The organism is Desulfopila inferna (assembly GCF_016919005.1).
GTDB classification, from domain to species: Bacteria; Desulfobacterota; Desulfobulbia; order Desulfobulbales; family Desulfocapsaceae; genus Desulfopila_A; species Desulfopila_A inferna.
Genome location: NZ_JAFFQE010000002.1, coordinates 807403 through 922745, shown reverse-complemented (window position 1 = coordinate 922745; position 115343 = coordinate 807403). Strand labels below are relative to the sequence as shown.

Here is a 115343-nt window from a genome sequence, read left to right as displayed (position 1 = left end):
GCAGTTTACACCGCCGAAGGCAAATTCGACGGCTTTGTCTGCGTTACCCGCGAAACCACGAAAAAAGTCCTGGCCCAAAATGATTTGGAAAAGGCCAAGGAAGAAGCACTGCTGGCCAGCAATGCCAAATCGGAGTTTCTTGCCAACATGAGTCATGAAATCCGCACGCCGATGAACGGCGTTCTGGGAATGATGCAGCTTCTCCAGAAAACGCCGCTGAGCAGCGAGCAGAAGAGCTATGTTGATACCGCTCTCAGTTCAGGAAAAAGTTTACTTAAAATAATCAGTGATATTCTGGACTTTTCCAAAATTGAGGCAGGAAAAATCGATCTGGAAGACAACACCTTCTCCCTTCAGGCCGTCATCCAATCCATAGCCGCCAGCTTTGAAAACCTCATTGACCACAAACACGTCAGCTTGATAACGGAAATCGATCAAAGCCTGCCCACCCACGTTATCGGGGATGAGACGCGGTTGCGCCAGATTCTCTTCAACCTCATCGGCAATGCCGCCAAGTTTACCGAAAAGGGAACTATCTCCGTTCATGTGGCCTCGGAAGGCTGCTATGAAAATAAAATTAAACTTGTCTTTGAAATTCGAGATACAGGCGTGGGAGTACCGGCGGATAAAATCGATACGCTCTTTGAACCTTTCGTCCAGGTAGACGGCTCATTCAGACGAAAATATACGGGGACCGGACTGGGCCTCAGTATTGTCAAGCAGCTTGTTCAACTAATGGGTGGAGAGGTTGAAATTCACAGCGTGAGAGGGCAGGGAACCATGATCATCTTCTCTGTTCTGGTAAAATCCGCACGTTCCGCAGATTGCCCCGAGATTCCCTCGATTGCGGCCGAACGCCCGGCGGTCCATAACCGGAGGGTCCTTGTAGTTGAAGATGAGAATATAAATGCCCTGGTAATTACCACGATGCTGAAAAAGCTGGGACACTTTCCAACCCTGGTCAACAATGGTCACAAGGCCCTGGAGCTCCTGAAATATATGCAGTTCCACTGTATTCTCATGGATATCCAGATGCCGCAACTGGATGGAATTGAGACCGCCAGGGCCATTCGGAAAAGCACTTCCGGTAATTGCCGGGATGTTCCCATAATCGCTTTGACGGCCCATGCCATGAAGGGAGACCGGGAACGCTTTCTGGACGCCGGCATGAATGACTATATCACCAAACCTGTGAACATGACGGACCTTATCACCGTTCTGCAAAACAACAGTATGGTTGCCGAACCGTCGAATTAACCAAATGAAGCAGAGCTAAAGGGTGCACACCCCTTCCATTTCCAACAGATATTTTTTCCTGTGAATTCCAGACGAAAACCCCCCGATTTTGCCATCCATCGCAATGACTCTGTGACATGGCTGGATAATGACAATGGGGTTGCGGCCATTGGCATTGCCGACGGCCCTGAAGCCACGCGGAGATTCCACCTGTTGAGCAAGTTCTCGATAGCTGATTGTTTTGCCATAGGGAATTTCCGTGAGCGCCTGCCAAACCCTGCGCTGGAAAGGTGTACCCGCAGGGGCCAGCGGTAAATCAAAGGTATGCCGCCCGCCGTTCAGATATTCTCGTAATTGCGAGGTGGCATCCTCCAGTTTAACGGGATCATGGATCCAGCCGGCCGGAACTGATGGATTGTGCGGATCTGCAAAATTGACAAACTTAAGCCCTTCCTCACTCATCGCTACAATCAGATCGCCAACATTGGTTTGCAGACGGTCATAAAAAAGTGATTCCGTCATAATCATACTGTTCATATTCCAAATCCTTCGGCCTTGTGAAAACGCCCATCCGGCAAATTCTCAGTGAGCCATCTCAATTGGTGTTGTTTTCCATGAATTTACCGGCCTTTCCGGATTCCCGGGCCGATCTGCTGCACTCACTATACCTGAAGCAGGAGGTTTCATGGTCGTTTACCATACCAACAGCCTGCATCAAGGCATAGATTATAGTCGGTCCCACGAAGTTCATTCCCCTTTTTTTCAGATCCTTCGAAATTTCGGTGGACAGTTCGGTCTTAGCAGGAATTTCACCCGGCTCGGCCACGCTGTTGCGGATGGGTTTAAAATCAACGAAGCGCCACAGATATTGGGAGAAGGAGCCATACTCGCGCTGCAGCTGGAGTACAACCCGGGCGTTTTTTACAGCCGATTCAATTTTCCGCCTGTTCCTGATAATCGCCGTATTTTGCAGCAACTCATCGAGCTTTCCGCCATCATAAGCCGCTACTATCGACGGATCAAAGTTATCGAAGGCTTCAAGAAAGGCCTGTCGCTTTTTCAAAATGGTCAACCAGGAAAGACCTGCCTGCATTCCTTCAAGAACCAGCATTTGAAAAAGTTTGTCATCTTCGGTAACCGGCACTCCCCATTCGGTGTCATGATACTGCACATAGGAAGCCGAATCCGGTCTGCACCAGGAACAACGCTTTTTCTCTTCGCTCATTTTTCTGTTATTCTCCACTGAAATTATGCAGGGTTTTCTCCCGCCGCGCCAGGATTGCCAAAAATTCGGTTTTCTCGCGGACGCTGAGGCCGATCAGCTCCAGGACCAGCTCTTTTGCAGTTTCATTATCCATCTGCAGCAGTGATTTCTGAATTACATCTCTTTCATGATCATCAAGATCTGCATGCAGCAGGGCCTGGTCAATGGCACCAAAATATTCGCTGCTTGTCAATTTCACCGCAACACCATCCCGAATTGCCGACAAGCCACCGTCATCAGTAAGAAAGTCCAGCCCCGAACGGGTAATCTGAGCGTCAATCATGCTTCGGCACCTGCCCGGTTCCCGTACATCTCCTCCTTCAATCAATCCATGTTCCTGCAGATAGAATAGATTTCCCATAAACTGTCTGTCATCAGAAAATCCGGGCAATGCCGAAACCAGTAGGCTGTCGGGATAGACTTTCTTTAAAGATATAAGAATTTCTCGCTGTAATAATCTATTCAATTCCATAACGTCACATCATCCTCCAACAGAACTGTCATGTCGCAATCAAAGGTTTATTTCATATATCGAGGTCGGTTGACTCATCTAAAAAACATAATACCCGATAAAGAATTTCTCCACTTTAAAGGCGAACATCTCAAATGCACCAGAGAAGTTATCCAGCTCACCAGGTTATTTGACAACCATGACATCACATTCCGCCACATGCAGCACTCGATGGGTAACACTGCCGATAATCAGTCCCTGCAGATTCGACAACCCCCTTGAACCCATGATAATAAGGTCGCATTTCTCGTCCCGGGCAACTTCGGGAATCATGGTTCCGGCGGGTTCCTCCATTAACCGCACAGTGAAAGGTACACCGGAATCTTCAAGCTGCTCCAGATATGGACTTACCGTTTCCTTGGCTTGATCATTTATTTCTGAAATAATCTGATCCCGATACGGTTGTCCCAGAATCCGCGGATATTTTTTATGGCAGTAGACAAAAACCATATCAGCTCCGAGAAGCTTTGCATATTCAATAGCTTTATCCATAACCTTTGGAGAGAATCTGGAGCCGTCGACTGCGACGGCAATTCGTTTTTTTTCCATGAGTGTAGCTCCTCTTCAGCCGGTTTCGCAGGAAGACCGGCTTACCAGTTCATTCGAAACCATGCTCCTGCACATTTTAAGATTCAGCCGAAAAAACACTTGCCGTTCTACATAGCCCGGCAATATAAATATACAGTAAAATTGCGGTAAATTTCAAATCAGGCGCCGGTTTCCTCCCGGTTCCGGCAGGTTATACCGCAGACAGGAGGGAATAAGACTGCAGTCTATACAGTCTCTCTATATTTGCAGACACTGTTATGGTATTGTAACTAAAGGCTGCCACCACCCGGAAACATCGCGCTAGCCCGAAAATCACCTGAAGCAATCGTTCCTGGATATAGGGATACAATATTTTGACATGAAGAATCTATTTAAAATGTCCAGCGAGGAACGGAGCTGGGTCCTCTATGATGTCGGCAACTCCGCCTTTGTCCTGGTGATGGTGACGGCCATCATGCCTATATTCTACAAGGATATCGCCGCCTCCCACCTGCCAAACGCCATATCGACCGCCCACTGGGGATTCGCGAATTCCGCTGCATCATTGATACTGGCCCTGCTCGCCCCTCTCTTAGGAACCATGGCCGACTACCGGCAGAGAAAGAGGCTGTTTTTTCTCTGCTTTCTGGCACTGGGACTCAGCTTCACTACAGCACTTTCCTTTATCGTCGAGGGACAGTGGCTCTTATGTCTGCTCATGTTTGTCGCCGCCAGGGTGGGCTGGGCCGGGGCCAATATCTTCTACGATGCATTCCTGGTCGACGTCACCACCAGGGAACGGATGGACAGCGTCTCGTCCCTGGGATATGCTTTAGGTTATATAGGCAGCGTCATCCCCTTTCTCCTGATAATCGGGCTTATCCTCAAAGGAGGTTTAAGCGGAGGTCTGCCGGCCACGGAGACCAGGATTGGCTTTGTCATCGTCGCCGTGTGGTGGCTGCTCCTTGCCATTCCGGCCATGAAAAACTTCAAACAACGACACTTTCTGCCATCCACTGCTACACCGGTTGCAGCAGGTTTTAAAAGGTTGTGGCATACACTCACCGACATCAAAAAACACAAGCAGGTTTTTCTCTTTCTGGCGGCGTATTTTTTCTACATTGACGGCGTAGGTACCATTATTACGATGTCCACCGCCTACGGCAGAGACCTGGGCTTCGATATTCCCCTTCTGATCGCCGTCCTGCTGTTTATCCAGATTGTCGCCTTCCCCTTTGCCTTGTTGTACGGAAGACTCGCTCTTGTTTTCGGCACCAGGAATATGCTGCTTGCCGGCATAATGGTCTATTGCCTGATAACCCTGCTGGCCTTTCTCCTGCCCTCGCTGGCAAGTTATCAATCAAAAACGATGCTTTTCTGGATAATTGCCTTTCTGGTGGCATCCGCTATGGGCGGTATCCAGGCACTCAGCAGAAGCTATTTTGCCAGGCTTATCCCGCCGCAGAGAAGTGCTGAGTTTTTTGGCTTCTATAATGTTTTCGGTAAATTTGCAACCATCAGCGGCCCCTTTCTTATGGGGATGGTGGGCGGACTCACCGGAGATACCAGGTGGGGAGTGCTGAGCATCGTCGTCCTCTTTGTTCTCGGCGCGGTGATCCTTGGCAAGGTGGATGAAAGTGAGGCGCAGAGCGATTAAAGCTGCGCTTACAGCGTCTGATAATTCAGGCGCTTTTTTTCTGCAATAATTTCCTTCCTACTATCATATACAGAAATACCGAGCCAAGAATAAGATAGCCGAACATCTCTATACTTCTCGTCTTGAAGACAAGGGCAATAATGACGATTATCATTGCGCTTCCCATGAAAAACAAAGGCCGCGGTATCTCTTTCATAATCACCCTGCCGAAATGAGCGAAACGAATTTTGCTCACCATAAGTCCGACGGAGAGCAAAGCTACCAACGGCAGATAATTTGGCGGAACAGCCAGGGAAGCGCCCAGGACGAGCAACGCTCCGGCGGGACTGGGCAACCCGTTGAAGACTCCTTCCGGCAGATCGGTTCTCTGCTTATCGGTTGTCACAAAACGTACAAGCCTGTAGGCGACCCCGCTGACATAGATTAAAGCAAAAATATAGGAAACAGGTACACCTAGTTTGACCATTACATAGGCAGGGGCAAGGCCAAAGCTGACAAAGTCGGCAATATCATCTAGATAGGGACCATAAATTGTTCCGCCATGTTTTAAAGCCATCCGTCCATCGAAGAGATCGAAAAGCTGTCCGGCGATAATAACGATTATCGCTCTGGCAATATACCCGTTGTAGGTCAAAACCAGGCTGGTTACACCACAAATGAAATTCAGCGTTGAAAGAATATCGGCATACAGTCTATTTGGCACAAACTTGAAGACCACCGAGGCGGTCGAGAGAATGATGCAGGCAAGAAGAATTTCGTCGCCAATATCAACGACTCCGCGATTCTCATCAAGCAAGGCGCAAAAAATAACCAGTGCAAAACAGATGATTGCCTTGATTTTGCCGAAGTTATTGGCGGCTCCGGAAATCTTGAAATACTGCAGTACTCTTCTGGCAAAAAACTGCCCGAAAAGTTCAATCGCGATGAGTATCCAAACCAGCTTAACCGACAGGATTCCTATATATGCAAAACCTAGCAGAGGAGGAAGGTAGGTCAGCTTGTCGCACATCGGATCGAGCCATTCGCCCAACCGTGAAATCATGTTGCAGTTTCTGGCCACGACTCCGTCGACTCCGTCAAGGATGGCGGCGAAGGTAAAGATCAGAATGGCAACAGGTTGATAGCCGGAAAAAAAGTAGAGAAAAAACCCACCAATCGCAAGAACAGTACGCCAGTAGCATATTGCATTGGGAGAAAGCAGCCATTGATGCGTGAAGATATACTCCTGCATCCACTTCTTCTTGATCATCACAGAGAACCAGTAATAGAAGCCGGTTCCAAGAGCTGCTGAAAAACATATTATCAATAATCGTTCCATTTCATTTTCTTTCGGGTGGAGATTGTTGTGATCGAGCTTTTTACGAGTTCATCATTTTTAATGTAGTAACATTATACACATGAAAAGGCCAGCATGATACACGGCAAAAAGCAGATCTCCTCTTTGGCGTAGTTGCATAGTCATCTCAACCTGGAATATTTTCGGATCATTCTCTCTTTGTAAAAATTGAACCGCCTAAAAAACATATCTTCCGGTATTTCCAAAAATTCCTGCCCCTATGTCGTTAATGTTCTGCAACATGTTAAAAATATAGAATAAATTTTTATGATGCAAATTATCATTATTTATTATACAATAGATTGTAATTATCAGAGTGCTCAGAATAGACTCTGCCTTTCATAATCTTCAGGAACTCCCCGTCTTCTTGTTGTTTTACAAGAACCGGATCAATATTAGCGATAGCGGCAACAGAGGCGGCTTGGTGCAATTCCCAAACCGCTAACAACAAACAGGCATTTCTATTCTCTCTACCGGCGGCACCTGCTCTGCGTTTAGTCGAGCAGGCAAGCGGCGGCATGAGGAAATGGTGCCGGTGTTGTCGGTCGTTCGAACTTTTTCAAAAATATCAGCTATAGCAGCGCACCATTTGCAAACGACTGTTTCATCCTTCTTGTGCGTCCTCGTCTCCGGACGATTCGATGACGGGATCATAGTCGTTTTTAAGCAAAAGCCGAACGGGAGCAGGATCTCCGCTAACCCTGATTTCCTGCAAAAAAACAACGAATCTATTTTCAGGATACACAGAAGGAGGTGATTACAGAAACGAAAATGTCGGTTTTTTAGTATTCAGAAAGATTAACTAAAAAAGACAGGAGGAGAGCCGTAATGGAACCTAAAACCTGGGTATTTACCTTTCTAGGTATCTATATCATCTACTGTTTCTGGTGGGGACTTAGAGGCTATTTCACTGAAAAAACCGCATCGGGATATGCCATTGGGGGACGTTCTATACCGTTTATTGCATTTCTTATGGCGGCTACAGCCGCTTCCTTTTCCGGCTGGACTACGGTTGGTCACCCGGGACTTATCTGGCGCGATGGCCTTGCCTATGCCTTCGCTTCGTTCTATGTTCTCACCATTCCAATCACAGGAGCCTTTTTTGCCAAAAGAAACTGGTTGCTGGGCAAGCATTACGGATTCGTTACTCCGGGTGATATGTTTGCCTATTATTACAACAACGAGGCTATCCGCTGGCTGACGGTTCTTTCAGCGGTACTCTATTCCATGTTTTACTCGGGCCTGCAGCTTATCGCCGCGGCCAAACTTTTTGAAATCGTTGCCGGAGTACCCTATACCGCCGGTCTCTTTTTCATGGCCTTTATCGTCTGGTTTTATGTGGTCACGGGAGGGCTCAAGGCAAGTACCTGGGTTGGAGTTATCCAGTTCATCCTGCTTGTCTTAAGTATCGTCCTGCTTGGGTATTTCACGATCACGGCACCGGCTCTCGGCGGCTGGACCGAATTCAGCAACAACATCAGAATGCTGGAGGCGAAATATGTGACAGTGCCCAGCGTGATCCATTTCGGTCTTGGCGCGGGCGGCTGGACAACGGTCATGATCCTCACTTACATGTTCGCCCTTATGGGAATCCAGTCATCACCAGCGTTTATTCTCTGGAATTTCGGCATGGCTAATCCCAAGGCGCTGCCCTGGCAGCAGGTCTTCATGTCTACTTTCATCGTTGGTATCGCGTTGTTCTTCTTTACCGCATTTCAGGGGATGGGTGCCCGTATCCTCCAGAATATGGGAGAGATAGCTCCTCAGGTTGACGGTGATGTGGTGCCGATGCTGATGAACTATGTTCTTCCCGGACCGGTAATGGCTATCGTTTTCCTTGGTATTATTGCCGCCATCCACTCCACCGCCGCTCCATATATCGGCACCGGCGGAACCATTGTTCTCCGGGATGTTTACTGGCGCTATCTTAAGAAGAAGAAGGCGGGCCACGCCGAACAGATCTGGGCCAACCGGTTTTTCGTTACGGTTATCACCGTTCTCGCAGTTGTGGTGAGCCTCACCGCTCCCGGTGCAATTGTTATGATCGGCGGGTTTGCTACCGCCTTTGGCTTTATCATGTATCTGATGCTGCTGGGTGTGCATTACGGTTTCAAATATCCCTCTATCGGCGTTGTCATCGGATTGCTCGGTGCCATTATCGCCTGTTTCATCACCTACTTCGTTTATCAGTATCCTCTCTCCATGCATACCGCCTTCTGGGGACTCTTCACCGGACTGGTCATAGCCTATCTCTGCCGTGCCCTGGGAATGAAGGATTCTAAGGAGACCATGGAGCGTCAGGCCGAAGTACGGGCATGGCTCGATGATGTTGACGGTCCTTCCGAGAGCGGCCAGAAATGGCGGAATGCCATGAAAGTCCTCGTTCCTCTCTGGTACCTCTGTGCTATCGGACCCTTCTGTATCATCGGCAATAATGCCTTTGAGTTTGCGGGATTCCCGCCACTCTGGTCCTGGCAGATAGTATGGTGGATCGTGGGTATAGTGATGATGTGGGCGCTCTGCTTCAAAGCTGAAATGTCGACAACCTCGGCAACACAGATCAGGCGTGCCGATGAAAACCAAAACATTGTTGTTGATGAAATATAATTCGTATATGCCGGGAGGTAAATACTATGGCAAGGGAAGATATATATCTGATTGTGGTGGTTGTGGCTGCCATTCTCTTCACAGCTTCTTTCGGATGGGGATTGTGGGGCTAGAATAGACTGTATTCCCTGTATTCCCTGATATAATTGCGGGAATGTGTAATAAATCGAATAGAGCCGGTTAATACAATTAACCGGCTCCTTTGTTTGACGGATCAGTAAAAGGCTCGATCTACGTCTTTGTAGATCTGAAACGGCAGCAGATTTTTTTTTATTACCAGTGTAGCTTCCAGGATAGGTGGTATTGCGATCACACTAGCGGAATTGCACTCTCACTTGCGAAGGATCTCCTTCTTCCTGCATCCCTTCAACACGAAATACCCGATAAAACCACCGACTCCATAATAAGGAATCATATGGAAGGTGGGTTCGCCACCGAAAAATGTTCCCTGACCTATTGTAAAAGTCAGCTCCGTTAATAATGAAGGCATAGCGATAAAGGCAGTCTGTATCAGGGAAAGAACAATGAAAAGTGAAACGAGGACGACTTTCTCCCTCGATCTGGTATAAATAAACTGAAAAACCAAAGCAAGCAGAACCATCAGGATGATGGCCGCCAGATAATTGCGGACGAATTCCAGATTTGGTCCGCTGTAGAATTTGGCACTGATCCACATGGGAAGGACGATTATCAGAAATTTCAATATGGTGATACGATCCTTTTCCAGATTGACTTCCTGTATCCGGCCATTATTCAGCATTTCCAGGGTAGTATTGGAGTTGCTTTTTTGAAAACCGACCATAGCATTCGCTCCTTTCCATTTTTCCTTGAGATTTGAGGCTCCGGCAAAACAACACCGAAACCAGCCAAAGAATGTTTCTCAGAGTGTATCGACAGTTTGACAGGAATGCAACATTTCCTTCGAATAAAGACTACATCGGTGACCTTTATAAGACCATCAACATTGGCAATCACTGCTTTTAGGGACCAGAAGGTATTAAAAATCACTCTACCGCTTCATCTAATCCGATTTTCTCCACAATACCTAAATCGCTCAGGATCAGATACATGCAGGGAATGGCCAACAACACCAGCACCGTGCTGGCCATGAGTCCGAATGTTGTACTGATCACCAGAGGGATCAATATCTGGGCCTGAAGGCTCTTTTCGAACAACAGCGGCAGCAGTCCGGCTATGGTTGTGGTGGAAGTCAATAGAACGGCGCGAAACCTGGCCCGGCTTGCTCCGGCAGCTGCCTCCTGCGCTGTAAGCCCTTTTCTCCGGGCATTTTTCAAAAAGAGTACCAAAAGGATGGAGTCATTGACCACTATGCCGGCAAGGGCTATAAACCCCAGCAGGCTCGGCATGCTCACGGGCACTCCCATCAGGCCGTGCCCCCAGACCACTCCGATCAAGGCAAAAGGAATGGCCAGCATTACCACAAATGGTTCGGTAAAGGTCCTGAATTGGAAGCTAAGGAGAAAGAATATGCCTATAAGGCCAATAAACAGGGAAGCCAGCATCGACAGCCGCGTTTTATTGGTTTCTTCAAGAGAACCGGCAACGGATAACTGCAGATCCGGATATCTTTTATTGAAATCCTGAAGATAATTCTTCTGAAAGAGCCTCATCAACTCGTTGGTGTTAATCAACCGGGTATCTACGTCACCGCGCAAGGTTACCGCCCGCATCCCATTGAAGCGGGCTATTCTGGCCCAGCCCTTCTCCATTTCCCATTGCACCACTGCACTCAATGGCATGCGGCTGCCGTCATCGAGGATAAGATTAAAACTTTCGAGGTCCTGCAAGCTGTTCCGACCCATATCCGCCAAACGTACCTCAATCTCATAGGTCTCCGGCCCAACCTGAATATTATCGGCCTCTATGCCCTGGAAGGCTGCACGCAACTGGCGGCTTACCCCTGCCGCATCGATGCCGAGTCCGTAGGCTCCTTCACGCATTCGCATGCGCAGCTCGGGCTTGCCGGTTCTAAGATCATCGGCAAGGTTCACCACCCCTTCAAACTGAGAGAACCAGGCCTCCAGGTCGAGAACAGCCTGTTTCATCTCGACCAGATCCTTGCCTCGCAGCCGCACTTCTATGGGGCGGCCGCCGGGACCGAAACCCGGTTCGTTCAAGGTCAGACTGAGCACATCCGGCAGTTCCCCTATCTCCTTGCGCCATTCGGCCAGATACGCATCAATGGTTCCCGAGCGCTTCTCCGCCGTCAACAGATCCACGGTAATGGTCGCCACATGAGGGCCATTTTCAAAGGCCTCCGTATTCAGATTATATTGGACATAGGAGTTCCTGACAAGATCCTGCTCGTCTTTCTGCTGCGCTTTAAACTTCCTGTTTGTCCTGTCCAGCGCTTCCAGAATATGATTAACTCTCTGTTCGGTATGCTGCAGCGGGGTTCCCTGAGGCATCAGCAGCCGTGCCACCACGATATCGCCCTCCAGCTCGGGAAACCCCTGAAACTTGATTTTTCCGGAAACGATCATACCCAGTGAAAGAATGAACAGGCCGATTACCGACGCAACAAAGAGATAGCGCCATTTCAATAACACATCGATGGTTCTGCCCAGCAGCCGCTCACGCAGCCACTCAAAAAAACTATCGAAGCGCTGCCGAAAATGATTGGCCTCTTGCGGGGCGAAACGGTGCATGGCGTGATTGAGATGAGCGGGAAGGATCCAGAACGCTTCGATGAGACTGACCGCCAGAACCAGAATCAACATCATGGGAACCACCCTGAGGACATTGCCGATCTGGCCTTCGATAAAAGCCAGAGGCCCCATTATACAGATAGTGGTGAGAAACGAAGAGATAATACCCGAGGCCACTTCCCTGGTACCGTCCACCGCGGCAGCAAGCGGCGGTTTCCCGCGCTGTCGATGCGCCATGATATTTTCAGCGATAACTATGGCATCATCCATCAGCAGGCCGATCGCCATCAGCATGCCAACCATGGTGAACATATTGATACTGAGCCCAAGATGGGGCACAAGGATGAATGCTCCCAGAAATGAGACCGGCAGGCCCATGACTACCCAGAAGGAAATCCGGATATTGAAAAACAGCCACATGGTCATAAAAACCAGCAGCAGTCCCTGGGCACCGTTTTTCACCAGCATATTCAGGCGATCAACGAGGATATTTGTCTGATCCTGGGTAAGGGTCAACTCCATCTGCGGAAAACGCAGACGCTCACTCTCCACAAAGGACCTGACCATCTGCGCCACCCGGATGGCATCCTGGGTTTTTGATTTCTCGATTTTAAGCAGTGCATTGCGCCTGCCGTCCATCATGATTTTGTCTTCATCGAGCTTGAAAACATCTTCAATAACGGCGATATCCCCCAAATGAACCTCCCCGCCCTCAGGAGTGGCGAGAATGACCAGTTTTTCCAGAGCCTCGGCGGTGCGGCGCTGATCGGCGAAACGCAGCAGAATATCCCTTTCACGGGTCTCCAGGTTGCCCAGCGGAGTATCCCTGCTCTGAGCGATAATCACTTCGGCCACCTGAGCGGCACTGATCCCCAGCAGACGCAGGGAGGCTTCGGAAAGTGAAACGCGGAGCTGGTGCTCGGAAAATCCTTCGATGGTAATCAGCGCAATCCCTGCCTCCTGCATCCTCTCTTTCAGATCTTCGGAATATGCCTTAAGATCAGGCAAACTCAACGGACCCGAGACCAGCAGGGAAATTACCGGATCGGTGCGGCCGAGTTCGGAGACGATCGGATCCTCCACCTCTGCCGGAAAATCGTCTATGGCGTCTATCTCCGTCTTTATGTCGCCTAAAAAGGTTTGGATATCCCCTTCGCTCGCCATTTCAACAACGATCAAGGCCATTCCCTCCCGGGAATCGGCACGGATTTCTTCCACGAAGGTGATACCGTCCAGTGCATCTTCCACCCTCCGGCAAATCACCTCTTCCACTTCCTGGGCTGTGGCACCGGGATAGAGGATGCGTATCTCAACCTCGCTCGGGGCAAAATCAGGCTGGGTTTCCCGCAATATTCGCGGCATGGACAGAGCACCGGCGACAAGAAAGGCGATCATCAACAGATTGGCGGCGGTCGGATGCCGGCTAAAAAAATGGATCATTACTCAGCCCTCTCTCCCTGACTTACAGCGATCAGCCGCTCTTCCAGTTCCTCATCGGCAACAGGCGCCACTTTCATGCCGATAATGGCCGGAGAGGGATCCGAAACAATAATGGTCTCTCCAGCCAAGAGGCCGGACTTTATCACCACAAACTCCGACTGCACAAAATCTGCAACCACCTTCCTGGCCTGCAGAAGGTTTTGCCGGTCAAGCACGAAGACGCTGCCGTTGTGTATCGCGGATCGGGGAATGACAACACTTCCGGCACGAATGGGTGCCTGAAGCTCAACCCGGCAGAACATACCTGCCGTCAATGGCGGGCGTAATCCGGGTATGGCCTTCTCATAGGGGTCATCAACGGCGGCCACTACTCTCATTTCCCGGGTTCCGCTATCCACGCTTTCCCGCAGCCTATCGACGCGGCCCTGCCAATGTGCAGACCAGTCTCCGCTTTGCAAACTCACAAAAACTCTGATATCGCCAAAGAGTTGTGCAAAGATTCCGGTGCTCATGCCCGGCAGAAACCGCTTGCGTTTCTCCTCACCCAGAAGATGGCGCAGCTCTTCAATGCGAAAACGGCTTTCAATCTCGGCAACTTCTATGCCGTGGGCCTGAAAAAGGAGTTGGCCGGCCGGTAAGAACTGTCCGACATCCAGGCTCACTTCACCAAGCCGGCAATCATACGGAGCGGCTATTTTTGTTTTGGCCAGATCGTTTTCGGCTTGCTCGAGATCGGAGCGCAACATGGCCAGAGAAGACTCCAGCGCCTTTTTCTTTGCGGGAATCAAAGCAAGACTGTTGCTGAGTTGCTGGACCTGCTGTTTCTGCTGCAGAAAATTTCTTTCCTCTCGATCAACCTCATCCTGCGAGATGGCATTACGCGCCAGTGCCTCGACTTTACGTTCCAGGGTTTTCTGGGCCAACTCCAGCGACCGGGACTCTATGGCAATCAGGTTCCCGATGTTTTTTTCGTCCTCGACAAGCTCTGCTCTTTTCGCCTTGGTTTCCTCAATTTGCGCCTCCAGCCGAGCCACGGAAAGCCGGTATTCCGAGGGATCGATTTGAACCAATACAGTACCCGCCTCTATCAGCTGGCCCGATTTCAGACGTGGATCGACGAAATTCACGGTACCCTTAACCTCTGCAACCGCTTCCCAGATCAAGCCGGGTCCGGCCACCCCGTAACCGATTGCCCGAGGAATGAGATCCACGGCAGGAACAGTGATTACACGCAGTGTTCGGATTGACTCTTCAACCTGCTTTTTTGCTGGCCCGGGGCGATGCGTCACCAGATAGGCCACCAGTATAACTGCCGCCGCAATCGGCAGGATAGTCAATATTCTTCTCAAAGCTTTATTCATGATCCTCTCCGATTTCAGGGTCCATTGCGGTTTGAGCATCTACGGCGATGCATCGTTCAAAAAGGGGCCAGGAATTCTCCGCATGTGCTATCATATCAAAACCCTCCCCGCATACCTTACCAAGAACTGCAGCCGGCATGATCATTCCCAGAAACAGAAGGGAGGTGGTCCCGGGAACAATATCCTTACGAATGGTTCCCTCCTGCCGGCCTTCTTCAATGATTTCCTCAATTTTATCCAAATATGCCATTATAATCTCGCCAACCCTTGCTTTGCGTCGAGGATTTCCGGTATAAAACCCATCCGAGAAAACAACATGGGGAATGGCTCGATTTTCGGCTAAGAGGCGGGCATGCCGCATCAAGATGTAGCGCAGGCGCTGTGGTGCTGCGGACACTTCACTTCTGACCTCCGTCACATTTATCAGCAGCCGCCTCTTTATGAACTCCACGACACCATCCAGCACCTCATCCTTGCCCTTGAAATGGCGATACAGCGCAGACGGAACGATGCCTACCTGTCCGGCAATGCCGACTATGCTTAGTCCTGACACCCCTTCAGTACTGATCAGCCCCAGAGCAGCCTCTATTATTTGCTCCTTACGCAGTTCGGTTTCCGTCTTTTGAGCTCGCATTCCCTATCTTTCCCACTATAGATTGTGAATTGTGAATCACTTTTCACAATATCGCTGCTCTTTCATTTTGTCAATGCTCTGATGGCGTCCTGTCAAATAGCTTTGAGCAAACCAGCGGAGAAAAAAAGCGTTTTCTCCTTGAGGCCTATGTAATCGCGATGATCCGGAACTTGTAAAAACACCAAAAATGCGATAGGATGATACATATATCGGGGTAAGGAGAGAATATGAAGGATTAGCTCTGCTTGCAAAGCAACTGCCTCTGCCACCTGTCACCTGATTATGAAAAACCCGATCACGCAAACTCTGGATACCTATCCTCCGGGAGGCACAGACAATCTGATGCCTATCCTGCAACAAATGCAGGCCATTGAGGGCTACGTATCTCCCACCGCAATCCGCAAGATCTCAGAACACCTGAGAATATCCAGAAGCAGAATCTTTGGTGTAGCTTCCTTTTACTCGCAATTTCGCTTTAATCCCCCGGGCCGTCACTCCATAAAAATTTGTCTGGGAAGCGCCTGTCATGTCCAGGATGGTGACTTCCTCTTGAATGCTCTCCAGCTTCAAATTGGAATCGAGCCAGGCCAGACAAGCGAAGATGGCCGTTTCGATCTGGAGCGGGTCGCCTGCCTCGGATGTTGCGCCCTGGCCCCGGTTATGATGGTGGATCAGGAAATCCACAGCCGCATGTCCGTACTCAAACTGCAGCAGGTTCTGAAAAAATATGAATGACTTCATCGCTCTACAGAAAAGATCCGCCGAAACCTGGCTGGCTCTACAGCAGAGTCCGGATCCTGTGGTCTATGTGGGAATGGGCAGTTGCGGTCTGGCTTCCGGCGCTGGAGCAGTTTGGAATACCCTGCAACAAGCGAATAAAAACGACAAAATCAAACTGGTCAAGGTGGGGTGCATCGGCCCCTGCTATCTCGAACCTTTCATGGATATACAGGCTCATGGCCTGCCGAGGCTCAGTTTCAACAATGTCGATTCAGGACGGGCCGAAAAACTGATTAAAGGATATATCGGCAAGGAAAAAATCAAAATCAAGCCAATCGGGCATTTTGGCGCTCGCGATTCGAAAGTGGATGGGACCAGATCATTCTGGGAGTTGCCCATGCTTAAAAACCAAATGAGGATCGTCCTGAGAAACTGCGGTATAGTCGACCCGGAAAATATTCAGCATTATATCGCCCGCGATGGTTTTCAAGGCCTCATCAATACCCTTGAAAATCAGCCGGAGGCGGCCATTGAAGAAGTAAAAATCTCCGGATTGCGGGGCCGTGGCGGGGCCGGTTTTCCCTCTTTCAAAAAATGGGAGTTCTGCAGAAACGCCAAAGGCGATTCGAAATACCTGATCTGCAACGCCGATGAAGGTGATCCGGGAGCATTCATGAACCGCTCGGTTATCGAAGGTGATCCGTTTGCGGTACTGGAAGGCATGTTGATCGCCGCCTACGGGATCGGCGCGGATTCGGGCTATATCTATATCAGAGCCGAATACCCGCTGGCCATAGAACGGCTGCGGATCGCCATGGCGCAGATGGAAGAGATCGGCTTGATTGGAGACAATATTCTCGGCAGTGGCTTTAACTTTACCATAAAGATCAAGGAAGGAGCCGGAGCTTTCGTCTGTGGCGAGGAAACCGCTCTGATCGCCTCCATCGAAGGCAAGAGAGGGATGCCGAGAAGCCGGCCGCCATTTCCGGCAATATCGGGATTGCACGGCAGACCGACAACCATCCACAACGTCGAAACCCTGGCCACGCTGCCCAACATCATGAGAAATGGAGGAGAGTGGTATTCCGGTTTCGGCACCGAACAGAGCAAGGGCACCAAAACCTTCGCCCTGGTGGGCAAGGTCAGAAGAACCGGACTGATAGAGGTTCCTCTCGGCACCACCTTGCGGGAGATCATCTTCGACATCGGCAGTGGCACACGCAACCCCTTCAAGGCCGTGCAGACCGGCGGCCCCTCGGGCGGCTGCCTCTCAGCGGAACATCTCGATCTGCCGATCGACTATCAATCCCTGCAGGACGCCGGTACCATCATGGGATCAGGCGGACTCATCGTCATGGACGCGCATTCATGCATGGTCGATGTCACCCGTTATTTCCTCGGCTTTACCAGTAAAGAGAGCTGCGGCAAGTGCGCGCCCTGCCGTATCGGCACACAAAAAATGGTGGAGATACTGGACAGGATCACCGCAGGAAACGGTGCCCTGGAAGATCTCGATACCCTTGCATCCTTATCCACCACTATCGGCAAGGGCTCTCTCTGCGGACTGGGCCAGACCGCACCCAACCCGGTGCGCACCACCATCAACTATTTCCGGGATGAATACCTTGCCCATATAGAAGATAAACGCTGTCCTGCCGCGGTCTGTCGCGAGCTTGTTCAATACAGGGTCGTCAAAGAAAAATGTACCGGATGCCAACGCTGTGTGGAGGTATGTCCCACAGGCGCCATCAGCGGGCCGCGAAGCGAACCCCATAATCTGGATAAGGATAAATGCATCAAGTGCCGGGCATGTTATGAAATCTGCCGTTTTGATGCGATTGCAGGCGATGCTATCCACATAGAGTAAAACGATGGCCCAGACAAAAACTATAACGGTATCCATCGACAACCGGGAGATCCATGCACCGGCAGGCTCCACCATCCTGCAGGCGGCCCGGGAGGGCGGGATTTACATTCCGACCCTGTGTTATCTGGAAGGCCTTCCCGATTATGGCGGCTGCCGCCTCTGCGTTGTTGCGGTTGAAAATATGCGCGGCTTCCCCACCGCCTGCACCACCCCGGTTTCTGCGGGCATGAAAATTTCCACCAGCACTCCGGCATTACAGGAGTTGAGAAGGGACATACTGGAGCTGATCCTCTCGGAACATCCATATACCTGCCTGGTCTGCGGGGATAAAAAAGAATGCAGCGAGTTCATGCATACCACCAGGAAGGTCAGCACCACCACCGGCTGCAACTTCTGCACCAACAATGGGAACTGCGAGCTGCAGGAACTCACAGAATACCTCGGTCTGACGCAGATCAGATATCCCATCGCCTACAGGAATCTTCCTGCCGTCAAGGATAATCCCTTCTATGATCTGGATTACAACCTCTGCGTTCTCTGCGGCAGATGCGTCAGGATATGCAACGAGGAGCGGTACAGCGAAGTCCTGGCCTTCATCAACAGGGGCAACTCAGCCCTGGTGGGGACGGCCTTCAACGAAACGCAAAAGGAAGCGGGCTGTGAATTCTGCGGGGCCTGTGTCGATGTCTGCCCGACAGGTTCGCTCTCGGAAAAGATGGGCAATTGGGTTGGCCTGCCCGATAAATCAACTATAACCCATTGCGCCTTTTGCAGCATAGCATGCGAAATAACCATCAATACCAAAGGGAACAGGATAGTCAATGTGGGCCCGGAACCGGGGAAAAAGGAAGATCCTCCACAGGCATGCCTGCGCGGCAAGTTTATTCCGGGCGACATCACCCATCATCCGCAGAGAATCACCAGGCCTCATATCAAGAAGGAAGGACAATGGGCCGAGGCAGGCTGGGATGAAGCAATCGACCTGATTTCAGAAAACCTTGCACACCACCGTGGCCCGCAATTCGGCCTGATCGGTTCTGCTCACGATACTATTGAAAACAGTTTTATTCTACAGCAGTTCGTCCGCCGGACCATGAAATCAGCGAATGTGGATATCCATCCGACCAACGCCTACAAAACCATTATCAGGGATATTTATGATTACCACGCAACTCATGGTTTTGCCGAGATCGACGATATTCTCGAGGCCGACCATATATACGTCATAGGAGCACAGGCCAGTTGGTCCCACCCCATCATCGAGAACCACATACGAAAAGCCTACAGGGCCGGTAAAAAAGTCACCGTAGCCAATTTGGCGATAACCAGAACCATGAACTTCTCTTCTGATTACCGGCTCTACAAGAAAGGCCGGGAACATATTTTCCTGCACCAGCTCATGGCTGAACAGACTGCCGCTGCTCAAAGAGCAGGGAAAAACATAATGGTCATTGGCGATGAGGTCCTGCACTCAACGCGTGCCGAGGAAAATATCAAAAACCTGATGCGCATCGGCGAACTGCCGGGAGAGATCAAGATGCTTTTTCTGATGCCTGAAGGCAACCGCTATGGTGCCGTCATGGCCGGAATGAATCCGGCACTGCTTCCCGGATTCGCCGCAGCCGGGCAGGAAGGACTGACGACAGAGGAGATGCTCAAAAAGCGAAAGGTGCTGTCAGCTCTCTATCTGGTTGGCGATATCTCGGACCAGAGACTCCTCAAATCCCTTAAAGGGCTACAATTCATGGTGCAGCACAACATGTTCTTTACCCCGGCCTCAGATTATGCCCACGTCTTCCTCCCCTTGACCACCAGCATGGAATCGGATGGGCATATTTTCAACCTGGAAGGAAAACTAAAACGATTCACCCCGGTTCATCAAAATGATCACACCCTGCCAACCAGCCAGATCATCGGCAGGATAGCCACCATATTGGATGTGAAGGAAAGCTTTGGTACCCAGGACCTTGACCGTCACATTCAAGCACTTGCCGAAAGATCATTGCTTACAGGGCAAAAACCACGGATCGGTGAAGAAAAAAAACCGCACCCGCGATCGAAATCAAAAAACAGCTATATGACCAGGGAAATGCTGAAAAAACATCATTTCCATTACCTGGGCAACAATCTGGAGAAGGTCATCCCCGATCTGCAGGAGGTACTCCAAGAATGATGGCGTCACGATAAGCATCCGTACGGGCATAAACTCCGACTTCGAGAAAGCCCGACCTCCCGCGCCTTGTCTATCGAACTTTTTATCTAGCCATCTGACATTGTGGCAAACTTTTTACGAGATTAGAAAGAATGAAAATCCTGGAAAAGAAGATCATCGCGCCAAACATTCACCAGATGACCCTGGACGCACCGAACATAGCAAGGAGGGCCTTGCCCGGACAGTTTGCCATTGCCATCCCCAATCAACACAGCGAACGCACCCCGATCACACTCTGTGACTGGGATGCCGAAAAAGGAGAGGTGACCGTCGTCTTTCTCGAAGTTGGCGCTGCCACCAGAAGACTGGCTGAACTTTCGCAAGGAGACGAGATTTATTCGTTTACCGGTCCGCTGGGAAAACCATTTGCCATAGAAAAAGTCGGTAAGGTCGGCCTGGCCGGAGGCTGTTTCGGCATTGGTGCCATTTTGCCGGCAGCAAGGGCATTTAAAAAAGCCGGCAACGAGGTGATTGTATACCTCGAGGCCCGCAGCAGTTTCCTGCTCTATTGGCATGATAAGCTTGAAGAGGCCGCTGATGAAGTCAGATATTCCACATCCGACGGCTCGCTGGGCAGCAAAGGTCATGCCCATGATCTGCTGGACAAAAATCTGCGGGATGGTGAAAAATTCGACCGGATCCTGGCCGTTGGCTGCACCTTTATGGTTTTTCGCATATCCCAGGCAACCAGGCCTTTCAAGGTCAGAACCATTGTCAGCATGAGTCCTATCATGATAGACGGTACCGGAATGTGCGGTGCATGCAGATTGTCCGTTGCAGGAAAAACCATGTTTGCCTGTGTCGACGGCCCTCATTTTGACGGCCACGAGGTGGATTGGGATGTAGTGCTTACCAGGCGCAAGGCCTACGATGAAGAGGAAATCATAGCCAATGAACGCAACAGGTGGCAGAGATCATTACAATTACGACACCATTAAAGTTTGACTAAAACTAATCCTCAGCTCAAGGTCGGGAATGCTGAGTTTCAGCGGTAATCAGAAATGTTTATTCATTTGCGGGTCAGGGACAATGATGATGAGAATCTTTGCGACATGTCCTCAACATAGGAGACGGGTGGGAGCCACGCATTAACAGGCTGCTGTTAAAATGAACTTTTACATTGAAGAGGTAGAGTATGGGTACCCCGGAATTGATTGCAGATTTTTCTATTTTTTCAGATTTCTCACGAAATAATTTATTGGAAATCGCCCAATATCTCGAGGTCCTGGAATTCAATGCCGATGACACGGTTTTTCGGGAGAAAGAGAAAGCCGATAAGTTTTACGGTGTACTCAGTGGAGAAGTGGAACTTCGGCTTATAGCAAGTGATCAGATATTGAAAGCAGATGTTCATTTTGAAGATTACACACGCACCAAAACCGAAATAGTCGAAAGGGAAATTGCTGTCGATTCCATAGAACCCGGCGAAATCTTCGGATGGTCCGCTCTCACTCCGGCAGGGAATTTCACCTCTAAAGCCGTCTGCGTCGAACCAACTAAAGTCTTCGCCTTTCCAGCAGGCACCCTCAGGAATTTTTTCATCCAACATCCCGAGGTTGGATATCCCTTCATGGAACGACTGGCGGAGATTATTTCAAATCGCCTCACCAATCGAACCAACAAGCTTATAGAAGGCTGGAGCGAAGCTTTTAATGTGAACCATATCTGATCGACCGACAGACCCGGAACCCACTATTCCTATAGTTATAATTTGTGAAATGAAGGTAACTATATAGCAGCACACCCGGAGTCGGAGTTTATGCCAGTCAGGGTGCTTACCTCTAAACAGTTACAGACAGGTGGTTGCCCAAATAATGAGGATCAACCTCAATAGTTACAAATGAAGCCGGAAGCGGGGTAAAAAAAAGCTTTCATCTGATTCTTTTTTATCCCCTAACCGGCCTTTTTACTGCTATTACCCTTTTGTACAACTTTTGATACTGCCAGCGCCACTCCGCCAACCACCGCTCCCATGAGCAGATTGGCGAGAAACAACGGCATGAAATCTAGAATCTGATGCAGGATATGGATATTATGGGTAAACATTCCCCCGCCGACAAGCAGCATTGCCACTGTTCCGATAATGCCCAGGGCACGAATAATCTTCGGCAAAGAGGCGACCATCAACAACCCCGACCATTCGACCATTTGCGCCCAGCGCCCGCGCATCCTGGTGGCCTGGGCAATCAGATGAAAACCGATATCATCCATACGCACCAGAATTGCTACCAGCCCATACACCCCGACAGTCGCGAGAATGGCGATCAGACTGACCACCAGAACCTGAAGCAGCAGAGAGTGTTCCATCATGGTGCCCAGCGCAATCATAATAATCTCTATCGAGAGGATAAAGTCGGTTCGCACCGCCGATTGTATCTTCGTCTTTTCCATCCTGAGCAGTTCCGCCTTATCGCTGATCTTTTTCACTGACGGTGCAGCATGAGGTCTAGGTGCAATCATATGCCAGACCTTCTCAATACCCTCATAACTCAGATAGACACCACCCAGCAGGAGTATCGGCACGATCAGCCATGGCGCATAACCACTCAGCAGAAACGCCAGCGGCAGGATAATCAGTTTATTGACAAAAGAGCCCTTGGTAATAGCCCAGAGAACCGGCAATTCCCGTGACGCTGGAAAACCTGTAGCCTTTTCGGCATTGACCGCCAGATCATCGCCCAAAATACCCGCTGTTTTTTTGGCTGCCAGCTTGCCCATTAAAGCTACATCATCGAGAAGGACTGCGATATCATCGAGTACGGCAAAAATCCCACCTGTCATTGTCTTGTTCCTTCTATATAACTCAAAACTGCTGCCACTCCACTTCTTTGTGCTGAAAATACACTATCATCCATTGAATGGATATAACTGGGAGATTTTTTGCTTATGGAAGAGAATACGATAAAAGTAATCAATACTTGCTCTTGTTTATCAAATAATTTAAACATATACTTTAAAAACAAGCAATTCTGAGCCATTCTTCAATCAAAACCTGACGAACCACCTACTCACATGAGCATCCATAAGAAAAATAAATGGTCTCTCAACTCTTCGATAGAGGATAATAATGGCAAGAACCAAACTCTACCAGGTAAAAAACAACCGGATATTATTTACATGCGGAGAATGTAAAACCAGAAGAAGCCTTGCTGTTGCTCCAAATGTCCGCACCAGAGTGATTAGATGTTACAAATGCAGCACTCTCTCCCGGTGTGCCCTTAATCGCAGAGTGCAGCGGCGTGAACAGCAGAGCGGCAAAATAACCATGACGCTGTTGAACGGGAAAGAGATTTCGGCCGATGTCCATGACATTTCTCCCGGAGGGATAAGCATAGATGTTGCAGCGGGAGGAGGCCGAGGGATCAGAAAAGGCGAACAAGTATATTTAAAGTGCTCCTGGAATAAGTCGATTTTTGCTGAAGGACGCTATATTGTCAAAAATATCAATGGAAACAGAATCGGGATTGAGAACACCGCTCAGAAATTTATGCTATAGCTGAACTATCGAACTCTTCCGTTTTTTTCATCTGGGGCCAACAGCCCGGCCGTTATAGTTCACTTCCTCTTTTCTCTGCTGACCTGTTGTTCCCTTCCACCTGAAAAGAACCCCAGTGCAACGACAGCTCAGACAAGGTATGCTGTTCCCAGATAACCCTACTCCGGCAGACCGGAGCAGCAATTGAATGATAATTATGAAAAAATATCTCATTGTCGGTTTCATTGTAATTGGACTCGCCGCCTTCTGGTTTTTCGATGTGGATCGCTACCTGACCCTGGAAGGGATCAAGGAAGTCCGGGCCTGGCTGGACGACTGGGCCAGCGATGCGCCCCTGTCATTAACTTTTGGCTTTATGGCATTCTATATTGCAGCTACCACGCTTTCCCTGCCCGGTGCCGCAGTGCTGACCCTTGCGGCGGGAGCCCTTTTCGGGCTGACATTGGGAGTTGTCATTGTTTCCTTTGCCTCAACGATCGGGGCGACCCTTGCTTTTCTCGTCGCCCGCTTCGTTCTGCGTGATACCGTTCAGAGTCGTTTCGGCGATCGGCTCAATATCATCAATAAAGGCATCAAGCGGGAAGGAGCCTTCTATCTTTTTACCCTGCGCCTAATCCCTGTATTCCCTTTCTTTCTGATCAACCTGCTGATGGCTTTGACACCTATCCGCACCTGGACTTTCTACTGGGTCAGCCAGGTTGGTATGCTGGCAGGTACCGTCGTGTATGTCAATGCAGGCACGCAGCTTGCCCAGATCAACAGTCTCAGCGGCATACTGTCGCCCTCGTTAATGATATCCTTTGCCATCCTCGGTATCTTTCCCCTGATCGGCAAGAAAATCGTCGATTTTATCAAAAAGCGCCGAGTCTACTCACAGTGGACAAAACCGGCGGCCTTCGACCGCAATCTAATAGTAATTGGAGCAGGTGCGGCAGGCCTGGTCAGTGCCTATATCGGCGCAGCTGTCAAGGCCAAGGTGACACTCATCGAGGCGGAAAAAATGGGCGGTGACTGCCTCAACTATGGCTGCGTACCGAGCAAGGCGTTGATAAAAACCGCCAAACTTGCCCATCGTATCCGCCATGGTGACGATTACGGTCTTGAGGCAAGTACGCCCAATTTCAGCTTTCGTAGAGTGATGGCCAGGATTCACCAGGTAATCGCCACCATCGAGCCGCATGACAGTATCGAACGCTACACCGGACTTGGGGTCGAGGTTCTTTCTGGCTACGCCAGACTGGTGGATCCCTGGACTGTGGAAGTTCAGCTCAATGACGGCGGAACCAGACGTTTAACCTCCCGCGCCATCGTCATCGCTACGGGGGCACGACCTTTTATACCACCGCTGCCCGGTCTCGATGATGTGGGTTACCTTACCAGCGATACCCTGTGGGATTCTTTTGCCGCCCTGGACGAGGCGCCCCGGAGACTGGTGGTGCTGGGCGGCGGCCCGATCGGCTGCGAATTGTCCCAGGCCTTTGCCAGACTGGATTCGCAGGTGTGGCAGATAGAGATGGGCGCCAGGATTCTGGCCAGGGAGGATGAGGAGGTTTCAGCAAGTGCCAAGGCATCTCTGGCCCGGGACGGTGTGCAGGTGATGACCGGCCACAAGGCCCTGCGCTGCGAACGTGAGGGGGAGCGGAAATTCATCGTCCTCGAACATCAGGGGCAGGAGCTCCGCCTCGAATTTGATGCTCTTATCTGCGCGGTCGGCAGAGTCGCCAGACTGCAGGGCTACGGCCTCGAGGATCTCGGCATCCCCACGGAACGTACCGTGGCAACCAATGAATATCTGGAAACTCTCTATCCCAATATTTTCACCGCCGGAGATGTGGCAGGTCCCTTTCAGTTTACCCATACTGCCGCCCATCAGGCCTGGTACGCCGCGGTGAATGCCCTGTTTGGGGAATTCTGGAAATTCAAAGTGGATTATTCAGTTATCCCCTGGACCACTTTCATAGATCCGGAAGTTGCGCGGGTAGGCCTCAACGAGCAGGAGGCACATGAGAAGAATATCGAGGTGGAGGTCACCCGTTTTAATATGGCCGATCTTGATCGGGCCATTGCCGACAGTGCCGTCCATGGTTTTGTCAAGGTGCTCACCGTCCCCCGAAAAGATCGGATCCTCGGAGTGACCATCGTCGGTGAACATGCGGGCGACCTTCTTGCCGAATTCGTCCTGGCCATGAAGCAGGGACTCGGCTTGAACAAGATTCTGGGCACCATCCACACCTATCCGACTCTTGCCGAAGCCAATAAATACGCGGCAGGAGAATGGAAGCGCGCCCATGCCCCGCAAAAATTGCTTGCCTGGCTTGAAAAATACCACAACTGGAAAAGGAGCTAATTGCAGTGGCTTTGCAGAAGCCAAACACTAATGGCTGCCATGACCAGCATTCATCAATCTCACTACTTCATGAGCCACATAGTACAGGTCGCTCGGAAGTACCTCAGTCTGCAGCTCAGCATCCTCATCCAGATATTCGATGGTTTCTTCCAGCACATCTGCATTTGATGGTCCAAAACATTGGTCAAAGCACCAATATCCATTGTCATTCCTCAGCCCCAGGGTTGCGACACGTTCATCTGACAGGTTTCGCATTGAAAATATCCGATATTTCTGCACTTCGCATAATTCAAGATAGTCGCGGCAGCAATTATCCATCAGGTAGCCTTCAGATTTAAGCATCTTCGCCGAGATCAGGGGAATAATAAAATAATCTCCGATAATTTCTTCGGATAGCGGACAAGTCCATTTACCCGATTGTCGCTCAGCATAGTCATTGAATTCGATTCCAAAAAGAGTATTCAGCTCATTTGCTTTTGATTGAGATAACATGTCGGCACCTCCGCAATAAAAAGCTTTAAAGAAAAAGTTCTTCCGATAAATTGATTTCTTTCAAGTGAAGTTCATTGATAATGGCAACCGTGGAGTCTTCATGCCGCAAGTCTTCAATATCCATGCAATCATGTAATTCTGCACATTTTCTACAGAGACACCGGTACCAATATGGAGCGCAGACAAATAATCCAATTGCAGGTTCACCATCTAATTCACAAACAGCCCTGGCTTTATCCTGCGTTTGGCGAATCATTCTAAGAATAACCTGGTCACCTCCAAAGACATCGACTCTCAGTTCACCCATCTGCTGCCTGACCATAAGGATTTGCGGCTTTTCACAACCCTTGTTACCGGCGAGATAATTTTCCAATTGCCCTGCAAGTTCATAAAGCAAAGCAAACCAACCATCCTGGCACTCAAATCCACGAGACAGTAAATCTTTTTTGAATAGATCGGGAAATTCCTCAAACAGTTTATGTTCATTTTCTAAATTCATTACACTTACTCCTTCTAATATTGGCCTGCGACAACAACCCTCAGCTTTCAAATCCATTATGCCATACCCGGGTTATCACAGAGTGACTACCCCCCCGGTTTTTTTTTTACATTGTTTTTTTGTATACGAGCTGCTCGGGAGGCAAAGCAATAACCTGCCATATAGAACAATTATCAGGATGGCGGCGAGCTAAAGCGTTGGACTTCCTGGCGTTAGTACCAACTTACCGGACTGCCACAAACGAATTTTGCAAGGATAGATTGACGGTGAGCGCAGCGAACCCCAACAATTTGAAGCTTCTTTGCAGCATCAAAAGATAGATTGCCTTCAGGGCATTCTTTTCAAAGTGTGGTGCAAAATTGCGCTACATCCGGAAGGGCCCTAAAATTCAGGTAAAGGCAGACTCCGATCCGTCTCCCGATGACAATCATAGTTGAGTTGCAAACCTGATCAGGAATTGATATTTCTTGACAACTGGTATGATGAGTAGTATAAGAGAACGGTTTTTTTTATAAGGCAGCCTTCAGTTAAATTGTTCGGGAAAGAGGAAATCATTGGTATTAATTAAGAAAACATCGACCGTAGAGGCGGTGGTCAATCTATTGACCGGGCGGATTCATGACAGAATCTATCCTCCTGGATCGAAACTGCCGAGCGAACGCCGCTTGCAGATGGAGTTCGGGGTAGGCAGATTGGCGCTGCGGGAGGCGCTGAGCAGGCTGAATGCCATGGGAATCATTGCCACTGCTCACGGGCGGGGAACATATGTCCAGGACCGGGTGAAAAGTTCGGCCTTAAAAAATGTGCTGATCCCTCATTTCGCCCTTGACGATCCGCAACGACTGGCGGAGTTTGTCGAGGCTCGGACCATGCTGGAAAGCGAACTCGCCGGTCTTGCGGCACAGCGGCGCACAACCGGAGATCTGCGCCGCCTCGAAGAGCTGCTCGACCAGGAGGTGACCATGGAAACGCCCTGGGAAGAGATAGCCGATATCGACTTGAAATTTCATCAGCAGTTGGCCGCGTTTGCCTGCAGCCCCTTTCTTGCTTCCATGCATGAGGCGCTGATTTCTCATATCCACCTCTTCCTTCGCGGCTTTGTGAAACAGACAAACAATCCCCCGGCCGTGCTGGCGGCGCACCTTCCCCTTCTCGAAGCAATACGTGCCGGTGACCAGGAAGAAGCAAGGAGGTTGGCGCGCCTGCACATCACCTGCAGCAGATTGGATTATGAACGCTTTATCGAGCAAAAAATCACCGACCACACTAATCAGAGAGCACATCATGTCTAATGGAATTCTGGCAATCGTTGCCGTTGTACCGATCCTGGTCGCCTTGTTCCTGATGGTCGGCCTGCGCAAACCGGCTACCTTCGCCATGCCGGTTGCCTGGCTGGCAACCGTGGCAGGAGCTCTTCTGGTCTGGAAGACAACTCCCCTGTATATCGCCGCCCTGACCCTGCAGGGTTTTGTAATCGCCTTTAATCTGCTCATCATTGTCTTTGGGGCTATAGTTCTGCTCTACACCCTCAAGTACAGTGGCGGCATGGAGACAATTCAGGCCGGCTTCCATCGTCTGTCGCCCGACCCGCGGGTCCAGCTGGTAATCATCGCCTTTCTTTTCGGGGCTTTTATTGAAGGTGCAGCCGGTTTCGGAACCCCGGCAGCCTTGGCGGCTCCATTACTCATGCTCCTCGGATTTCCTCCGCTTGCAGCTGCCCTGGTCTGCCTTGTGCTCAATACTGTGCCGGTGCCCTTTGCGGCGGTGGGTACACCGATTTTTCTCGGACTTGAATACCTGCAGCCTCTGGTTGTCGATGCCGTCAAAGCCGGTACCCCCGGGTTGCCCTTTAACGATGTGGCCTCCTTCAATCATCAGGTGGGCCGACTGGTGGCCTTGATCCATGTGCCGATGATCATGCTGCTGCCGCTCTTCATGTGCGGATTTCTCAGCCGCCACTTCTCGCCACGGCGCAGCTGGCGTGAGGGCTTTTCGGCCTGGCGCTTCTGTCTGTTCGCCTCCTGTTCCTTCCTGGTTCCTTATCTTCTCCTGGCCTGTTATGTGGGGCCGGAATTTCCCTCTTTGGTCGGCTCCCTTCTGGCCCTGATAATCGTTGTCTGGGGTGTGAAACGCGGATTTTTCCTGCCAAGACAGTCATTTTCCTTCGGACCTGCAGAAAAGTGGCCAGCGAACTGGACCGGTATCCTGCCGCCACAGAGCCTGGAGCTGCCCAAGGAGCATATGAGCCAGCTTCGGGCCTGGAGCCCCTATGTGCTGATTGGTCTGATCCTGGTTTTCACCCGTCTTCCGCAATTTGGCCTCAAGGGCTTTCTCTCCGCCAGATCCATTGATTTTGTGGATATTCTCGGCTTTCCAACGGTTGATGCGGCTATTCCCTATCTCTATCTTCCCGGCTTGCTCCCCTTTACCGTGGTGGCGCTGCTGACGGTATGGCTGCATGCCATGCCTGCCGGACATGCCGTCCAGGCCTGGAAAGACTCATTCAGGGCCATAAAAAACCCGACTATTGCATTGCTCTTTGCCGTGGCAATCGTTTCGATTTTTCGGGGTACCGGCATTCAGGACGAATTACTGAATCCTCATGCCTATCTCTCCATGCCGATTGCCATGGCCCAGGCCATAGCCGGTCTGGTCGGCAGCGCCTGGCCGGTTGCGGCAGCCTTTGTCGGCGGAGTAGGTTCTTTCATTACCGGTTCCAACACCGTCTCCAATTTGCTTTTTGCCGAATTTCAATGGGGAGTGGCAACAGAACTTGGTTTCCGCCGGGATATCATCATTGCCGCCCAGGTGGTGGGCGGGGCCATGGGAAATATGATCTGCATCCACAATATCGTGGCGGTTGGAGCCGTCGTCGGCTTATTCGGTATGGAGGGGATCGTCCTGCGCAAAAACATACTGCCCTTTCTGCTTTATGGTCTGCTCGCCGGAGCCATGACCCTTGTGCTGCTTGCATTTTGAGTGCTTTTTAGGGCAGTACCATAAGCAGAAATACAAACCCGAAGAGGCCTATTGTTTCCACGATGCCCATGGCGATGATCATAAACACCAGTCCTTTGCCCCCTCCCTCGGATAAGGCCCGACAGGCGGCGGCCCCGATCAGCCCTTGCATCCAGGCGCTGAAAAATTCGGCCGATCCCCCTGCAAGCCCGACACCCAGGAGTGTGCCGGCATGAACGTCGGTAACAGGGTTATCTCCCGTAACAAGAGGGGTAAGGCCCACGAGCACGAGAATGAATCCGTAAATGGTCTGGGACAAAGGCATGCCCATCAGGATAATATATGAAAAATTAAGTGCTTTTCCCTCCCTGGCCTCTTTTTCCCAAGCTCCCGCTGCCGCTTGCCCTACTGCTCCGATTCCGACAGCACTGCCAATGGTTGCACCGATCATGACCAATCCGATTGATAGTTGCCCGATAAATTCGATGATTGTCATTGTATATCCTCTCCGAAAGCAGATCGTTGATTGATGGCAAAGGGGCGATAGGGATACCCGTCCCATTGGACACCGGCATGATTTGAAAATTCCAGTATATTCAATCGAATACCATGGGCAAAGATGGCAATGGTTACAAGCGCGATATTGAGTCCATGGCCGAGAATCAATATGGGTACCGCGGCAAACCATGTTGCCGCTTCCGCAATCTGCAATCCCATGGCGTTAAAAGCCGAAGAAATATAATAGCTGGAAAGCCCGACGGCAAAAAGACGGAGATAGCTCATTGTATCGGTGAAGGTGTTTAAAAGGGGAAGTATTGCGGAAAATACTCCCACCAGAAACCGCTTTGCCGGGTTTTTATCCGGCTTTCCGAAACACGCGGCAATGAACATCCCCCCCCCGAGAAACAACCATACAGCCATCGGAGTATGTTCCACCCCGATAAACAGCAGGTACCATGTGACAACCAGCATATCGGCGATGATGATGAGCCATCCGATCTCGGCCAAAGCCCGCTGGTCGGGGAAAAGGGCCACCATTCTCCGAAGCCGCGCCAGGAACAGATGAAGACACCCCACAACGAGAGAAACCTTCATGACTATAAACCTTGCCGCACTCGGGTCCTCTCTCCAGAGGATACCAACCTCGCTCATTATTCCTGCGATCAGGCTGCAGATTCCAGAACTTTGCCAAAAGGCCTTATGATCAACAGGGACATCTGTTCCGGGAAATTGGCCATACTCTCCTGCCTTCCACAAGGTCTCCGGTGTAATCCCAAAATAGTTGGCGGTGAGTATGCCCCACGTCAAGGTTGCCAAACCGAACACCATCATGAGTTGTGTTGCAGACTTGCCCGCGGCATGCACTATCCTGTTGCGGAAAAACAGACCGGCAAGAAAAATCAACAGGCCGTAACCCGCATCACCGATCAGCATCGCCGTAAAAACCGGCATCGCCAGCATAAAAGAAGGAGAAAGGTCGATCTCACGATATCCGGGCAGAATGCCGAGTATGTCGAAGAAACCCTTGATCGGCTTTGTCCAGGAAGGATAGTGAATTAAAGTGGGAGGCATATCGTCCGCTCCCACCGGCATTATGCGGACAGCAGCATATAAATTACTCCCGGCCAGGTGCGATTCGATTGTATCGGCTTTTTCCGCCGGCAACCATCCCTGGAGAGCAAAGATTTTCCCCTGGCTCATTCCGCTTCGTTGCGCCTTGACATACGTGATCTCTCCGGCCAGACGTGTCTGTTCCTTCCGCATGGCCACGGCCAGGGCGGCAAGCTGCGACAGGCGATCATAGCTTTGTTGTAATTCGATTTCGATCTTTTGGGCCTCGGCAAGACACGATGGTCGATCCCTCGACGGAAACGGTAAAGCTTCAGCCTCCTCCGGCATTTTGAGTTGGCCGCGTCGGTCAACAATAGCCACCAGCAATTTTTCCCCGGGCAAGGTGCTTAGAATTTCAACACATTCGGCCCGGATATTATCTGCTTTTTTCCGAGAAAGTGTGTAAAACTCAACCTCGACGCCGTTGTTGAGAAGATCCGCAAGTTGACTCAAACTGACATTGCCCCAGATTTCCAGTTCCCTGATCCTCTGATGTAATTCGAGAAGACGATGTCGATTTTCCGATATGGACCTATGGAGGCCGATGGCCTCTCGTGCGGCAGCAACTGGATTTTGGAAAAATGCGGCGCCGGATGGCTTGAAAGACGACAGGATTTGCACCGCAAGAGAGAGGTCGTTAAACGATTTGATGGTGCTTTCGTCAGCAAGGGTATCTTCCGGATGGACAGGCTCCAGATGCATGATGTTCATTTTGCCCAGCAGATTCAATATCCTGTCTCTGTCGGCTATGCGGGTTGCGATGAAGACTTTGGACATTTTTACGATCATGCGGATCCCCCCAAGTCAGCTTTTTTTCCGTTCCTGGGTTTTTTCTTTGGCAATCTTTGCTCGGGCTACGGCGGCGGTCATTCTATCACTCAGTGCTATTCGAATGCGCCTGATGTTCTCTTTAGATTCCGGGATGATTATTTTTTCAAACACATTGACCCGTTGCACTACTTTTTTTAACTCTGCCCTAAGCGTGGAGAGTCTGGTTTCCAGAATTTCAAGTTGTAAGCCACTCAATTTTTTCTCACGTTGGTCCGATAATGCCTGGTCAACCCAGGAAGCAGTGGCGAACAGGCTGTATTCGGCCTTCGGAAATACGGCGGATATAAATTCCGGCACTTTTATACCAGCGATATTGGTCAGCACGGTCTTTATATCTTCCGGTTCCGACAAGGCGTCTGCATTGACTCCGGAAATGTCTTTAAAAACGGCACTGTATGTGGTAATTTTTGTATCCAGGGCATCGAAAGTTTCTTTGAGGGCCTGATACTCTTTCTCGACCTCAAGGACTGCGGATTGCAGCAGCTGCTCTCTGAGTTGAAGCAAGGGAAGATAGGTTTCGAAACGTTCAAGAGCGCTTCGTTGTTGTCGCAACTCTGCCCGAGTCAGTTTGGTTTTTTTTCTCGGCTTCGGCATCTTGCTCACCCCAACTGATTGTCACCTTGGAACACTTACACGTCTCAGGTTATTGAATTTATTGCAATCCTTGATGATCGGTTACGTGATCCGAAGATGCTGCCGCAGAGATTTCCCTCGGCCAGTGTTTTTGATAAACGGCTTGCCGGATTCCCGTTTCTTCGGGTTCAAAGCATTGTGCAAGAATTTCCCAGCATCTGTCCAAGGCGTCAAAAAGTGGGACGTTGACACTGAGATCCGTAATCTGTTGTTCAAAAATATTACCGTATTTCAGCAGCTTTTGATCCCATGGGGTCATTTCGAAACCCATCTCTTTCTTTTCTCGACTGTCATCACATTGGGCATAGAGTTGAATACAGGCATCCATGATTGCCCGGTGATCGTCACGGGTTTTACCGTTCACCAGCTGTTTAAGGCGTGATAATGAACCGAATGGTTCGATGCGATGATTTCGCAGGTAGATTTGCCCTTCGGTGATATACCCCGTATTATCGGGTATCGGGTGGGTTACATCATCACCGGGCATGGTAACACAGGCAAGCACCGTCATGGAACCGGCATTGTCAAAATCAACGGCCTTCTCATATCGTCTGGCCATCTGCGTATAAAGGTCTCCCGGATATCCCCGGTTGGAAGGAACCTGTTCCATGGTGACGGCGATTTCCTTCAGCGAATCCGCAAAGGCGGTCATATCGGTCAGCAAGGTCAACACTCTTTTCCCCCGGAGAGCAAACTGCTCTCCAACAGCCAGACAAAGGTCCGGAACCATTAAACATTCGACAACAGGATCAGCGGCGGTGTGAATGAACATGATGGTCTTTCCCAGAACGCCGCTTTCTTCAAACAACCGACGTAATTTCAAATAGTCATCATGCCTCAGCCCCATGCCACCAAGAACAATAATGTCCGCATCCGCCTGGAGGCCTACCCGGCCCAGCAATTCGTTATACGGCTCGCCGGCAACCGAAAAAATGGGCAGCTTTTGCGATTCCACCAGGGTATTGAAAACATCGATCATGGGAATACCCGTGTGGATCATTTTATTGGGACGCCGTCTTTTGACCGGGTTTACGGCGGGGGAACCGATTTCCACTTTCACGCTCTCGATCCCCGGCCGTTTGTCGCGAGGTTTGCCTGATCCGTTAAAAACCCGGCCAAACATCGCATCTGTGAACAACACCTGCATGGGGTGCCCCAGAAAATGAACACGGTCACCATTGGAAATGCCTTCAGTCCCGGCAAAAATCTGAAGACTGACCTCGTCATGATCCAGCCGGATCACCTGGGCCAGGGACGGACCAAAAGCCGTGGTGATCACAGCGAGATCTTCATATCCCACACCTTTTGCCTTAACAGTCGCCACGTTTCCGGCAATGCGGGTGATTTTATCAAATATCTTTTTCACGGTATGATCTCATTGCTTCGATGAACGATTATTTTCTTCACCCTCGGTTCTTCCCGAAAGTGTTTGCCTGCTCCTGGGCCTCTCATCGGTTTTCATGGTCTTGGCCATTTCAAAGCGGTGGCTGGACGGCCAGTCAATAGCCTCTTCCCCTTTTCCACTCTGCATCCTGCCGGTGTTTTTGATAAAATCATTTATCTTTTTGAGAATTTTGCCGAATTCGCCCCGATCATATTTACGGCCCTGATGTTGAACAATATGCCTGTTCTTTTCCTGATCCTTTTCCGTTTTGTCAGCCCTACCCCCATTTTCCTTTATGTGACCGGAATGGTCATCTTGTGGCCTGTTTTCAACCGCCTCGACAACATCCGGATCCCATGGCGCGTAGTTCCAGTCCCTGAAAAGATTTCCGATTCTCATCATGATGGTTCTTGCTTCATCTTTTTCCTCGAAAGCGAAATCAAGGTTGATTACTTCAAGTATCTTTTCAAAAACGAACTGCTGCCTCTCGCGGGAAGTTGCCCCGTCAACATCGTCAAAGGCGTTCTGTTGCAGATAGGAGGAGTCGACGAATTCACTTTTGAGTAGGATGGTAAAGTCCTTGACGCTTGTCCCTTCTTCTCCCACGACGGTCATCATTTGTCGAATCTCATCACCCCGCCGGAGCAGGGAGCGAGTCGGTCGAGCTTTTTCCGGTCCAATAATGCCGGGGTATTTACTCCAGCTCTCCAGGGGATCTATGGTCGGATAACGTCGTGCATCACTTCGTTCACGGCTAAGTGCATGAAATGCACCCACCACTTTCAGCGTCGCCTGGGTGACGGGTTCATCGAAGTTGCCCCCTGCCGGGCTGACGGTTCCACCGATGGTCACAGAGGCCTCTTTCCCGTTTCTGAGGCGAATCATGCCGGCACGTTCGTAAAATCCGGCAATCCGGCTTTCCAGGTATGCTGGGAATGCTTCCTCCCCAGGAATTTCCTCCAACCTCCCGGATAGTTCTCTCAGTGCCTGGGCCCAACGGCTTGTGGAATCCGCCAAGAGTAGAACATGTAAACCGGCCTGGCGGTAATATTCAGCCAGCGTGATACCGGTATATACGGAGGCTTCCCTGGCCGCCACCGGCATTGCGGAAGTATTACAGACAATGATAGTCCTTTCCATCAGGCTCCGACCCGTACAGGGATCATTCAGTTCGGGAAATTCACGGATCGTGTCCACAATTTCCCCGGCACGCTCCCCACATGCTGTAAAAACGACAATATCGATTTCCGCATGCCGGGAGGTGATCTGTTGAAGCACGGTTTTGCCGGCGCCGAATGGGCCTGGAATACAATAGGTTCCACCAAGGGAAACAGGATACATGGAATCGATGATGCGTATGCGGGTGACCAGTGGCTCCGAAGGCATCAGGCGTTCCCGGGCAAAACATAAAGGACGTTTGACCGGCCAATCCTGTCGCATTTTGACATCTTGTCGCTTCCCTTCCATGTCGGTCAGTGTGGCGATTTTTTCCTCAATGGTGTGTTCTCCTGCCCCGGCGATCCATTCCACTTCCAGTTCCCCCGCCCAACTGAAAGGCACCATGATGGGGTGTTGGAAAATCCTTTCGGGAACGGTCCCAAGTGAATCACCGGCAAAAACCGTATCGCCGGCTTTTACGCAAGGCTTCCATTCCCATTTCCGCTCGATATCCAACGGATATAATGAGGTGCCGGGTGTGAGAAAATAACCCGTTTTTTCCGCATACCGCGGCAGAGGATTTTGAAGTCCGTCGTATATCTGTCCCAGAAGACCCGGTCCCAAGACCGCGGATACCATTGTTTCCTGAAAATCGACAATATCCCCGACCCGCAGTCCTCTGGTCTCTTCGAAAACCTGAAGATCTGCCATGTTGCCGCGCACCCGAATAATCTCACCCAGGAGTCTGGCTCCATCGGAACGGTTGCAGTAGGCAATGGCATTTTTGACGACCCGTCCGGTGGTCTCGGCAACGACCATGTTTCCGTATACGGAAACAATTTGTCCTTCCACACTTTCTGTTCCCATGTTATCGGTTGTCTTTATGATTATTTCCGGCAATCCGCCGCCATCTGTGGAGAATCATCAGTTTGGCCGTATATGCAGCGAGTTCGTCGCTGCTGAAACTATACCATCGTTCGTGTTCGGTCAGCCGATTCCAGCGCGCTCTGTCCAAGACCTCCATGCCCTGCAAAGGATTCGATGCATCTTTCCACTCGGCCAGAATGGTTTCAAATGTCATGGCTCCATCTTCCAATTCCGGTGCCACCAGATACAGTTGCGGATCGAGTTGCAGGGCTGTGGCCCTCTCCCTGGCCAGGGCATTACGGAGCCCCACCTCGAATTGCACCCAGAACTTCAGAAAATGTGAGTGGTTCATTTTAGCGGTTCTTGACACATGATGAAAATAGCGTTGCCAGACAGGATCAGCCGCGCTCACATTACTCCCGGATTCATTTTCAACTTCCCGCATGGAAACCGGAAGCTCCGGCAGGGGGGGTTCCGATTTGGCCTGTTTGAGAGAAAGAACGACCAAGTCTGTTTGTTCAGGCTCAATTTCACCGGCAATGACCGCATCCCGCTGAAGAAGGTCATGATTTAACAGAAGCGAACGAACGATCTCCAATGGTCCCTGGGATTTTTCCACCACGGCCAATAACTCTTTTTGGGTGACAGGCGGCGGATCATCGATTTTTTTTAGTCCGGGAAGAACACATAAAAGATAAAAATATCGCTTCATTTTTTTCTTTTCATGCTTTTTCACTGTCATCAACAACCCTGTCGATCATTTCCTGAAGAACAGGGCCGACCATTTCCGAAATCAGTTCCGCCACGGATTCGGGGCTCACCTCAACAGTCGCGCCATCGATAGTATATTCGAACCCCGCTTTGGAAAGCGTGGCTTGAAACTTTATCCTCTCGTGTTCCTGGTCGATATTCTGCAAAATGTCCTTGATGAGGCTGTTTTTGAATTCATCATCCATCGTATCTGAAATGTTAATTTCCATGCAGGCCTGTTGTGCCGCATCGGATTTGGCATACGCGATAATAACTTCCTTTATGATCCTGACGAGATAATCCGGATTGGATAGATGTTTGTCGATTTTTCGGGTAAGTGTTGAGGAGAGTATTTGGGTTATGGTCTCACGAAGTTTCAGAATTGAATCACGTACGGCGAATTCCAGCTCGGTTTGCATTCGGGAAAAATAGCTGTCTGCGTCATTTTTGGCTTTGGCGGCAATTCGTTCCGCCTCGGCTTCAGCACTGGCGATTATTTTTCCCGCCTCGTTTCTTGCATCCTCTATAATTTTCTCAGCGGCTTCCTTGCCGGCGTCAACACCTTCGGCCTGCAATTTTTTCACAAATGATTCTATGCTTCCGGGCATTCAGGTTTCCTCGAAGCTTGAAGATATTATCATGAAAAAAGACGCTAAACCTCTGACTGTCAAGTTTTGGCGTGTAATGAACAAGAAGGACTTCTTCTAAAGATCGTAAGCAAAAAAAAATAAAAATCAAACAGGATTGCGTAAATGACCCCCTTTACGGTTCTGCCCTTCCAGTTACCTTGTGCTGCTAGCATTTTGAGCACTATCCTGGAAAGTTTGATATACTAGACGTTGTATCTGAAACGGCGCGGATAGAGCTCTTTTAAGAGTCCATCAATTGATTGTCCAGGCCTGGTTATTGTAGTAGGTAATGGTATGCAGTTTGTTTTCAGAAGGAAAAAGATATGGGCCGCCGCTACGCTGAGGTTTTCCATATTCCGGGACATAGGGAGGACAGGGAGTGGATAATTTTCTACAGCACATACTTGCAGAGATGGAGACATTTCTCGAGAAGTGGACGGACTATATGGAACAGGCCGGATACCTTGAGCATACCACTGCGAAAAAAGAGGACTGTATTCTCAGTCTTCGGGGTCTTATTGAGCCGATGATGAACCTTGAGCACGATTCATCGCTGCTTTTCCCGTCAATCCTGCAGAGCAACAGGCAACTTGCTGATTTTCTTGTGCAGACCGGCAGGAAACATCGGGCCCGCGGACTGAAGCCGGAGATGTTTTTCGGCTGCTTTAAGACATTGCTGCATGCCATAGAGGACATCATACTCCAATCGGATCTGTCCGATGGCGAAAAACTCCCGCGCTACTTCCAGTTTCGCCGGATAGTGGATGCCATGGAAACTATTACCATTGCAGACTGGGAAGCGCCCAGCCACAATGACAAGCTGAACGAGCTGGCCGGAAAAAACCGCAGCCTTACCCTGGAAAAAAACAAGTATGAGAACATCTTTGAATCAACCTCCGATATTGTGCTGGTCATCGATGATGAGGGGAGCATCCTCGAGATGAACGGGGCGGCCAGGCAATATTTTGGTGCAGAAACTCTTGGCCAGACAGTGTTCAGCCATATCGACCATCCAGGTTATAAAATTGAACCATTTCTTGCTAAATATCCATACGGCTGTAACCATGAGATCAGAATGAAATCGGGCAAGGCAATATACAAAATGGTTATCGTGCCCTTGAAAAAAGTCTCTCTCGCCTCTGCCGGACATGTCCTTATCCTCAGCGATATCAGCTCAATCGTCGACCAGAGAAAACAGCTTGAACAGCTGGTATCGGAACGGACCGAAGCACTGAAGAAATCGGAGCAGTTATTCCGCTCATTGTTTACTTCGGCTGGTGAAGGTATTCTGCTGGTGGATATATCCCTCCAGATTGTGCAGGCCAATCAAAAGGCTGCCGATATTTTCGGCATGACCAGTCTGTGGCTTGAGGGTGCAAACTGCGCTAAAATAATTCATCCGGACAGTATCGACAGTCTCCGCCAAGCCGCATCGATAGAAGAAGGAGATGTCTGGAATGGCGAATTCAACGGCATTACCGGCAGCGGCGATACTTTTCCCGCCAGTATCACGGTCAACAAATTTCGGCTTGGGGGCGAGATTCTTCTTCATCTTATTGTGCGCAATATTACTCAGCAGAAAGCAATGGAAAGATATCTTCGCGAGGAGAAGTTAAAGGCTGAAGAGATGAATGTCACTCTCAGGAATGTCATGAAGGCCATCGACCGGGAAAAGGAGGATCTCGAGCTTTCGATAGCCCAGAAAGTGACAACAGGAATCATCCCGTCTCTGCAGAAACTATCGGCTGAAGAAAACAGCGAGATACGCCATGTTTACATGAAAATAGTCCGTGATCAACTGGCTGGATTAAGCAGAGCTTCCGGAGTGATCAGTAACGAAGATATTATTCGTTTAACCAAATCGGAAGTACACGTTTGCCAGATGATTCAGTCCGGAGCCTCCTCGAAGGATATTGCCGATGCCATGACCATTTCCATAGAGACCGTCCAGACGCACCGCAAAAATATTCGGAGAAAACTCGGATTGAGCGGAAAAGATGTGAATCTCTTTGCCTACCTGAACAAATAACGAAAAGACTCACCCCCTCCATCGAATTTTCATCGCCTAGCAATGGGTATGCACATATACCCATTAAATGCCCTTTTCCTCCCATTTACTTCCATTGCATACCCGTGTAACCTCTGTGCAAATCAAAAGGGAAAGGGTGTTAAGTATGAATAGAGTCAATCTCCTCGAAGCCTTCAGAGACTTTTTTTATTACGGCCGCAAAGAGCGGCTGCAACAGGCGTATATCAATATTGTCGCTGCCTGCAAAACAGACAGTGACGCAGAGGTTATCGATTGGGACCAGGAAGAGTTTATCTTTAACCGGCTCTTTATCGGACCGATGACTCCGACGGCTCCGGCCGTAGCTTCTATTTATCTTGACCCGGAAGGGCTGATTCAGGGGCCGGTGACTGCTCAGGTTCGCAGTTTCTATGATTCCATCGGACTAGGTCTTGAAGAGGTCGGCAGGGAACCCGAGGACAGTCTCGCCTATGAGCTTGATGCATGCAGACATCTGTTGCTTCTTGGAGTGAATATTCCCGATGCCCTGGAATTGTACCACAATTTTTTACATGAGCATATCGCCTTATGGGTGCCTGATTTTACAGCCAGGGCAATGAAACACTGTAGTGAATCTGTGGCTGTGAGGAAGGTATTGATACTGCTGTCGGAATGGGTAGAAAATGAAATTTGCGTAACTGCGCAGCAAAAGGAGATGGGATGAAAAAGGAATTCGATAAAACAGAAGAAGCAAGCACATGCCCGTTCAACAGACGTGGCTTTCTCAAAGGAATAGCGGCAGCCGGAGTACTCGCGTCAATACCTGCAGGGATTCTACGGGCACAGGCCTGGGAGCGAATACAGTATGAAGGGGAGTATGATATTTTCCGCAATGCCTGCCCAAGGAACTGTTATGATACATGCAGCATAAAGTCATATGTTCGTAATAACGTCTTGGAATTTATCGAGGGAGCCCAGGAATCCACATTTACAGACGGCGCTCTCTGCGTAAAGGGCTATGCCTATCCACGCAGGGTTTACAGCCCTGACAGAATAAAATACCCGATGAGGCAGATCGGCAGGGGTACCGGCAACTGGAAGAGAATCAGCTGGGACGAAGCAATGACCGAAATCGGTGAAAAAATCCTGGAAATGAAAAAAAAGGATGGCTCTCTGCTTGGGATGGCTCTGGATAAATATTCCGGCAATTTCGGTATAACTCACTACGGGGTTGAGGGGATGATGAGTTCTCTCGGCTATACCAGTCGCTTTGTCGGCACGCCATGCTGGCCTGCCGGTATCGATGCCCAGAATTTTGATATGGGCAATATGTGGTGCAACGATCCCGAGGATCTGGTCAAAGCCAAATTCATTATCATCTGGGGCGGCAATCCGGCATGGAATTCGGTTCATACCATGAAATTCATTTATGAGGCACAGGAGAGAGGAGCAAAACTTGTAGTCATTGATCCACTTCTTACCCAGACTGCAGCAAAGGCTGATTTGTATGTGCGGGTAAAGACCTCTCAGGATGGCGTTCTTGCCCTTGGAATGGCACGTCACATCGTTGACAAGGGGCTTTACAATAAAGAGTTTGTCGAGAGCTACAGCAAAGGCTTTGATGATTTTGTAGAGTATCTCAAGACCAGTGTTACCGTGGAATGGGCTGCCGAACAGAGCGGAGTTCCGGCAGAGGCAATCCGCCAAATCGCCGAAGATTACGCCAAAGCGGATCCGGCTACAATCTGGGTAGGATATGGACTGCAGAGGCATGTAAATGGTGGTGTCAATGTGCGGGCCATCGATGCTCTTGCGGCAATGACGGGTAACGTCGGTAAAGAAGGCGGCGGCGTCAGGTACGGCCACCTCCAGACCTGGGGATTCAATTACAACGCGATGGTGCAGAAGCAGCCCGAAGGTTCCGTCGGCTATCTTGGCAAAGATAAGATTGTCAGCGAGTTTACCGCCGAACAGGAAGGCGGAGCAGAGTATGCCGACAGGACCATCAATATCAATAAGCTGGCTGAATCAATCTTAACCACCAATGATCCGCCCATCAGGATGTTGTGGGTTGCCTGCAAAAATCCATTTGCTCAGGATTTCGACAGACCGAAACTGCAAAAGGCCTTTGGTACCCTGGAAAAGGTAATTGTGGTCGATCAGTTTTTCAATGAAACGGTGCAGAATGCCGACATCGTGCTGCCTACAACAACACTTTTTGAGGAGTACACGGTCAATGCATCGTATTGGCACTACTGGCTGAGTATCAACGAAAAGGCGATTCCGGAGCAGTATGAGGCAAGAAGTGACCTGCAGATAGCTGCCATGCTTTCCAAAAAGATGAATGAACTTGAAGCCGGGTCATGTACTTTCCCGCAGATTATGGATACCAAGGTGTGGATGGAGAAAGAGTTTAATGACGGCATCTATAAGCTTTTCGGGATCAGGAAATGGCAGGATCTGCGAAGCGGACCACAAAAAGCAAAGCTCACCTCCAGCGCCGCCTGGCATGAGAAAAAATTTGCAACGCCTTCCGGCAAATATGAGTTCAGCTCGGATCTTGCCGCCGAATATGGTCATACCAGATTACCGGAGCACAAGAGCAGGAGAAAGGCGTACGATGCCTTCAGGGTACTTACCCCGCATACTCAGTTCGGTCTGCACTCGCAGTTTGTAAATATCGATTATATGGAGGATTTCAATAAAGAACCGTTTGTCTATATGCATCCTGCAGCGGCAAGGGCCCGGAAGATCAGCGATGGTGACATGGTGAAGGTATTCAACAAAGTCGGCAGCGTGACCGTGAAGGCCAAACTCACCAACACCGTCGCCGAGGATGTCCTGCTGATGTACGAAGCATGGTTTAAGAAAGCAAACTTCAATGTTCAGAATCTGGTGGATGACGAATCTTCCGATATGGGTACTTTCAAGACCGGTGCTCCGGGCGTGGCCATTCATGATCAGTTCGCAGACATAGCTAAGGCATAGGGAGAATTACAATGAGAAAACAGCTGGCCTTTATGGTCGATTCCAAAAAATGTGTGGGGTGCTATTCATGTGCAATGGCATGCAAGAATCAGTATCACCAGGAACCCGGAGTGGTGTGGCGTGATCTCACCCCCCTTTCAGTTGAACATTATCCTCATCGTGAGAGAGCATTTTTCTCGCTGGCATGTAATCATTGTGCCCAGCCGGTATGTGCAGAGGTATGCCCGGTACAGGCACACATCAAGAGGGAAAAAGACGGAATTGTCGTACACACCGCCGAAAAATGTATCTATTGTCACGCCTGTATCGAAGCATGTCCCTATGGAGCGGCGAAGGACAACAAGGTTCTCGAGAGAGCGGAAAAGTGCAGTATGTGTGTTGAAAGGGTTGATGCCGGCCTCAGGCCTGCCTGTGTACTGGGATGTCCCACCAAAGCCCTGACCCTGGTCGATCTGGCAAAACTGAACATCGCCAAGGCGGAGCAGTATCCACAGGGATTTGGCAAACACACCGAGCTCAACCCTTCCACCAGGTTCATCCGGCCAAGCCAGCCGGCACTGGTCCTGGCCAAAAAAGACTCATGACAGGCATGCCCGGTATGAGATATTACCGGGCACGCACAGCGTTAAAACTGCTTATCGCCAAGACACTCATCCAGCTCTTTGCGGTTAGTTTTATGCTGATGACGGCCCTACCGGTGATGGCTGTGATGCAGACCTATACCGTCCCGAAAAATCAATGGCTCGTCATCCCGGTACCCTTGCCTGAAGCGAAAATCGGGGGAGGTGATTTTTATAACCTGCAGCTCGGGATTGCCGCGGATCACAACGGGGTGGAATATATGGTGGCGTCAGGCGGGGTGCGGTTCCGGTCAGAAAGCATGGGGAGATACCAGCTTGAGCTGCGCATCAACCATATCAGCAAATCGAGCTGCGCCGGCGTCGAAGTCACTCAATACCAAAATTATCTGGTGGAGGTAAATGTGATGGACTGAGACGGCAGTTAAACGATTGTCAATGATTTTGCTCCTTGAAAAAGCGGGCAGAAAAAGCGAGACAGACCGCGCTTTTCCCATTGATTTTTTTCACCTATACCTGTACACCATCATAATTAAGCCGTTAAAATCATGAGCTTTAGGCCTCTGTTTCTTCAATTTGCGCCGTTCTTCGGCAAAAACTTCCTTAGTTGACACATGCACCCCTTGAGGTTAATTATGAGAGAGAGACTATAACTCCAGACTTGGCTCCGAGGCTTTTCAGAGCTTCGGATACTTCGCCTGATCTTTGTATAATCCTTCAGAAGAACTACTACTATGAGTAGTTGAACATTCATCAAGCTCCCGGTAAACTGTAAAACCACTTCCACCCATATTTTCTACACTTACTTAAAATTTTAAAGAATCGGTAGCCGGCTTTTTTTTCCAGGGGTCTATCCCAACGGCACTTCGGGTGGTCGCGGATTAAAGGACATGAAATGGAAATTTCGGCATATCAGGATCTGCTCGGTTCAATCAAAGCTCTAGCGGAAATTATTCGGGAACCACTGGTCATACTCAATGCAGAGCTGCAGGTACTTTATGTAAATGATACTTTTTCCCGAAAATTCCAGACGGCCGAATCCGATACGAATGCGCGCTCGTTCTATGAGCTTGGAAACGGTCAGTGGAATATTGCCGGACTCAGAAAAGCGCTTAATACCATTCTCACGGATGAAGCGATGTTCAAAGACCTGAGAATCGATCAGACTTTCCCTGATATCGGCCGTAGAATAATACTGTTGAATGGCCGGCGTATTGACCTGGAAGCCGGCGGTAAACCCATTATCCTTCTGACACTGGAAGACAGAACCGATACATCGGAAGCTGGAAAAGCCGAGAGGGAACGCTATGGAGAGCACCGCAAATTGGTTGAAACCTTCAAAGCCATCTCCACGGATGTCATTTATCGCCGAAATTTGAATACGGATAAATATGACTTTATCAGTCAGGCAGTCGAAAAACTCACCGGGATCTCCTCAGACACATTCACATCCTTCTCTCTCGAAGATTTTCTCACACGAATCCATCCCGATGATGTTGAACGGATCCGTGAAGATCTTGTCGAGATCAAGGAGAAGCGAAACTTCTCAGGAGTCCTTGAGTTTCGCTTTCTGGCAGAAAACGGCGAATATATCCTGCTAGGCGACAACTTTACGGTTATTCAGAATAAAGAACTGAATCTGAACTACTGGGTAGGTGTCCTCCGCGAAATAAGTGGCTATAAAAGCTTGGAAAACCAAGTCAGAATGAGTGAAGAACGGCTTCGTCTTGCAGTGGAAGCGGCTGATCTCGGCACCTGGGATCTGGACCTCATTACCGGGACCATGATACGTTCATTGCGCCACGACGAGATCTGGGGCTATTCGGAACTCCAATCTGAATGGGGAATCAAAATAGCGAGGCGGCACGTGCTGCCCGAAGATCGTTCAATGATCAAGGACGCATTCGCCAAAGCTATAAAAACAGGAAAACTGTCTTTTGAAGCGCGAGTGCGCTGGCCGGATGGCAGTATCCACTGGATTGCCCCACAGGGAATTGTGCATTTCGACAAACAGGGGAAACCTATACGGGTAATAGGTGTAGTGGCGGATATCACCAAGCGCAAACAGACAGAAAGTGCCTTGGAACAGGCCAGGGATCGTTTGCAGCAGCAAGTGCGTCTCTTCGATGGAATTGCTTCCACCACACCCGACTTTGTCTATGTTTTTGATCTCCTGGGTAGATTTATCTACGCGAACCGAAGGCTGCTTGAGGTATGGGGTATGAGGCAGCCGGATATAATCGGTAAGACACCACGAGAGCTCGGATATGAGCAGTGGCATCACGATATGCACATGCGTGAGATTGCCGAGGTTATTGAAACCAAGCGTCCCATCAAGGGCGAAGTGCCTTTCAGGGCCCCGCTTACAGGCATTTTCGGCGTTTATGAATATATTTTCACACCCGTCATCGGACCAGACGGCGAGGTAGAGAGTATCGCGGGAACGACGCGAGATGTCACCGAGAGAAAGCATGAGGAAGAGGAACAGGAAAAGCTGATCGAAAAACTGGAATTATCGAACAAAGAACTCCAAGGCTTCACCTATTCCGTCTCTCACGATCTAAGAGCGCCTATCAGGCACATGAACATTTTTGCCGAGCTACTAAAAAAGGAGGCGTGGCCTGTTCTCGATGAACAGAGCCGCTCCTTTCTCACTACCATTCTCAAGGCATCCGGCACGATGTCCACACTGGCGGATGAGCTTTTGCAATTTTCCCGGATGGGGCGCATCGAGCTGAACCAAACTCTGGTGAATCTCAATGCTGTCATCCATGACGTCATATTGAGTCATGCTGCCGACATAAAAGACAGGAATGTTCAGTGGCGGATAGCCGATCTGCCGCAGGTATGGGGAGACGCAGCAATGATTCAGCTCGTATTCTTGAACCTGATAGGTAATGCCCTGAAATTTACGAGGAGCCGTCCCATTGCCGTTTTAGAAATCGGGTTTATGGTTGAGGAGACTGAGTATGTCATGTATATAAAGGATAATGGAATCGGCTTTGACATGCAATACTACGATAAACTCTTTGGAATCTTCCAACGGTTGCATGGTGTCGAGGATATTGAGGGGTCAGGAATCGGACTCGCCAATGTTGCGCGTATTGTCAAGCGTCATGGTGGAAGGGTATGGGCAGAAGGAAAATTGAATGAAGGCGCAGTCTTTTATCTGGCTTTTCCGAAGGAGAAAATGGAATTAAATGGATAGCCTGAAGCGTATACTAATTGCGGAAGACGAAGCGAATGATATAATCCTGATGAAAATCGCCCTGGAAGAATTATCTCTCGAGGATGAATGCGAGGTGGTGCAGGACGGGCAAAAGGCTCTCGATTTTCTTTATCGCCGTGGCGACTATACCGAGAGAACCGCGGGAAATCCGGAGCTGATGCTTCTTGATCTGAAGCTGCCGAAGGTGAGTGGTCTGGAGGTACTGCAGGAGATAAGATCTGACAGGCGGTTTGACATGCTTGCAGTGGTTATTTTTTCATCTTCTCTTGATGAGAATGACAAAACAGAAGCGCTTTCCTCGGGAGCAAGCGATTTTATGATAAAGCCAATGGGCTTCGATGATTTTCAGAAGGTAATAAAGAAAGCGACCTCACTTTACCTTTCCTCCCGTATCTGAAGACAGGTCTAAAAAGACCTGCTGGTTTCCGCTTAACACTCTGATTTTTTTTTGCACAGTTGCGAAACGCCAAAAAAGAGAAGGCCGCCGGGAGATCCAAAATATTCATTGATCTGAACCCGACCGCGAGCCGTGATGACAAATCTCCCCCAAGACAATCAATCAGGATAATCTCGTAATCCAAGGAGCCAATGCGAAAACCGGACATCCAAGCAGAGATTCAATCACATCTGAGCTCAATTCAAAAATTTTGTCACACACAAGCCGCTTACCCGCTTACCAATAAGCAGCAATCTGGAGGACTGCACAACCCGGGGCCTATACAGGCGCTGAGCAGCAATGAATAGTACGGGATGGTTTTTACTGGTAGGCGGTCTGATGCTTGCCATGGGCCTGACGATGCCTGTTATCAAGCGCTTACCGGTCACCTCGGCCATAGTTTATCTGGCGGTGGGACTGCTGGTGGGTCCGACAGGTTTCGGCCTCTTCCACTTCAACCCTCTCAAGCAGTCAGCCCTGCTCGAAATATTAACCGAGGTGGTAGTGCTGATCTCCCTGTTTTCAGCCGGGGTAAAGATGCCGGTGCCGCTCACTTTCACGCGCTGGCGGAGGCCGGTTTTTCTGGCCTTTTTTTCCATGGCTGTCACGGTCGCACTGGTTGCCGGCTTTAGCTATTACCTCCTGGGATTATCGCTGGGCGCGGCAGTGCTGCTCGGAGCTATCATAGCGCCAACCGATCCGGTGCTGGCGACCGAGGTGCAGATACGTCATGCAGGTGACCACGATCGTCTGCGGTTTATCCTGACCAGCGAGGCGGGAATGAACGACGGCAGCGCCTTTCCCTTTGTCATGCTGGGTTTAGGTCTGCTCGGGCTGCATGATTTAGGTGATTTCGGGCAACGCTGGATAGTGGTTGACGTGCTATGGGCGACTGCTGCGGGTGTCGCTATCGGCGTCATTGCCGGTTGGGCGCTTGCCCATTTAGCGACACGCCTGCGCGGCAATCGGCAGGATCCGGATTTACTGAATGACTTTTTGGGTTTGGGATTAATTGGGGCGGTGTACGGTCTAAGCCTGTGGCTCAACGCCTGGGGCTTTCTCGCCGTATTCTTTGCCGCCGTAGCTTTGCGCCACACCGAGCTTAAACTTGCCGGAGCCGTCTCGGGAACTCGGCAGCAGCCTCAGGCCACCGCGCCACCAGAAGGTTCCCCACAACATCATGTCAGTGTAGCCTCTCTGGTTTTCAAAGAGCATCTTGAGAGGTTGTCTGAACTCGTTCTGATCCTGCTCATCGGCGGCATGCTCTTCGTCGATTCGTGGAGTTGGCGTGCATTTGGCCTTGCGCTCTTCATATTTACCGTTGCACGCCCCTTAAGCGTAATGATTGGTCTGATCGGCACCCGCACAACCTGGCGTATTCGCGGTTTAGTCGGCTGGTTCGGAGTACGCGGTATCGGTTCGTTCTATTATCTGATGTATGCCATCCAGCACGGATTGCAGGAAGAACTGGCTATAGAATTGATCCATCTGACACTGGTTGTGGTGACGCTTTCCATACTGGTCCACGGGATCAGTGTTAAGCCGACCATGCATAAATACTGGCGACGCCCCTCAGGTCTATGAAAAGTGAACAGTATCAGTGTTTGCCATCGCCGCCCTGACCGCCTGCACCGCCACCACTATCGCCGTTGCCACCATGACCGCCACTGTCGCCGCTGCCACCATGACCGCCACTGTCGCCGCCGCCGCCACTTCCTCCACTACCGTCGCTGCCGCCGCTGCCACCGCTGCCACCGCTGCCGCCACCGGAACTTCCACCACCCTGCCCCCCTGTAGATTCATGGCCATGACCTGATTCACTACCGACATCACCATGGAAGCCTTCTCCGACGTTACCGCCGCCCTCGAAAGTGCCGAGTTTATCGGCCGAAACTCCCATGCCGATTGCAGCCCTGAATGTTTGTGCGGTCTCCTCCAGATTATCCTTTTGCCTGTTACGAAAAGAATAGCGGAGAGTATGCATGTTAGATTCATCATACCCCCGGGCAAGAGCCTCTCCTATCACAGAGGCGGTGGTAGTCGACGCTACACCCTGCCGCACCATCTCTCTTGCCGTAAGCAAAGCCTCTTGGCCGATACCGAATTGCTTTGTTTTTTCCTCATGCTGCTGTCTGCTCTGGATCGCTGAAGCTATCCGGGCGGCATCCTCCCTGGTAAGACCTGCGGCCAGACAGTCGGCATAGGCCTGGGTTAGCCGCATGCGGTTCTGCTGATTCATGCCGGCAGTCAATTCATAGGCATGGGCGTATCGCTCCTCAACCATCGTTGCCGCCTGCAGAATCCTTTCCGTCGAGACCCTCTTGGCAATACCCTCCAGCACTTTATCCCTTACCGGTTCCGCTGCCATTCCCGGAAAATCACCCGCGGATAATTGACGGGCCAGCCTTTCCGCCTGCTTTTCGGTAAATCCCGCCTGCTGCATTGAGTGGACCAATGAGTGCGCCTCTTCAACAGATAATCCGGACCGGGCTATCTGATGCTCAAGAATTTCCATCTGACTGTCGATCGTTTGCCCGCCGGCTAGCGTCGCTGTCATCATCAGCAAAAACAAGATCAACATAATCTTTTCCATAATACCGCCTCCTTGAAAAACACCACCTGTACCCTTTGCAGTCAGGCCGAATACTGCCAATCCATATCCCCTGTCAATCCCTACCTGATCTTCAGGGCTGATGGATACAGTTCATCAGTCCAAAATCATCTTTTTCCATAAATCTGCATTCCGGTACATAAGACCTGCCGTCAACTATATAAAAATAGCGAAACTCCCTATCATCCAGATCACGCACCAGCCAGGCTCCGTCGCTCCCTTTCCTCGCCTTGTGCACCGTGAATCCGTCGAGTGAAGAAACAAAAAGAACCTCCCGGGCACCGCCAAGGTCAAGGGCGAGAGTCACGCCTTCATCATCCTTGCGGACCGTATGGGTCGCGGTACAACCCGCCAACCATATCAACAGCAGGATATTAAGAAACCGGCTCATTTTCGCCTCCCACCACAATCAACTGTTACAACGGAAAAAACTCACGTTCATTCTCGATGCGGGAGAGTTGTTAGGTTATTGGCAGGAATGGAACTCTGAGCCCAGCCTGGGCTGTTCTGATTTTATGCCATTTCCACCCTGCATGGTACAAAGTGCCAGGATAAATGTCATTTTCGATCGTATGGCCGGCTCTTTTGCTGCCCATTCCATGAGCTTTGCGCCGAAATGAAGACGATTGCCACGGGCAGCCTGGAGCACATCTTCAGGAATTTCCGGAATAATTCCGGGCTTATCGGCGATATCGGTGAAGATTTGCGATGCTTCACGGCAATTCTCCAGCGGTTCTACAAGAGGTTGCCGCATCTGGAAATAGACCTGGGGATACGTCCAGGAGAAAAATGTCCCATCCCAGGATTCATATGCATTCCGGCAGGACAAAATGTAATGGCATATCTCGCGGTTTCGCTCATGACAATGTCACAAACGACAAGCAGGTCAAGTTTTTTGAAAGCCTCTTCGTAGGCAGTAGTGTCCGGATATGAACGTAGCGGATTACAGCCATTGACATAGAGAGTTCTGAGGCGCTCCGGGTGCTGATGTTCTATCTCTTCAGGCACCACCGCCGGCGGAAAGGATCCACCCGCCGCAGGGGGCATGTTTGTTGCGACAGTCCGCCAGGTTTTGGGATTCCGTTCATCGGCGTGGAAACCCAGAGGCATGACCATGCCGGGAATGAGATTACCCCCGCGCACCCCGAATATTCCACATATGGCACCGAGAATATTCAAAAGATACGAATTGAGAGTGCTGTGGCGACCCATATAGATCCCCAGATCCGGATGCATGCACCAGCGTTTGGTGGTCATTAAGCGGCAGAGTTCCACAACCTGATCGTAATCAAGTTTACAAACGAAAATTGCCGCTTCGATATCCATTCCCGAAAACCATGGCCGGATCTTGGCAAATCCCTCAACATGATTTTCCAGGTAACTTGTGTGCTCCCAGCCACGTTTTAAGATGATGGCGATCATTGCCTTGATCAGCAAGGCGTCGGTCCCCGGATGCAGGGGCAGGTGGATGTCGGCAATGCTTGCTGTTTCGCTCTTTCTTGGATCGATTACTACCAGAAGTTTATCAGGATTCTTCGCTATCCCGGTGAGCACCAGCGGAGCTCACGGCATCTGATGGCTCTGCATTCCATTCCAGCCCCAGCCGACCAGCATCTCGGTTTCATCCAAATGGCCAGACTCTTAATTTAAAAAATTTTCGCCGGGAGGAGAGTATATGCCGATAAGACCAGAAGGCCAGGATAACTGCTCGGGCTTTTGATTGGTGAGGAGTTCCGAAACATACTTTAATCGGGGACGATTTTACTCAAGAGCCCCGCCTCCATTTTCCTGGAAGCGAGTCCCCTGGCCAGAAGGGATTCCAGCAGCCACGAGCCGGCCTGGTCCCGGGTGTGGCGTGAAGTTGTCCCGTTTCCTTGAACAGGCTGCTACCGCATATGAAAACCGGCGCCGCCGAACAGTCCGATCAGGCCTATAACAATCAGATATCCTGCAACGATGTAGTTGAGCAGGCGGGGGACAACCAAAATGAGAATACCAGCGATAAGCGATACCAAAGGGGTAAGTGAAATATTCATATCCATCTCCTTAATTGGGTTAACTCTTATTGAGAAATTTACAGAATCCAGTAATTCGTTTTGATCTAAATCCCAGATCTTGCCTTCATGGTGGACCTCAACTAAATGTTACTCTTCAAAGAGTATACTTTATAAGCAGCTTAGTCAATTTTCCTCGCCGTTCATCTCTCGGAGAAAAAAGCCCTCCATCACTGGTTGTATTTCCACCGCAAAAACATGAACCGGACGTTCCCGAGCCGGGGAGCGGAAACAGGTCCAGTATTTTCCAGTGGGGCCGGACCATTCTATCTATCCAACTACTCGAAACCGCAGGCCGGTCTGCTGTAGCCCCACCTGCTCAACAAAAACGTACTGCCCCGGAGAGGCAGAGACCTTTGTCAGATCAGGGTGCGGCGCACAAAGAACACGATGAACGGCCTATTCCACTTTTGGCATAATAATTGCTTTCTAATGGGTATATATTCGAGCTGAAACACGCTCCGTCAATAAGGCGGGTGAAAACAATGCTTAAAGACAAACAGGAGGCAGTTATGAAGAAATATACAAAAGATTCAGCTTTGGGCAGGGTCCGCAAATTTTCCAATTATATGAATGTCCACAGAGAGGAAAAGAGGGTGAGTAAACGCCAGCCGTTGCTTATGATAGGTGGAGCATTGCTCACGGGTTTTGTTGTGAAGCGTTTATTGAAGGGTGGAAGCAGCCTTGTTCGAGGCAGGAGGAGTGATGACGTATCAGACTGGAACAGGAGAGGAGAGCATGACGCTATTCTCAATCGTGATCAGTCCGGCCCGGTATCGGTATCCTCTGATAAGCAGGGACACCCTACTTATACCTATAACGCTGAAAAGTCGGCGCCGTACGATCCGCATATGTCAGACGAAAATCCTCCGGGCAGGTCGCCGGCTGCAAAAAACATCGAGGGCGATGTGCTTGACCGGGATAAGCCGGGCCCGCTGTCAGTGTCTTCTCGGGATAGGCAGAAGGAACACAAGTCGCATCCGGCCGGACAGTCCGGAGAAGAAAACAAGGCAGCTGTGCTTGATCGTGATCAGTCCAGCCCGGTGTCGGTATCTTCTGATGAGCAGGGGCATACTTCCTATACCTATAACGCCGAAAAGTCGGAGCCATACGATCCACATATGATGGAGGAAAATCCTCCGGGCAGGGCGGCAGCCCCAAAAAATACCGAAGAAAATGCGCTTGATCGCGATAAGCCTGGCCGGCTGTCGGTGAAGGGCGACAAAAGCTGAAGATAGAAAAAAGCAGCCTTCCCCTGCAATATATCTGCAGGGGAAGAAGAAACTTTCCGACGAGAGCCATTTATGTATCTGGATAAAATAACTTTTGGCAATGCAGTTTCAGGATACCGATGGCTCGTGGTCTAGAAGTAAAAACGTGCAAAGTGACAGGGAGAGATATTAATCAAACTGCCCGGCATATATTCTGTTATTGATTTAATAAACACTGATTTGTAGGGTGATTCCAGGAGTAATAAATAAAATGATCAGTGTTGGCAGACCTGCTGTCGGGTGTGTCAACGCTGTGGAATAAGGATAATTGCAATGAGTCCACCTGCGGAAACGATTCTGGAAAAAGGCATTCTCCTGGAAAAGGAGGCTCGTTTCAAACAGGCCAAAGCCTTATATGAGGACATCCTGCCGCATGTTACCGACGAAACTATCCTTGAAAAAGTTCGTTTGCGGATAGAGGATATGGATGATCTGATCGCTGAAAAGGCGGTCTACCGGCGTATCGACGAAAACGCTAAACGGGTAATGACGGAAATCGGCATGAACATTGCGGAGAACCAGGTTCTCATGGATATTCTCCTGGAAGCCGATGGTGTTGATTTCGACAATGAAACAGCGCTGTTTATCCCCCTGAAAAGAAGTTACATAGATCATTGCCTGGAGCAGGTGCCCCGTCACATGCCTGGAGACCCGGGAATGAATACTTTCGGCACAGGCGCGACGTCGCCCTTTCTCAAGCGGGTTGGCGAAGAAGAACTGCGTCCGGCCAATCGTAAAGAGTATGAGCAAATCATCCGCCTGGTGACTGAACAACAAGATGTTGTAAACATTTTCAGTCTGCCGGTGGCCTGCGACAAGAGTATCTCCCTCTTTGAGGTGGCTCAGTTAATGGAGAAAGCCTATCAGGGGCTGAAGATGATCACCACCAATACCATGGCCGCCGACGAGGTGACATTCCTGCAAGGCAAGGAGCACTGGATCGACGGCACCAGCCTGATTGCATCCCTGGCGCCCATGAATAACATGGTCGAGCCGTTTTTACTAAGTGCGCGCACAGGCAATAACCTGCTGTTGATCGACCAGACGATTGCCGGCGTGTCGGGCGCCGGCAGCCCGGAGTCATTTTTGACGCAGATCCATGCCCAGGTTATGTTCATGATGATGATCGCCCAGACCGTTAACCCGGGTGTTCTGTGCGTGCACGGTGGCATTCCCAGCGTGACCGAGGCAGGAGGTAATCTCTCTTACAGTTCACCCCACCAGACCTTCATCAACGCTGCCCTGGCACGCGTCAACACCTGGATTACCGGATTTCCTTCCGCTCAGACCGGAGGCAGTACCAGCCTGAACGATGTAACTCCCCAGGCCGTTTCCGAATCGGAATTAAGCCGCAACTCGTTGCGCAAGTACGGGGTGCATATTGTGCGGCATGCCATGGGCGCTCTCGGAAGCCTTAACTTTTTCAGCCTGGAAAAATTCATGGAAGACTGCGAGCGTGAACGGTATTCGAGGAAGATCTTTGAAGAGATCCCTAAAAACACCGGCGTTATACCTCTGTATTTTCCAGGCGACGATCATGCACTTGAGGGTGTTCGCGAGATTGCCGAAAAAGGCAATCCCAAAACTGCCGAGCACACCTTAAAAAATGTTGATTCTTTCCGTCAATGGGAGAAAATCATCAATGAAGCTGCTAAAAAGAAGCTTTACTACCCGCAGCTCAACGATACAGTTATCGATGCAATCAAGGTTAGAGAAATAGCTCATTGACTGTGTATAGTTGTTACCTCACCAAGGACTGCCTTGCCTTCAGCGGTGACCAATTCGTAGTTGGTCATTGTTTCGTCGGACCTGTCACTTGCCTTCTTTTTGAACTGCCGAGAAATCCTTGGAAGTTGCTTTTTTCCCCTTAATTCCTGGCACGGTGTGGGGCCATGGTATCACAACACTTTTGATCTCATGAAGAAGACTCCTTTTAACGATAAGGGGAATCTCTACGATCTCGCCCTTTCCCGGCCTATCGATTTCGGCATTTTTCCGGACAACACGCATGCCAGATTTTATGATAAGAGTTGGCAGAGTATTCCCGACTGGAAATCGAGGTCTGGCATGAGTGGGAATTCTCCGCTGAGGGGATCAGGCCTGATCAACCGAAATGGGTGACCACTACCGCTACCCAGCACTTTATGCCGCCCCAGACTACACCGCTTACCAACCTGTTCCTCGCCGGTTCGCATACTCGGACCCAGGCCCATGTCAGGAGCATTGAGGGTGCCGTGGAAAGCGGCAGGAGAGCCGCCAAGGCTATTGACTCGCGAGTGACGGTGATAGACCAGCACATTCCCGGATGGGTCAGGATTATTTCCAAAATTGATGATGTATTCTATGCTGCTAAGGTGCCGCACGTTGTTGATTTAACCATCGTTCTGCTCTTTTCTCTGGGCTTATTGGGTTTATGGTACTTGGTTTAAGTTCACACTCACATCTGCCTCAGCACTGCGGTGAACAGCCAGATAATGAGCGCCATGGGCAAGGCTCCGACCACATTGGCGGCCATGTCGGCAACACTGCTGTCGCCCCCTGTGAACCTGTCCGCCACCTCCTTGGCAAAACCAATAAGCAGAGTGATGCCCAGTGCCAGCAGATTGGCCATAGCAGCATCGACGTCCTGAAATACTAATCCGATATAGATCATTAATACCAGCAAGGCCGAGACGGCAACATGCTTTACCTTGTCCGGCTGGGTGCCGAAACGGTGTGCAATCTTTTTAATCAGTTTTTTCATAAGGAAAAAGTAAAAGCAGAAACGAGCGAATTCAACTACGACAGTAATTTTCACTTTTAATGACTTTACAGCCGGTAAAGCCATTCAATCAATTTTCTCATCAAAACTGCAACCGGAGTGTATAGAAGACCCTCCTCAAATCAACCGAAAAAGCTAGCCCTATGACTTCGTAAATTCTGATAGAGTTTTCCAATTGGAATTCAGGGCGTCGTTCTGGTATGAATGAGGCACGGCGTCAGAGATTGTGGCCAGGTTCAGGTTACAAAAAAGACACGCATCTTCGATGCTGTCTTCCTGACTCAGTTCACACAATCGAATCAAACAATCAGCTATCAATCAACGTTAGTCTATTTCAGGAGAAAAGCATGAGATTTTTACCAGTTATCCTTGCCATCCTTTTGGCAGCAACCTGCAGTGCCACTGCGTCAGGCTACAATTACATTTCCCCGGAGACATTAAAGAGCAACATAGAGAACGGTAGCGAGATGATCATTGTGGATATCCAGATTGAAGATGAATTTACCACTCACCATATCAAAGGCTCATTGCCAACCTATGCCTATCCTGCGAAAAGCCAAAGCGACACCCAAAAACTTGATTTCGCTATCCGGAAGCACAAGGAGACAGACGAGCCTCTGGTAATTGTCTGCCCCCGCGGTGCGGGCGGAGCAAAACGCAGCTATGACTACCTCAAGGAAAAAGGCATCGACGAAGATAAATTGCTCATACTTGAAGAGGGGATGGACGGTTGGCCCTTCCCGGAACTGACTGTCACCCACTAATTGCAGGCGCGACGGTATCGGTGCCGTTTTTCCCCCAAAACGGCACTTCCCTTCTTTCTCTCCCACATTCCATTGCTCCGAGTTAGTTTTTTATATGATTGTAGGATACATTGCATACGCCACCCTCCAAAAACCCAGCTTCCTCCAACCATTACCTCTCAGTAACGCTCTTGCCATCGGTTAATGTTTCGTGTTAAGCATACGACTTAAAAGAGGATCACACACAGGGGACTATAACCCTTTAGTTCACGCACAAGCCAGGCCAGGCCTTTAAGCAAGAACACAGCAAAAACGCGCCGCTTAGCTCGATGTTGTGATGCTGTGTGTCACTTAGACCAAAGCCGGAGCCCCACTGTTTCAATAAGCTCTGAACTATCTGCTTGAGGTTCTGAGAAATTCCTAATGCAATTTAGTACTCATGCGGTCGCAAAAAGATCTTGGCTATGATTTCATTTGAGAATGTAATTAAAAAATACGGCAATCTGGTCGCCGTGGACGGGGTTTCCTGCACTATCGATAAAGGAGAATTTTTTGCTCTCTTAGGACCCAACGGAGCCGGAAAGACGACCCTCATGCGCCTGCTTCTTGGTTTTTCGCGCTGCACAGCCGGAAACATCGCCATAGAGGGGCTGCCCGCCGGGAGATCAGAATCGCGAAAAAAGCTCGGATACCTGGCTGAGTTAAATCGCATTCCTCCCTATCTGTCCGGCGAGGAATATCTGATGCGACACGCCGCATTTTGCGGTCTGACCGGTAGTCGTGCAAAAAAGTCTGTGGGGGAGATTTTAGAACAGGTTGGGATGAACGGCAGTGAAAGGAAAAAGGCCTCCCAGTATTCAAAAGGGATGACACAACGACTGGGATTTGGGGCCGCGCTCCTGGGCAACCCCGAGTTACTTGTTCTGGATGAACCGGCCTCCGGCCTGGATCCTCTGGGGATGCGAGATATCCGCGCACTGCTTGAAAAATTCAAAAAGAGTGGGGGTACCATTATCCTTAATTCCCATCTGCTTTCAGAGGTGGAGAGACTCTGCGATACTGTTGCCATCATGAACAAGGGCAGAATCCAGGTAAAAGGCCCGCTCTCCCATATCGTTCATGGCAATGAAACACTGGAAGACGTGTTCATCCGACATGTTGAGGAAAACCCGTAAGATGAATAACCTGACACGGATATCCGTTTTCACCATAAATGACCAAATGCGCCGGAAGAGTTTTTATCTGCTTTTGGCAATCGCCATTGTTTTTGTCTTACTTATCAGAGGTTGTTATCAGGGCGATTATTCCGTCAACGGGCGACAAATTGACAATGTTTCAGTGGCTTGGTACGCGTCACTGATTGTATTTCACGTTATTGCCGCAGGCATGCTCCTGATGGCGTCCATGCTTTCCATGGGTATATTTTCTCGGGATCGTGAAGATGGCAGCATGGTGATGTTTCTCTCCCATTCCGTTGACAGGTGGCAGTATGTGCTCGGCAGAATTTTGGGGACCTGGATTCTTTCAACTGCCTTTATGTTCATTCTTCATCTAGCCATCTTTCTGATTGCCCTGGCCAATACAGGGGGAATGATCACTGGATATCTGACCGCATCTCTTATGTGTTCGGTCAATCTACTTTATGTAATTGTCCTGACCTGTTTTTTATCTCTTTTTCTGCCGAATTTCATGGCCGCAATTTTTACTCTGGGAATTACCGGGATCAGCTTCATATCGGACGGGGCCTACCAGGCCATGCAAAATGAACAAATTCGGCAACTCATTTATAGTGAAAACCATGTCTCCCTCTGGCGAATCCTCTATCCGAAGGTCTACATGCTTCAGCATTATGCATCCACGCTGATCACAAATAATGCCTTTGTCGGCCTGTCCCCCACATATATCTGGGGCAATATTGTTTTCTACACAGGAGTGCTGACTGCAGCTGTATTATGGCGCTTTTACAACAGTGAGATATGATGGACTCGTAAAAAGCTCGATCTGCGTCGTTGTAGATCTGAAACGACGATTTGCCATACCACATGTACTGCCAATTCGTCGTTTCAGGTACTACGCCTAGTATATCAAGCTTTCTCGAAGTCTGCGCTTATCGCAGAGTCCATCCAGGCACCTTCAGTGACTTTTTACAAAGTTATCAGATATGACTGTGCAATTATTATAAGGAAAATTATATTGTGACCGCGTTGAATAAGGCGGACCATTGAGAGGCATGGGTGTCGCGCCTTTTAAGATGGCGATGCCAAAGTTACTAATTTCTAAACTCTTTTCCATCTTTGTATTATCACCACGGTATCTGCTGTCTGTTGCGGAATAATCCCCCGCTGACGCTAAAATCTTCAGTTGTCGCCAGCCAGACGACAGACTCCGCACCCTCGTCTGGCGACCGCGGTGCATTCTTGCCGCCCATGGCCGTTCGTACCCAGCCGGGATCAATCGCGTTCACCGTGATGCCGGTTCCCTGCAGATCCGCGGCCAGGCATCTTGTCAGGGCATTCAGCCCGTTTTTGGAGATGGCGTAGGCCGGCGTGCTGCCGTCGAGATTCTCCGGCAATCCGAGGCCGCTGGTGACATTGACGATATGTCCGCCCTCCTGCTCCATCATCAGCGGGATGAAGGCGTTGCACATGCGCCAGGGGCCGATTAAATTAACATTCAAGGTGTACTCGACTTCGGCAATGTCAACACTGCTGGCCCGTTGCCAGGTGTCGTAGTTGGCTCCCGCGTTGTTGATCAGAATATCGAGATTGTGGTATTTGCCGCGCACATATTCGGCAAGCTTCGCCACACTCCCATTATCGCTCACCTCCAGCGGATGGAAATCAAGAAGAGCAGCGAAGGGAGCCAGCTCCCTCAGGGTCTGCTGACCGTCGTGGGGGTTCCGACAGGTAAAAATCGTCCGTATACCATTCAGGCAAAGCTGCTTGACGACAGCAAAACCTATTCCTCTGCTGCCGCCAGTAACCAGAGCCAGTTTGGGCTTCGACATGGTCCACCTCTTCAATCGGTACCTTTATCAGTAATTTGGTCATTTGGGGTCACCCATTACAAGCATAAATACTCGCTTTGTAATCCTTTCCTGACTTTCCCGCAAATTCCTTTCAATCGGCCATCAATTTCTTTGAGTTTGTTTCTAACAACCGCCGGTCCGCAGCATCGAGCGGCCACCGTCAACACCGATAATCTGGCCGGTGATCCATGAAGCTTCCTGGGACATGAGGAAGGCAGCTGTTTCAGCGATATCCTCAGCCGAACCAAGACGTTGCATGGCATGGGCAGAGACTATGGAGTCTGTCATCTTTTCATTTTTGAGGATATTCTCCGATAGCGGGGTCCGGATCAGCGAAGGGGCGATGCCATTGATTCGCACTTTGGGGGCCAGTTCGGCAGCCAAGGACAGAACAAGGCCGTTGACGGCACCTTTAGCCATACTGACCGAGGTATGCATCGTAAACCCTTGCTGGGCGGCCACACTGGAAAAGAGAAGAACCGCCGGAACTAGATCACTTTTTTTCATGAGCGGAAGTGCCGCCTTGACTGCCAGTGCTGCTCCCAATGCATTTACCTTGAAGTCGGTAAGAAAATCTTCTTCACCAAGTCTGCGAATGCTGCCAAGATTAATGGTACCGACTGCATAGATCAAGCCGTCACAGGGTGAGTTCATATCTTCCATCACTCTGGAAAATAATGTGGAATCATTGACATCGCCGACGGAAAAACCAGCGTCAAACTCATCGGCAACAGCCTTTAATTTAACCTCATTCCGGCCGACCAGATGCAACCTCTTGCCGCGGGAATGTAGTATACGTGCCGTCGCGGAACCAATACCCCCGGAACCACCGTAAATAATCACCGTACCAGCCATGGTTATGCCTCCAAATGAGATTGTCTTCCGGCTCAAATGATACTCATAAGAATATGATGCCGATATGTCATTGTATTCTTGAAACCATTAAATGCATGTTCACATATATAAACCCAATTAAATTAATAGTAAATACTATCATTATACTACTTAATTAATTCCATTGAAAGAACCTGTAACGTTCATATCTTCTAGACATGTCCAAAAGAGCTTAACTTTAAAATTTCAATTATAGCAGCTTTAATGGACATCTTAAGAATAGACTCTACTACTTCAATATTATAATAAGGAGAACACCATGAGTATGCGAGGCGAATTAATCTCTAAAGAGTATCAGCGTATGATTTTTATCGATGACGTTGATGGTAAACAATACGCTTGCTACCGTGAAGATCTGAAAAACCGCGATACACGCAAGGGTCTTTCCGAAAAAGAAAAAGACAAATGCATGGATCTTTCACTCGTACTCGGCGACAGCTGGTAATTTCCCGACCATGCATATGGAAAGGCGACCCCCGTAGATAACAATACGAACTCTTTAAAAAACGAGGTGAATACAATGGCACAGAAAATACAGGATACCAATAATTGGCCCGAAATGTTTGTAGGACTTTACGAGCGGCTCACCGGCAATAATGCCGAGATTTCATATAATTTCGATGATTTTGAAATTGATGTGCCGGGAAGTACCGATAAGAATGCTCCTCAAGCTCATTGGAAATTCAATGGAACCTTGAGGATAACCACACGTGAGGTGAGTAATTAAAACCTGGGGTGCTTTATCTGAAGCACCCATTTGTCTTGAGAAGGTATAAAAATGAAAGGAGAAAATTATATACAACAGCCATTATTGAATGCAATATCGGCGAACATTCAAAAGTCGGGCAAAGCTCCCTCTCTGTCCACGGCTCTGGATGTTGAATTTAATGATATCGCCTTTCATTTTCGCGCTCATGAGGGAAAGGCTATTCTAACATTTGAAAACTGGTCCAATGCACTCGATTTTTTCAGGGAAATGAAAAAGCTTGCATCCACTGCTCCAGACACCATCAACGACATTCGTCATTTTCTTCATGCAATTGGCTTGACGATATACCTGCAGAACAGAAAATTTGGAATCATAGGTCCGCAGGCCGGTTACTTCATACCAGGTTTATTGTCAATATCAACTCTTTCTAGCAGGAGATAGTTTTTGCTGTAACAAGCTTTCCGAACTAACGAAAAAAATTGATACAGAGCTTGATAATAGCAGTCAGCCAATTTTTTTTTGATTACTAATGAAACTCATCTAGTTTTATGTTGCCAGCCTTGGAGATTTTACAAAAGCCCATTTTTACCGTCATTCCGGACTTGATCCGGAATCCAGAAGTATCAAAGAACGATGGCAGTCACGGAAGCGGTCGCTTCGAAAATATCGATCAATAGTGACGATTTTATCTATTTGTTCTAATTGTAATGTTGCTGTATTGTTTAATTAATGGCGGAAGCAGGATCGGAATGGAAGGATGGATTTCCGATCGTTTATTTGTGAGCTTACATGAAGATATTACCTTGAAATCAAAGTGAGAAAATACACGAAGTACAGTGTTCCTTTTATCTCGGACTTTCGTTGCCTATCATGGCCAGGACAGCATAGCCATTGGTTGACAACTTTACATATATTCTCCTCCTGAAATGCCTGCCATATATGCTGTCGGAGTTATTCTGTATGGCAGGACCTGTTTTACTTCAAATCAACCAGCATAGGAAATATTTTTGGAGATGTCACTGTTGATATTCTCGTAAAAAATCATCGAAATTCCGAGATGGATTCTGGAAAAAGCTTGATATACCAGGCGTAGATCGAGTTTTTTACGAGTCCATCACTGTTGATCCTAACGGCTTGACACCTGCCGCGGCCCAGGGGCAACTGAAAGTTCCCGAGAAACTTCGTCTCTTTGATTCATTCAAAAAAAAGCCTTTGCTTGGCAGCCTCAGAAATGGCTACTACCGCTGGATGCCTGATAATCCTCTCCACCGAGATAGCATAAAATCTTGTTTTAATTTTATCTGTACGTCCAATAACCTGAACCTGATACTGTTGTTCCACTTCTTTCTCGATAACTGTTGGTGCCATGAAAATGCCATCACCAGCTTGTCCGAACACTTTAACTAATGCATTGTCATCAAATTCACCGATAATTACAGGATGAACTCCGATTTGCTCAAACCACCGATCAAGCATACCTCGCGATGAACTCATGAGCATGGGCAGCAGCATAGGCGCTTTATCCAGGGAATGAGGGAAGTTGCTCTGAAGCGGTTTGGCAAGTTTTTCGACACCTAAAAAAGAAACGCCGCACTCACCCAGGAGATGACTATAGGCCTTGATACTCAAACTTGATCGAAGCGGGGTATCTGATAAAACCACATCTAGATTATGTAAGGCCAATTGGGCAACAAGCTGTTCATCCTTGCCCTCGTGACAGATCAAGCGTACTTTTTCAGGTAACTTTCCGGTTGGTTCGAGAAGTTTTCGAGCCACAAGTTTTGGAATCACATCAACGATGCCGACTTTCAGCGATAAAGGGCCGGCAACCGGCCGCCCACGAACGGAGTCCATCATTTCCCGGCCTAAAGAAAATATCTCATCTGCATACCGATAGACAAGATGCCCCATTTCTGTAGGTTCAATATTTCTGCCGACCCGCTTGAACAGTTTTGCCCCTAAATTTTTTTCAAACCTGGATAGTTGAGCGCTTACCGTCGACTGAGCTAAGCTGAGTTTGCTGCTGGCTGCTGTGATGCTCCCTTCTTGCATTACAGTCCAGAAATAAAACAGATGATGATAGTTAAGCCATTCCATAATGTCATAATTTTCCGGCAGTGGACAATTGATTTCGTTTTAGTCTGGTTATAATAACACATTATCAAAATGTCTGAATGGCATATTCAAAGATATCATTTCAAGGCGGAAGACTTTTAGCACAAAGAGGCGGCAAAGAAACTGATATTCCAACAGGACGAAATATTTACCGTCAGACCAGGTGATTAATCAATAGAGTGGGATCACCCGTTTAAAGACCAAGGTTTGGCAAAGAACAGGCCCAGTTTTTCATGGCAATGGGATCCCAACCAGTATAAACTCTTTCTGCGTTTGATAGTGGCTCGTTTGGCTTTAACTACTCTTTTCCTCTGGTCAAGATTTAGCCAGTCGAGGATCAAGGAAGAAAAAAGACGGAAAAAAAATTCTTAACATGTACGAAACCCAGGCAGGATTTTACGGTTTTCCCCTATGACACTTTCCATTTCCACCGGTGTTGAAGCTGCCATCGCCCTTTTGCATCGCAACCTGACTCCGGCTGGTGTTCTCGCAGCCTCCGCCTCTCCCCAGGCGGCGAAGCGGAGATATACCCGTATTTTCGGCCGCGATCACGCTATCTGTGCCTTGGGGATGGCTGTGTCCGGCGACCCCGATTTATTGGCCGGAGCCCGGGCTGGCCTGCATTCCCTGGCGCGTCGCCAGGCCGCCAACGGCCAGATTCCCAAATATGTTGACCCCGATGAGCGGGAGGTCGACTTTTGGTACGTGGGCTGCATAGATGCCACATTATGGTGGCTCATTGCCGTTGATTTTTTGACTCACCGCTTCCCATCCCCGGAGTGGCGGAGGACACTGGACGAACCGGTGCGTAAGGCGCTGCAATGGCTGCACTGCCAGGAACATCCGCGTCTGCGTCTCCTGCAGCAAAATGAGGCCAGCGACTGGGCCGACATTATGCCGCGATCCGGTTTTGTGCTCTACGGCAATGCCTTATGGTACTATGTCAAGCAGCGTTACGGGCTGCCCACCGCCGAAGAGACCAAATTTCATTTTACTCACCTTTTCTTCCCCTTTTCCCGGGACGTGCCGGACTATCGCCGCCTTCGTCTCCTCACTAGCTATGTCCTCGAAAAGGGGCACAATGACGGGCTCTTCCTCAGTTTCGTGAATTTCTCCTTCTGGGGTGAGGAAGGCGATGTCTTCGGCAACTTATTAGCGGTTCTACTGGGCCTCGCTGACGCCGGGCCGGCCGCACGCATTCTGCAGGCGCTGGAAGCAGCGCAGGTCGCGGTGCCTTATCCGGTACGGTCCGTGTGCCGTCCCATCGGCCGCGACAACCCTTTGTGGCGCGATTATATGGACCGCCACCAGCAGAACCACCCCTTCGGTTACCATAACGGCGGTATCTGGCCTTTTATCGGCGGCTTCTGGGCTCTGGCCTTGGCCGCTCAGAATCGCAAGAAGGACGCGGCCGAGGCGCTGCAAGGCATGGTCCAGGCCTGTTCCCTGGGAAACTGGGAGTTCAATGAATGGCTGGATGGGCGCAGCGGAGAACCCCGGGGAATGGCGGGGCAGTCGTGGAACGCCGCAATGCTCCTTTTGGCTGAGTACGGTTTGCGAAATCCGGTTTTTACTCCGGAGTGACCACGATTTTTGGAATAGATGCAAAAGAAGGGATCCTGATTTTCTGAAATGTTTCAAGTTATTAATCTGCAGGAGGTTCGAAGAAATTCTTAATGCAATTTAGTTCATGCAAACTTTTATAATCGGAGCGTATTCTGTATCTGGTCACGCCATATGGCAGGAACACCGGCTTCATCGGCATAGTCCCGCCAGCTTAAAACCTTTTCCCGTATCTCTTTTATAATGGATTCTGCCCGGCCACGCTTCATGGAGGCGGTTCTGGCGCAGGCCTTGAAATCTTCTAGAGAAAAATCATCCCGCTTTCCGTTCAATGTCATTTGATGGCTGGCCGTCCAGTTACCGGAGGGATTAAAGCTGTAAATCATGTCAAAAGCCGGTGCCAGAGACCATGTTCCGGATTTATCCATCAGAAAGGCAATGTTTTTGACATGATCATCCTGGTTGCGGGCGATGATATTAAAGACCATCCGGCGGAACATCTCTTCGATCGAACTCATGGGCAGGCCGAGCTGTCTGATGACGAGAAGGGCCTGCTCGTATGAATAAGCGCCTGCCATGTTAAAATCATAGTGAGCCAGAGCACAAAGAGACTGCATGTGGAGCTTTTCGTTGTCGGCAAGGCGGTCGAAGCGGCGGGTCATGAAATGATGCCTGTTATTTTCCTCGAAAAGGCGGCATTCACTCATCGTGATCCCGGCATCAGCGGCCATTTTTGAATAAGCATATTCAATGAGGCCGTATCCGCCGGGGTCTTCGAGTTCCTTATCTTTGTTGCCACCGACACCATCAAATTTCAGCAGCCAGTACTCAAAGCCACTTCCAGCCCGAAGTTGTCCGGAACGAACTTCATTGGTTGAAGGATTCCAAGCAATTACTGCCTTGGCCCTTGCCCCGCCAGCCGATGTGCCGATTCGCAGGATATCCTTTAAGGCATTCTCTTTGTCTTTGTCGCCGAATGATACGTTCAGGTTGTTCCGATGGGTGAGAATCTCGGATGCGAGAGCCACGAGTTTGTCGATATGGATCCGTGTAGCTTGCCGGCCTTTGGGTCCTGTTGCAGGGGCATACTCAAGTGCTCCCATGCCCCGCACACCCGTGTAACAAAGTCGTTCGACGGCGTTGAACGACTCCGGCTGCCGTCCCTGCGAGGCCAGCCAGGCATTGATAAGGGCGTTACCGAATTTGTCAGGCAGCGAATCCGCCAGCAGGCCGGGCAGGCCATGAAAAGTCTGCCGTGACAATTCGGGGAAGGTATAGACTTTTCCTGCGAGCGGCATCGTAAGTGGTGAAACTTCTATACCACTTCCAGTAAAGGCAGGATCGTATTCAAAGGCGGCAATATCCTCCCCATCGGTCATGGAAACTGCGCCGATTGTACGTCCCCACATCTTGACCTCGGCAACCGTGGTCATGACTCGTCACCCCAGGACCATTTTTTAGGGATCTTATCCGAACGGTTACCAGAAGAAGCGCGTTGCCGCACTTTACCTTTTTGTTTCAGCAGATCCATAGGTCGGGAGAACGGTTCGGGGACCATACGATCCAGCCCCTGCAATAAACCCAGGACCCGCAAGATCCGGATGACAGTCGAAAACTGCACCGAAGCACCGGCTTCGAACCGTTCAACGGTGCGCTTGGATACGCCTGCCTGCTCAGCTAGATCTGCTTGCGTCACCTGCTGTTCAATTCTATAACGAGCGATACGGCCACCTATTTCTGCAAGAATCGCGTCGTCTGTCATTAGCTTTGATATTTCCATAGTCGTCAGATATGTCGAATTGTATACAATATTCTTATTATATCGACAGTTATTACGACTAGCAAGATAATAAATTTTTCTAAACTTAATTCGTCTATAAAGACGATTAATCGCCTAATAACAGATTAACTCTAAAATTATGTCGACTTAATCGGTGGAGGAAAGAGGGATGACGTATTAACGCCGCCATGAATTTTATTTTCTCTGACCCATTTTCTGACCCCACTTTATTTGTCGCTACTGGTATCCTTTATTTCAAGCAGGAGTGCTCGCAGTTTAGGATCATAGAGAGGCTTCATCGCTTCTGAAATTTTCTATACCGCCGCTGCTTGTATTTGTGCATCTGTTTGGTTCATCAATGCCCAGATCCTGTTTGGCTCGGTCGGTGTGGGTATCGGGTTTTAGACTGACAACCAAATTGGTGGTCAACTATTCAATACTGGTACCGATTAGTTCCTTGATTTGCTTTCTATCCTCCGGCGTCATTCTTCTTGCCATTCGTGCAATTCGGGCAGCAAGGGAAGAAGAATGGTGCGGCAGTCTGGATATTTTGAATAATCACAGAATTTTTTTGCCGACTTTATTGCCTCTTTTTTAAAAACGTAACACGATAGCATTACCACATTTCGGACAAGTCGACCGACTTTTAACTGGCTTTCGAATTAAATTACTAAGACTTGTCTAGAAGAGTCAACCTCGTCAAGGAGGCAATGAAACCATGTAAGGCATAGGTAACCCAGTAGTCCTTTTCTATTGAATATTTCAGGGATACCTAAATGCGCTGCAGCGGTATTCACGGCCTGACGAAAAAGCTTTTCATCCTCATGCAGTCTCATCTAACACTCCATTCAGAAGCAGAAAAAAGGACCTTTGAAGCTCCAGGAATAGCGTAGGTAGTAATCGGGTTGAGAGAGTTTTTCAGTCTCTCTGTCTTCTCACCTCTGCCTATATCTGCCAGCATTGCCCCAGCAAGGCTCTGGTTGAAGGTTGATACTTCAAGGCAAGTCTCATTATTTTCTCCTGCTGCTGGTCGGATAACTCGGCGACAAGCTGTTTTGAGGTCGCGATACTCTTTTCGATTTTCGTATCGGGGATCTTTTCGATAAAGCGTAGGAGATCAAGAAGTTGCAACAGAGGGATATTTTCTTTGGTGATAGTGTTCTGTTTGACAAAAGAGATGGTATACCTTTCTCGCTTAAACGGGGACCGAACTTCCTGCCTGCCTATTTGGATGACACTTCCGATCTGGGTGGTCAAACCAAGTTTATTGTAGATGCTGAGCCCGGTGAGGTAACCCACTGCCTTTCCATCCCGATCAAGCTGATCTTTTACCACTTGATACTGCTCAGGAGGCAGCTCTCCAAAAGGGGATAACTCAGACTTATAGTATTTCCCTTTGGCAAGCTTCACTATCCTGCCAGATTCCGCCAGCCTGTTCAGTGACTTCACCAGCGCTTCTTTACTTTTCACCTTGCCTACAAAGTCGACATAGGTAAAAACATATCCACGAGAGAAACGATCAATTTTATTCTTTATATATAGTGATTTTCATGTCATGTCAAATTCATCAAAAAAATCATCTGTCCAGTTTTTACCACAAATGGGAGTGAGAAACTCTGCTTTCCGCCTGCGCTCGATGATCCGCTGGGACGGTTGCCCTTGATCAACTCGTGAGAGCCGGGCGATCGCCCGGCTCTCTCCCGGCCAAGCCGTGAGTTCCTCAACGGTGCTCACTGCGCTTTTTCGGCCCTGGGCATGTTGTATGAACCGTTGGTAAGTGCGGCATAGGGTCCATAGAAACGTGCTGTGAACCTGAACCCTTCCGCCGGTGCCGGAAGCCAGTTCTTCGCTTGATCCGGATCGGCAGGCTTCTCGTGCTGGACGTAGATCACCAGCTTGCCGTCCTGGGCTGCCAGGTCACCGGCCGCCAGCATGAAGCTGTTGACGGTATAGCGGTTGATCTCATTGGCAACGAAATAGCCATTTGCGTCATAGATAGGGATCGACCAGAACTGGGTCACTGGCGGCAGGTCGTTCATGTCGAAGGTGAGCGTGTATTTGTTCTTGCCCGTCAACGGTTTGCCATCCGCATCGGTGAACAGGAAGGCGCCGCCATGCGAAATGTTCTTGTCTGGTGCCGCCCAGGCCGCATCGGCGATGATCGCACGGTCCATCCAGCGGGTTTCGAAGCCACCGTCATTGCGCACAACGCCCCAGCCATTCATGTTAATCATGTTAGTCTTCATCGTCTTGCGGACGCTCTCAAAACCAGCCTTGAAGCCTTTCTCCAGCGCTGTTTGCTGCTCGGGGGGCAGTTTTGCCCAGTCAAAGCGCAGGCCCTTGCCAATGTTGAACGCCTCAAGCTGCTTGAGCATGTCGGCCTCCATGAGCGAATCCTTCAGCGTCGGCATGGTCGGATCGTTCAGGATCACACTGAGCAGGGTAAAATATTGCTCGGGAGTCTGCTTGTCGACCTGACCGAACTGATATTCTGGCAATCCATCGGGAATGGGGTAGTCACCCTTCACGATCTTTCTGTCGGCTTGGGCGATGCCCTTTTTGCCATTGGACAGCCAGTCGGCCAAAGGCGTAATGGTCACCTGATCCTGATAGCGGTTGATGGTCTTGATCTCGGCATCGGTCCCCGTTTCGACGGCCATCCGCACAACACCATAAGCGGTCAGGGTCGGCCATTGAACGATCTCGGTGGTCGGGAAATCGGCTGGCACATTGCCGGTGAAGGTTGGCGGCACCAGGATGTATTTTCGCGCACTTGTACCATTGAAGGGCGAACCGACAATCATTCGGAAGATGCCGTACTGGTCCATGATCTGAACGCTGAAATAGCGGTCGGTGATTTCGGGCACTTCGATGACGATCGGTCCTGTGCGCAGGTCAAGAAAGCCTGCGCCATAAAGCGTGGTCGCGTTCGGCGTGACCACCGGGTAATCGGGGGTGATCTGCTTGCGCACCCAGGAAAACTGGTTCAGGCCTGCATAGACGATGTTGTCCTTGGCGTCATTTTGGGTGTAAGTCCAGCGCTGGCCATAATAAATCGCCTGCTGCAGGCCGTAGATATATGCCTGCTCGGCCACGGCTTCGGCTTCCTTAGGAGAGGCCGCCTTGACGGCCTGCGCGCTGACCGCAACGCCGATGAATGCCGTGGCTACGATCACATTACAGATCATTCTTCTCGCCGATTTCATTCGCATCCGCGAACGAGGTGTTGCCGGGCCACTAAGCACGCCGGCTGTTGCAACGGTGTCCAGGTTGTTTGACTGTTTCATGCGTTTGTCTCCTTGATAATTGGCAGGTATATTTTTCATGATGACTCATGTGTGGTTGATTTTTTATTTGCTTGGTTCACCGGTCACCAGCTCGATCTCGCCGGGACGCCAAGTTTTTTCGATCCAGGGCTCCAGCGGACCATACATGCGCAAGATGGTGAACCAGCTTTTGCCCGGCACGGTCTGAAGCCAGTTGCCTTCTTTGCCTTCCGGCGGCTCGGGCGCGAAGTAGAGGTCATAGGAACCATCCGTATTCTTCCGGATACCTTCGTCTTGACTGCCGACAGTGGGGAACTCCTGGCCGGTCTGCAGCAGCGACCGCGTTTGCGTGTCGTAGAGGGTGACCGCCCAGAAGTTGTTGACCGGCACATCGGGCGGCAGACGAAGCCTGTAGGTTTTCGAGCCGTCGAAGACCTTCATGTCAGCATCCAGGTACGCCAGGGCGTAGTCTGAGCCTGCTCCGGCGGTTGTCGTAGCCATCGCGGGCGTAACGCCGGTCGCGTTGAAATAAAACAGCACTCGTGCGTCCAGACCCATGGTACCGTCCACCTCGAAGGATGTGTTCTTGTTGGCGTAGGCCATCGTCCAGGCACTTTTCGTGTCGGGATAAATGAACACACCGTCGATGCGCGGCTGGTAGGTGATGGCGCGGACGGTGGCGTTACCAAGCGTCGCGGCCTCGTTCAGCAGCTTCTTCATGCGGTCGTCGGGGTTGAAAGATTTGCCCTTGACGATGCCGATTGCGGCCAGTTGACCGCGCAACTCAGGTCCGATCGCATCGATGGGTTCGACCTGCACCAGCGCATCGAGATCCTCGAAGAAGCTAAGGTCGCGGGTAACGATCGTGTTGTAGCTCTTGCCAGACATGTTGATAAACTTGGTGGCCGGAGGATTGTCCGCCTTGGCGAGAGGATAGATCCGGAGCTTGGTTTTGATGTTTTCCACGGCGGGTATGAGTCCATTGGCTATCGATCCCCGCAGGAACAACAGGTTGTTGTAGGTGGGGAGCTTGATGGTGAAGTATCCCTCGGGTACCTCACCGTTGTAATCCGGGGGAAGCAGCAGATACATGCCGCCCTTGCCCTTGTCCGGACCGATCGCGCCAAGGTTGGCGATGAAGCGGAACCAGGCGTCATCGAGGAATCCCAGCATGCCGGGCGGCAGTTCGACAACCAGCGGTCCGCCGGCCTTTAGATCGAGGTAGGTGAGGGCATACAGGGTCGAGGTGTTTCCTGTAAGGTAGAGCGACGCGGGTTTAAGGAGCTGTTCGGTGATCGTAACTTTACTGGATGTATCGGCACCGATGCCCATATTGCCTTTACGCATGGCGTTGAGCGATGCGGCGCCTTGGTTGTTCAGGTAAACCTCGACGGCGCGCATGCGGTCGAGATTATCGTAGAGTGTCTCTATGGTGGCATCGTTAGGCACCCCGTCGAAGAACTCCAGTGTACCGATAGCTGTTTCGACCGTGTCGGGAATTGATATGGTTGTAAGCTCTTCCGCCGACACTTCGGCCCGTACAGACGTGGTGGCAAAGAGTGCGGCCAGGGAAAGAGCAACCGAAATTGCCAGTAAACCAAGATTCTGTTTTATGTGATGTGTCATGTAATTTTTCCTAAAATAGTGCGTATTCATTTAACAATCTCGATCTCACCCGGACGCCAGCTCTTGTTGATCCACGGCTCGAGCGGACCGTACAGCCGAAGGATGGTGAACCAGCTCTTGCCAGGTACAGTCTGCAGCCAGTTGCCTTCCTTGCCTTCCAGCGGTTCAGGTGCAAAATACACATCATAGGAGCCGTCGGCGTTTTGGGACATTCCCTCGGACTGGCTGCCGACGGTCGGGAAGCTCTGGCTGGTCTGAAGCTGTGAGCGGGTCTGGGTGTCGTACAGGGTGACCGCCCAGAAGTCCTTGACCGGCACGTCCTTGGGCAGATGCAGTCGGTAGGTCTTGGCGCCGTCGAAGGCCTGTTTGTTGGCATCGAGAAATGCAAGGGCGTAGTCCGAACCCTGGCCTGGGCTGCTGGTGGCCATGGCTGGCGTGACCCCGCCGGCGTTGAAGTAGTAGACCACCCGTGCGTCCAGGCCCATTGTCCCATCGGCTTCGAAGCTGGTGTTCTTATTGGCGAAGGCAGTGGACCACACGCTGCCTGGGTCGTCCGGATAGATTCTTACGCCGTTGAACCGGGGATGGAAGGTGATGGCCCGAGACGTGGCATTGCCAAGCGTGGCGGCCTCGGTCAACAGCTTTTTCATCCGCTCGTCGGGTTCAAAGGGCTGTCCCTTGACGATGCCGATGGCGGCGATGGCGCCGCGCACTTCCGGGTTGATCGCCTCGATCGGTTCTTCCTGAATGACCCGGCTGAGGTTTTCAAAATAGCTGAAGTCGCTTGGGAAGACCGTGTTGAAGGCTTTGTTCGACATGTTGACGAATTCGGTTGCAGCCGGAGTCTCCATGTCTTTCAGTGGATAGACCTTTAGGTTCGAGGTGATATTGGTGACCGCGGGTTTCAGGCCGTTTTTGATCGAGCCGCGCAGAAACATGAAGTTTCTGTTCGTTGGCGGCTTCAGCAGGAAGTAGCCGTCGGGGATATCGCCCGTGTAATCTGGGGGCAGGACAAGGTATTTGCCGCCTTTGCCCTTGTCTGGCCCGGTCACGCCCATGTTGCCGACGAAGCGCTGCCAGGCGTCGTCAAGGAAGCCGAGCATACCCGGCGGGACTTCGATCACGGTCGGCCCGTCCTTGGCAAGATCGGTGTAGGTATAAGCATAAAGGGTCGAGGTGTTGGCGGTGACCACCAGTGTCTGGGAATCCATCAGCTGTGCGAAGATGGCGATCCTGTTGGCGCCTTCGGCCCCGGCATCGGCCAGTCCCTTGCGCACACTATACATCGACACGGCACCGATATTGTCGAGAAACACCTGCATGCCGCGCATGCGGTCGTAGTTGTCGTAGATCTTCTCAATAGTGGCCTTTTCCGGTACGCCATCGAAGAATTCCAACGTTCCCAAGGTCGTCTCGACATTGTCAGGTATCGATATGGATTTCAGCGATTCCTGCGACACCTCAGCTCCCGCGAGCTCAGCGCAGGGCAAGGCCAGGACGGCAGCGGTGAACAGGACTGTCAATGAACTGAATCGGTGTTTCATAAGGTTTGCCTCCTCTATGGCGGTATGAAATTATGCGTGCTGTCAAATACAAATCTGATGACTTATAAAACTCAGCCTAACCTCTTAGAGGGGGCCTGGTTGCTCATTTCGCGGGTGTCTGAAGTCTGGACGGCTGCAGCCAACCCCACATGGACGAGTCTATGGCGTCCCCCGCGAAGTGAGGAATCCGGACCCTCGGGAGTGTGGCCGAATTTCATGCAATACAAATGTGTTCGGTGCGCTCAAATACTCTATCCAGCATTGATAATGAAGAATGCAACATGCTGGATTGTGGTTACATTCTTCAAGCCTCCATCATTTCTTCCGTAATTCTCAGCATGACTTTCTTGCCGTGGTACATGGATCAGACTGGCGATCGGATTAATCGGGTTTTTGGCCAGATCTTCAGATGCAGTAAAATTCTGCAGTTCGGCATCCTGTTAAAAAGTTCTTCCCAGGTAAAAATAGCCTGCCATCTCGCCGCCGTCGATCATGCCAAGTCCGATATAAAACGGTCCAAGAATGGTGTCATAGCCAACAAAGAGACTCCCTGCCAGTCGTAGATCGCTGAAATCAAAGGAGTCATCCCATACATTACCGGTTTCGATCGAGCCGCCAAGGTAGAGATCGCCTATATATGATGTCCCTGCCTTGTAGTAGGAAACGACTTTGGCTAAAAAGAGAGAGTCTCCTCTGAGCTGATCCTGCTGCAGGCCGGAAAGGTTGAGAAAACCGCCCAGCTTCCTATCCTCGTTGAAGGGCAGATCTCCGTTGAGACTCGATCCGGCACTGAGCTGGGTCAAAAAGGTCTGCCGCTTATAGCTCGCGACTCCGGTGAACGATCCTTCCAACCAGGAATAACTTTCATCGGCACCCAGCGCATCGAGTGAGGTAAAGCCGGTTACACTCGCAAAAGAACCCTCATTGGGAAAGTGCACATTATCGAGTTGATCAAAGGTTCCGCTGTAGATGATGCCGCGTCGTGTAAAGGTTTCCTCTTCCGGCAGCAGTCGACGGTCTCCCGTTTCCAGAGAGATATCATCCTCGCCGACAAGCAGCCCGATCTTGGCAATGCCGTACATCCAGGGTTGGATGCCGATGTCGACACCGAGGCTGTATTGGTTGGCGCGATATTCGGCGACCCGGTCATCGCCATCATAGAGAGAAACCGGTCGTTCAATCCACTTGCCGTACGGCATGATAAAAAAGAGACCATCGGAGCTGAGCGGCTGGTAAAACTCCGTATAGACCCCGAAGGGCGTGCCAATGAAGGCCAGCGTCTTCCACTCCGCCCCGTAGGCATTGATCCATCGCCTGGTGTAGTCGAGAAGGATGTTATAGCTGCTGGTTCCTTCGATATTGCTTTCCAGGGCCACCCCGAAGCGTAAATAGTTGGGGCCCAGTGAGTTATCCCTGGCCCGAAGCAGCAGGTCATATGCCCCTTCATCCTGCGGCCTGTCCAGCATAATGTCGACGCGGTCGAAATCCCCCATGCCAAAGACATATCCGGTACCCTCGACAAGCCTGGCTAAATCGACGGTGTCGCCTTCTTCTATACCGAATCTGTCGGCCACCACCTCGGAAGATGTCCTGTTCTGATTTTCCACCTGCACTTCGATATCGGCAATGGCCAGTTGCTCGATCTGCTCCCGGCGGTGTCCGGCGAGAAACTCTTCATACTTCTCTTTTGAAACGGAGTATCTTGCCAGGCTGTCGGCCTTGTTCCGTGCGGCGGCATAACCTATTTGGCTGCCTTCCTGCCCCCGGGCGAAGTCTCCGGAACCAAGATCACCAAGATCGGGGTTTAGATAGATATCGTCTGAGTCGAGCTGCTTGATCTGTTCACGGACATTGCTGCTGATCATGATATCGAGCATCTGGTTCATTATTTCCAGAGGTCCTCCAAGCTCTTCCCGGTTCAGCAATGCCTTGCCGACATCGACGGCAATGATGACGTCGGCACCCATGCCGCGGACGATATCGACGGGCAGATTGCGCACCAGGCCTCCATCGATGAGAATTCTGCCGTCCACTTCTATGGGCGGGAAGGCTCCCGGCACAGACATACTTGCCCGAGCGGCCTCGGCGAGTCGGCCGCTTTTCAGAATGACCATCTCGCCCGTTTCGAGATCGGTGGCGACGGCACGAAAGGGAATGGGCAGATTGTCAAAATCGGTCACACTTGTGGCATGGAGGAGTAATGATCTGAAAAAGTTGTTGATTTTCTGGTCTTTGACCAGGCCCTTGGGCAAGACGATGGTGCCGTCTCGCACACCGAGCGTAAGTGGAGCAAGAAAGAGGAAATCTTCCCGTTTTCTCCTGAAATCGATATCCCGACGATCCGGATCACCTGTGAAAATGTCCCCCCAATCTACGCGGGTCAGTGTGTTTTTGATGTCATCCGGGGAGAGGCCCGAGGCATAGAGGCTGCCGACGATGGCTCCCATGCTGGTACCGGCAATGTAATCCACCGGAATCCGCAACTCCTCCAGGGCTTGTAAAACCCCTATATGGGCTGTACCTTTGGCGCCACCGCCGCCGAGCACGAGGCCTATTCTGGGGCGCATGCCATCTTCTGCCATCGCGGCGGGCAGCCCTGGCAAAAAGACGCCTGAGAGGACAAGAGATACCAGCCAGTAGAAGCATATATTTGCAAAGCGCTGATTCGCAGCAGACAAAACATTCATGGGAGCACGAAAAAGAGTCATACCTGAGGCGATATGCTTCATGGAAGATTCCACGTTTGATGAATCAATTGACGGTGTACTCCCTCGCCTTCATGCATACCTTGAATGCGTCCCGGAAATAATCGAGACTTTCTGACTGCATCTGTTGGCTCTGCTGCTGCGCGTCCGCCTTGTTCTGCCTGGCCTTGCGCCCGCCGAGCATGGTGCCGGCGACCGCACCGATGCCGGCACCCTCGCCTGCATCGCCTGCAATTGCCCCTATCGCCGCTCCGGCTGCAGCGCCACCGGCTGCACCTTTCAAACGTTCTCTGCCCTTTGGCGAGGAATCGGGCGACTGGGCAGGGGACTGTGCTGCTGCAATCGGATCAATGCCGGTCTGCTGCTGTGCCCACGCGTAGCATTCTCCTTCATCCATGTTCTGTTTTTCTGGGGGCTGGCCTTTTGCCGGATAGACAATTATTTGCAATGACGACGAAAGCGACTGTTGCGCCATTGCCTCTTCCGGGCCCGACATTACAGCAATCATAATGATAATTGCCAATACCGTCCCTCCATATCTGGCATATATGTTCATCGTCTATACCTCCTTCTCGCGTATTGTGTTTAATTCCTCATTCAAATCCATCATTGAAGCCTTCTGTTGAGCTTTCCCTACCACCACGGCAGTGTGTCTATGGAGTCTGTTTTACAGGCCAATGCAATGACGGAAAGAGAAGACCATGCGCATTTCCGTTGGTATGCCAGCCGGCTGTCTCAAAAGATGATTGTGCCGCTGCACTCAGGCTTCCAAGTGTCCATATTTCAAGGTTCGAGGCCTTTTCCTTTGGTATTTCCTCAGATATTCCCTCCGCCACCGATGCTACTCGCGATGACCATATGAGATGGTCGACAGGTAGAATAACGACAACGGTACCGTCTTTGGTTCTCGCCTTGAGCAGTCTGGCCATGGACGAAAAATCGGCAAGCGGAGCGATCCGCTCATGGTATGCCGCTGCCATAACAGCCAATTCAGTCATTATTTTGGCCATATCAGGAGTGCTGGCCTGGAGCCCGATTTTGAGAAAAAGATCTCGGTTGCCGACGCCTTCGAGTTTTTGCAGGGCGGCAGTCATGACTGTCTGCAGGGCCGGGGTAAAGACCGGGTTGTTGAGGAAAAGTTTAACGGTGTCCGGTTCGTTGGTTATGGCAATGAGTTTTTCTTCATTCTGCAGCCACAATTCAGACGGTGAAGTGATGTTTATCGTCTCGTTCAGCAGTCTGGCGGTCCCTGAGGCCGACAACACCAAACCACCGACGCCGGAAATAGCGCTGGTTGCAAGTCCCACACTGATTCCGCCAAGGTAATCGGCCATGGCCAGACGATCCAACTCCTCCTGCAGAACCTCATTACGCGAGTAGATGCTGACACCGTATTTGTTGGCAATCTCCCCTTTGGACTTGGTCAGGCCAATAAACTGCTCCATACGACTGTCTTCGGCATCGGTCAACTTTCGGCTGCCAATGGTCACCTTTGCTCTATGGAAAAGACTGCTCACTCCCTGACCGGCACCCTTGAGAGTTCCCTCTGGGTCGGTGAAGAGGCTTTTGACGCCCTCGACGGTTTTCTTCCCGCTCTGCTGTAGAGAGGAAACCGCCGTATCCGAGGTTTCAACCTCTTTCATTGCCGCAATCGCGGATAATTCTTTGATGAGATTGACAAGGGAAGCAATGGATATGGCCTTGAAGTTGCCGAAATCCGACTGAACGGTAAAATGGTAGAAGAAACCGTCATATTCGACATGGTCATCGACCTTGTGGTACTTGCCCTGGAGAAATTCTGGCTGCAGAAGCTTACCGGCGGAATATGCCTGTGGCACCTCGTAAGAGGGCTCAGCAGCGTAAATGTTTTTTGCAATAAAAAAAGCAAAGAGAAATGTACAGATAATTACTGTTGCAACACGTTTAGATTGAATCATAGATCCTCCTCGCTTCTGTGTAAAAAGCATGGGACAGAGACTGCATTGAAATACGTGTTCGGGAACTCGTTCCGTTTTGCCAAAACTTCCAAAAAAATGTTCTTGTTTTATACAATTCAGCCAAGTTGGTATGCCGGACAGGCAACCGGAAACCTCAAGAGTAACCGGTTGCTGCGTTTCCGTACCCGCTGATGCCGGCAGAGTAAACAAATGTTAAAACCGAAAGCCCACTCCCATGACAGGACCACTCAGGTCAAGCTCCTGAAGCAGTTTGTCATCGTCCTGCTCGTATCTGAGATATCTGTAGCCAAGCCTCACATTGCCCCAACTGAAGCGGTAGCCTATTCCGGAGAAGAGCTGCCAGGTCAGATCAGACTGACCGGTGCCGATATCACCGTGATAGGGAATATACCAGTGCTCGCCTAAATTTATTGCGCCGCGCAGCCCTACTATTCCATCAAAAACATCACTGGAATCAGACCTGCTTGCCGGTACTCCCTGCAGATTCAGGCTTGCCTCAACATCAGCATTGAGATAACGAATCCCTCCGAATGCGGCAAGGGTTCCTCTTTTGCCCTGTACCAGGTCATAGCCGACTCCGGTGCTGACAATCCAGGTCGTAAGATCAAAGCCGGCGGAAGCGCGTATCGGCGTACCGTTCGGGGTTGTCACAGTGATTGTTTCGCTGGCACCGGCATCCATGTAGATGCCGTCCACGAGAAAGGACAGGCGGTCACGTTTGGCTGCAAACCCACCCATAAGGACAAATTCCAGATCGCTGACCAGATCAGAGGCTTCGATGGAAAAATCACCTCCCGACCCAGGACCGCCGGGATATTTGATTGTGCCGTCAACATCGGAGTACCAGCCGTACAGCGTTGCCTCAAATTGCCATTCATCACTGTTCTGCGCAGCAGCAGCGGAGTGGGCAAAGCCTGCTAACAGTGTCGCCAGGCCGGCTATGCAAATTTTTTTCATTAACCTCATTTTCGACATGATTTTTCACCTCAACACATGTTCTCGGTTTCACGACAGGTTCGCTGATCCGGTAACCTCTCTCTGTTCGTTTTCATGGCTGCAGGGAATGCCGGCCAGGCAGCTCCTTGCTATTCTATTTCCAGCCTGCATCCTTCAAGGCCGTATTGCAGCGCCTGCTGATCGTGGATTCATTACTGTCGAGGCAGTCCAGCAGTCGACCTTCTCCCACTTGAACATCAGCACAATATGCTGATAGATCCTGCCGGCATTCTCCGATGACATAGGAGGTGACTGCCAGGGTCTTGTTGAGTTGATGGAGCGAATCGTAGAGGGCATATTCGCAGCGTGGCGACACCTTATCTCCGTAGGCATAGAGACAGGCCAGTATACGTCCCTCTCCGGGAGTGACATCTTTGCAATAACCGGTCAGTTCCTGCTCACATCCCTCGGCAATGGTTTTCATCGCTGCCTCCATTTCCTGGGCAACAGGATTTTCTGCTGCCACCGCCGGTCCAACCAGCAAAAGAATTGCCGCCAGCATCATCATCATTTTCTTTCTCATCTCAATTCCTCATTCGTTTATGGTTAATGCAGCTAAAGAAGAATGATCGACCATCGGACACAGCCCTTCAGCCGGCCGAAGCGTCGTCATTTCGGAAACAGAAACGTCAGCTGAAGCCGTACTCCCAAGTCATCCGCGCCGCCATCGGGAGATTCCGCCCAATATCGTATCCCTGCCATCAGCTGCACCGGTAGTTTGCCGAGTTTAAGCAGCTGCGCCACGGTGAGGTTGATAGGAACCGACCACTCCTCGCCTTCCCAGTCGTAGGTGGCCTCGGTATTCAGCCCGAAGGTTGTCTGGGTCGGCGTCACGTAGGCAAGAAAGGGCTGCATAAAGGTGGCATTGATATCGACCCTGTCATCATCGCCCGCCACCGACCAGATATGGTTGACCAGGCCGCCGTAGGTCCACGGGCCGTTTTGTTTCAACATGACACCGGTCGGCCCCAGACCGAATTTTTCACTGCCGAGGGCGTCTTCCGTGGCCGTGGGCAAGAGCCAGACCGGCCCTACGCCCCATATCCAGCCTCTGCTGGTCGCATCCTTGGGTGAGAAAAACTGGCTGGCGACAATATCCCCCAACCCTGTTTCTCCCTGGCCTGATACCGGAATATCATTCTGATCCACCACCGGCACGATGGTGCGGGTGATAAGGTTCCAGTTTTCACCCATTGAAAACGGGATGACCGGCTGGATATTGATCCGCCACTGCGAACCATCATCATCTGGTCCGATGTTTTCGTCGTAGTTGGCCTGGATCGGCACGCTGATCAGGCTGGCGATGGGATTGGCGAGCTTTTTGGCCAACTCCGCCTGCTGTTCGGCATCACTTGCCGCCGACAGACATGCGGGTGCCATGATTACAAAGACTCCTGCAGCCCAGGCCATCACCTTCAAGATTGGCTTTCTAACGTTATCCATCATTTCTCCTCACATTTTTCGATGCTGTTTTTTCCAGCAATCCGCTGGAGAAAAAAAGCTGACGAATTTTTCCTTCCCCTAAAATGTTGTTCAGTTCCCTGACGGCGAAAAACGGCAGGAAGGCGAAAAGCACTATGAGAAGGTGGGCAAGTAGTTCATAGGGAAACTGGTCCATGAACTCGTGCACTGCTCCAGCAAGTCCCCGGCTATGGAGAAGGTTGCTTACAGTTATTTCAAGCATATGGAACAGCAACACCCATGCTGTAAACAGAACCGTCTTAAAAAGAGTAAGATACATCAGGGGCCTGTCTTTCAGCCGACGCCCCAATTTGAGCATATCTCCAAGCATGACGACCTTGGCCAGGATCAATGCTTTGATGATGCTGATGCCATAATCGCCATAGCTGATATCGTATTCTGCCATCAGCAGTCGGCGATAGGTGGTGAATACGCAGAAAAAAAGCGATAGATAGAGGAAATTGACAAAGTACTCGTTTAACTCATGGGTCAGCTTTTTTTTCCAGTCGTTCTGTTCACTCATAATCAGCCTCTGGGTGCGCCTTCACCTCTGTTTACTGCCTGGCATTTCCTGTCGAAATTCATTTGTGAAACCTGAATACGCTCACTCAAGGCAAGCGGTCGCGCGCCACCCAGCCAATCATAAAAAACCCCAACGGCTGCGGCAGTAAAGTACCGTATCTACAACAGATTTCTGGATGATGCTCCGCATTTCAGTCAACTTTTTTCTATGGCCGGTATTTTCCACGTGCCGTCGATAGTGGACGGTGGGGTCTTCTTGGGCCAATAGAGGCGGCGGTATACGATCGCGAAGGTCAGTAGTATATTGAATTTCATAATCGGTCTCATATTCGTTGTTATTGGCCGTCATTATCGGTCAGTGACGGTGACTTGAACCGTTTTCCCTGATGGACGGCCTCTATGGCCTGAACTAGGTCATCCACCGCCGTACTTTTCAAAACAAAGCCCACCGCCCCGGCAGCAAAGCTGTCCTGCATGGCTACCTGTCCATTATGGACACTGAGAACAAGCAGTTTCACCTCGGGAAAGAGCCTTCGCAGACGATGGATGACATTGAGCCCCCTGGTAACTGGAAAAGAAAGGTCGGCAATAACAAGATCTGGACGTATCTTCTCGATTGCTTCCAGCAGTGAGGCCTCATCAGCCACCATGTGCACCCTTTCAAATATCCCCTCAAGAAGTGTTCGCACTCCACCGAGCATGTCATGGTGACAATCGGCCAGAAGAACTTTTTCGAATTTCATGAATGCTGCCTCCCTCGAGAACGGTATGCTTCCGACCTTCTGTAAAATTGGACATTCTGAAATAATGTTCAAAACAGAGGCGAAAAAGCAGTCAGGTGCACGGGTGGACAGCGAAGCTAACTGCTCTGATACCTAATGATAGGCTAAGGAGGGAAAAAGGATAACTGGGAAAATTACCAGGTTTTCAATAAAATGATGTGCTAGGAGCCTATGGAGGGTTTATGCCATATTGCCCCGCACGAACCAACCGATCATCAATACACCGACCGCAGCAACCCAACCGCCCATGACACGTACAGCTATCCTGGACCATGGTGGCCGAAGTGACACAACTAAGGCGGAAACCAGTGTCACCAGAATAAAAAGGGCTGCCGTAATACCGATAAGCCCCAAACCTGCCGGGCCGCTCTTCAGGGCGATGCCGTTTAAAAAGCCGTGCGTCAGGCTGACAGCAACGGCCGTAATGGTGAAGGCTGACAGCGGAAGACGGAGGTCGGCGGCGATCAGCAATCCAAGAAGGAGAAATGACAGGGCGGCCACCGGAAAATCAGGGAGTGGTGCCGTCTGCATCCCGAAAAGCCCGCCGACAAACCAGGCCGCCGGCACCAGGAACAGGGCATGCCTTCCGTGAGTCGTCCCCAGCAATCCGCCATAAAGAGCAAGAGCCAGGGCGATGATAAGATCCTCCGGAGTGAGCAGCAGATGGCCGATACCGTCATATACCGGTCCCATACCCGTGGTCACCAGGTGGGCCGCGGCGCGTACCGGGTGCAGGATAACCGCCACCATGGACACCACTGGCAGCAGTAGCCAGTATGGCGAAAACGATCGCTTCATGCCAGTGCCTGCCAAAGGAAAAGTATGCCCATACAGGTGATCAGTCCGCCGGAACCGCGCAGGATCAGCTTGCCCATGGGCCAGCGGTGAATAACGCCTACAAGAATACCCAGGCCATGCAGACAGCCGGTGGCCATTACGAAACCAATGGAGTAGAGCTGGCCGCTCTGCCCCGCCGGCAGCTCAGTGCCATGGGCATGACCGTGAAAAATTGCAAAAAAGCCGACCAAAGTTGCGGCAAAGGCAAGCTTGGGCCGAACTTCTCCCAACACCATGATGCCGAGGAGGATGGCCGACAGGGCGATACCGATCTCGATACCGGGAACCGGTATCCCCAAAAGCCCCATCATCGCCCCGAGGGACATGACAATGGGGAAGGTGACTGGCAGAATCCAGATGGCGGGATTGCCCAGCTGCGCACCCCACAGGCCGACGGCAATCATGGCCAGGACATGGTCGAGCCCCGACCAGGGATGCTCGAGGCCAGTGATGAACCCGGCCGCCTGACCTCCCTGGACATGCGCAAAAGCCGACCAGGGAAGAATCAGCAAAAGAGCAATTGCCGCCAATATTTTCCAGAGACTGATACTCATAAATCTTCTTTTCCTGTGAATTGTATTTTTCGTTTCTTTCATCATACGACCCCCAGAAGAATGACAGTTCGCTGAATGGTCCAGTATGCCCCGAGACTGCCAACAACATAGCCTGGCAATGCTGTAACCGGCCTTGGCCAATGAACCTCGAGGATTGTAAATGAGGGGACCAACGCAAGCGCAGTAAACACAAAGGCAAGCTGACCAAATTCAACGCCTACATTAAAAAAAAGCAGCGCCAGGGGGATTTCCGCTTGCGGCATGCCTGTAGTTGTCAGTCCGCTTGCAAAACCGAACCCATGCAGCAGTCCAAATAAAAAAGCCACCATCCAGGGATAGCGGATGGTCAGGCTTGACTGGCCTCTCCATGAACGGACTATTTCCGGGCCAAGAAACAGTATAGAAAGAGCAATTGCCGCATTGAGCGGCGCCAACGGTACGCTGGCATAGCCGAGAGTGGCAATACCCAGCGTTATACTGTGGGCAACGGTAAAAGCCGTAATCGTCTTGACAAGCATCATTCTGCCTTTGACGATGAGAAGCAGGCCGAGCACGAAAAGCAAGTGGTCTATACCCTGGAGGATATGGTAAAAACCCAATCCGGTGTACTCAAAAGCTGCGACATTCGCTGGACGTTCTCCGCGCAATCTCACAGAGGGCAAGGTGGGTCTGACAACCTCCGTTGTTGAGGTACCGTCGAGTCGGATCAAGCGGACAAAGACTGTGGTTATTGTTTTCTCGAGACCGGGAAAGCGGATAATACTCCCATCAACACCTTTTCCATCCAGGGCTACAACACGGCGGAAAACCTGCGAGTCTGGAAGTAACTTTTCTTCGGGAACAATCGTGTCCCGCCAGAGTTCCGGCAATTCGAGCCTGGCGGGATGGGGCCCGCCGTAATAGATCGGCGCCCGCCATGTCAGCTCATAGCGCTGGTCGGCACGTTCCCGGATTTCCAGGGTTCCGGGCTGTGACTCATGGGCAGAGCTCTCCAGACAAAGAGTACATTGCCCAAAAAGCAGTATAAAAAAGAAGAGCAGCCTCATGTCAATTTGGTGACTCCATCGCCGCCTCCGCAGCTGTATTGGCAACCACTTCCTGTGGCTGTTCGATAACAACCGTATATTTTTCCTTCAGTTTGGCGTAGGTTTCATCCTTGAGCATTTGCTGGCGCATGCGCATCAGGTCACGAGCAACCACTTCCCGCACTTCAGCAAGGGGGGGAAGACGGCTTTCTTTAACATCTGTGATGAATACCAGATGGAGACCATAGGCAGATGGCAGCGGCCCCTCCCATCTGCCGGGCTGCACCTCCAGCAGTCGCCTGCCAAAATCATCGCCGAACCTGTTGCTGATCTCCCAGAGAGGTGACAGACGGATGTCGTTTCCCAGCAAAAAGGGAGCGCCTAAAGTGGAGGGTTCAGCACCTTCTTGCAACAGAGAGAGAAGCCGCACGGTCTCGTTTCCTGCTTGTGCCGCCGCTCCGTCTGTACGAATGTATACATGAAGAAATGATACCTGCGGATCTATCAGGTAACGTTCAGGATTCTCCAGCATGAAGGTGCTCAGCTCTGCATCGGTCGGCTCATCCTGGGAAGATATGTCCTCGAAGATGAACTCCATCTGCTGCCGCATTCTTCTCCTGATCACGGGGTCCTGACGATCCAGCCCCATTGCCCTGGCTTGACGATAATAGATTTCGTCACGGATAAATGTCTCGATCAGTCCGGCTTCTTCCTTCTGCGTAGGTTCTCGCTGCCAGGTTTTACTAAAAGTCTCCACCAACTGGTCAATATTGCTTCCAGTAACGACAATCTCGGTGGAAGATTCACCTGTCTGCCCGGTCTGCATTGGAGCGGGGCCGTTACCGTACCCGCTCAGGAAAAACAGTCCCGCTCCAATCAGCAGAAAGTGCAGCAGAGGTTCTTTAAGGAATTTTAACAGTGTTGTCATAATCTACAGTGTTTTACGGCGTATACCAGATCGGCGAGGTGTAGGCCCGTTCCTGCAGGGTCATGGTTGTTCCCTCCACCGGCTTTGTGCCCAATCGCTTTGCATCATAGGCGGTCCAGCGTGGTGTCGGAATTTCCAGGACACGAACATAGTAGACGGCCCGAAGATTGGGATCGAAATCAGGATCCTGCCATACCGCAATCAGTTCCGGGTCGCCTATGGTATTTGTCCAAGTTGCGTTCTCCAGATCCACCGTGCTGCCTACCGGAGTCATACAGCGGCCATCTTCATCGATCTCACGGCCGTCGGAAACCGCCACATCATGGACCCGCTCATGCAGTTTGCCATCTTTGTCGACCCAGCCCTTAATGATCTGGATGCGGTCGAGGTTGGCGCCGAGAGGGTCTTTGAGGGCGGCGGCAATAAACGTGGGAGCTTTGCCGGAAGGAGCAGCTGTAAGATCGCCACCCATGGGCACGCCCTTGGCGTAACCGATGTCGGCCGGCAACCGGTTATGGGCATCTTCTGGTTTGAAGTCCCAACCGCCGAAAAAACGAACTAACATACGTGGACCGGTGGTGGCATAGGTTTCTTTTCGCTCCATAGCGTCAAAGAGCGCGGCGCGGGAGTTTTCCATGGCCCAGACCGCAGCATACCCGGAAGCGCCGACCTCCCAGTCCATGACTGTCACACCGGTTTGTGGATTGCTAACAAAGGCTTTTGTCATACGTTCCGGTCCTGGCTCCTGTGGTGCGGTCTTACCAAAGAAGTTCTCCTCCTCCATGGCAGCAAGGCCGGTATGGGCGTCGCTGCTGCCTATCATGCCGAACTTGTATGGGTTTGTGCCGAGTTTTTCTTCAAGCACGAGGCCGTTTTTCAGGGCCGAACGGGCATATTCATATTCAAGCATTTCCTTTTTTTTGGGTACGGTGCCATCGAGGTTGGCCTTGTCCCATATCTCAAAGTCAGCGAACTCGTCATTGGGTGAAAGATAGGGGTGTGCTTCACCAGTACCCTTGGTTTGTGTCATTTCATACAGCGGTTCCCACTTGGCTCGGGTTGAAACATAGTCTTTGTCGATTTTCTTCCCGAATGCCTCAATAGTGGGGAACATGAGGCCATTGCTCAGGTTGCCATTGTGGGCGATGGCCAGCACATCGCTGCCGGTTTTTTCCTCAGCGGTCGTCATCCATTTCCACAGATCTTCAGGATTATCGCTTCCCAGGGGTTTCATGGTGGTATAAGGTTCTACAAGACTTGCCTTGTTGCCGTTTTCTCGAAAGAGGATGTTGCGGTGGAGGTTGTTGCCGCCGGTGTTTGAAGTCCACTCGAAACCGATAAAGGCAGTGAACCTTCCGGGATCGTTGTACTGTTCAGCAGCGTCTATGGTCTGTTGCCAGGCCGAGCGATAGGCCTTGGTACCGGGGAGGGGAAATCCATCCGGCATCTCTCCCTTACCAAAGCTGACGATAATATCTATTGCAGCATCGGCCCCTTTGCCGGATTTTATCTGGTCGTACCACTTTCGGCCCTGATCCGTAGCCAGCAGTTTCCGGTCACCGCTCATGAGCAGCGGAAAGAAGCCCATGCCGTCGGAGTGATCGGCAACAACGAGAAAATCGAGCGGTCGGGACAGCTTGACCGGTTGGCCGGTATTGGACTGCAATTCATCTCCCCTGGCAAATCGATATGCATCGGCAGGAGTCAGCCTGGCTCCGAAGGCACCGGCGTCCATGGAAAAACCAGTGTGCAGATGAGTGTCGCCGAAGTAGGGCCGTGTGGGGAAGTTGCGTCCCGCATAGGGTGAATACGACGGCTTTTGCGGGAAAACCTTTTCGACCTTTTCCTTGGTTACGGTGTTTGATACCCCCACCCCTTTATCAGCAGCTGAAGCTGACTGGAAGATGGTGAGGCCGAGAATACAAGTGAGTCCGAAAACCAATTTACCATGCTTCATGATTCCTCCATGTGAATTAATATTCTATGTCTCAATCATTTTTGATCATTCGTGTGCTCATCATGTTTTTTGGTGCGGATCGCAGGGCGGCAAATCGCCATCCCCTGATGGACGACCTCTATGGCCTGGGCAAGGTCATCGATTCCCGTTCATTTCAGGACAAAGCCCCTGCCCCTGTATCGAAACTGTCCAGCATAACCACCGAGCTTGGTATAGTGCTATTCGGCCAGAAGTGCGTGTTCCTGTTTGACCATTGCTGCCTCCCTCGAGAACGATGTGTATTCGCCCTTCTATGAGGCAAGAAAACAGCCAGTTGCAATGCAGAAACAGCGAAGCTAACCGCTCTGATAGCTAATGATAGCTGAAGGGGAAAAAAAGAATAACTGGGAAAATTACCAGGTTTTCAGTAAAAAGAATTTGCTAGGGAGAGGCAATGCCATGCTTGATGGCATAACGAATAAGATCGGCGACGGTTTTCAGGCCGATGTCCTTCATCATCTGGTATTTATGAAATTCCACCGTCCGTGAGGAAATATCCAACATGGAGGCGATTTCCTTGACGGAATAACCCTCCGCCAACAGCTGCAGTACTTCGCGCTGTCTTTTAGTCAAAAGAGAAGACTCCTTGTGACGCATTTTTGAATGATCCTTGTGGGTTTCCTGAAGGGTTCGCTGGAGACTCGAGGTGATGTAGGTCTTGCCGCGAAGGGCCTTACGTATCGCCTCACCCAACTCGTGCGGGGCGGAATGTTTCAAGACATACCCCTGAGCACCGGCTGCCAGGGCACTGACGGCATAGGCCACATCGGGGTGCATGGTAAGAAAAATAATCTTGACCTCTTCGTTGGTTTTGCGGATCTGTTTGACGGCGTCGATTCCGTTGAGTAGCGGCATGGATATATCGACGATGATCACGTCCGGGCGAAGGGTATCAACGGCATCAATCAGTGCCCGGCCGTCGACGACAATTTTGACGATATCAAATTCGGGTTCGATCAGGCTCCGCAAACCTTCGGCGACGATACTGTGGTCGTCGGCTAGTATTATCCTTGGACGTTTCATGATGTATTCCCTTCAAATGGTATGGCGACATGAACGGTTGTGCCTTTTCCCGGGCGGGAATCTATCTGGAGCGTCCCGTTGACCAGCAGCACCCGCTCCCGCATGCTCGACAGCCCCAGCCCGGGCTTGTGCTTTACCTGGCGATGGTCGAAACCAATGCCGTTATCGCCTATGGTTAGACGGTAGCCGCATTCATCGGTGTGCAATACAAGCTCACAACCCTCGGACTCGGCGTGGCACACCACATTTTTGAGTCCTTCCTGGATAATCCGGTAGAGGCACAGCGAAATATCCTCGGAAATATCTTCAGGCAGCTGGGTATGCTCGAACGCTATTTCGATGCCTTCCCGCCGGGTTATCATTGCCACCTCTTCTTCTATGGCACTGACCAGTCCAAGGTCCGAGATGATCGTCGGATGGAGCTGCCGCGACATGCTGTGGACGTCCTGGGATACGGCAATCAGTTGCTCCTTGATGCGAATAAGGGCTTTGCGGTCATCAGGTTGTCTGTCTTGCTGCAGCTCCAGCTTGCCGCATTCGATGGCAAGTACAGCCAGTCTCTGCGTCAAATCGTCATGCAGTTCCCTGGAGAGCCTGCGCATCTCCTCCTCCTGAACGGCAATCAGTCGTCCGGCAAGTCTTTGAAGATCTTTCTGATGATTCTTGAGTGTCTTTTTGCTCTCGATCAGAGAAAATTCGGCCTTTTTTCGCTCGGTGATGTCCTGCATGACGCCGATGACACGGGTGGCCAATCCATCGGAATCTCTTGCCAATACCCGGGAGAGATGATGAAGCCAGACTGTCCCCCGCTCGGGGTGGCGGTATCGATATTGAAGATTGAAACGGTTGACTCCTCCTGTCAGCACCCTGCCGATGACATCGTCGACATAGTCGGCATCGTCTTCATGTATATGTTCCAGCCAGAACCGGCGCTTCTCCCTTTCTCCGCGGGATACCCCCAGCAAGCTGCGTATTCTGTTATCCATGAACAGCACATTATATTCCTCAACCATTTCATAGAAGCCGAGTTCGGCAATGTCGATGGCGGAGGCTAAGCGTTCCTCGCTGATTTTCAGTTTAAGTTCGAACAGTTTACGGTCTGTGATGTCTGTGGAGATTCCAAGCAGACGGACTGGAATGCCGTCGGTATTGCTGTAGGGTTCTCCTCTGGAATGTATCCATTTCAAGGATTTGTCGCTTGCCTGTACACGGTATTCAATGTCGATTGAACTGTTGTTTTCAAAAGCCTGGTCCACGGCCAGGCGCACGCGCTCCAGATCTTCAGGGTGGATAAGCTGCTCCACCTTATGCATGGACAGCGGCTCGCTGCGAGAGGTATGCTCGAAGATCTCCAGGGCCCGCTGCGTGGCCCAGAAGAGTCCGGTTTCGACATTATACTCCCAGAGGCCGGCTTCGGCTGAATCGGCAGCGAGGCTGAGGCGGGCTTCGCTACTGCGCAGAGCTTTTTCCATTCCCTTGCGTGACAGGGCGTTGCTGAAGACCTGGGCAACCAGTACCAGCCGTTTGATAATATCTTCCGACCAGTGGCGTTCATCCCGCAGCGTATCGAAGCTTAGTATGCCTATCAGTGAGCCGCCTCCCACAGAAAGAGGTGTGACCACAGCAGATTTCACACCATAGAAACGTCTTGATTCCTTATCGACAGCCGCCTCCGGCACCATTTCCTCAGTTGTAAGAGTAAGTGTCCTTCCCAATTCCATCTGTTGCAGTATCCAGGGAAACGAAGTCTGCGCCTCTACTCTTTCGGGGCGTACCGGACCGTCTGGAGGGGAGTAGAGATGCGTCAATACAAGAAAACGACGCAACTCGTCTTCCCACTGCCAGAGTGTAGAGAGGTCAATGTTGAGACATTTACAAATACGCCGTTGATCTTCTTCGATTTCGGCATCTATTCGATCAATGGGCAAATTGATATATTTGGTTGAAATATCGACAAGAAGCGCCTCAAATCGCAGTCGTTCGGTATTCTGTTCAATAAGCGTGAGCGGTGGGGTCTTCATAGGCTCATTTTTCCCCTTTATTAATCAGGTTGGAGAAAGCGATTTCACGTAAGGCAAAGGCCGCCCGGCCCACAGCAGCCTGCAATCAGCCAAGGCTGGATTATCGACCACTCCTCAGCGTGCCGGCGGAGTATCCGCCTGTTCCTCAAGCCGGTCTTCGAGAAGTTTATATGCTACATAATACTTCAAGATATTACTGACGTACTGCACCGTTTCTCTGCCGATCCGTTTCGCCGCGACAATTTCCACATTGTTGAACCAGGTATTGGGATCAAGACCCATCTTCGCAGCCTCCCTGCGCAGAGACGCAACCTTGGCGGGGCCGGCGTTATAGGCAGCGAAGGTGAAGAATGCCCTGTTAAGCGGGTCGAACCCCTGATCTGCGGGGAAATAGGTGTCTGAGAGGAAACGCAGGTATTTGACCCCGGCATGGATGTTTGGTTCGAGTTTCTCGATATTGGCTATGCCCACATGCGCATCTCCGGCCGTGGAGGGGAGCATCTGCATGATGCCGACCGCGCCGGCATCACTGGTGAGCTCCTGGTTGAGTCTTGATTCCTGGTAGGCGAGCGCGACCAGCATCAGGTGGTCGAAGGAATATTTGCCGCCGTATTTCTTGAACAGGTCGACAGTGTTTTGGAATCTGGCGGTATCCTCATCTGCGGCGATATTGCTTATGTAATCGGTGTTTTTGAGGTACCGGTTTATGATTACATTGCCAAGCAGGGTTCCCTTTTTGTGGCCTGCGGCGTACTCGTTGATGACAGCTTTCAGTTTCGGGCTGTTTTTGCGAAGGCCCCAGCCTATCCGTCCCCCGCTGTTGATGGCGATATCCTGGTGCAGGAGAATGTTTGTCAATATGTTCTGCCAGAATTTTGCTTTATGCTCGTCAACGATGACTGCCGGAATGAGATCGGCATTGACCATTTCCAGAAGATCGGAGTCTTCGAGGTGTTCATTGGCTTCAATGATGGTAATGGGCTTCTTGCCGGCCCCGGCAAACGTTTCGTTGAGAAGATCGAGGTGCTCGAAGTAACTGCTCGACTTACGCACATGAATCTCCATGCCGGCAAGATCGAAGAGGTTGGCGAGTTTCTCCTGGCGGCGGTGTGTCACCAGAATCTCTTTGATATTAATGGCAAAAGGATCGCTGAAATCGACGTGTTTCAATCTTTCGTCGGTGATGGTCAGATTGCCAATGGCGATATCGCCTCTACCCTCGACCAGCCATGGGAAAAGCTCATCCCGCGGAGTGGGAATGATGAGCATATGTGTTTTGCGTGTCCCGGCCCCCAGCTTTTTGTTGAGAAACTGATCGAAGAGTTTGGCACTTTCGTAGCTTATCCCTTTGGGCTCAGCACCGTCAAAGAAGAAGAAGCTACGATTATACGGTATAAGTAACCGTATAAACCCTCGTTCGACCATCGCCTCGAGATCCCCTGTAAAGGTGCTGTTTGCCGCGAGGAGTTCCTCCTCATCGAAGCGGTCGGGGGCTTGGGCAAGCACCTGTTGCGGCAAAATAAGACAGAGAAAAGTGAGAAGAAAGCAAACCGTTTTTTCTGTGGATAGGAAATCTGCGTTAGGCATATGCGTGTAGAAACGAATGAGGTTGCCGCCAACAGGTCGGTGGCTTCCGCGCTATTTTCGTAAACTAGTATATTTCCGAGTATAACAAAAATTACGTACAGGCTACAATTAAGATATCCTTCTGCAGGTGTTTTGTAGAAGGTCAGAACTGAGACGAGAAGGAAAGCACTGTTGTATTGACACTGCTCGAGGATATAGCGAAAGCGGAGAGCGAGGCGGATGATTCGTCTTCAACACTTATCAATTTGATCATCTATGAAGCATTTTTTTGCAAGGGGCATACGCCTGGCACAGCTGTTCTCGTTCATTTTTTTCTGCAGCTGTGCGCAGAATCTCCCTGCTATAAGCTCAGACCAGCCCCTTGGACCGGAACCGCACCTGAATACCACGCTGGCTGATTTCTCAGCGGCTGCGAACAAGGACCATCCGGAAAAATCCGGGCTGCTGTTGCTGCGCGACGGCCAGAGGGCGCTTGCCGAGCGAATGCTCCTTGCCGACATGGCTGAACAACGCATAGATGCGCAATACTATATCTGGAACAGCGACAGGAGCGGCAGGTTCTTGATGCAGGGACTCCTGCGGGCCGCCGACAGAGGCGTAACAGTACGGCTGCTGCTCGATGACTTCAGCGTAGGCGGCAGGAATGATCAGTTGATGGTAATCAACCACCACCCGAACCTCGAGGTGCGAATATACAATCCCTTTATCATGCGATCAGCATTGGGAAAGTGGCTCAATTTCGCTTTTGACTTCGACCGGCTCAACAGGCGCATGCACAACAAGACCTTCGCAGTCGACGGAGCGGTGGCCATCACCGGTGGCCGCAATATCGGCGATGAGTATTTCGCAGCAAACGAACACATCAATTTCAGTGACATGGATGTGCTGTCGGTGGGGCCGGTGGTGACACAGGTAAACCGGAGCTTCAATGAGTACTGGAATAGTCCCTGGGCTGTACCCGTTGATGAGCTGATAGAATATACGGGAGAAACGAAGGCGTTGGAGGAGTTCATGCAATCGCGGCTTGAATCGCCGCTGAGAACACCTCTGCCGGCCGGAACCGAAAAACTCCTCAGGCACTACCGACAAATGCTGTTGGAGGATGTGGTGTGGGCACAGGCCGATTTTATGGCGGATGCTCCCGGCGGCACACAGGATGCCTATACAGGGGGGCTGAAAAAAGTGGCAGGGTACCTTCGGGAGCTTGCCGACGACACCAGAGAAGAAATACTGATTGAATCTGCCTACTTCGTGCTGGATGAGGCTGTTCTGCAGCTGGTCGAAGACATCCGGCGGCGCGGCGTTGTCGTGCGCGCCCTGACCAACTCCATGGCCTCAAATGATGTTCTCCCCAATCATGTCAGCTATGCCATGGTGCGCAAAGACATGCTCAGGCACGGCATCGAGTTATATGAAATGAGACCGGATGCGAAGGCATGCCTGCAGCTGGTCGGTCTCAGAGAATACTGTGACGATGACTCCGCACTCGGCCTGCACGCCAAAACGGCTGTTTTCGACCGGCGCGTAGTCTATGTCGGGTCTCTCAATTTCAACCTGCGCTCCGCTTACCTGAACACGGAAGCAGCCATGATCGTTGATTCTCCCGTGTTGGCTGACGAGCTTGCCGACCAGATTTTGGAAAATATGCAGCACCAAAACAGCTGGCAAGTTCTTCTGGAAGCAGACGGCCTTGTCTGGGTTGCAGATATCGACGGCCAACAATCGTTTTTACAGGAAGAACCCTCTACCAGCTGGTTAAAAAGAACTCAGGCCGGATTCTTCATGCTTCTTCCAGGTGCCCTGTATTATTAGCATTATGGGATTTTGTCAGCATTCAAGGATTAAAGCCATCTCCGCATTGAATATACGCTGCTATTTTCAATGCGAAGGTGAATGACAAGAAGTAGCGATTATGATGATGCCCATCCGGTATATGAATGTCTCGATCTTCTTTGTCCTGCTCCTGATCGTCATCACAACTTCCGCGTATTCTGCAGAAACTGAAGCAAGCTGATAGGAACCTGGAGGGAGTAAACCAGGAAGAAATCAGTTCTCTACTGGCCAGGCTCAGTGATGAGCAGGCAAGAGATCTGTTGATTGTCGAGCTGACCGACACGGCGAGGCCCCGGGAGCAGGCCGAGGGAAAAGGGGCATCGACACCCTACGGCGTGATCGTAGGGTGGCTGCATCTTTTCGATTCAGACGATAAGGAGCTGGTGGAAACCAGGGGCGAGGCACTTGTACGTTCTGTATCCCGCCTGCCTGAGTATCTCGGCAACGTCTTTCTCCGCTTTGGCAATACAACAGGTTTTCTCTCCGCATTTTTCAATGTCATGTATATCATGCTGATTTTCGTGGCGGGATATTTCGCCGTGCTGTTCTTCAGAAAGTTGACTCCGAGTTTTCACGAGCAATCAGAGGGGGGCGAAATACCGAAGCTTGGCAGCTATATGCGGTTCGGGGCAGGGCTCCTCCGAATGGTTACGGGAATGGCCGATCTGGCAGTTTTTGCAGTTATCGTCTTTCTGCTCTTTTATCTCACCCCCCTAACGGAGCTCGACGGCAGCCGCTATCTATTTCTGGCAGTACTGTTGACAATTCTGACCATACGAATCGGGTTGCTCATTTCTCATCTTGTCTGTTCACCATCTGTTGCAGCCCTGCGGCTCCTAGATATAAGCGATGAAACAGCCAGGACTGTCCACAGGACCATGCTTTTTGTTTTGGGATATGTCGTTGTGAGTTTCAGCTGTATAGCAGTGGTCTCCGAACTGGGCATGCCTGCAGAGGGAGTGACTGTGATCGTTATCACCCTGGGCTCGCTGCTTCTGCTTTTTACTGCGATAATACTTATTGCCAACCGCCGGAGGATTGCCGACTATATCATCTCTGCGGAGACGATCGACACTGGGGGCAACTGGCTTGTTCGCCAATTCGCCAGGCTCTGGCATATTCCGGCACTTCTCTACCTCCTTACCGTCTGGGTCATATTTCTTCATCACCAGATCATGGCGATACAGCTGGAAAGACAGGCCTTCCTGCTCAGTCTGCTGGTATTCCCCCTCTTTCTGGTCCTTGACCGCATCAGCCATTGGGTGGTGGCAACGATTGTCAGGATTTTGAAAATTTATCACGACCCGAAAGAAGGGGAGAGGCGCGTATCCTCTGAGGAGCCGAGTGCGGAGGAAAAGGAGCGATTGCTGATTGTCAAAATCTTCAGAGGGGTGAGGGTGGCTATTGTTTTTGCGCTGTTCGGCTGGTTTCTGCTTATGTGGGGATATCCGTTGCCATATGTTTCCACGGTTACGGAGGTTGTCTTCCGTTCGCTGGTGACCCTTGCCCTTGCCCTGCTCGCCTGGCGTTTCATCGCAGGATATATAGAGAAAAAACTGCTCGAGGAGGAACCCCATGAGTCGACAGAGGAGGACCAGGATAGCGAATGGGGCAGCCCGGTATCCCGAGGAAGGGCCTCTACCCTGCTGCCGATGGTACGTAAATTCATCGGCACTGTTCTGGTAATCATGGTGATCTTGACGATTCTTTCCACCAGGGGTGTTGAAATCGGACCGCTGCTGGCGGGAGCAGGAGTCGTTGGACTGGCCATCGGCTTCGGGGCACAGAAACTTGTCAGCGATGTATTTTCCGGCTTTTTCTTCCTTATAGACGATGCGGAGGTCGGAGTCTAACCAACGACAAATAATGTGTGATATCGGTGAATTAATAGCACAACAAGCCCATAAATAGTAAAAAAGTACTCCAAAAGGTACCCTTTATGTCATCATTAGCTGTTGTTTCCTTATTACCATTAACTACAATCACAAATCCTAAAAAACATACAGAACTAATAAATGGCAGTTTTCAGAAGATCTTCTTTAATTTTTATTTCTTAATAGCAACAGGCCTGAAATAATTGACAAGAATTATCTATAAGTCAATAATCTCTTTTTCAAGAATCTTATATTTCTCCTTAATATCCTCCGACATATAAAAATCTAGTAAGTCTTCATTAGTCAAGATCCCATCAGATAAGAACTTTGTAAGATATTTATAGTTAAACTCCATTGATAAAAAGGATTTTTCTAACTGCTTCAAAATTTCCTTATTCGTCGAAATGTTCCTCTCAACTAAACTTCTAATCAAAAATGAATCCTTGATATCTTTGAGAATTCTATTAATCAATATTCGCAATAATTGTGGATTATACTCGATAGCTTTAGAGTTTAAAACAAGGTCCCTTGCTAATAAATATGCTATGCTAAGGTTCCTATAATCACCTTTTTGCGAATCGATAATAGATACAAAACCAATCTCTTCGATATACCCAACACCCCCAAATCGATTAATAATACTATTATCTACCAAAGATACATCAAATACAATTATACTTGCCTTAGACCCCCTATTTACTTGAGACTCCAGCATTTGGCTCCAAGCAGTATCAATCTTCTTAGTAAATACATCTTTCTGGGATATATCACCAAGTTTTAAGCTTTTATCAAATTTGCATTCAACAACTATACTTACTCCAGGATCATTATTTAGCTGACAAACTATATCCCCAGTTTTATTTTTAGGTAAAACTCCTGCTAAATTTCCCGTTAATGTGATAGTGTCATTAAGTTTCTTTTCCTCTACAAGATTAGTCAAATATTCAGCACACTCTTCTTCCCCAAGCACTCCTTTGATTGCGGTTTTATAAAAAAGTTCCTGCTTCATATCGAAAATCATTTTTAAACTTTCAAGCTCAGTACCAAGTTCGTTCGAAGTTTTCGCTAGAAACGCAGATAATCGGTCTTCTATTAATGCCAACACACCGATATAAAGTGCTTTTAATAGTTGGTCGTCTCGTTGATCAACCTGTAGCTTGTTAAAAAACTCAAATACAATCTGATTTTCTATTTCAAAACTTTTTAGTTCTACTCTTTTTAACTTTTGATTAAGTCTTATCTTTGATGACATTTTTAGCCAATCCTCTGATAATTAAAATGCTTATATATGTTTTTATTTGCATATTTACCCTTTGAGTCAGCTGCCATCAATTCATCATAAATGTACTCAGATACATCAAAATATTCATATACAGCTCCACTAAGAAAAGCAATTTGCAGAATCGCATTATCAGGATCATAACCAACACTTTCTATATTAGAGGACTCCACAGATATTCGTTCCATATTCCCACCTCATTTTATATGTTTTTTCTCTCTTAGAGCTTTCACAACTTTTGTATAATTTTTTTTATTGGCTTTAAATTCCTTTGTCCAACTATTTACTAGATCTGGGTCGTTGCTACTTGGGCGAGGTTCCATTAATTCAATCTTAACTCTTGAAGGGATATTGATCGACTCGCCTACGATGATTGACTCTCCAATTCGAAGGGACGGTAGAAGATCCATCAACGTAGTCATATTATTGGGAGCAGCTGACTGTACAGTAGATTTATCACTACTATTAGTTAACCGTAAGGCTATAAATGTACCTACTTGAGCTAAAATAGTTTGGGAAATTTCTGATGGTCTTTGAGTGATAACCATAGCACCAATTCCAAATTTTCTTCCCTCTTTAAATAATTTTTCAACAGCTTTTCTCGCATAACCGTAAATATTGGGAGAAGTTTCTGTTTTTGGAAGATATGAATGGGCCTCTTCATATACCATAAGCAATGGTCTATTCCTTCCAGTGTAGCTTTCGTTTCTTCCCCAGTACATTGAGTCAAATAAAAATCTAGTTATCAAACCAACGGTAATATCAGTCAGTTCAAAAGGAACTTCATTTAAATCAAGTATCGTTAGTCGATTGTTATGATCTATCCACTCCCTAAGCAGATGATCTATATCTTTATCAGTTGAAGCTGAGTAATATGGACCAGGATTGAACATGAAATCATAATTTGTATCTTTCAATCTTGAGAAGAGTTTTTTTTCATAAGCAAACATGGTTTGTTGTTTTGATTTAAAGGGTGCTGTGTTTGTAGAACTATAAGGTTCAAAAATAGCAGGAGTTAGGGTCTTAGCGTCTCCTTCCCTAGTGAGGCATTCAGTTGATGCTTGGTGATCAGAATTACTACTGTAAGTAGCGTAAATTTCTCGATTAAATGTGTACCACATTTTCCTTATGTCAAATGGAATCGGCGAGTCTTCAGTAATATATTTTGTCTCAACAGCTCCTGCTTTTAACTTATTTGCACTATCTTTTTTCAGTTTTACAATTTCTTCCCTTAGCCTTTTATCCTCAGGTCTCTCTGCACCTTGTTGCCTACCCACCAAAAAAAACGACAGCTCATCAAAATTCATCGCCCAAAATGGAATATATAATGGATTGGAGCTTCCATTGATTTTAAAAACTTTTACCTTTCCTTTAAAAGCAGAAGAATATTCTCCATGTGGATCAATTAATACTATCCTTGAGCCAGGGTATGAGTTTAAAATATTTGAAAGAATTTTAGCAGTCGTGTTTGATTTGCCGCTACCTGTCGACCCTAGAATAGCACTATGGCGTAGAACTAAATGATGCAAATCTAGAAATACTGATAAATTATCTGAGGCTGAGTGTTTACCGATTTCAATCAACCCATCTTGTTTGTTTCCGTATATCGTTTTTAAATCATCCTCCACAACAATATGAACTTCATCGTTAATGGTTGGAAAAGTACCGATACCTTTCTGGAACCCTGTATCACCCAACCGTTCCCCAACTAATTGGAGTTGTAAGAATCTTGAGCCTATATCAGGCTCATAGCCGTCAATGTCAACTGTACTTGGTATATTGGTTACCGAAGTAACAATGCCAAATAAGGTTAAATTCCCAATAGGAAACTTTACAAAAGTTCCTATTTGTCCAAGTTTATAGACCCTTCCATTGATGATTGGTGCAGCTGAAGGTATTTCTTTATCAATCTCAACTTCCACTGTCGAGCTACTAACATTTATCACTCTACCTAAATATGTGATATCTTTTTTCATATGTTAAGAAACCTCCTCTTCAAGTTTCTCTTTTCGCCCAGAGCAAACAAGGAAAAACCTAATTAATTCTTTAAAATCGCCAAGCATAAGTTTCTTCTTTGTATTGTCCCAAAAATCTTTACTTAATTCACTTACAGACTCTTCATCCCATTTCCCAACGATGCCATTTATGATTGCTTTCTTTGCTCCATATACACTTAAATTTGGATAGATTCTTCCTTCCTTAACAAGCTTTTCTAACGATTTATCAGAATAGAAAAATACCATTACATGAAGCCTGTTATTATGGCGTAGGCTGTCAAAGATTTGAGCATTGATGTGATCATCAGAAAAAGAGTACCCATTTATTATAAAAAGGCGCTCCCCATCGTTTAGAAATGACTTTAGTCTGTCAAAGTATGATATAAAAGGTTGTTTTCTTGATGATTCGTATTTTTCTCTAGAAGGATATATAACAATTTCATCATACAGACCTTTTGGTTTTATATTTGATCCAAGTCTAATTATCCTATCTTTATTCCCTTCACTATCAGGTTTCCAAAACCAGCTCAAAGAACCGTGAAGTTTCCAGAGCCTAATCCAAGAAGAAGGCGGGGTTTCAGAAGTTGCTTCTTTTTCAATTGTTTCTGGTAAGAAAAATGGCTCATATGAGCCAACAAATCCATCAAAATATGGTATCATCAAACTCTCAAAAGCTTTTTCAAAGATTAAATCATAATTCGTTGTGAAAATTTCTTTTGGATAATCTCTACTCAACCAATTCAGCCATGCCGCAAATTTCAGTGGAACTGTCGGATCAGCCATCTCCTCTTCGGCTGATATGATTTTATATATTTCACTACAGATTCGAATATCTAGTTCCTTAGCTTGTTCTCCATCAATCTCATGAAATTCTCTATTTGCTTGTTCAAAAGTAATTTTTCGTATTAATCTTAATTGGTTGAGATAGTCCTCTATTGTTTCATAGCCATTACTGTCATCAGGAAAACAAAGTTTCAATTTTTCATACACCTCACCATCAGCTTTATTCAAATTTTTTTCGACTGTTTTAGTCAATTTGGCAATATCAGAAATGCCAATAGATTTTGATGTGCCGGCACCTAGAAACAATCCTAACCGTTTTGAGTATGACAACTGATTTCTAATCTCATTCAGCTCTTTAGTAAGATTGTGCATTGATTTTAGAACTCCTCTTGAATAAGAAAGCTATTTAGGGCTCTTTGTTTGATATCTTACTGGATTCAAACAATTGAAGTTTAGACATCAGAATATAAAGTAGATTTATTTTGTTGCGCGCGACCTGTCAACCTATTGGTGCAATAATGTGTTTAATAAAATTAAACTCTTGAAAACTTCTGCTATTAATGTTGAGAATTATATCCCCATTAATATTTAAAATTATCGAAATAGAAGTGCCAATCCATGGCAATAAGCACATTAGGCTATTCAATATGTTTTCTAAAATACGCTTCGGTTTCCTTGTTTGTGAAATAAACATAGCACCCCAACATTCCACGAGACATTAGAGTGCGATAGATGTTTTTCACGTGGATCTCAAAATTTTGCTTACCTCGACGTAGTGTCGGGTCTTGAGTGGCTGAAATATCAGCTTTCAACGAGTCCGACTCTGGATCATAAACAAGGTCATCACCGATAATTACGCCGATATAATCAAACTCAAATCCTTGAGCAGTATAAATACATCCGACCTGCTTCACCCCTTCGGTTCGATAGGCCCACTCGAACCATTTCACATATCCTTTAGGCACGCGTGTGATTTGACCATGCGTTTCCCACGGCATTGCAAAATCGCCAATTTGAATGTCTTTAACGAACTCTCCATTCTCATCTAGTTGCTTACTCCAAGGCCAACAAAAGCCGGCAACCATTCGGGCTGAATTAGATTTTTGCTGCTCTCTTTCCGCTATTAATTTGTATATCTCATCCGGTGAATCGAAGATTTTAAAATCAAAAACCTCACTTTCTTGGAGAATACGTTTCTCATCTGTGTATCCAAGAACTGATTCCAGCCAAAGTAAATAATCGTTGGATCCCATACAACGAAACTGAGTATTAAGCTCTACTTCGAACAATCTGCGATTATATCTTTCTGCTGCATCTCTAATGATTTGAGAGTTCCCTATTTCAAGAGAGCGTACATTCTGACGATCATCAATAAAAAAAACAGATGTCTTTGCGCACCGAACAAGTTGATCAACCTGAGGCATATCGGTGCGATGTTCAGGCCTGGTAAATTGGAAATTACTGGTCTTAGCGATACGATGGGCTTCATCTATTAGAAGGAGGTCAAATTGTTCCTCCTCAACTCGTGAAGGAGTGTATCGGAAAAGATTAGTTACTAACAATTGAGCGGCTTGGCCAACGAGGTTTTGGATACCTGAGGTAAATGGTTTCGACTTACAACCATATGAAACATGCATCTTCTTTTTTGCTGCTTCTGCCAGTATATTAAGCGCGATAAGAGACTTTCCTGTCCCTGGACCTCCGTGAACAATAACCACAGAAGACTTTCCACTTTTTTTTGATTTATTGACTTTAGACCAGATCAGATTTTTAGCTACGAGTTGCTCATTAAGCAGGGAAAAAACAGCCTTGTTCTCAACAATTTTCGAAACGTTTTCCAGAAGTTTTTTGGTCGGCCGAATTGGGCTTTGCATGAACCGATTGAATACCTCAAAACCATCTCCATTATAGAGCAATGACTTGATTTTGTCGGCTAGCTTACGAGTATCATCCTTTGTATAAACTGGATAGTCTTCGAGAATTGCTTTATAAATAGGGGAAAAAAGGCCATCATCTTTATCCTCCGAATAATTATGGCAGTAGGCACAACTTAAAAGTTGCATTGGAGGTTCTTTGTCAAACTCTTCTACAAAACCCAAGAGATAATTATGATATCCTTTTGCCTGCTGCGAAGGATGCGGAACAACACGGTCCCCACCTCCTACATAGGTTTCAACAAAATTACCTTCATCTTTTAAAGCGTTTACTTTAGACCATTGTTTCAGCTCAAGTAGGATTAGATTTTTATCTCCATTTCCTCCTGTACCGAATAGAAGACAATCAATTCGATTTTGATTATATGGAATTTCATATTCAACAGCAATGTAGTTATTCTTAAGATCAGCTAGTTCAATAAGGTCTCTCACTCGAGGAAGAGAGTTTTGCCATGAATTTATTTCACTGATATTTGCTGCTCGACCAAAGCTACTTTTAAAATTGTCTTCTAAAATATTAGTTAGGTTATTTTCTCGAACAGCTTCGATAAATCGCTCTGTTGTATCTCGATATATTAGCATTACAATTCAGTGTATTTTTTTGCTGTTCCTTTGGCCTTTTCAACTGGGTATTTTTCACCATTCTTAGCTACTTTATCTAAAATGATTTGTTTCACATCTAGTTTGTTTTTGTGGGCAAGTAAGAGTGAAAAGATTAAGATATCAGCTAGCTCTTCTTTCATTTTATCAGCATTAAACTCTTCATTGTCCTTCCAAAGAAAAAGGTCTAGCAGCTCCGAAGCCTCGTTGTTAATTGCAATTGAAAGATCTTTTGAATTATGAAACTGTTCCCAATCACGGGCATCTCTAAATTTCACAATCTCTTCTGTTAATTCTTTAATCTCATTCATACCAACATGCTCCACTAATCAAACGTTACTTTGGTTTTAAGGTGGTTTTCTTGGAATGCCTTCACGTCACTTACAAAATTACTCTTATGGATCATACTATGACAGTTACAACAAAGAACGGTAAAATCAGCCTCCGGGTCTAAGGCAATTCTCTGGCCTTTTAGTTCAGAAAGTGGAACTAAGTGATGAGCTTCGATGAATTCTTTACCGATATTGCCATAAACTCTTTGAAAGTCAAAACCACATGCCTTGCAAATATATCCATGCTTTTTTTTTGCACGCTGTGATAGTTTTTGATTTCTATCAATACGTTTGTGCTCTCTGAGGATACGTAGATCTTCAACCTGCAACTCTTTCTCGTCTACCTCTGCATCCGTTTGTTTAAATAGCCTACTCTCATTTGATACGAGGCTAAAGTATAGATCGACAAATCTCTTAAGATCCCTATTGAGTACTTCGTCTGCCGGTAAATTATTCTTTGTATAATAGACTGAGCAGATTGATCCCACCTCGTAAAAAGCGCCAAGGCTGGATGATGAAGAACAAGCCAAATTAATTGGTCCTTGCTCTAAGCCATTAGCAGCTTTGCCCAATCTAGCAAGAAAATCATTGGCTCGAACTTTTAATGCATGTTTAGCATCAGCCCCATATTCTTGACGGATTGAAGTAACACCTTGGTTAAGAGAGAGGTGCACACCAGCAAGATCTTCACGGAAGAGGTAAACGATGTAATAACCTTCTTGAGCGGTTCCCGTGATGAAACGATCAAAAATTGCTGCCCACGGTACTCGAGCCCAGTTTCCTTGGCCGGGGCTACCTTGCAATAAGTATCTATTGTTCTTCCCAATGATAGATCTGATGGTGGCTGGAAAATCACTTCTGATGAACTCAGCTAAAGCATTCCTACTTAAAGGTTTCTGAGAAGCCTCAAAATATTCTTCAAATATCAACCCTAGTGTTGCATTTAAGCTCATATCAGGTTCTCCTAGTAAATTGGTCGGAGCTAACAAACAAGTTGCCTCATTTAATACTTTCTATTGGAGGAGTATTTATATGTCAAACAATTTATAAATTTTTTAATTTAGATAACTTGTACGATGTTTCTTCTGTGTAATGTAGCCTTTGTTTAAATAGTTTTTCAAATTTAGAGAGCATTCATCATGATGAGAGTAGTAATGGGACTTCTTTTTGATAATGAAGGAAAAATCCTCATCGCAAAGCGTAATAGGGAAAAAATGTATGGTGGATTATGGGAATTTCCAGGAGGGAAAATCAAAGCTGAAGAAGAAATCGGAGATGCACTTACCCGGGAAATTTTTGAAGAGCTTAGAGCTTCAATCAAAATTCTTAAAATTTATCCCAGTTACATTTTCAAAAATAGTGAGATTCAAGCAGAATTTATCCCTGTGATAGGACGAATTCACAATGACGAAATTGTTCTGCGTGAACATGAAGAATGTAAATTTATAACCATGGATGAAATTATTTATTTTAAATTTGCTCCACCTGATTATGATGCAGTCCAGTTGCTAAAAACACTCTAAATAGCTAAAAAATACCAACTCACTTGCTTGATTTGATTTAAGTCTAACATATCAACTAGCATCTTTTCCTATTGGCAAGGTAAACAATGTGACGTGAATTTATATACAGCTTCTAAATAGCTTGCAAATTGCTCATGAGATCAGGTCGAATTCTAGCTATCTCGTTGATCTGAATTCGGGATAATTCTTACAATTTCGGAGATATTGAGAAACCAAAGAATAACTTGTGACACAATGAAATGGAAATTTTAAAGTTTACTATCGCTTCTAAAACGCAATTTGAATCTGATCAATTTTTGAGATGCCTTTGGAGTCAATTTAGGTCAAATTTTGACAATTATGGTTGGAATTATTGGGGTGTAAGGAGCAAAAATGTCGTTGATCTGGGAATGCTAAGTTTGGGATTAAAACACCCAGTACATATTCAATACGATTATGAATACAAAGGAAGAATTAATAACCTTTATATAAACGTGAATAAGGAAGATATATCAGGAGAAATTTCTAAACTTATTAGTAAATGCGTTTCAAAATCAATAAAAAGTGAATCTCATGTGAAAGGCGGTTTTTTTAGTACCAAAATAGAAACATATTATGAAATACAATGCTACGATGGCTCTAATTTTAGACTAGAAAAAACTGAGTATGGAGCGAATTTAACACTTGGTACATTTTACTTTGACGAGATAGATTGCAAACAAGAATTTGCCATCAAAACCACTGAAATTAAAAAGTTATTATCTCTAGCATTCAATCTTCCTATCTTTAGTGGAGCAAATCCACCAGAAAAAATAAAGGTAGAAGAAAATCTATTTACAGAAGAACTCAAGACCATAGACACATTTCTAAAAACTTATGATTCAACATCAGAAATCTACAATAAAACCCTTGAAGCAATATCATTATACCAGAATGGCCTTAAAATTATTTATAACAATAGGAAAATAAGAGTTGCTCACCCATCTGATATTACGGAGAATTACATAAAGACTTACATTCCAGCTAGCCATCAAGAACTACTTGATGTTCATCAAAAAATTAACATTGATATTGAGCTTGCTATTGTCTCATTAATCAGTGCCCTTGAGGTTGCTGCAAGTATACAAGATACTGAATCGAAAATTTGTCCAACCTGTAATCAGCAAGTTTACAAAATTGCTCAGAAAGTAAAATCTTTTTCTAAAGAATTTGGCAACGAAGGTATTGAATATAATATTAAAAATGCATACAGCATACGGTCACAAATCGTTCACGCTGGAATTTTATTAGAGAGAAACGAAGCTCTTCAAAATGTTGTTAACCCTCGCATAGATTTATCACAAAATGGTAAATTATTGAACTTGGCTCATTCATTACCAGAGTTATTACTAGATGATGTTCGTCTGCTGTTATTAAATTATATAAAATATATAAGTAAGGAAGGCGTCGAACATTAGATATAAAAAAAGAAAATGAACAAAATGTCTAACCAGTGTTAACGCCGCTACACTTCGTTTCGCCCGGATTAGCTGAAGATATTCGGTTAACTGACTGTTCGTAATAAATGAGTGATAGTATGAATATTCAATTCTCAGGTGTAGAAGGAATAACAGAATCTTGCATAAATGCAGTTTTAAGGCATTTGCAATTCGGAGATCATGTATCAAAAGTTTTAATTTTAACCTATCAAAGCTCTCATGCTTTAGTTCTTTATATTGAAGAAGAAATTATAGTGGTCAAGGCTGGCTTTAGTTCAGGTTATATTGGTGAAGGTCCGAAAGGGTTCGCTGTTATTTTATCTATTCTTAAAGAGCATGGGACTGAAATTGAAGAGTATGATGTCGGGAAAAAGACAATTGAAAAATTAAATTATTCAAACCTTACACAATCAGAATTGGAAAAAATAATAAATTCTAAACCAGTTAGACCGACACGCTGGTTTGATTATGTTTATGATTTTAAAGATAAAGGTCTAAATAAAGATGATTTATTAAAAAAATTTCCTTTTGTTATTCCTTATGCAATCATTGATCATCGGATTCTTGATCTTGCAATTACCTTTTGGGACTACCCTGGTGACAAAATTCTTAGAGGTTATCGAAGACTTGAAGATACACTTCGAAAACGCTGTGATATTGACGAACATGGGAGCAAACTGTTTGAAAAATCATTCCTAGGTGAAAAATCTGTGTTGTATTGGCCTAATTTAAATAAAAATGAGGCAGCAAACCGCGCAAATTTATTCAAAGCAACCTTTGGCGCATTCCGAAATAGAAGAGCGCATAAAGAAATTGAGGAAGATCAAATAAGTCAACTGAATGAATTCATAATGTTGAATCACCTTTTTCTTTTAGAGGCTGAATCAATCTTCAGACCAGAAGATCGAGATCCGGTCGTTTCAGTAGACAGTCAGAAAAGAACCGATCATTAAGACTGAACATTTTGTGTTGCCCTGTTTACTTTCAACTTTTCCTTGAAAATTCACTATTGACCCTTCATTATATGCTTCTACAATTCCCTTCTCATTGATACCTTGAGGCAAGGTGTTTCCAAATATCAGAAAATTCACCGTTCACAGCCTGGCTAGCTCTTCCATAACACCAAGTTGTTGTTGCCCTAGAAAATTTTTCATGAATTGAGAATTCTCGCAATGTCGAATATACCCTCGTTGAATGCTTTGGAAAGGACCCGAAAAATATTTTAGGCTTCAATAAGTTTGACCACCACTGGCCCCTATTTTTCCTTTTATATAACGCCCTGAAACAATAAACTAATTTTTAAATTCCTTCTCCTTGCCGACAACATAACTCAAGATGATTGCAAACCGAGCGGGTATTGGTGGCATGTATTGACACCAATTTTAAAAGGCCTGGCTGCATTTTCTCCATCAGCCTAAAAACGGATTTCTAATTTCTTAGTTTCTTCGCCGTCGAGTGGTCTTAAATCTCTCATTTTGATATATACCTTTGCGGTGCGTTTATATGCTTGTAGTTCTGGTTATGCACTGTTTGCTCATTTCTTTGCATTTATGCTCGATCGCTAAGCAAAAGTGATTCTTGAGTGTCTCAGTTGGAAAGAAATAGACCAACCTGTCTAAAAATCCAAGCAATCCAGGGCATGGGTAAAAGGCAATTCGCAAAAGGTGTTGTGAAAGAAAAATGTGCGACCGGGAAAACCAGACAGACCAAGAGTTTTCGACACAATCGTATATTTCCGCCTGGCAAACCATGCTGCCGGTTAGGTTACTTGAATTGCTGTTAATTGCCTGGTGAAACAAGCGCCCTAACTTTTTTTTGAGCCACAAAAACTCCTCTTTATCAACTTTCTGGCCAGCATGAACTTCAACCGGTCCCAGGTAGTTTTTAAGGGTCGATCTGTTTTCAATTGGCTTTATCCCGGGGATGATTAACGACGCCCAGAACTGCCGACTGGAAAGGGCTTTATCTGGCATATGCTGTCGAGTTGTGTTGTTCAAAGTTCAAGTCAGCTGGCGTTGTCTCTGGCATGTCAGCCCGCTTTGTTATCTCTCGATATCCAGCCCTGGCAATGTTGGCCAACTCGTTGCGTGATCTTCCGCGCAACCCTTCCAGCCCTTTTTCCATTACTTCCTGGCTTTGACTTTTAAGGGCTGTTTTCCAGATAATTTTTCCCTGTTTAACGCTGCCCGCGGAAAATCCATGGTCCCGCAATCTGTCGTACGTTTCACCGATCATGCGGCGGTTATCAAGGCCAATTTCCTTGTTAAGCCGCTTTTCCGGGAATTCCCCCCCGTTGCTATCCGAAGAGCAGATTTGCAGATGTTTTCTGAATATGTCCAAATTACCGTATCCGACGATTTCTTCCGGTGTTAGCGGTGTGGTCACCAACGGCGGACGCTTTAATGTTGGCTTGTTTTCTGACATGTCGTATCCCATTGTCCATGAATTCCGCGCTGCTCAATAGTTTTCGAATCTTCCGCCGCTGCCTGGAGATAGCTTTCAAACTTCGGTCCGAAAAGTGTTTCCGGGCGTAGATACTGCACCATGGTCGATTCACCGGCCCAGCGTTCCACCCGGTTTTCAATGACGGTTTGGAAGTCCTCTTCTGTAAAACCTTCATTGAAACGGGCTTTAATCTTTATTCTGGTAGCGGTGGTGGTGTGTTTAAAATCCCGGTTGGCTTTCTCGTTCAGAAAAGAAACAATTTTTTTGTAGGGTATGTGTGGTCGAGTAATATTTTGCTCGACAATAGTGCCTTTTTTTTCTTTTTTTTCTTTTCTTTCTTTTCCTTTCTTTTTCTTTCCTTTACTGCCCGGGGGTGGCCCGGACATGGCCTGGGGGTGGCCCATAGGTGTTTGTAATTGTATCGCTCTTCCGCGCTTACCAGCCATAGATAATCGCTTCCTTCGCTCGTCTATAACTTCCATTCTTCGGCAAAGGGAGGGAGACAAAAAGAACTCGTCGTTCTCGATGATAAAGAGTCCATAATTAATAACAACCGTCTCAATTTTTTCTTTTGTAGTTACATACCGTCTGGCTATTGATGGAACAAGAGTTAAAGGGTATCGATAGTTAGGTTGATCTCGAAGTATTTCAATTAATACCCAATAAATTCCATAACCCTCTAGACCGAGCTGTTCAATCAAAAGCACTATCTTGGGGTCGTCTTTTGCGTTAGAATCATGGGGAAAATAATACGCGTCTTTCATAACTTTTAAATTCTCTTATTTAATTCCAATATGCAGTCAATTGCGATACTAACCCTAAATTTTTCACGCAATAAACCATACTTAATGATTTAGACAATGTGGCACCTTCTTACTCTGAAGATTTTTCACAGTATTTCTGACGGCTTTATTCCGGTCAACATTTCAGCCCTCCTTACTCAAAGGACGACTTTTTAAAAAATCAAGAATTGTTCCCAGACGCCACGCTATCGCTCTGCTCCCAATTTTTAGAGCAACTGGAAATGTCCCTTCAGCCATTTTCGCATATATAGATGCCGTGCTATAACCTGTCATAGCCTTTACATCTGGTAGTCGAAGCATTCTTTCTGGATGGTTTAAGATGTCAGGACTAACGGAAAGTTCTTTCGATTGATCAGTGGATTGATCGTTCATGCTTTCACCTTTAGGATTAGGAATAAGGTAAAAGGCACTATATAAAAATGTGCCTTTTTGTAATTTACAGGACACATTATCGTCTATTGATTTTTCCCTAGCTATTGCCAGGGAAACTATTTTTTATCTGTGTTCAGAAAAAATATTTTGGAGGTGGCTAAATGATGGGACACCATCTTCATTTACAGTTTTTGCTATCTCAAGATCCTCATTCAAAAATTCTTCATTTTTCATTCGTTTAATTATAGTCTTAGCTATTTCTGAATTTTTGAAATACTTTTTTTCAGCTGATATTTGATCATACCATTTTAAAAAAATGGCTTTGCGCTTCGAAGATAATTTTTTAGCTTTTTTATTATGCTTTTGTAGTCCTTGAGATTGTTTGTGGTGGGTATAGACTAATGGTTTAAATTCTAGAACTTTTTCTTTCTCTAATTTTAGTTTATATCTAATTTTATTAATGTTTTCATTATGAGCAAAACTGTCCGCCGCCCGTAAAAGACTGTCCGCCGCCCGTAAAAGAGCATATGCTTTCGTAAGATTTGTATTCTGTTCATAAATAACAAAACCATGTGCCTCACGATAAGCAGCATGGATTGCTAGAATTGCTAATATTTGGTAGTCAGGAATTTCTGTAGTGTCGTAAATGTATCCAAATTCTTTTGGGTAGATCTTGGCCATCTCACAGTTCAGATTTCTAAAGCATACACCTTTTGCTATATCTAACGTTTTCTCAATGAACAAATGAATTGGTCTTCCATCTAGAGCTTCGCCTGTATCTTTTTCAGCTGCATATTGTCCTATACTTCGCCCCTCTCTAAAAATATCTCTATACATTACAACCTGTTCTGGTGAGAGAGTGAGGCTATTTCTTCGTATTATATTAATGAGTTGAGATGTTGCTGGATAGTTACTTCTAATTCTTTCTGAAGGTCTATTCCCTATTTTTAATACCCCTCTAGCTTCATCAATTATTTTTCCAGATTCTGCCAATTGATAATAAGATGGCAATCCTTGACCAGGAGATATCCCAAAAACTGGACACCATGGGTTTTTAAAGAGGTTCCCAAATTTTTTAAAGTAGTCCATAAATAACTGCTCCCACTACTACTCAAATATGAACCAGGACGTTGATCAGTAGACGGTATTTCAAGTCTGCCAAACTTCGGGCAACTCATTTATTCTATTACCTTATGTCAGTCGATAAACTTGATCCATATTCCAAAGCTTGTAACAGATCGCCCCACCACTGCATAAGTTGACGCCTTTGCTCTAAATACTCAGCTCTGTTATAAGCACCTTTGATTTTGTTCTTTTCTTCATGAGCAAGGCTTTTTTCAATAACTTCACTTGGGAAACCGGATCTCTCATATGCCATAGAAGAAAAAGAGGATCTGAAACCATGTGGTGTCGCTATTCCTTTATACCCCATATCTCGTAGAGCTTTTGACATTGCATTATCAGACATTGGTTTCTTTTGATCTCTCACACTTGGAAAAATTAAACCATCTGTACCCCATAACTTCTCGGCCCGATTAATGACAGCAAGGGCTTGCTTTGACAAAGGAACAATATGCGCCCTATTCATTTTCATGCGCTCAGCCGGTATATGAAATTCTTCTTTTTTCTGATCAATTTCTGACCATCTTGCATTCCTTACCTCTCCAGATCTACAGGCAGTAAGCGCAGTAAACTGAAGAGCCAATTTGGTGTTGATATGAATATTTTGGTTAATAGCTATATCTTTAAGAAGCTTTGCTAGATCCTTATCAAACACCGCCGGCATATGTTCTACTCTCTTTGATTTCAATACTCCCTGCATATCAACTGCCGGGTTATATGTAGCTCTTCCCGTCTGTATGGCATACCTAAATACAGCATTCATCCGCTGCAAAACTTTTCGGGCTATTTCGAGAGAACCGCGTGCTTCGATTTTTCTTAAAACCTTTAATACCTCAGGTGGAGTTATTACATCTACAGGAGTACTACCAAAACTAACAAAAACATCATTTCTCAACGTTGCTAGAACTGCTAGGGTATGATCTCTGCTCCACCTTTCCCGCTGCTGTTCAATCCATTCAAGTGTGATGTTTTCGAACGATTTTGATCTGTCAATTTTTTCAACCTGCTCTTTAGCGATGTTCTTAAGCTTTGTAACTCGCCTCGCTTTAGCTGGATTTTGTCCCTGCTTTACAAGTGCCCTGGCCATCATATGTGCTTTGCGTGCCTGCTCTAAAGAAATTTCAGGATATCGACCAATGGTGTACTTTCCGCTTTTACCATTAATTTTATATCTGTATATCCATCGCTTTATCCCTGTATTGGTTAGTTCAAAAAAAAGTCCCATACCATCACCTAACCTACCGGGGTTTTTAAAATTTCTAATCTGCAACACTGTAAGCTTCGGCATAGACACTTTCTCCATAAGGGTACTTTTTAAAAAACATTAGTTCGCTTTAAAAAGTAAAGGTACACTGGAAAGTACTCCATCTGCAACAGATTTTATAAGAAGGCAATGAAAGTAAGTGTATCGTAAAGACAAGAAAAAACCCGCAAACCGTTTCCAGTTGCGGGTTTAAAAGACTTTATTGGAAGTCCTAGGAATATCTTCTGGTGCCGGAGGTCGGAATCGAACCGACACGGGGCGAACCCCGCTGGATTTTGAGTCCAGTGCGTCTACCAGTTTCACCACTCCGGCATGTGGTTGTTTATACAATAGAGGCTGCTCTACAGTCAAGAAAGATTATGTTATGAGCGATTTAAAAAGAATTTTTGTGGTTCATTGGGAAAATCACTGCTCCCAAACAAAATCTCATGCCGCTATTTTTTTTCTGATTACCAATGAAACTGAGCCAAAGAAACTTAATTTATGGTCAAATCATTAAGATATACGCGGAATGACAGTTGAAATTGGCTTTTGTAAAATTTTCAAGACAGACCACATGAAACTAGCTGAGTTTCGTGGGTAATCAGATTTATTTTTATACGGGAACCAAGCAGGGGATTATCTATATCGTGCTGTTTTTATACTCGCCATAGTACTTGAGGACGCGATCGACATACTGCACGGTCTCGGGGATACTGGGGACCGACTGCAGCTTTCTTACCAGAGTCGGGCCGGCATTATAGGCGGCCAGGGCGAGTCTCAGATCCTGTTTGAAAATATTCAACATGGAGCGGAGATAGCGGGTGCCGCCGTCGATGTTCTCTCTGGGATCAAAGGGGTTGAGCACCTTGAGTTCTCTGGCGGTCGCAGGCATCAGCTGCATCAGGCCCTGAGCTCCCTTTTTTGATACCGCTCTGGGGTCAAATCCTGATTCGGTGCGAATAACCGCCCGAATCAGGTGAGGATCGATATCATAGCGAACACCATAGTAGTGAATGATGTCCTCGAATTTTGCGGCACGAATGTTTATCGGGCCGCTTCCGTGCCCTCCATCTCCGGGGGAAAAAACCGTCTCCGGCTCACTGAACGTGAGAGGGCGGCATGCCGCCGACTCCAGAGTATCGGTAAATTTTACCTTGCCTCTTTCGTCGGTGCACCGATACATCGCCGCCTCACCGTTGCGGTGGGTTACAGCCAGCAGCAGCATTATAAGCAGGATGTATCGCGCCTCTCTCATTCCCTTCCTTGTGCAGAAATCTTCGTGTTTTTCGTATCGACTACTTCTTGCGCTTCTCCCAATCGGCAAGAAACTGCTCCATGCCCTTATCGGTTAAAGGATGCTTGGCGAGCTGTTCGATAACCTTCAGGGGAATGGTGGCTATATGCGCACCCATCATTGCCGCATCCATGACATGGAGAGGATTTCTCACACTGGCGACGATAACCTCGCTCTCATAGCCGTAATTCTCATACACGGTCATAATATCCCCGACCAGATCCATGCCCTGCTGGCTGATATCGTCGAGCCGGCCGACAAAAGGCGAGACATAACTGGCCCCGGCCTTGGCGGCAAGCAGGGCCTGAGCGGAGGAGAAAATCAGGGTGACATTGGTTTTTATGCCATCGGCCGCAAGCCTTTTCACCGCCTTAAGTCCTTCAACGATCATCGGCACCTTGATAACGATCTTGTCGTCAATCTTGACCAGTTCCATTGCTTCGGCCACCATGCCGTCGGCTTCCAGACTGACCACCTCGGCATTTACAGGACCATCGACTATCTTGCAGATCTCCTTGAGAATCTCTTCGAAGGAGTTATTCTCTCTGGCAATGAGTGAAGGGTTGGTGGTGACGCCGTCAACCATGCCCAACTCCACACCTTTGGTAATTTCTTCAATGTTTGCGGTATCTATAAAAAACTTCATTTTTCAGCTCCTTTGTCTGTTACAAATGTGTTGCAGCATTCTTTACTGCAAAAATATATGGTCTTGCCCTCATGTTCAGCGGTTATTGCCTGCTGCCTGGGGACAAGTTTTTTACAAACGGGGTCTTCGACCAGCACATCCGAAACATTGGATGAGCTGCTTATCTCGCCATTTTGTTTTTTCTTCTTCGATTTTCCGACACTTCCTTTTATCAGAAGATACCCGATATAAAGCAGAATGCCGATTACAATAAGCTTGACAGGACTCATTCCGGTCTGACTCCGTGTATATTTCTTTCGCCTTCGCGATGAATAGCGCTGTGCTTCATCTCTCTATCGTCAGCTCCAGCCCCAACTTTACCAGACATTACGGCTTTGATAAACATATTCGAGGCTCTGTCGTCCACAAAAAAGTGGTTCTTCCGGATTATAAAGCTATATATATCAATGATGTTGCAGAGAAATTTTAAATTGTTGGGGTTCGCCAGGCTCACCGCCAACCTACTCTTTCAAAGTTAGAATGCGGCAATCCGGCAGATTGGTGCTGATGCCAGGAAGCCCAATGCTTATGCTCATCGCCAGCCTGATGATGTGCGCCTTAGCAAAAGTACGCTTCAGTCTGATGAGCCAAAAAAGTTGACTCTAACGCCGGTAAACGCCAAGTAAGTACCTTGGGATGCATATCGAGCTTCACGATTTCAAATGCATTCTCCTTTTCTTGTTTTTTGTCCGTTTTTGGGGAGTAAGGTACTAAACATCATCCCGGGGCCATTCCGACCTGCTGATATTCTGCTCGGGTACATGTCCTTCCGTCATTTGTCGCTCCAGCTGTTCCAGTTTTTCCATGGGAGTGAGACAGTCAGCGGGATCGTGATAATCGGGTGCCACTTCGGCAAGAGGCTTGAGTACAAAGAGACGGTCTTTAAGACAGGGGTGAGGCAGCGTCAGCATCTCGGTGTGCATCACTGTTTCACCAAAATAGAGGATGTCCAGATCGAGGGTGCGATCCTGATAGCCTTCTATCTTGCTGTCTCTTCTTCTGCCGAAAGCCGATTCCACTTCCATAAGAAGACGGAGCAATTCCTCCGGCGGCAGTGAAGTTTCCAGTCTGCCGACAGCGTTGGTAAACCAATTGCTGCTCTCCATGCCCACCGGGGCCGAGAGGTAGGGGGAAGAGAGTGAAATCAAGGATACTTCTGCAGCATTGCCGACTTCCCGCCAGGCCTGCTGCAGGGTCCGGAGGCCGTCTCCGAGGTTGGAACCCAGCCCAATGTACGCCGTTTTTTTCAAAATTACTCTTTAAAGATCATGAAGATCGAGAACGTCAAACATGGAATATATCCCCGGCTTCCGTCCGGCAATCCAGGCGGCTGCGGTGGCCGCGCCTTTGGCAAAATGATCACGGCTGTGCGCTCTGTGGGTCAGTTCGAGCCGTTCACCCGGACCTGCAAAATAAACAGTGTGCTCACCTACTATATCGGCTGCCCTGATGCTCTGTATGCCTATCTCTTCCGACCTGCGCTCCCCGATAATACCGTTTCGTTCATAAACGCCGACCTCGGAGAGGTTGCGATTGACTCCCTCGGCCGCCATTTCCCCAAGCTTCAGCGCGGTGCCGCTAGGCGCATCTTTTTTCTTATTATGGTGTGCCTCGACGATTTCGATATTGTAGTCATCGCCCAGAATTGCCGCGGTTTTCTTGACCAGCTTAAAGAGAACATTGACGCAGATCGACATATTAGGGGCCTGCACACAGGGAAAATTGCGGGCGAGTTCCTTGAGCTCCGCCAGCTCTTCCCCGGTCAGTCCCGTGGTGCCGATCACCATGGCCCTGTTGTGGCGGGCGGCAAGACGGGCAAACTCCATGGTAGCTTTATGGAAGGTAAAGTCTATGATCACATCGCCCTGCCCGATCACCGCCTCCAATCCTTCGGCGATGATGACGCCATTGGCGCCGAGTCCTGCTGCCTCACCGGCATCTCTGCCGATTTCCGGGCTGCCTTCAGCCTCAAAGGCGGCGGTATAAACAAGTTGCGGATGTGCCGCAACCATGGCCGCGACTTTCCGGCCCATTTTTCCGGCTGCACCTGCAATAATTACGTTCGTCATGCCTTCTCTCCTTGTTCCCTTTCCCTCAGTTAAAATATCCCACCCAAATGGAGATGATATTTTCCGGGTTACTACAGCATACCCAGCGAGGTCATGGCCTCCTTCAACAATCTGGTGGTTTCCTCATCGACCGGGGTAATGGGAAGACGCGGGGTACTGTCCGTAATTTTGCCCATGAGTTCCAGTCCCTTCTTGGCCGGAGCCGGGCTCGGATTCCTGAACATCAGCTTCATCAGGGGAAAGAGCCGGTAATGTTGGGAACAGGCCGTGGTTACATGTCCAAGCAGTGCCGCCTCTATCATTTCCACCATTCCTGCCGGATCAAGGTTGGAAACAACGGATATAACTCCCTGACCGCCAATGAAAACGGTGGGCATAGAAGTAAAGTCGTCTCCGGAG

104 protein-coding genes and 1 tRNA gene (2 of these 105 only partly in view) are annotated in these 115343 nt (G+C 48.6%); 36 read left to right on the top strand and 69 right to left on the bottom strand.

All coding sequences use genetic code 11. The features are described from left to right. Positions 1-1257 carry the 3' portion of a PAS domain-containing hybrid sensor histidine kinase/response regulator gene (locus tag JWG88_RS08090; protein ID WP_205233192.1) on the top strand. 1143 nt of this gene lie to the left of the window's left edge, so the window shows 1257 of its 2400 coding nt (coding positions 1144-2400); its start codon lies beyond the left edge, outside the window; the stop codon is at positions 1255-1257. Between the two features lie 15 nt (positions 1258-1272). Here JWG88_RS08090 and JWG88_RS08085 read toward each other — a convergent pair whose 3' ends face one another. From JWG88_RS08085 to JWG88_RS08070, 4 genes are all read right to left on the bottom strand, one after another. Beyond that, positions 1273-1773 (bottom strand): methylated-DNA--[protein]-cysteine S-methyltransferase, encoded by a 501-nt coding sequence (locus JWG88_RS08085; protein WP_240194319.1) that lies wholly within the window; start codon positions 1771-1773, stop codon positions 1273-1275. A 58-nt stretch (positions 1774-1831) separates the two neighbouring features. Then, entirely contained in the window at positions 1832-2461 is a 630-nt protein-coding gene (locus JWG88_RS08080) for a DNA-3-methyladenine glycosylase I (protein WP_205233191.1), read from the bottom strand. A 7-nt stretch (positions 2462-2468) separates the two neighbouring features. After that, entirely contained in the window at positions 2469-2972 is a 504-nt protein-coding gene (locus JWG88_RS08075; protein ID WP_205233190.1) for a hypothetical protein, read from the bottom strand. Positions 2973-3137: 165 nt separating this feature from the next. Continuing rightward, positions 3138-3560, bottom strand: coding sequence for a universal stress protein (locus JWG88_RS08070; protein WP_205233189.1), 423 nt, complete (start codon positions 3558-3560; stop codon positions 3138-3140). 358 nt (positions 3561-3918) lie between these two features. Here JWG88_RS08070 and JWG88_RS08065 point away from each other — a divergent pair, with 358 nt between their 5' ends. Beyond that, positions 3919-5196: an MFS transporter gene (locus tag JWG88_RS08065; RefSeq protein ID WP_240194318.1), complete on the top strand. Its 1278-nt coding sequence runs from the start codon at positions 3919-3921 to the stop codon at positions 5194-5196. 25 nt (positions 5197-5221) lie between these two features. Here the strand turns inward: JWG88_RS08065 and JWG88_RS08060 are convergent, their stop codons facing one another. Then, positions 5222-6514, bottom strand: a complete 1293-nt coding sequence (locus tag JWG88_RS08060) for a CDP-alcohol phosphatidyltransferase family protein (protein ID WP_205233188.1) — start codon at positions 6512-6514, stop codon at positions 5222-5224. Positions 6515-7360: 846 nt separating this feature from the next. Between JWG88_RS08060 and JWG88_RS08055 the strand changes: the two genes are divergently transcribed. Then, complete coding sequence (locus JWG88_RS08055) at positions 7361-9139, top strand: sodium:solute symporter family protein (RefSeq protein ID WP_205233187.1); 1779 nt, start codon at positions 7361-7363, stop codon at positions 9137-9139. Between the two features lie 331 nt (positions 9140-9470). Here JWG88_RS08055 and JWG88_RS08050 read toward each other — a convergent pair whose 3' ends face one another. The 4 genes from JWG88_RS08050 to JWG88_RS08035 all read right to left on the bottom strand — a co-directional run bounded on the left by JWG88_RS08050 (position 9471) and on the right by JWG88_RS08035 (position 15243). Then, complete coding sequence (locus tag JWG88_RS08050; RefSeq protein ID WP_205233186.1) at positions 9471-9941, bottom strand: hypothetical protein; 471 nt, start codon at positions 9939-9941, stop codon at positions 9471-9473. Positions 9942-10143: 202 nt separating this feature from the next. Then, positions 10144-13248 (bottom strand): efflux RND transporter permease subunit, encoded by a 3105-nt coding sequence (locus JWG88_RS08045; protein ID WP_205233185.1) that lies wholly within the window; start codon positions 13246-13248, stop codon positions 10144-10146. Beyond that, entirely contained in the window at positions 13248-14609 is a 1362-nt protein-coding gene (locus JWG88_RS08040; RefSeq protein WP_205233184.1) for an efflux RND transporter periplasmic adaptor subunit, read from the bottom strand. Before JWG88_RS08040 ends, JWG88_RS08045 begins: the two co-directional genes overlap by 1 nt. Beyond that, positions 14602-15243, bottom strand: a complete 642-nt coding sequence (locus JWG88_RS08035) for a TetR/AcrR family transcriptional regulator (RefSeq protein WP_205233183.1) — start codon at positions 15241-15243, stop codon at positions 14602-14604. The genes JWG88_RS08040 and JWG88_RS08035 overlap by 8 nt, the downstream gene beginning before the upstream one ends. A 342-nt stretch (positions 15244-15585) precedes the next feature. Between JWG88_RS08035 and JWG88_RS08030 the strand changes: the two genes are divergently transcribed. The 5 genes from JWG88_RS08030 (at position 15586) to JWG88_RS08010 (ending at position 21711) form a co-directional block, all read left to right on the top strand. Beyond that, entirely contained in the window at positions 15586-15978 is a 393-nt protein-coding gene (locus tag JWG88_RS08030) for an NADH-quinone oxidoreductase subunit NuoE family protein (RefSeq protein ID WP_240194317.1), read from the top strand. Beyond that, positions 15971-17830 (top strand): NADH-quinone oxidoreductase subunit NuoF, encoded by a 1860-nt coding sequence (locus JWG88_RS08025; protein WP_205233181.1) that lies wholly within the window; start codon positions 15971-15973, stop codon positions 17828-17830. Before JWG88_RS08030 ends, JWG88_RS08025 begins: the two co-directional genes overlap by 8 nt. Positions 17831-17834: 4 nt before the next feature. Beyond that, complete coding sequence (locus tag JWG88_RS08020; protein ID WP_205233180.1) at positions 17835-20003, top strand: molybdopterin-dependent oxidoreductase; 2169 nt, start codon at positions 17835-17837, stop codon at positions 20001-20003. Between the two features lie 131 nt (positions 20004-20134). Further along, positions 20135-20980, top strand: a complete 846-nt coding sequence (locus JWG88_RS08015) for a sulfide/dihydroorotate dehydrogenase-like FAD/NAD-binding protein (protein ID WP_205233179.1) — start codon at positions 20135-20137, stop codon at positions 20978-20980. Between the two features lie 197 nt (positions 20981-21177). After that, positions 21178-21711 (top strand): cyclic nucleotide-binding domain-containing protein, encoded by a 534-nt coding sequence (locus tag JWG88_RS08010; RefSeq protein ID WP_205233178.1) that lies wholly within the window; start codon positions 21178-21180, stop codon positions 21709-21711. 224 nt (positions 21712-21935) lie between these two features. On the opposite strand, the gene JWG88_RS08005 is transcribed toward JWG88_RS08010, so the two are convergent. Continuing rightward, positions 21936-22823: a DUF808 domain-containing protein gene (locus JWG88_RS08005; RefSeq protein ID WP_205233177.1), complete on the bottom strand. Its 888-nt coding sequence runs from the start codon at positions 22821-22823 to the stop codon at positions 21936-21938. A 286-nt stretch (positions 22824-23109) separates the two neighbouring features. Between JWG88_RS08005 and JWG88_RS08000 the strand changes: the two genes are divergently transcribed. Then, positions 23110-23538: a hypothetical protein gene (locus JWG88_RS08000; RefSeq protein ID WP_205233176.1), complete on the top strand. Its 429-nt coding sequence runs from the start codon at positions 23110-23112 to the stop codon at positions 23536-23538. Between the two features lie 196 nt (positions 23539-23734). After that, entirely contained in the window at positions 23735-25885 is a 2151-nt protein-coding gene (locus tag JWG88_RS07995; RefSeq protein ID WP_205233254.1) for a dihydrolipoyl dehydrogenase family protein, read from the top strand. 27 nt (positions 25886-25912) lie between these two features. Here the strand turns inward: JWG88_RS07995 and JWG88_RS07990 are convergent, their stop codons facing one another. Together JWG88_RS07990 and JWG88_RS07985 are read right to left on the bottom strand one after the other, a co-directional pair. After that, entirely contained in the window at positions 25913-26377 is a 465-nt protein-coding gene (locus tag JWG88_RS07990; RefSeq protein ID WP_205233175.1) for a PcfJ domain-containing protein, read from the bottom strand. Between the two features lie 25 nt (positions 26378-26402). After that, entirely contained in the window at positions 26403-26876 is a 474-nt protein-coding gene (locus tag JWG88_RS07985; protein WP_205233174.1) for a hypothetical protein, read from the bottom strand. 554 nt (positions 26877-27430) lie between these two features. Between JWG88_RS07985 and JWG88_RS21895 the strand changes: the two genes are divergently transcribed. Continuing rightward, the gene (locus tag JWG88_RS21895) at positions 27431-28168 is read left to right on the top strand and encodes a FadR/GntR family transcriptional regulator (RefSeq protein ID WP_205233173.1); all 738 of its coding nucleotides are present in this window, start codon (positions 27431-27433) and stop codon (positions 28166-28168) included. Beyond that, entirely contained in the window at positions 28161-29855 is a 1695-nt protein-coding gene (locus JWG88_RS07975) for an L-lactate permease (protein WP_205233172.1), read from the top strand. Before JWG88_RS21895 ends, JWG88_RS07975 begins: the two co-directional genes overlap by 8 nt. Before the next feature lie 7 nt (positions 29856-29862). Here JWG88_RS07975 and JWG88_RS07970 read toward each other — a convergent pair whose 3' ends face one another. The 7 genes from JWG88_RS07970 to JWG88_RS07940 are packed head-to-tail and all read right to left on the bottom strand — an operon-like array spanning position 29863 to position 37676. Continuing rightward, on the bottom strand, positions 29863-30330 hold the full coding sequence (locus JWG88_RS07970; RefSeq protein WP_205233171.1) for an ATP synthase subunit C-like protein: 468 nt from the start codon (positions 30328-30330) through the stop codon (positions 29863-29865). After that, positions 30327-32234, bottom strand: a complete 1908-nt coding sequence (locus tag JWG88_RS07965) for a V-type ATP synthase subunit I (protein ID WP_205233170.1) — start codon at positions 32232-32234, stop codon at positions 30327-30329. The genes JWG88_RS07970 and JWG88_RS07965 overlap by 4 nt, the downstream gene beginning before the upstream one ends. Positions 32235-32249: 15 nt before the next feature. After that, entirely contained in the window at positions 32250-32870 is a 621-nt protein-coding gene (locus tag JWG88_RS07960) for a V-type ATP synthase subunit D (protein WP_205233169.1), read from the bottom strand. A gap of 58 nt (positions 32871-32928) precedes the next feature. Next, positions 32929-34275 (bottom strand): V-type ATP synthase subunit B, encoded by a 1347-nt coding sequence (locus tag JWG88_RS07955; protein WP_205233168.1) that lies wholly within the window; start codon positions 34273-34275, stop codon positions 32929-32931. Positions 34276-34284: 9 nt separating this feature from the next. Continuing rightward, entirely contained in the window at positions 34285-36303 is a 2019-nt protein-coding gene (locus JWG88_RS07950; RefSeq protein ID WP_205233167.1) for a V-type ATP synthase subunit A, read from the bottom strand. A 16-nt stretch (positions 36304-36319) separates the two neighbouring features. Then, positions 36320-37060, bottom strand: coding sequence for a DUF2764 family protein (locus JWG88_RS07945; RefSeq protein WP_205233166.1), 741 nt, complete (start codon positions 37058-37060; stop codon positions 36320-36322). After that, positions 37041-37676 (bottom strand): hypothetical protein, encoded by a 636-nt coding sequence (locus JWG88_RS07940; protein WP_205233165.1) that lies wholly within the window; start codon positions 37674-37676, stop codon positions 37041-37043. The genes JWG88_RS07945 and JWG88_RS07940 overlap by 20 nt, the downstream gene beginning before the upstream one ends. Before the next feature lie 400 nt (positions 37677-38076). On the opposite strand from JWG88_RS07940, the gene JWG88_RS07935 reads away from it, so the two are divergent. From JWG88_RS07935 to JWG88_RS07900, 8 genes are all read left to right on the top strand, one after another. Continuing rightward, positions 38077-39726: a PAS domain S-box protein gene (locus JWG88_RS07935; protein ID WP_205233164.1), complete on the top strand. Its 1650-nt coding sequence runs from the start codon at positions 38077-38079 to the stop codon at positions 39724-39726. Between the two features lie 145 nt (positions 39727-39871). Further along, the gene (locus JWG88_RS07930; protein WP_205233163.1) at positions 39872-40429 is read left to right on the top strand and encodes a TorD/DmsD family molecular chaperone; all 558 of its coding nucleotides are present in this window, start codon (positions 39872-39874) and stop codon (positions 40427-40429) included. Continuing rightward, complete coding sequence (locus JWG88_RS07925) at positions 40426-42693, top strand: molybdopterin-dependent oxidoreductase (protein WP_205233162.1); 2268 nt, start codon at positions 40426-40428, stop codon at positions 42691-42693. Before JWG88_RS07930 ends, JWG88_RS07925 begins: the two co-directional genes overlap by 4 nt. Positions 42694-42704: 11 nt before the next feature. Next, a complete protein-coding gene (locus tag JWG88_RS07920; protein ID WP_205233161.1) occupies positions 42705-43277 on the top strand; it encodes a 4Fe-4S dicluster domain-containing protein in 573 nt (190 codons plus the stop codon). Next, on the top strand, positions 43274-43687 hold the full coding sequence (locus JWG88_RS07915) for a hypothetical protein (protein WP_205233160.1): 414 nt from the start codon (positions 43274-43276) through the stop codon (positions 43685-43687). Before JWG88_RS07920 ends, JWG88_RS07915 begins: the two co-directional genes overlap by 4 nt. Positions 43688-44166: 479 nt before the next feature. Next, positions 44167-46479, top strand: coding sequence for a PAS domain-containing protein (locus tag JWG88_RS07910; RefSeq protein ID WP_205233159.1), 2313 nt, complete (start codon positions 44167-44169; stop codon positions 46477-46479). Continuing rightward, positions 46472-46897 carry a response regulator gene (locus JWG88_RS07905; protein ID WP_205233158.1) on the top strand — a complete coding sequence of 142 codons (426 nt, stop codon included), beginning with the start codon at positions 46472-46474 and terminating at the stop codon, positions 46895-46897. The genes JWG88_RS07910 and JWG88_RS07905 overlap by 8 nt, the downstream gene beginning before the upstream one ends. 339 nt (positions 46898-47236) lie before the next feature. Beyond that, positions 47237-48520: a cation:proton antiporter gene (locus tag JWG88_RS07900; protein WP_205233157.1), complete on the top strand. Its 1284-nt coding sequence runs from the start codon at positions 47237-47239 to the stop codon at positions 48518-48520. A 13-nt stretch (positions 48521-48533) separates the two neighbouring features. On the opposite strand, the gene JWG88_RS07895 is transcribed toward JWG88_RS07900, so the two are convergent. The 5 genes from JWG88_RS07895 to JWG88_RS07880 form a co-directional block, all read right to left on the bottom strand. After that, positions 48534-49529, bottom strand: coding sequence for a hypothetical protein (locus JWG88_RS07895; protein WP_205233156.1), 996 nt, complete (start codon positions 49527-49529; stop codon positions 48534-48536). Between the two features lie 91 nt (positions 49530-49620). Then, the gene (locus JWG88_RS07890) at positions 49621-49938 is read right to left on the bottom strand and encodes an early set domain-containing protein (RefSeq protein WP_205233155.1); all 318 of its coding nucleotides are present in this window, start codon (positions 49936-49938) and stop codon (positions 49621-49623) included. Between the two features lie 75 nt (positions 49939-50013). Next, positions 50014-50301 carry a hypothetical protein gene (locus JWG88_RS21625; RefSeq protein ID WP_240194315.1) on the bottom strand — a complete coding sequence of 96 codons (288 nt, stop codon included), beginning with the start codon at positions 50299-50301 and terminating at the stop codon, positions 50014-50016. Then, positions 50283-51101, bottom strand: coding sequence for a molybdopterin-dependent oxidoreductase (locus JWG88_RS21620; RefSeq protein WP_337833110.1), 819 nt, complete (start codon positions 51099-51101; stop codon positions 50283-50285). Before JWG88_RS21620 ends, JWG88_RS21625 begins: the two co-directional genes overlap by 19 nt. 332 nt (positions 51102-51433) lie before the next feature. Next, positions 51434-51589 carry a DUF3096 domain-containing protein gene (locus JWG88_RS07880; RefSeq protein WP_205233154.1) on the bottom strand — a complete coding sequence of 52 codons (156 nt, stop codon included), beginning with the start codon at positions 51587-51589 and terminating at the stop codon, positions 51434-51436. 524 nt (positions 51590-52113) lie between these two features. On the opposite strand from JWG88_RS07880, the gene JWG88_RS07875 reads away from it, so the two are divergent. The 3 genes from JWG88_RS07875 (at position 52114) to JWG88_RS07865 (ending at position 55301) form a co-directional block, all read left to right on the top strand. Further along, positions 52114-52833 (top strand): hypothetical protein, encoded by a 720-nt coding sequence (locus JWG88_RS07875; protein ID WP_205233153.1) that lies wholly within the window; start codon positions 52114-52116, stop codon positions 52831-52833. A gap of 312 nt (positions 52834-53145) precedes the next feature. Then, entirely contained in the window at positions 53146-54600 is a 1455-nt protein-coding gene (locus JWG88_RS07870) for a trimethylamine methyltransferase family protein (RefSeq protein WP_205233152.1), read from the top strand. Positions 54601-54902: 302 nt separating this feature from the next. Then, on the top strand, positions 54903-55301 hold the full coding sequence (locus JWG88_RS07865; protein ID WP_205233151.1) for an FAD-dependent oxidoreductase: 399 nt from the start codon (positions 54903-54905) through the stop codon (positions 55299-55301). Between the two features lie 8 nt (positions 55302-55309). Here the strand turns inward: JWG88_RS07865 and JWG88_RS07860 are convergent, their stop codons facing one another. Then, entirely contained in the window at positions 55310-55615 is a 306-nt protein-coding gene (locus JWG88_RS07860; RefSeq protein ID WP_205233150.1) for a VanZ family protein, read from the bottom strand. Between the two features lie 365 nt (positions 55616-55980). Here JWG88_RS07860 and JWG88_RS07855 point away from each other — a divergent pair, with 365 nt between their 5' ends. From JWG88_RS07855 to JWG88_RS07845, 3 genes are all read left to right on the top strand, one after another. Next, positions 55981-56397 carry a rhodanese-like domain-containing protein gene (locus tag JWG88_RS07855; protein ID WP_205233149.1) on the top strand — a complete coding sequence of 139 codons (417 nt, stop codon included), beginning with the start codon at positions 55981-55983 and terminating at the stop codon, positions 56395-56397. A gap of 443 nt (positions 56398-56840) precedes the next feature. Next, positions 56841-57551 (top strand): ABC transporter ATP-binding protein, encoded by a 711-nt coding sequence (locus JWG88_RS07850; RefSeq protein WP_205233148.1) that lies wholly within the window; start codon positions 56841-56843, stop codon positions 57549-57551. A gap of 1 nt (position 57552) precedes the next feature. Beyond that, complete coding sequence (locus tag JWG88_RS07845) at positions 57553-58356, top strand: ABC transporter permease (protein WP_205233147.1); 804 nt, start codon at positions 57553-57555, stop codon at positions 58354-58356. 322 nt (positions 58357-58678) lie between these two features. On the opposite strand, the gene JWG88_RS07840 is transcribed toward JWG88_RS07845, so the two are convergent. After that, positions 58679-59383 carry an SDR family NAD(P)-dependent oxidoreductase gene (locus JWG88_RS07840; protein WP_205233146.1) on the bottom strand — a complete coding sequence of 235 codons (705 nt, stop codon included), beginning with the start codon at positions 59381-59383 and terminating at the stop codon, positions 58679-58681. A 144-nt stretch (positions 59384-59527) separates the two neighbouring features. Beyond that, entirely contained in the window at positions 59528-60259 is a 732-nt protein-coding gene (locus JWG88_RS07835) for an SDR family NAD(P)-dependent oxidoreductase (protein ID WP_205233145.1), read from the bottom strand. Between the two features lie 298 nt (positions 60260-60557). On the opposite strand from JWG88_RS07835, the gene JWG88_RS07830 reads away from it, so the two are divergent. The 3 genes from JWG88_RS07830 to JWG88_RS07820 all read left to right on the top strand — a co-directional run bounded on the left by JWG88_RS07830 (position 60558) and on the right by JWG88_RS07820 (position 61448). Further along, the gene (locus JWG88_RS07830) at positions 60558-60743 is read left to right on the top strand and encodes a hypothetical protein (RefSeq protein ID WP_205233144.1); all 186 of its coding nucleotides are present in this window, start codon (positions 60558-60560) and stop codon (positions 60741-60743) included. Between the two features lie 75 nt (positions 60744-60818). Then, positions 60819-61025 carry a hypothetical protein gene (locus tag JWG88_RS07825; protein ID WP_205233143.1) on the top strand — a complete coding sequence of 69 codons (207 nt, stop codon included), beginning with the start codon at positions 60819-60821 and terminating at the stop codon, positions 61023-61025. 51 nt (positions 61026-61076) lie between these two features. Further along, positions 61077-61448: a hypothetical protein gene (locus tag JWG88_RS07820; RefSeq protein ID WP_205233142.1), complete on the top strand. Its 372-nt coding sequence runs from the start codon at positions 61077-61079 to the stop codon at positions 61446-61448. Positions 61449-62201: 753 nt separating this feature from the next. On the opposite strand, the gene nhaR is transcribed toward JWG88_RS07820, so the two are convergent. Continuing rightward, complete coding sequence (nhaR, locus tag JWG88_RS07815) at positions 62202-63104, bottom strand: transcriptional activator NhaR (RefSeq protein ID WP_205233141.1); 903 nt, start codon at positions 63102-63104, stop codon at positions 62202-62204. Between the two features lie 429 nt (positions 63105-63533). Here nhaR and JWG88_RS07810 point away from each other — a divergent pair, with 429 nt between their 5' ends. After that, positions 63534-64706, top strand: a complete 1173-nt coding sequence (locus JWG88_RS07810) for an amylo-alpha-1,6-glucosidase (protein WP_205233140.1) — start codon at positions 63534-63536, stop codon at positions 64704-64706. A 116-nt stretch (positions 64707-64822) separates the two neighbouring features. Here the strand turns inward: JWG88_RS07810 and JWG88_RS07805 are convergent, their stop codons facing one another. From JWG88_RS07805 to JWG88_RS07715, 19 genes are all read right to left on the bottom strand, one after another. Continuing rightward, on the bottom strand, positions 64823-66118 hold the full coding sequence (locus tag JWG88_RS07805) for a type II toxin-antitoxin system HipA family toxin (protein WP_205233139.1): 1296 nt from the start codon (positions 66116-66118) through the stop codon (positions 64823-64825). Then, complete coding sequence (locus JWG88_RS07800) at positions 66115-66447, bottom strand: helix-turn-helix domain-containing protein (protein ID WP_205233138.1); 333 nt, start codon at positions 66445-66447, stop codon at positions 66115-66117. Before JWG88_RS07800 ends, JWG88_RS07805 begins: the two co-directional genes overlap by 4 nt. Before the next feature lie 963 nt (positions 66448-67410). Beyond that, on the bottom strand, positions 67411-67989 hold the full coding sequence (locus JWG88_RS07795; protein WP_337833112.1) for a DUF6088 family protein: 579 nt from the start codon (positions 67987-67989) through the stop codon (positions 67411-67413). A gap of 206 nt (positions 67990-68195) precedes the next feature. Continuing rightward, positions 68196-69752, bottom strand: coding sequence for a DUF1254 domain-containing protein (locus JWG88_RS07790; protein ID WP_205233136.1), 1557 nt, complete (start codon positions 69750-69752; stop codon positions 68196-68198). A 63-nt stretch (positions 69753-69815) separates the two neighbouring features. Then, positions 69816-71357 (bottom strand): DUF1254 domain-containing protein, encoded by a 1542-nt coding sequence (locus JWG88_RS07785; RefSeq protein WP_205233135.1) that lies wholly within the window; start codon positions 71355-71357, stop codon positions 69816-69818. Between the two features lie 26 nt (positions 71358-71383). Further along, a complete protein-coding gene (locus tag JWG88_RS07780; protein ID WP_205233134.1) occupies positions 71384-72901 on the bottom strand; it encodes a DUF1254 domain-containing protein in 1518 nt (505 codons plus the stop codon). A gap of 440 nt (positions 72902-73341) precedes the next feature. Next, complete coding sequence (locus JWG88_RS07775; RefSeq protein WP_205233133.1) at positions 73342-75630, bottom strand: patatin-like phospholipase family protein; 2289 nt, start codon at positions 75628-75630, stop codon at positions 73342-73344. Positions 75631-75652: 22 nt separating this feature from the next. Then, positions 75653-76162 (bottom strand): YMGG-like glycine zipper-containing protein, encoded by a 510-nt coding sequence (locus JWG88_RS07770; protein WP_205233132.1) that lies wholly within the window; start codon positions 76160-76162, stop codon positions 75653-75655. A 97-nt stretch (positions 76163-76259) separates the two neighbouring features. Beyond that, a complete protein-coding gene (locus tag JWG88_RS07765; RefSeq protein WP_205233131.1) occupies positions 76260-77543 on the bottom strand; it encodes a hypothetical protein in 1284 nt (427 codons plus the stop codon). Between the two features lie 213 nt (positions 77544-77756). Next, entirely contained in the window at positions 77757-78521 is a 765-nt protein-coding gene (locus JWG88_RS07760) for a hypothetical protein (protein ID WP_205233130.1), read from the bottom strand. Between the two features lie 133 nt (positions 78522-78654). Then, a complete protein-coding gene (locus JWG88_RS07755) occupies positions 78655-79083 on the bottom strand; it encodes a cysteine rich repeat-containing protein (protein WP_205233129.1) in 429 nt (142 codons plus the stop codon). 86 nt (positions 79084-79169) lie between these two features. Then, the gene (locus tag JWG88_RS07750) at positions 79170-80003 is read right to left on the bottom strand and encodes a hypothetical protein (protein WP_205233128.1); all 834 of its coding nucleotides are present in this window, start codon (positions 80001-80003) and stop codon (positions 79170-79172) included. Beyond that, positions 79996-80544 (bottom strand): hypothetical protein, encoded by a 549-nt coding sequence (locus JWG88_RS07745; protein ID WP_205233127.1) that lies wholly within the window; start codon positions 80542-80544, stop codon positions 79996-79998. Before JWG88_RS07745 ends, JWG88_RS07750 begins: the two co-directional genes overlap by 8 nt. Positions 80545-80878: 334 nt before the next feature. Continuing rightward, positions 80879-81286, bottom strand: coding sequence for a response regulator (locus JWG88_RS07740; RefSeq protein ID WP_205233126.1), 408 nt, complete (start codon positions 81284-81286; stop codon positions 80879-80881). A gap of 219 nt (positions 81287-81505) precedes the next feature. Further along, positions 81506-82123 carry a HupE/UreJ family protein gene (locus JWG88_RS07735; protein WP_205233125.1) on the bottom strand — a complete coding sequence of 206 codons (618 nt, stop codon included), beginning with the start codon at positions 82121-82123 and terminating at the stop codon, positions 81506-81508. Further along, positions 82120-82716 (bottom strand): HupE/UreJ family protein, encoded by a 597-nt coding sequence (locus JWG88_RS07730; protein WP_205233124.1) that lies wholly within the window; start codon positions 82714-82716, stop codon positions 82120-82122. Before JWG88_RS07730 ends, JWG88_RS07735 begins: the two co-directional genes overlap by 4 nt. Positions 82717-82757: 41 nt before the next feature. Beyond that, positions 82758-83762, bottom strand: coding sequence for a HupE/UreJ family protein (locus JWG88_RS07725; protein ID WP_205233123.1), 1005 nt, complete (start codon positions 83760-83762; stop codon positions 82758-82760). A gap of 1 nt (position 83763) precedes the next feature. Next, positions 83764-84669 carry a peptidylprolyl isomerase gene (locus JWG88_RS07720; protein ID WP_205233122.1) on the bottom strand — a complete coding sequence of 302 codons (906 nt, stop codon included), beginning with the start codon at positions 84667-84669 and terminating at the stop codon, positions 83764-83766. Between the two features lie 13 nt (positions 84670-84682). Beyond that, positions 84683-86626, bottom strand: coding sequence for a DUF3604 domain-containing protein (locus JWG88_RS07715; RefSeq protein WP_205233121.1), 1944 nt, complete (start codon positions 86624-86626; stop codon positions 84683-84685). Positions 86627-86652: 26 nt separating this feature from the next. Here JWG88_RS07715 and JWG88_RS07710 point away from each other — a divergent pair, with 26 nt between their 5' ends. Next, positions 86653-86922: a hypothetical protein gene (locus JWG88_RS07710; RefSeq protein ID WP_205233120.1), complete on the top strand. Its 270-nt coding sequence runs from the start codon at positions 86653-86655 to the stop codon at positions 86920-86922. A 124-nt stretch (positions 86923-87046) separates the two neighbouring features. Here JWG88_RS07710 and JWG88_RS07705 read toward each other — a convergent pair whose 3' ends face one another. The 3 genes from JWG88_RS07705 to JWG88_RS07695 all read right to left on the bottom strand — a co-directional run bounded on the left by JWG88_RS07705 (position 87047) and on the right by JWG88_RS07695 (position 91215). Further along, on the bottom strand, positions 87047-87688 hold the full coding sequence (locus tag JWG88_RS07705) for a response regulator (RefSeq protein ID WP_205233119.1): 642 nt from the start codon (positions 87686-87688) through the stop codon (positions 87047-87049). After that, positions 87685-89709, bottom strand: a complete 2025-nt coding sequence (locus JWG88_RS07700; RefSeq protein ID WP_205233118.1) for a PAS domain-containing protein — start codon at positions 89707-89709, stop codon at positions 87685-87687. Before JWG88_RS07700 ends, JWG88_RS07705 begins: the two co-directional genes overlap by 4 nt. A 114-nt stretch (positions 89710-89823) precedes the next feature. Then, positions 89824-91215, bottom strand: a complete 1392-nt coding sequence (locus JWG88_RS07695; RefSeq protein ID WP_205233117.1) for a transglycosylase SLT domain-containing protein — start codon at positions 91213-91215, stop codon at positions 89824-89826. Positions 91216-91551: 336 nt separating this feature from the next. On the opposite strand from JWG88_RS07695, the gene JWG88_RS07690 reads away from it, so the two are divergent. Both JWG88_RS07690 and JWG88_RS21615 read left to right on the top strand, forming a co-directional pair. After that, positions 91552-93108 (top strand): phospholipase D family protein, encoded by a 1557-nt coding sequence (locus JWG88_RS07690; RefSeq protein WP_205233116.1) that lies wholly within the window; start codon positions 91552-91554, stop codon positions 93106-93108. Positions 93109-93389: 281 nt separating this feature from the next. Next, positions 93390-94982, top strand: a complete 1593-nt coding sequence (locus JWG88_RS21615) for a mechanosensitive ion channel domain-containing protein (protein ID WP_240194313.1) — start codon at positions 93390-93392, stop codon at positions 94980-94982. A gap of 238 nt (positions 94983-95220) precedes the next feature. Here the strand turns inward: JWG88_RS21615 and JWG88_RS07680 are convergent, their stop codons facing one another. The 7 genes from JWG88_RS07680 to JWG88_RS07650 all read right to left on the bottom strand — a co-directional run bounded on the left by JWG88_RS07680 (position 95221) and on the right by JWG88_RS07650 (position 102881). Further along, entirely contained in the window at positions 95221-96255 is a 1035-nt protein-coding gene (locus tag JWG88_RS07680) for a hypothetical protein (protein ID WP_205233115.1), read from the bottom strand. A 2-nt stretch (positions 96256-96257) separates the two neighbouring features. After that, entirely contained in the window at positions 96258-96470 is a 213-nt protein-coding gene (locus tag JWG88_RS07675; RefSeq protein WP_205233114.1) for a KTSC domain-containing protein, read from the bottom strand. 9 nt (positions 96471-96479) lie between these two features. After that, positions 96480-98258 (bottom strand): ATP-binding protein, encoded by a 1779-nt coding sequence (locus JWG88_RS07670; RefSeq protein WP_205233113.1) that lies wholly within the window; start codon positions 98256-98258, stop codon positions 96480-96482. Positions 98259-98261: 3 nt separating this feature from the next. Beyond that, entirely contained in the window at positions 98262-99434 is a 1173-nt protein-coding gene (locus JWG88_RS07665) for an SIR2 family protein (protein WP_205233112.1), read from the bottom strand. Positions 99435-99700: 266 nt separating this feature from the next. Continuing rightward, positions 99701-101578: a DNA/RNA helicase domain-containing protein gene (locus JWG88_RS07660; protein WP_205233111.1), complete on the bottom strand. Its 1878-nt coding sequence runs from the start codon at positions 101576-101578 to the stop codon at positions 99701-99703. After that, positions 101578-101907: a nucleotide pyrophosphohydrolase gene (locus JWG88_RS07655; protein ID WP_205233110.1), complete on the bottom strand. Its 330-nt coding sequence runs from the start codon at positions 101905-101907 to the stop codon at positions 101578-101580. The genes JWG88_RS07660 and JWG88_RS07655 overlap by 1 nt, the downstream gene beginning before the upstream one ends. Positions 101908-101921: 14 nt before the next feature. Further along, positions 101922-102881: an MrcB family domain-containing protein gene (locus tag JWG88_RS07650; protein ID WP_205233109.1), complete on the bottom strand. Its 960-nt coding sequence runs from the start codon at positions 102879-102881 to the stop codon at positions 101922-101924. Between the two features lie 186 nt (positions 102882-103067). Between JWG88_RS07650 and JWG88_RS07645 the strand changes: the two genes are divergently transcribed. From JWG88_RS07645 to JWG88_RS07635, 3 genes are all read left to right on the top strand, one after another. Next, the gene (locus tag JWG88_RS07645) at positions 103068-103451 is read left to right on the top strand and encodes an NUDIX domain-containing protein (protein ID WP_205233108.1); all 384 of its coding nucleotides are present in this window, start codon (positions 103068-103070) and stop codon (positions 103449-103451) included. A 239-nt stretch (positions 103452-103690) separates the two neighbouring features. Further along, on the top strand, positions 103691-104887 hold the full coding sequence (locus tag JWG88_RS07640) for a HEPN domain-containing protein (RefSeq protein ID WP_205233107.1): 1197 nt from the start codon (positions 103691-103693) through the stop codon (positions 104885-104887). Positions 104888-105006: 119 nt separating this feature from the next. Then, positions 105007-105861, top strand: coding sequence for a TIGR02391 family protein (locus JWG88_RS07635; RefSeq protein ID WP_205233106.1), 855 nt, complete (start codon positions 105007-105009; stop codon positions 105859-105861). Positions 105862-106870: 1009 nt separating this feature from the next. Here JWG88_RS07635 and JWG88_RS07630 read toward each other — a convergent pair. The 12 genes from JWG88_RS07630 to dapA all read right to left on the bottom strand — a co-directional run. Then, positions 106871-107332: a hypothetical protein gene (locus JWG88_RS07630; protein WP_205233105.1), complete on the bottom strand. Its 462-nt coding sequence runs from the start codon at positions 107330-107332 to the stop codon at positions 106871-106873. Next, positions 107308-108117: a conserved phage C-terminal domain-containing protein gene (locus tag JWG88_RS07625; RefSeq protein ID WP_205233104.1), complete on the bottom strand. Its 810-nt coding sequence runs from the start codon at positions 108115-108117 to the stop codon at positions 107308-107310. The genes JWG88_RS07630 and JWG88_RS07625 overlap by 25 nt, the downstream gene beginning before the upstream one ends. A gap of 162 nt (positions 108118-108279) precedes the next feature. Next, positions 108280-108528, bottom strand: coding sequence for a helix-turn-helix transcriptional regulator (locus JWG88_RS07620; protein ID WP_205233103.1), 249 nt, complete (start codon positions 108526-108528; stop codon positions 108280-108282). 123 nt (positions 108529-108651) lie between these two features. Further along, a complete protein-coding gene (locus JWG88_RS07615; RefSeq protein WP_205233102.1) occupies positions 108652-109617 on the bottom strand; it encodes a hypothetical protein in 966 nt (321 codons plus the stop codon). 97 nt (positions 109618-109714) lie between these two features. Continuing rightward, on the bottom strand, positions 109715-110938 hold the full coding sequence (locus JWG88_RS07610; RefSeq protein ID WP_205233101.1) for a tyrosine-type recombinase/integrase: 1224 nt from the start codon (positions 110936-110938) through the stop codon (positions 109715-109717). Positions 110939-111139: 201 nt separating this feature from the next. Then, positions 111140-111226, bottom strand: a tRNA-Leu gene (locus JWG88_RS07605). Positions 111227-111536: 310 nt separating this feature from the next. Continuing rightward, the gene (locus tag JWG88_RS07600) at positions 111537-112151 is read right to left on the bottom strand and encodes a transglycosylase SLT domain-containing protein (protein ID WP_240194312.1); all 615 of its coding nucleotides are present in this window, start codon (positions 112149-112151) and stop codon (positions 111537-111539) included. 40 nt (positions 112152-112191) lie between these two features. Then, entirely contained in the window at positions 112192-112836 is a 645-nt protein-coding gene (gene fsa, locus JWG88_RS07595) for a fructose-6-phosphate aldolase (RefSeq protein WP_205233100.1), read from the bottom strand. Further along, positions 112833-113105 carry a YHS domain-containing protein gene (locus JWG88_RS07590; protein WP_205233099.1) on the bottom strand — a complete coding sequence of 91 codons (273 nt, stop codon included), beginning with the start codon at positions 113103-113105 and terminating at the stop codon, positions 112833-112835. Before JWG88_RS07590 ends, fsa begins: the two co-directional genes overlap by 4 nt. Before the next feature lie 480 nt (positions 113106-113585). Then, positions 113586-114125 carry a 2-amino-4-hydroxy-6-hydroxymethyldihydropteridine diphosphokinase gene (folK, locus tag JWG88_RS07585; protein WP_205233098.1) on the bottom strand — a complete coding sequence of 180 codons (540 nt, stop codon included), beginning with the start codon at positions 114123-114125 and terminating at the stop codon, positions 113586-113588. 9 nt (positions 114126-114134) lie between these two features. Further along, positions 114135-114944 (bottom strand): 4-hydroxy-tetrahydrodipicolinate reductase, encoded by an 810-nt coding sequence (dapB, locus tag JWG88_RS07580; protein WP_205233097.1) that lies wholly within the window; start codon positions 114942-114944, stop codon positions 114135-114137. 71 nt (positions 114945-115015) lie between these two features. Next, positions 115016-115343: the final stretch of a 4-hydroxy-tetrahydrodipicolinate synthase gene (gene dapA, locus JWG88_RS07575; RefSeq protein WP_205233096.1), read on the bottom strand. The gene runs 554 nt beyond the window's last position; only the last 328 of its 882 coding nucleotides appear in the window; its start codon lies beyond the right edge, outside the window; the stop codon is at positions 115016-115018.

What these genes read in the sequence shown, in the direction of transcription:
- JWG88_RS08085 (WP_240194319.1), bottom strand. Translation starts at nt 1,773, where the DNA reads ATGAACAGTATGATTATGACGGAATCACTTTTTTATGACCGTCTGCAA.
- JWG88_RS08080 (WP_205233191.1), bottom strand. Translation starts at nt 2,461, where the DNA reads ATGAGCGAAGAGAAAAAGCGTTGTTCCTGGTGCAGACCGGATTCGGCT.
- JWG88_RS08075 (WP_205233190.1), bottom strand. Translation starts at nt 2,972, where the DNA reads ATGGAATTGAATAGATTATTACAGCGAGAAATTCTTATATCTTTAAAG.
- JWG88_RS08070 (WP_205233189.1), bottom strand. Translation starts at nt 3,560, where the DNA reads ATGGAAAAAAAACGAATTGCCGTCGCAGTCGACGGCTCCAGATTCTCT.
- JWG88_RS08065 (WP_240194318.1), top strand. Translation starts at nt 3,919, where the DNA reads ATGAAGAATCTATTTAAAATGTCCAGCGAGGAACGGAGCTGGGTCCTC.
- JWG88_RS08060 (WP_205233188.1), bottom strand. Translation starts at nt 6,514, where the DNA reads ATGGAACGATTATTGATAATATGTTTTTCAGCAGCTCTTGGAACCGGC.
- JWG88_RS08055 (WP_205233187.1), top strand. Translation starts at nt 7,361, where the DNA reads ATGGAACCTAAAACCTGGGTATTTACCTTTCTAGGTATCTATATCATC.
- JWG88_RS08050 (WP_205233186.1), bottom strand. Translation starts at nt 9,941, where the DNA reads ATGGTCGGTTTTCAAAAAAGCAACTCCAATACTACCCTGGAAATGCTG.
- JWG88_RS08045 (WP_205233185.1), bottom strand. Translation starts at nt 13,248, where the DNA reads ATGATCCATTTTTTTAGCCGGCATCCGACCGCCGCCAATCTGTTGATG.
- JWG88_RS08040 (WP_205233184.1), bottom strand. Translation starts at nt 14,609, where the DNA reads ATGAATAAAGCTTTGAGAAGAATATTGACTATCCTGCCGATTGCGGCG.
- JWG88_RS08035 (WP_205233183.1), bottom strand. Translation starts at nt 15,243, where the DNA reads ATGCGAGCTCAAAAGACGGAAACCGAACTGCGTAAGGAGCAAATAATA.
- JWG88_RS08030 (WP_240194317.1), top strand. Translation starts at nt 15,586, where the DNA reads ATGCCTATCCTGCAACAAATGCAGGCCATTGAGGGCTACGTATCTCCC.
- JWG88_RS08025 (WP_205233181.1), top strand. Translation starts at nt 15,971, where the DNA reads ATGAATGACTTCATCGCTCTACAGAAAAGATCCGCCGAAACCTGGCTG.
- JWG88_RS08020 (WP_205233180.1), top strand. Translation starts at nt 17,835, where the DNA reads ATGGCCCAGACAAAAACTATAACGGTATCCATCGACAACCGGGAGATC.
- JWG88_RS08015 (WP_205233179.1), top strand. Translation starts at nt 20,135, where the DNA reads ATGAAAATCCTGGAAAAGAAGATCATCGCGCCAAACATTCACCAGATG.
- JWG88_RS08010 (WP_205233178.1), top strand. Translation starts at nt 21,178, where the DNA reads ATGGGTACCCCGGAATTGATTGCAGATTTTTCTATTTTTTCAGATTTC.
- JWG88_RS08005 (WP_205233177.1), bottom strand. Translation starts at nt 22,823, where the DNA reads ATGACAGGTGGGATTTTTGCCGTACTCGATGATATCGCAGTCCTTCTC.
- JWG88_RS08000 (WP_205233176.1), top strand. Translation starts at nt 23,110, where the DNA reads ATGGCAAGAACCAAACTCTACCAGGTAAAAAACAACCGGATATTATTT.
- JWG88_RS07995 (WP_205233254.1), top strand. Translation starts at nt 23,735, where the DNA reads ATGAAAAAATATCTCATTGTCGGTTTCATTGTAATTGGACTCGCCGCC.
- JWG88_RS07990 (WP_205233175.1), bottom strand. Translation starts at nt 26,377, where the DNA reads ATGTTATCTCAATCAAAAGCAAATGAGCTGAATACTCTTTTTGGAATC.
- JWG88_RS07985 (WP_205233174.1), bottom strand. Translation starts at nt 26,876, where the DNA reads ATGAATTTAGAAAATGAACATAAACTGTTTGAGGAATTTCCCGATCTA.
- JWG88_RS07975 (WP_205233172.1), top strand. Translation starts at nt 28,161, where the DNA reads ATGTCTAATGGAATTCTGGCAATCGTTGCCGTTGTACCGATCCTGGTC.
- JWG88_RS07970 (WP_205233171.1), bottom strand. Translation starts at nt 30,330, where the DNA reads ATGACAATCATCGAATTTATCGGGCAACTATCAATCGGATTGGTCATG.
- JWG88_RS07965 (WP_205233170.1), bottom strand. Translation starts at nt 32,234, where the DNA reads ATGATCGTAAAAATGTCCAAAGTCTTCATCGCAACCCGCATAGCCGAC.
- JWG88_RS07960 (WP_205233169.1), bottom strand. Translation starts at nt 32,870, where the DNA reads ATGCCGAAGCCGAGAAAAAAAACCAAACTGACTCGGGCAGAGTTGCGA.
- JWG88_RS07945 (WP_205233166.1), bottom strand. Translation starts at nt 37,060, where the DNA reads ATGACAGTGAAAAAGCATGAAAAGAAAAAAATGAAGCGATATTTTTAT.
- JWG88_RS07940 (WP_205233165.1), bottom strand. Translation starts at nt 37,676, where the DNA reads ATGCCCGGAAGCATAGAATCATTTGTGAAAAAATTGCAGGCCGAAGGT.
- JWG88_RS07930 (WP_205233163.1), top strand. Translation starts at nt 39,872, where the DNA reads ATGAATAGAGTCAATCTCCTCGAAGCCTTCAGAGACTTTTTTTATTAC.
- JWG88_RS07925 (WP_205233162.1), top strand. Translation starts at nt 40,426, where the DNA reads ATGAAAAAGGAATTCGATAAAACAGAAGAAGCAAGCACATGCCCGTTC.
- JWG88_RS07920 (WP_205233161.1), top strand. Translation starts at nt 42,705, where the DNA reads ATGAGAAAACAGCTGGCCTTTATGGTCGATTCCAAAAAATGTGTGGGG.
- JWG88_RS07915 (WP_205233160.1), top strand. Translation starts at nt 43,274, where the DNA reads ATGACAGGCATGCCCGGTATGAGATATTACCGGGCACGCACAGCGTTA.
- JWG88_RS07910 (WP_205233159.1), top strand. Translation starts at nt 44,167, where the DNA reads ATGGAAATTTCGGCATATCAGGATCTGCTCGGTTCAATCAAAGCTCTA.
- JWG88_RS07905 (WP_205233158.1), top strand. Translation starts at nt 46,472, where the DNA reads ATGGATAGCCTGAAGCGTATACTAATTGCGGAAGACGAAGCGAATGAT.
- JWG88_RS07900 (WP_205233157.1), top strand. Translation starts at nt 47,237, where the DNA reads ATGAATAGTACGGGATGGTTTTTACTGGTAGGCGGTCTGATGCTTGCC.
- JWG88_RS07895 (WP_205233156.1), bottom strand. Translation starts at nt 49,529, where the DNA reads ATGGAAAAGATTATGTTGATCTTGTTTTTGCTGATGATGACAGCGACG.
- JWG88_RS07890 (WP_205233155.1), bottom strand. Translation starts at nt 49,938, where the DNA reads ATGAGCCGGTTTCTTAATATCCTGCTGTTGATATGGTTGGCGGGTTGT.
- JWG88_RS21625 (WP_240194315.1), bottom strand. Translation starts at nt 50,301, where the DNA reads ATGCGGCAACCTCTTGTAGAACCGCTGGAGAATTGCCGTGAAGCATCG.
- JWG88_RS07880 (WP_205233154.1), bottom strand. Translation starts at nt 51,589, where the DNA reads ATGGATATGAATATTTCACTTACCCCTTTGGTATCGCTTATCGCTGGT.
- JWG88_RS07875 (WP_205233153.1), top strand. Translation starts at nt 52,114, where the DNA reads ATGAAGAAATATACAAAAGATTCAGCTTTGGGCAGGGTCCGCAAATTT.
- JWG88_RS07870 (WP_205233152.1), top strand. Translation starts at nt 53,146, where the DNA reads ATGAGTCCACCTGCGGAAACGATTCTGGAAAAAGGCATTCTCCTGGAA.
- JWG88_RS07860 (WP_205233150.1), bottom strand. Translation starts at nt 55,615, where the DNA reads ATGAAAAAACTGATTAAAAAGATTGCACACCGTTTCGGCACCCAGCCG.
- JWG88_RS07855 (WP_205233149.1), top strand. Translation starts at nt 55,981, where the DNA reads ATGAGATTTTTACCAGTTATCCTTGCCATCCTTTTGGCAGCAACCTGC.
- JWG88_RS07850 (WP_205233148.1), top strand. Translation starts at nt 56,841, where the DNA reads ATGATTTCATTTGAGAATGTAATTAAAAAATACGGCAATCTGGTCGCC.
- JWG88_RS07845 (WP_205233147.1), top strand. Translation starts at nt 57,553, where the DNA reads ATGAATAACCTGACACGGATATCCGTTTTCACCATAAATGACCAAATG.
- JWG88_RS07840 (WP_205233146.1), bottom strand. Translation starts at nt 59,383, where the DNA reads ATGTCGAAGCCCAAACTGGCTCTGGTTACTGGCGGCAGCAGAGGAATA.
- JWG88_RS07835 (WP_205233145.1), bottom strand. Translation starts at nt 60,259, where the DNA reads ATGGCTGGTACGGTGATTATTTACGGTGGTTCCGGGGGTATTGGTTCC.
- JWG88_RS07830 (WP_205233144.1), top strand. Translation starts at nt 60,558, where the DNA reads ATGAGTATGCGAGGCGAATTAATCTCTAAAGAGTATCAGCGTATGATT.
- JWG88_RS07825 (WP_205233143.1), top strand. Translation starts at nt 60,819, where the DNA reads ATGGCACAGAAAATACAGGATACCAATAATTGGCCCGAAATGTTTGTA.
- JWG88_RS07820 (WP_205233142.1), top strand. Translation starts at nt 61,077, where the DNA reads ATGAAAGGAGAAAATTATATACAACAGCCATTATTGAATGCAATATCG.
- nhaR (WP_205233141.1), bottom strand. Translation starts at nt 63,104, where the DNA reads ATGGAATGGCTTAACTATCATCATCTGTTTTATTTCTGGACTGTAATG.
- JWG88_RS07810 (WP_205233140.1), top strand. Translation starts at nt 63,534, where the DNA reads ATGACACTTTCCATTTCCACCGGTGTTGAAGCTGCCATCGCCCTTTTG.
- JWG88_RS07805 (WP_205233139.1), bottom strand. Translation starts at nt 66,118, where the DNA reads ATGACCACGGTTGCCGAGGTCAAGATGTGGGGACGTACAATCGGCGCA.
- JWG88_RS07800 (WP_205233138.1), bottom strand. Translation starts at nt 66,447, where the DNA reads ATGACAGACGACGCGATTCTTGCAGAAATAGGTGGCCGTATCGCTCGT.
- JWG88_RS07790 (WP_205233136.1), bottom strand. Translation starts at nt 69,752, where the DNA reads ATGAAACAGTCAAACAACCTGGACACCGTTGCAACAGCCGGCGTGCTT.
- JWG88_RS07785 (WP_205233135.1), bottom strand. Translation starts at nt 71,357, where the DNA reads ATGACACATCACATAAAACAGAATCTTGGTTTACTGGCAATTTCGGTT.
- JWG88_RS07780 (WP_205233134.1), bottom strand. Translation starts at nt 72,901, where the DNA reads ATGAAACACCGATTCAGTTCATTGACAGTCCTGTTCACCGCTGCCGTC.
- JWG88_RS07775 (WP_205233133.1), bottom strand. Translation starts at nt 75,630, where the DNA reads ATGAAGCATATCGCCTCAGGTATGACTCTTTTTCGTGCTCCCATGAAT.
- JWG88_RS07770 (WP_205233132.1), bottom strand. Translation starts at nt 76,162, where the DNA reads ATGAACATATATGCCAGATATGGAGGGACGGTATTGGCAATTATCATT.
- JWG88_RS07765 (WP_205233131.1), bottom strand. Translation starts at nt 77,543, where the DNA reads ATGATTCAATCTAAACGTGTTGCAACAGTAATTATCTGTACATTTCTC.
- JWG88_RS07760 (WP_205233130.1), bottom strand. Translation starts at nt 78,521, where the DNA reads ATGAAAAAAATTTGCATAGCCGGCCTGGCGACACTGTTAGCAGGCTTT.
- JWG88_RS07755 (WP_205233129.1), bottom strand. Translation starts at nt 79,083, where the DNA reads ATGAGAAAGAAAATGATGATGATGCTGGCGGCAATTCTTTTGCTGGTT.
- JWG88_RS07750 (WP_205233128.1), bottom strand. Translation starts at nt 80,003, where the DNA reads ATGGATAACGTTAGAAAGCCAATCTTGAAGGTGATGGCCTGGGCTGCA.
- JWG88_RS07745 (WP_205233127.1), bottom strand. Translation starts at nt 80,544, where the DNA reads ATGAGTGAACAGAACGACTGGAAAAAAAAGCTGACCCATGAGTTAAAC.
- JWG88_RS07740 (WP_205233126.1), bottom strand. Translation starts at nt 81,286, where the DNA reads ATGAAATTCGAAAAAGTTCTTCTGGCCGATTGTCACCATGACATGCTC.
- JWG88_RS07735 (WP_205233125.1), bottom strand. Translation starts at nt 82,123, where the DNA reads ATGAAGCGATCGTTTTCGCCATACTGGCTACTGCTGCCAGTGGTGTCC.
- JWG88_RS07730 (WP_205233124.1), bottom strand. Translation starts at nt 82,716, where the DNA reads ATGAGTATCAGTCTCTGGAAAATATTGGCGGCAATTGCTCTTTTGCTG.
- JWG88_RS07725 (WP_205233123.1), bottom strand. Translation starts at nt 83,762, where the DNA reads ATGAGGCTGCTCTTCTTTTTTATACTGCTTTTTGGGCAATGTACTCTT.
- JWG88_RS07720 (WP_205233122.1), bottom strand. Translation starts at nt 84,669, where the DNA reads ATGACAACACTGTTAAAATTCCTTAAAGAACCTCTGCTGCACTTTCTG.
- JWG88_RS07715 (WP_205233121.1), bottom strand. Translation starts at nt 86,626, where the DNA reads ATGAAGCATGGTAAATTGGTTTTCGGACTCACTTGTATTCTCGGCCTC.
- JWG88_RS07710 (WP_205233120.1), top strand. Translation starts at nt 86,653, where the DNA reads ATGTCTCAATCATTTTTGATCATTCGTGTGCTCATCATGTTTTTTGGT.
- JWG88_RS07705 (WP_205233119.1), bottom strand. Translation starts at nt 87,688, where the DNA reads ATGAAACGTCCAAGGATAATACTAGCCGACGACCACAGTATCGTCGCC.
- JWG88_RS07700 (WP_205233118.1), bottom strand. Translation starts at nt 89,709, where the DNA reads ATGAAGACCCCACCGCTCACGCTTATTGAACAGAATACCGAACGACTG.
- JWG88_RS07690 (WP_205233116.1), top strand. Translation starts at nt 91,552, where the DNA reads ATGAAGCATTTTTTTGCAAGGGGCATACGCCTGGCACAGCTGTTCTCG.
- JWG88_RS07680 (WP_205233115.1), bottom strand. Translation starts at nt 96,255, where the DNA reads ATGTCATCAAAGATAAGACTTAATCAAAAGTTAAAAAGAGTAGAACTA.
- JWG88_RS07675 (WP_205233114.1), bottom strand. Translation starts at nt 96,470, where the DNA reads ATGGAACGAATATCTGTGGAGTCCTCTAATATAGAAAGTGTTGGTTAT.
- JWG88_RS07670 (WP_205233113.1), bottom strand. Translation starts at nt 98,258, where the DNA reads ATGAAAAAAGATATCACATATTTAGGTAGAGTGATAAATGTTAGTAGC.
- JWG88_RS07665 (WP_205233112.1), bottom strand. Translation starts at nt 99,434, where the DNA reads ATGCACAATCTTACTAAAGAGCTGAATGAGATTAGAAATCAGTTGTCA.
- JWG88_RS07660 (WP_205233111.1), bottom strand. Translation starts at nt 101,578, where the DNA reads ATGCTAATATATCGAGATACAACAGAGCGATTTATCGAAGCTGTTCGA.
- JWG88_RS07655 (WP_205233110.1), bottom strand. Translation starts at nt 101,907, where the DNA reads ATGAATGAGATTAAAGAATTAACAGAAGAGATTGTGAAATTTAGAGAT.
- JWG88_RS07650 (WP_205233109.1), bottom strand. Translation starts at nt 102,881, where the DNA reads ATGAGCTTAAATGCAACACTAGGGTTGATATTTGAAGAATATTTTGAG.
- JWG88_RS07645 (WP_205233108.1), top strand. Translation starts at nt 103,068, where the DNA reads ATGATGAGAGTAGTAATGGGACTTCTTTTTGATAATGAAGGAAAAATC.
- JWG88_RS07640 (WP_205233107.1), top strand. Translation starts at nt 103,691, where the DNA reads ATGGAAATTTTAAAGTTTACTATCGCTTCTAAAACGCAATTTGAATCT.
- JWG88_RS07635 (WP_205233106.1), top strand. Translation starts at nt 105,007, where the DNA reads ATGAATATTCAATTCTCAGGTGTAGAAGGAATAACAGAATCTTGCATA.
- JWG88_RS07630 (WP_205233105.1), bottom strand. Translation starts at nt 107,332, where the DNA reads ATGTCAGAAAACAAGCCAACATTAAAGCGTCCGCCGTTGGTGACCACA.
- JWG88_RS07625 (WP_205233104.1), bottom strand. Translation starts at nt 108,117, where the DNA reads ATGAAAGACGCGTATTATTTTCCCCATGATTCTAACGCAAAAGACGAC.
- JWG88_RS07620 (WP_205233103.1), bottom strand. Translation starts at nt 108,528, where the DNA reads ATGAACGATCAATCCACTGATCAATCGAAAGAACTTTCCGTTAGTCCT.
- JWG88_RS07615 (WP_205233102.1), bottom strand. Translation starts at nt 109,617, where the DNA reads ATGGACTACTTTAAAAAATTTGGGAACCTCTTTAAAAACCCATGGTGT.
- JWG88_RS07610 (WP_205233101.1), bottom strand. Translation starts at nt 110,938, where the DNA reads ATGCCGAAGCTTACAGTGTTGCAGATTAGAAATTTTAAAAACCCCGGT.
- JWG88_RS07600 (WP_240194312.1), bottom strand. Translation starts at nt 112,151, where the DNA reads ATGAGAGAGGCGCGATACATCCTGCTTATAATGCTGCTGCTGGCTGTA.
- fsa (WP_205233100.1), bottom strand. Translation starts at nt 112,836, where the DNA reads ATGAAGTTTTTTATAGATACCGCAAACATTGAAGAAATTACCAAAGGT.
- JWG88_RS07590 (WP_205233099.1), bottom strand. Translation starts at nt 113,105, where the DNA reads ATGAGTCCTGTCAAGCTTATTGTAATCGGCATTCTGCTTTATATCGGG.
- dapB (WP_205233097.1), bottom strand. Translation starts at nt 114,944, where the DNA reads ATGACGAACGTAATTATTGCAGGTGCAGCCGGAAAAATGGGCCGGAAA.